Origin of the sequence: Intestinimonas sp. UBA1698 (assembly GCF_002320075.1) — a bacterium.
In the GTDB taxonomy this organism is placed as follows: Bacteria; Bacillota; Clostridia; order Oscillospirales; family Oscillospiraceae; genus Intestinimonas; species Intestinimonas massiliensis.
Genome location: NZ_DCJO01000034.1, coordinates 1 through 93712, shown reverse-complemented (window position 1 = coordinate 93712; position 93712 = coordinate 1). Strand labels below are relative to the sequence as shown.

General features: G+C 64.1%; 90 protein-coding genes. 35 read left to right on the top strand and 55 right to left on the bottom strand.

Annotated elements, in window-relative coordinates; translation table 11 throughout:
* Window positions 1–269 precede the first annotated feature (269 nt).
* Entirely contained in the window at window positions 270–1310 is a 1041-nt protein-coding gene (locus B3H64_RS08435) for a LacI family DNA-binding transcriptional regulator (protein ID WP_050618959.1), read from the top strand.
* Between the two features lie 52 nt (window positions 1311–1362).
* Here the strand turns inward: B3H64_RS08435 and B3H64_RS08430 are convergent, their stop codons facing one another.
* The 3 genes from B3H64_RS08430 to fixA all read right to left on the bottom strand — a co-directional run bounded on the left by B3H64_RS08430 (window position 1363) and on the right by fixA (window position 4784).
* A complete protein-coding gene (locus B3H64_RS08430) occupies window positions 1363–2913 on the bottom strand; it encodes an AMP-binding protein (protein ID WP_286734406.1) in 1551 nt (516 codons plus the stop codon).
* A 163-nt stretch (window positions 2914–3076) separates the two neighbouring features.
* Window positions 3077–4000: an electron transfer flavoprotein subunit alpha/FixB family protein gene (locus B3H64_RS08425; RefSeq protein WP_286734405.1), complete on the bottom strand. Its 924-nt coding sequence runs from the start codon at window positions 3998–4000 to the stop codon at window positions 3077–3079.
* A gap of 22 nt (window positions 4001–4022) precedes the next feature.
* Complete coding sequence (fixA, locus tag B3H64_RS08420) at window positions 4023–4784, bottom strand: putative electron transfer flavoprotein FixA (protein WP_050618962.1); 762 nt, start codon at window positions 4782–4784, stop codon at window positions 4023–4025.
* A gap of 525 nt (window positions 4785–5309) precedes the next feature.
* Here fixA and B3H64_RS08415 point away from each other — a divergent pair.
* From B3H64_RS08415 to B3H64_RS08355, 13 genes are all read left to right on the top strand, one after another.
* Entirely contained in the window at window positions 5310–6500 is a 1191-nt protein-coding gene (locus tag B3H64_RS08415; protein WP_286734403.1) for a CaiB/BaiF CoA transferase family protein, read from the top strand.
* 27 nt (window positions 6501–6527) lie between these two features.
* On the top strand, window positions 6528–7733 hold the full coding sequence (locus tag B3H64_RS08410) for a CaiB/BaiF CoA transferase family protein (protein ID WP_256319013.1): 1206 nt from the start codon (window positions 6528–6530) through the stop codon (window positions 7731–7733).
* Between the two features lie 26 nt (window positions 7734–7759).
* Window positions 7760–8389: an MBL fold metallo-hydrolase gene (locus B3H64_RS08405; protein WP_286734399.1), complete on the top strand. Its 630-nt coding sequence runs from the start codon at window positions 7760–7762 to the stop codon at window positions 8387–8389.
* Window positions 8390–8430: 41 nt separating this feature from the next.
* Entirely contained in the window at window positions 8431–9210 is a 780-nt protein-coding gene (locus tag B3H64_RS08400; protein WP_050618966.1) for an enoyl-CoA hydratase/isomerase family protein, read from the top strand.
* A gap of 76 nt (window positions 9211–9286) precedes the next feature.
* The gene (locus tag B3H64_RS08395) at window positions 9287–10423 is read left to right on the top strand and encodes an acyl-CoA dehydrogenase family protein (protein WP_050618967.1); all 1137 of its coding nucleotides are present in this window, start codon (window positions 9287–9289) and stop codon (window positions 10421–10423) included.
* A gap of 42 nt (window positions 10424–10465) precedes the next feature.
* Window positions 10466–11605, top strand: coding sequence for an acyl-CoA dehydrogenase (locus tag B3H64_RS08390; protein ID WP_050618968.1), 1140 nt, complete (start codon window positions 10466–10468; stop codon window positions 11603–11605).
* 73 nt (window positions 11606–11678) lie between these two features.
* A complete protein-coding gene (locus B3H64_RS08385) occupies window positions 11679–11816 on the top strand; it encodes a hypothetical protein (RefSeq protein ID WP_195892351.1) in 138 nt (45 codons plus the stop codon).
* Window positions 11813–13426, top strand: a complete 1614-nt coding sequence (locus B3H64_RS08380) for a sodium:solute symporter family protein (RefSeq protein WP_286734396.1) — start codon at window positions 11813–11815, stop codon at window positions 13424–13426. Before B3H64_RS08385 ends, B3H64_RS08380 begins: the two co-directional genes overlap by 4 nt.
* 238 nt (window positions 13427–13664) lie before the next feature.
* Entirely contained in the window at window positions 13665–14936 is a 1272-nt protein-coding gene (locus B3H64_RS08375) for an MFS transporter (RefSeq protein ID WP_050618970.1), read from the top strand.
* A 96-nt stretch (window positions 14937–15032) separates the two neighbouring features.
* Entirely contained in the window at window positions 15033–16199 is a 1167-nt protein-coding gene (locus B3H64_RS08370) for a MalY/PatB family protein (protein ID WP_050618971.1), read from the top strand.
* A 132-nt stretch (window positions 16200–16331) separates the two neighbouring features.
* Window positions 16332–17333, top strand: coding sequence for an acetyl esterase (gene aes, locus B3H64_RS08365; RefSeq protein WP_050618972.1), 1002 nt, complete (start codon window positions 16332–16334; stop codon window positions 17331–17333).
* Window positions 17334–17982: 649 nt separating this feature from the next.
* Window positions 17983–18516 carry a chromate transporter gene (locus tag B3H64_RS08360; protein WP_238075073.1) on the top strand — a complete coding sequence of 178 codons (534 nt, stop codon included), beginning with the start codon at window positions 17983–17985 and terminating at the stop codon, window positions 18514–18516.
* A complete protein-coding gene (locus tag B3H64_RS08355) occupies window positions 18513–19067 on the top strand; it encodes a chromate transporter (RefSeq protein WP_286734392.1) in 555 nt (184 codons plus the stop codon). Before B3H64_RS08360 ends, B3H64_RS08355 begins: the two co-directional genes overlap by 4 nt.
* A gap of 40 nt (window positions 19068–19107) precedes the next feature.
* Here the strand turns inward: B3H64_RS08355 and B3H64_RS08350 are convergent, their stop codons facing one another.
* From B3H64_RS08350 to rplM, 3 genes are all read right to left on the bottom strand, one after another.
* Complete coding sequence (locus tag B3H64_RS08350; RefSeq protein WP_286734391.1) at window positions 19108–19359, bottom strand: kinase to dihydroxyacetone kinase; 252 nt, start codon at window positions 19357–19359, stop codon at window positions 19108–19110.
* Window positions 19360–19428: 69 nt separating this feature from the next.
* On the bottom strand, window positions 19429–19833 hold the full coding sequence (rpsI, locus tag B3H64_RS08345) for a 30S ribosomal protein S9 (RefSeq protein ID WP_050619049.1): 405 nt from the start codon (window positions 19831–19833) through the stop codon (window positions 19429–19431).
* A gap of 19 nt (window positions 19834–19852) precedes the next feature.
* A complete protein-coding gene (rplM, locus tag B3H64_RS08340; RefSeq protein WP_050619050.1) occupies window positions 19853–20284 on the bottom strand; it encodes a 50S ribosomal protein L13 in 432 nt (143 codons plus the stop codon).
* A gap of 225 nt (window positions 20285–20509) precedes the next feature.
* Here rplM and B3H64_RS08335 point away from each other — a divergent pair, with 225 nt between their 5' ends.
* Window positions 20510–21268 (top strand): tRNA lysidine(34) synthetase, encoded by a 759-nt coding sequence (locus B3H64_RS08335; protein WP_050619051.1) that lies wholly within the window; start codon window positions 20510–20512, stop codon window positions 21266–21268.
* Window positions 21269–21336: 68 nt separating this feature from the next.
* Here B3H64_RS08335 and B3H64_RS08330 read toward each other — a convergent pair whose 3' ends face one another.
* From B3H64_RS08330 to mltG, 16 genes are all read right to left on the bottom strand, one after another.
* Window positions 21337–21579, bottom strand: coding sequence for a hypothetical protein (locus B3H64_RS08330; RefSeq protein WP_050619052.1), 243 nt, complete (start codon window positions 21577–21579; stop codon window positions 21337–21339).
* A 210-nt stretch (window positions 21580–21789) separates the two neighbouring features.
* Entirely contained in the window at window positions 21790–23706 is a 1917-nt protein-coding gene (gene htpG / locus B3H64_RS08325) for a molecular chaperone HtpG (protein WP_286734385.1), read from the bottom strand.
* 132 nt (window positions 23707–23838) lie between these two features.
* Window positions 23839–25269: a MerR family transcriptional regulator gene (locus B3H64_RS08320; protein WP_286734383.1), complete on the bottom strand. Its 1431-nt coding sequence runs from the start codon at window positions 25267–25269 to the stop codon at window positions 23839–23841.
* A gap of 62 nt (window positions 25270–25331) precedes the next feature.
* On the bottom strand, window positions 25332–25718 hold the full coding sequence (locus B3H64_RS08315) for a C-GCAxxG-C-C family protein (protein ID WP_286734381.1): 387 nt from the start codon (window positions 25716–25718) through the stop codon (window positions 25332–25334).
* Window positions 25711–25914 (bottom strand): DUF4177 domain-containing protein, encoded by a 204-nt coding sequence (locus B3H64_RS08310; RefSeq protein ID WP_238074892.1) that lies wholly within the window; start codon window positions 25912–25914, stop codon window positions 25711–25713. Before B3H64_RS08310 ends, B3H64_RS08315 begins: the two co-directional genes overlap by 8 nt.
* A 13-nt stretch (window positions 25915–25927) precedes the next feature.
* Window positions 25928–28147: an ATP-dependent DNA helicase RecG gene (locus B3H64_RS08305; RefSeq protein WP_286734379.1), complete on the bottom strand. Its 2220-nt coding sequence runs from the start codon at window positions 28145–28147 to the stop codon at window positions 25928–25930.
* On the bottom strand, window positions 28138–28734 hold the full coding sequence (locus B3H64_RS08300) for a toprim domain-containing protein (protein WP_256304349.1): 597 nt from the start codon (window positions 28732–28734) through the stop codon (window positions 28138–28140). The genes B3H64_RS08305 and B3H64_RS08300 overlap by 10 nt, the downstream gene beginning before the upstream one ends.
* Window positions 28735–28747: 13 nt before the next feature.
* Window positions 28748–29809, bottom strand: coding sequence for a DNA polymerase III subunit delta (gene holA / locus B3H64_RS08295; protein WP_286734376.1), 1062 nt, complete (start codon window positions 29807–29809; stop codon window positions 28748–28750).
* A gap of 12 nt (window positions 29810–29821) precedes the next feature.
* A complete protein-coding gene (locus tag B3H64_RS08290) occupies window positions 29822–32071 on the bottom strand; it encodes a DNA internalization-related competence protein ComEC/Rec2 (protein ID WP_286734374.1) in 2250 nt (749 codons plus the stop codon).
* The gene (locus tag B3H64_RS08285) at window positions 32064–32282 is read right to left on the bottom strand and encodes a helix-turn-helix domain-containing protein (RefSeq protein ID WP_286734372.1); all 219 of its coding nucleotides are present in this window, start codon (window positions 32280–32282) and stop codon (window positions 32064–32066) included. The genes B3H64_RS08290 and B3H64_RS08285 overlap by 8 nt, the downstream gene beginning before the upstream one ends.
* A 258-nt stretch (window positions 32283–32540) precedes the next feature.
* Window positions 32541–32879 (bottom strand): histidine triad nucleotide-binding protein, encoded by a 339-nt coding sequence (locus B3H64_RS08280; protein ID WP_286734370.1) that lies wholly within the window; start codon window positions 32877–32879, stop codon window positions 32541–32543.
* A 14-nt stretch (window positions 32880–32893) separates the two neighbouring features.
* A complete protein-coding gene (alaS, locus tag B3H64_RS08275; RefSeq protein ID WP_286734367.1) occupies window positions 32894–35575 on the bottom strand; it encodes an alanine--tRNA ligase in 2682 nt (893 codons plus the stop codon).
* A 259-nt stretch (window positions 35576–35834) separates the two neighbouring features.
* Entirely contained in the window at window positions 35835–36365 is a 531-nt protein-coding gene (locus B3H64_RS08270; RefSeq protein ID WP_286734364.1) for a hypothetical protein, read from the bottom strand.
* A gap of 56 nt (window positions 36366–36421) precedes the next feature.
* Complete coding sequence (locus tag B3H64_RS08265) at window positions 36422–38422, bottom strand: CAP domain-containing protein (RefSeq protein WP_286734362.1); 2001 nt, start codon at window positions 38420–38422, stop codon at window positions 36422–36424.
* 15 nt (window positions 38423–38437) lie between these two features.
* The gene (locus B3H64_RS08260) at window positions 38438–39646 is read right to left on the bottom strand and encodes a peptidase U32 family protein (RefSeq protein ID WP_050619066.1); all 1209 of its coding nucleotides are present in this window, start codon (window positions 39644–39646) and stop codon (window positions 38438–38440) included.
* Between the two features lie 67 nt (window positions 39647–39713).
* Window positions 39714–40853, bottom strand: a complete 1140-nt coding sequence (gene mltG / locus B3H64_RS08255) for an endolytic transglycosylase MltG (RefSeq protein WP_050619067.1) — start codon at window positions 40851–40853, stop codon at window positions 39714–39716.
* Window positions 40854–40957: 104 nt separating this feature from the next.
* Between mltG and B3H64_RS08250 the strand changes: the two genes are divergently transcribed.
* Window positions 40958–41134, top strand: coding sequence for a hypothetical protein (locus tag B3H64_RS08250; RefSeq protein ID WP_238074882.1), 177 nt, complete (start codon window positions 40958–40960; stop codon window positions 41132–41134).
* Between the two features lie 79 nt (window positions 41135–41213).
* On the opposite strand, the gene B3H64_RS08245 is transcribed toward B3H64_RS08250, so the two are convergent.
* Genes B3H64_RS08245 through B3H64_RS08230 form a run of 4 tightly spaced genes read right to left on the bottom strand, consistent with a single transcriptional unit; the run spans window position 41214 to window position 43730 of the window.
* A complete protein-coding gene (locus B3H64_RS08245) occupies window positions 41214–41768 on the bottom strand; it encodes a 5-formyltetrahydrofolate cyclo-ligase (protein ID WP_050619068.1) in 555 nt (184 codons plus the stop codon).
* Window positions 41749–42291: a DJ-1 family glyoxalase III gene (locus tag B3H64_RS08240; protein WP_050619069.1), complete on the bottom strand. Its 543-nt coding sequence runs from the start codon at window positions 42289–42291 to the stop codon at window positions 41749–41751. Before B3H64_RS08240 ends, B3H64_RS08245 begins: the two co-directional genes overlap by 20 nt.
* A gap of 14 nt (window positions 42292–42305) precedes the next feature.
* A complete protein-coding gene (locus tag B3H64_RS08235; RefSeq protein WP_050619070.1) occupies window positions 42306–42995 on the bottom strand; it encodes a dTMP kinase in 690 nt (229 codons plus the stop codon).
* Window positions 42996–43007: 12 nt separating this feature from the next.
* Entirely contained in the window at window positions 43008–43730 is a 723-nt protein-coding gene (locus tag B3H64_RS08230; protein ID WP_050619071.1) for a WecB/TagA/CpsF family glycosyltransferase, read from the bottom strand.
* A gap of 199 nt (window positions 43731–43929) precedes the next feature.
* Between B3H64_RS08230 and B3H64_RS08225 the strand changes: the two genes are divergently transcribed.
* From B3H64_RS08225 to B3H64_RS08215, 3 genes are all read left to right on the top strand, one after another.
* Entirely contained in the window at window positions 43930–44964 is a 1035-nt protein-coding gene (locus tag B3H64_RS08225) for an ABC transporter substrate-binding protein (protein ID WP_050619072.1), read from the top strand.
* Window positions 44965–45072: 108 nt separating this feature from the next.
* Window positions 45073–46023, top strand: coding sequence for an ABC transporter permease (locus tag B3H64_RS08220; RefSeq protein ID WP_050619073.1), 951 nt, complete (start codon window positions 45073–45075; stop codon window positions 46021–46023).
* Complete coding sequence (locus B3H64_RS08215) at window positions 46016–46810, top strand: ABC transporter ATP-binding protein (protein ID WP_050619074.1); 795 nt, start codon at window positions 46016–46018, stop codon at window positions 46808–46810. The genes B3H64_RS08220 and B3H64_RS08215 overlap by 8 nt, the downstream gene beginning before the upstream one ends.
* A 243-nt stretch (window positions 46811–47053) precedes the next feature.
* Here B3H64_RS08215 and B3H64_RS08210 read toward each other — a convergent pair whose 3' ends face one another.
* From B3H64_RS08210 to B3H64_RS08180, 7 genes are all read right to left on the bottom strand, one after another.
* Window positions 47054–47833: a sulfite exporter TauE/SafE family protein gene (locus tag B3H64_RS08210; protein ID WP_050619075.1), complete on the bottom strand. Its 780-nt coding sequence runs from the start codon at window positions 47831–47833 to the stop codon at window positions 47054–47056.
* Window positions 47830–48264 carry a MarR family winged helix-turn-helix transcriptional regulator gene (locus tag B3H64_RS08205; protein WP_050619076.1) on the bottom strand — a complete coding sequence of 145 codons (435 nt, stop codon included), beginning with the start codon at window positions 48262–48264 and terminating at the stop codon, window positions 47830–47832. The genes B3H64_RS08210 and B3H64_RS08205 overlap by 4 nt, the downstream gene beginning before the upstream one ends.
* 122 nt (window positions 48265–48386) lie before the next feature.
* Entirely contained in the window at window positions 48387–49349 is a 963-nt protein-coding gene (locus tag B3H64_RS08200; RefSeq protein WP_050619077.1) for a copper amine oxidase N-terminal domain-containing protein, read from the bottom strand.
* A gap of 23 nt (window positions 49350–49372) precedes the next feature.
* Window positions 49373–51277, bottom strand: coding sequence for a S41 family peptidase (locus B3H64_RS08195; RefSeq protein ID WP_050619078.1), 1905 nt, complete (start codon window positions 51275–51277; stop codon window positions 49373–49375).
* A gap of 42 nt (window positions 51278–51319) precedes the next feature.
* Window positions 51320–51979: an SdpI family protein gene (locus B3H64_RS08190; RefSeq protein WP_278893846.1), complete on the bottom strand. Its 660-nt coding sequence runs from the start codon at window positions 51977–51979 to the stop codon at window positions 51320–51322.
* Window positions 51976–52248 carry an autorepressor SdpR family transcription factor gene (locus B3H64_RS08185; RefSeq protein WP_050619080.1) on the bottom strand — a complete coding sequence of 91 codons (273 nt, stop codon included), beginning with the start codon at window positions 52246–52248 and terminating at the stop codon, window positions 51976–51978. The genes B3H64_RS08190 and B3H64_RS08185 overlap by 4 nt, the downstream gene beginning before the upstream one ends.
* Before the next feature lie 104 nt (window positions 52249–52352).
* Window positions 52353–53822, bottom strand: coding sequence for a phosphate--AMP phosphotransferase (locus tag B3H64_RS08180; protein ID WP_286734352.1), 1470 nt, complete (start codon window positions 53820–53822; stop codon window positions 52353–52355).
* Window positions 53823–54030: 208 nt separating this feature from the next.
* On the opposite strand from B3H64_RS08180, the gene B3H64_RS08175 reads away from it, so the two are divergent.
* Complete coding sequence (locus B3H64_RS08175) at window positions 54031–54669, top strand: YitT family protein (RefSeq protein WP_286734349.1); 639 nt, start codon at window positions 54031–54033, stop codon at window positions 54667–54669.
* A gap of 57 nt (window positions 54670–54726) precedes the next feature.
* Here the strand turns inward: B3H64_RS08175 and B3H64_RS08170 are convergent, their stop codons facing one another.
* The 5 genes from B3H64_RS08170 to B3H64_RS08150 form a co-directional block, all read right to left on the bottom strand.
* The gene (locus B3H64_RS08170) at window positions 54727–56316 is read right to left on the bottom strand and encodes an MBL fold metallo-hydrolase RNA specificity domain-containing protein (protein WP_286734347.1); all 1590 of its coding nucleotides are present in this window, start codon (window positions 56314–56316) and stop codon (window positions 54727–54729) included.
* 122 nt (window positions 56317–56438) lie between these two features.
* Window positions 56439–56585, bottom strand: a complete 147-nt coding sequence (locus tag B3H64_RS08165) for a hypothetical protein (RefSeq protein WP_286734346.1) — start codon at window positions 56583–56585, stop codon at window positions 56439–56441.
* 247 nt (window positions 56586–56832) lie between these two features.
* Window positions 56833–58851, bottom strand: coding sequence for an LTA synthase family protein (locus tag B3H64_RS08160; RefSeq protein ID WP_286734343.1), 2019 nt, complete (start codon window positions 58849–58851; stop codon window positions 56833–56835).
* Window positions 58852–59015: 164 nt separating this feature from the next.
* On the bottom strand, window positions 59016–60443 hold the full coding sequence (gene pyk, locus B3H64_RS08155; protein ID WP_050619084.1) for a pyruvate kinase: 1428 nt from the start codon (window positions 60441–60443) through the stop codon (window positions 59016–59018).
* Between the two features lie 192 nt (window positions 60444–60635).
* Entirely contained in the window at window positions 60636–61589 is a 954-nt protein-coding gene (locus tag B3H64_RS08150) for a hemolysin family protein (protein WP_050619085.1), read from the bottom strand.
* Between the two features lie 219 nt (window positions 61590–61808).
* On the opposite strand from B3H64_RS08150, the gene B3H64_RS08145 reads away from it, so the two are divergent.
* On the top strand, window positions 61809–63083 hold the full coding sequence (locus B3H64_RS08145; protein WP_050619086.1) for a chloride channel protein: 1275 nt from the start codon (window positions 61809–61811) through the stop codon (window positions 63081–63083).
* 4 nt (window positions 63084–63087) lie between these two features.
* Complete coding sequence (locus B3H64_RS08140; protein ID WP_286734337.1) at window positions 63088–64680, top strand: amidohydrolase; 1593 nt, start codon at window positions 63088–63090, stop codon at window positions 64678–64680.
* A 3-nt stretch (window positions 64681–64683) separates the two neighbouring features.
* Here the strand turns inward: B3H64_RS08140 and B3H64_RS08135 are convergent, their stop codons facing one another.
* Window positions 64684–64923 (bottom strand): hypothetical protein, encoded by a 240-nt coding sequence (locus tag B3H64_RS08135; protein ID WP_050619088.1) that lies wholly within the window; start codon window positions 64921–64923, stop codon window positions 64684–64686.
* A 71-nt stretch (window positions 64924–64994) separates the two neighbouring features.
* Between B3H64_RS08135 and B3H64_RS08130 the strand changes: the two genes are divergently transcribed.
* The 9 genes from B3H64_RS08130 to B3H64_RS08090 all read left to right on the top strand — a co-directional run bounded on the left by B3H64_RS08130 (window position 64995) and on the right by B3H64_RS08090 (window position 73695).
* The gene (locus tag B3H64_RS08130) at window positions 64995–65207 is read left to right on the top strand and encodes a helix-turn-helix domain-containing protein (RefSeq protein WP_050619089.1); all 213 of its coding nucleotides are present in this window, start codon (window positions 64995–64997) and stop codon (window positions 65205–65207) included.
* A gap of 379 nt (window positions 65208–65586) precedes the next feature.
* Complete coding sequence (sdaAB, locus tag B3H64_RS08125) at window positions 65587–66255, top strand: L-serine ammonia-lyase, iron-sulfur-dependent subunit beta (RefSeq protein WP_286734333.1); 669 nt, start codon at window positions 65587–65589, stop codon at window positions 66253–66255.
* A gap of 1 nt (window position 66256) precedes the next feature.
* On the top strand, window positions 66257–67114 hold the full coding sequence (sdaAA, locus tag B3H64_RS08120) for an L-serine ammonia-lyase, iron-sulfur-dependent, subunit alpha (RefSeq protein ID WP_286734332.1): 858 nt from the start codon (window positions 66257–66259) through the stop codon (window positions 67112–67114).
* A 20-nt stretch (window positions 67115–67134) separates the two neighbouring features.
* The gene (locus tag B3H64_RS08115) at window positions 67135–67512 is read left to right on the top strand and encodes a VOC family protein (RefSeq protein ID WP_050619092.1); all 378 of its coding nucleotides are present in this window, start codon (window positions 67135–67137) and stop codon (window positions 67510–67512) included.
* A gap of 3 nt (window positions 67513–67515) precedes the next feature.
* The gene (locus B3H64_RS08110) at window positions 67516–68598 is read left to right on the top strand and encodes an acyltransferase (RefSeq protein WP_286734329.1); all 1083 of its coding nucleotides are present in this window, start codon (window positions 67516–67518) and stop codon (window positions 68596–68598) included.
* A gap of 19 nt (window positions 68599–68617) precedes the next feature.
* Entirely contained in the window at window positions 68618–69640 is a 1023-nt protein-coding gene (locus tag B3H64_RS08105; RefSeq protein WP_286734326.1) for an acyltransferase, read from the top strand.
* 21 nt (window positions 69641–69661) lie between these two features.
* Window positions 69662–71092: an MBOAT family O-acyltransferase gene (locus tag B3H64_RS08100; RefSeq protein WP_286734325.1), complete on the top strand. Its 1431-nt coding sequence runs from the start codon at window positions 69662–69664 to the stop codon at window positions 71090–71092.
* Window positions 71093–71104: 12 nt separating this feature from the next.
* Window positions 71105–72484, top strand: a complete 1380-nt coding sequence (locus B3H64_RS08095) for an alginate O-acetyltransferase AlgX-related protein (RefSeq protein WP_050619096.1) — start codon at window positions 71105–71107, stop codon at window positions 72482–72484.
* Window positions 72485–72504: 20 nt separating this feature from the next.
* Window positions 72505–73695 (top strand): MFS transporter, encoded by a 1191-nt coding sequence (locus tag B3H64_RS08090; RefSeq protein WP_286734324.1) that lies wholly within the window; start codon window positions 72505–72507, stop codon window positions 73693–73695.
* Window positions 73696–73729: 34 nt separating this feature from the next.
* On the opposite strand, the gene B3H64_RS08085 is transcribed toward B3H64_RS08090, so the two are convergent.
* Together B3H64_RS08085 and B3H64_RS08080 are read right to left on the bottom strand one after the other, a co-directional pair.
* Entirely contained in the window at window positions 73730–74251 is a 522-nt protein-coding gene (locus B3H64_RS08085) for a spore maturation protein (protein WP_050619097.1), read from the bottom strand.
* Between the two features lies 1 nt (window position 74252).
* Window positions 74253–74831, bottom strand: a complete 579-nt coding sequence (locus B3H64_RS08080) for a nucleoside recognition domain-containing protein (protein ID WP_050619098.1) — start codon at window positions 74829–74831, stop codon at window positions 74253–74255.
* A 200-nt stretch (window positions 74832–75031) separates the two neighbouring features.
* Between B3H64_RS08080 and B3H64_RS08075 the strand changes: the two genes are divergently transcribed.
* Window positions 75032–75274 carry an AbrB/MazE/SpoVT family DNA-binding domain-containing protein gene (locus tag B3H64_RS08075; protein WP_050619099.1) on the top strand — a complete coding sequence of 81 codons (243 nt, stop codon included), beginning with the start codon at window positions 75032–75034 and terminating at the stop codon, window positions 75272–75274.
* Between the two features lie 182 nt (window positions 75275–75456).
* Here the strand turns inward: B3H64_RS08075 and rsmI are convergent, their stop codons facing one another.
* Together rsmI and B3H64_RS08065 are read right to left on the bottom strand one after the other, a co-directional pair.
* On the bottom strand, window positions 75457–76299 hold the full coding sequence (rsmI, locus tag B3H64_RS08070; protein WP_050619100.1) for a 16S rRNA (cytidine(1402)-2'-O)-methyltransferase: 843 nt from the start codon (window positions 76297–76299) through the stop codon (window positions 75457–75459).
* A gap of 22 nt (window positions 76300–76321) precedes the next feature.
* Window positions 76322–77011, bottom strand: coding sequence for a tRNA1(Val) (adenine(37)-N6)-methyltransferase (locus tag B3H64_RS08065; protein WP_050619101.1), 690 nt, complete (start codon window positions 77009–77011; stop codon window positions 76322–76324).
* A gap of 21 nt (window positions 77012–77032) precedes the next feature.
* Between B3H64_RS08065 and B3H64_RS08060 the strand changes: the two genes are divergently transcribed.
* The gene (locus B3H64_RS08060; RefSeq protein ID WP_286734318.1) at window positions 77033–77851 is read left to right on the top strand and encodes a GNAT family N-acetyltransferase; all 819 of its coding nucleotides are present in this window, start codon (window positions 77033–77035) and stop codon (window positions 77849–77851) included.
* Here the strand turns inward: B3H64_RS08060 and B3H64_RS08055 are convergent.
* The 9 genes from B3H64_RS08055 to murI all read right to left on the bottom strand — a co-directional run bounded on the left by B3H64_RS08055 (window position 77784) and on the right by murI (window position 89011).
* The gene (locus tag B3H64_RS08055; RefSeq protein WP_050619103.1) at window positions 77784–78434 is read right to left on the bottom strand and encodes an NUDIX hydrolase; all 651 of its coding nucleotides are present in this window, start codon (window positions 78432–78434) and stop codon (window positions 77784–77786) included. The genes B3H64_RS08060 and B3H64_RS08055 overlap by 68 nt on opposite strands.
* 21 nt (window positions 78435–78455) lie before the next feature.
* Window positions 78456–79013 carry an anaerobic ribonucleoside-triphosphate reductase activating protein gene (nrdG, locus tag B3H64_RS08050; protein ID WP_050619104.1) on the bottom strand — a complete coding sequence of 186 codons (558 nt, stop codon included), beginning with the start codon at window positions 79011–79013 and terminating at the stop codon, window positions 78456–78458.
* 73 nt (window positions 79014–79086) lie between these two features.
* On the bottom strand, window positions 79087–80289 hold the full coding sequence (locus B3H64_RS08045) for a class I SAM-dependent rRNA methyltransferase (RefSeq protein ID WP_050619105.1): 1203 nt from the start codon (window positions 80287–80289) through the stop codon (window positions 79087–79089).
* A 16-nt stretch (window positions 80290–80305) separates the two neighbouring features.
* Window positions 80306–82624: an anaerobic ribonucleoside triphosphate reductase gene (locus B3H64_RS08040; RefSeq protein WP_050619106.1), complete on the bottom strand. Its 2319-nt coding sequence runs from the start codon at window positions 82622–82624 to the stop codon at window positions 80306–80308.
* A 227-nt stretch (window positions 82625–82851) separates the two neighbouring features.
* Window positions 82852–84096, bottom strand: a complete 1245-nt coding sequence (locus B3H64_RS08035; protein ID WP_050619107.1) for a homocysteine S-methyltransferase family protein — start codon at window positions 84094–84096, stop codon at window positions 82852–82854.
* Between the two features lie 114 nt (window positions 84097–84210).
* Complete coding sequence (locus tag B3H64_RS08030; RefSeq protein ID WP_050619636.1) at window positions 84211–85485, bottom strand: glycosyltransferase family 2 protein; 1275 nt, start codon at window positions 85483–85485, stop codon at window positions 84211–84213.
* A 174-nt stretch (window positions 85486–85659) separates the two neighbouring features.
* Window positions 85660–87408, bottom strand: a complete 1749-nt coding sequence (gene argS, locus B3H64_RS08025) for an arginine--tRNA ligase (RefSeq protein WP_050619108.1) — start codon at window positions 87406–87408, stop codon at window positions 85660–85662.
* Between the two features lie 255 nt (window positions 87409–87663).
* The gene (locus B3H64_RS08020; protein WP_050619109.1) at window positions 87664–88107 is read right to left on the bottom strand and encodes a DUF1934 domain-containing protein; all 444 of its coding nucleotides are present in this window, start codon (window positions 88105–88107) and stop codon (window positions 87664–87666) included.
* A gap of 88 nt (window positions 88108–88195) precedes the next feature.
* Window positions 88196–89011 (bottom strand): glutamate racemase, encoded by an 816-nt coding sequence (gene murI / locus B3H64_RS08015; protein ID WP_050619110.1) that lies wholly within the window; start codon window positions 89009–89011, stop codon window positions 88196–88198.
* Window positions 89012–89201: 190 nt separating this feature from the next.
* Here murI and B3H64_RS08010 point away from each other — a divergent pair, with 190 nt between their 5' ends.
* Window positions 89202–89618, top strand: a complete 417-nt coding sequence (locus B3H64_RS08010) for a hypothetical protein (protein WP_278895029.1) — start codon at window positions 89202–89204, stop codon at window positions 89616–89618.
* Window positions 89619–89662: 44 nt separating this feature from the next.
* On the opposite strand, the gene B3H64_RS08005 is transcribed toward B3H64_RS08010, so the two are convergent.
* Window positions 89663–90607 carry a hypothetical protein gene (locus B3H64_RS08005; protein WP_286734311.1) on the bottom strand — a complete coding sequence of 315 codons (945 nt, stop codon included), beginning with the start codon at window positions 90605–90607 and terminating at the stop codon, window positions 89663–89665.
* Window positions 90608–90744: 137 nt separating this feature from the next.
* Here B3H64_RS08005 and B3H64_RS08000 point away from each other — a divergent pair, with 137 nt between their 5' ends.
* Window positions 90745–91350, top strand: a complete 606-nt coding sequence (locus B3H64_RS08000; RefSeq protein WP_050619113.1) for a single-stranded DNA-binding protein — start codon at window positions 90745–90747, stop codon at window positions 91348–91350.
* Window positions 91351–91417: 67 nt separating this feature from the next.
* On the opposite strand, the gene B3H64_RS07995 is transcribed toward B3H64_RS08000, so the two are convergent.
* Both B3H64_RS07995 and B3H64_RS07990 read right to left on the bottom strand, forming a co-directional pair.
* Window positions 91418–92299, bottom strand: coding sequence for a MaoC/PaaZ C-terminal domain-containing protein (locus B3H64_RS07995; protein ID WP_286734307.1), 882 nt, complete (start codon window positions 92297–92299; stop codon window positions 91418–91420).
* Between the two features lie 43 nt (window positions 92300–92342).
* Complete coding sequence (locus tag B3H64_RS07990; protein WP_286734306.1) at window positions 92343–93653, bottom strand: GntP family permease; 1311 nt, start codon at window positions 93651–93653, stop codon at window positions 92343–92345.
* Window positions 93654–93712 lie beyond the last annotated feature (59 nt).

Sequence of the window (93712 nt, the reverse complement as noted above, 5' to 3'; positions counted from 1 at the left end):
GCTTTTCGACAGACTGAGAGCCGGAAAGTGAGCCTTCCCGGCCCAAAAGTGACGGTGGCAGACCGCTTGTCGGACACCATATCCTTTTTCTCCTTCTATAAACACCTCATACCGGCAAATAGCACCGATAGCACCTGTATAACACCAAATATCAGCGTTCTTCCATTGACAGACGAACTTTTTTCTTGTAATATTATAAAAATAGCGTAATGTCCCAGCGCTGTCCGCACACATCCCCTTCAGCAGCTGGTAGAAAGGGGAACCCTTGAGTGAGAGCTAGACCCACCATCAAAGACATTGCCGCGGAAGTCGGCGTTTCCCATACCACCGTGTCCTATATCCTCAGCGGGAACACCACCCAGAAGATATCTCCGGCGACCCGCAAGGCGGTGCTGGACGCAGCCAAGCGGCTGCAATATGTCCCCAACAGCGCCGCCCGCTCCCTGCGCAACAACAGCACCCACTGCGTCAGCGTCGCCATGGAAAAGGCCCTGACCAACACCCGTTTCAGCGGACTGCTCCAAGGCATCCGGGAAAGCCTTCAGGCCGAGGGCTACTGGATCATGCTGTTCGATTTCAGCACCAGCAGCCCTCCGTATCCCGACTTTCTGGAGAGCGTTCTGCAACGGCGCACCGACGGCATCATCTATATCTCCTCCGACGGATACCCTCCGGAAGAGCACTGCCGCCAGATGATCATCGACAACACCCTGCCCTTTGTGGCCTGCGACTGTTGCCCGGAGGAACCGGAGCTGGTCTCTGTGAGCTTTGACTATGAGCGGGGCGCCTTCGAGGTAGCCTGCCGCTTGTTTGGAGAGGGGGCCCGGCGCATTTTGTATTGGAGGCCCGACGTTCAGAGCCTCCAGGAGGGGTACCGGGAGCAGGGTCTGCGCCGTGCGGCGGAGCTCTACCCAGGAGTGGAGTTTTCCGTGTCTCTCCTGCCTTCCAACACCTGCGTGTGCACGAGCGACCGCCACTCCGACCTGAACCGGATATGCAGCCAGCACCTGGCCCAGGAGATCCTGCCGCGCATTGCCGACTTTCAGCCTGGGGATGCCGTAGTTTGTTGCTGGAGCGTCATGGTAAACCACCTAAACGCCGCCTTGAGCGGAAAGGGCAGGGGGCTGAAAATCGCCACCCTGTCCGACGCGGAGCCTCCTGTGGTGACGGACACGCAGATCCTCACCAGCCGCTCCAACTTCGTGCGGGGCGGGAAGGAGTGCACTGCCTTGTTGCTGCGCCAGCTCCGGGGCGAGTCTTGCAGCAGCGTGGTACTTCCCCCGGATATTCCCAGTTACATTAATTCTTGACCGGCCAAAAGACCGCCTGAACATGATGTTCAGGCGGTCTTTTAATGTCATATCAGCGAAGATGACTCTTTTTGATCTTTCCGGTGGCAGTCCTGGGGAAGTCATCCACAAATTCTATGATCGTGGGACGTTTGAATTTGGCCAGCCGCGGCGTGCAGTACTCTGTAATCTCATCTTTGGTCAGTACGCTGCCTGGCCGGAGCTGAACGAAAGCCTTGACCGCCTGATCCCGGATGGGGTCAGGCACTCCGATCACCGCCGCATCAGCAATATCCGAATGGGAGGTGAGCACACACTCCACCTCCAGGCTGCTCACGTTTTCCCCCGACCGTTTGATCATATCGCTGGAACGGCCGATAAAGTAAAGCCAGCCATCTTCGTCCAGATAGCCCCGATCCCCAGAGTGGAGCCAGCCGTCGGGATCAATGAGTCGGGCGGTCGCCTCCTCGTCCTTGTAATATCCCAGCACCAGCGAGCGCCCGGGGACTCCGTGGACGCAAATCTCCCCCACCTGGCCGGGGGCCAGCTCCCGGCCGCACTCGTCTACAATTTTGATGCAGTAGGATGGCGCGGCTCTGCCTACCGATGGCCAGCGCTTCTCCCCTGTCAGCGGCGCGCAGGTCACTCCGGATACCGTCTCGGTCATGCCATAGGAGTTGAGCAGGCTCACCCGAAACCGCTCCTCGAACCGCTCCTTCTCCTCGTCGCTCAGGCCCATGGAAAAATAAATCTGTTTCAGGCTGTGATCTTTCTCCCAAGGCTGAACTGCCTGCATCAGCATGGTGCGGTTCATCACGGACATGGTGTCGGTAAACTGCGCCCGATAACGGCAGACCTGCCCCCAGAAACGGCGGGCGCTATAATGCTCCACCATCAACAGGGTGCTTCCGGTGCAGATGACCGGCATGGCCGCCATCTCCTGGAAATCCATGTGATAGCAGGGCATAGAGCTGAGGAACCGATCTCCGTGTTCCATCCCCATCTGCATCACATGGATCAGCCCGCCGTAGACCACATTGCAATGGGTGTACATGGCCCCCTTGGGGTGACGGGTGGTGCCGCTGGTGAACAGAATCACGGCCAACTCGTCGCCCGTCACCGGCCGAACCTCCCGAAGATACGGCTCCTGGCGGGCCATCCCAGCCTCCAGTGAGATCACCCCCTCCGGCAGCGCCTCTCCGCCCCGGATGGAGATCAATTGCTCCGCCATGGGGCGCGGAGCGGACTCCAGGTACAGCGGCAGAGCACAGGGTTCCGTGATCACCCGCCGGATGCCGCACTTCTCCAGGATGTGGCGAACCTCCGGCTGCTGGTAATGTTCATTCAGCGGCACCGACACCGCCCCGATCTGGGCCAGCGCCAGCCAGCAGGTCAAATATTCCGGCGTGTTGTGCAAGTGCAGGGCCACCAGCTCCTGCCGGGCCACCCCCAGCTCCAGGAAAAAGTTGGCCGCCTGCTTCACCTTGCGATCCATCTCCTCATAGGTCCATACCGTTACCTGGTCGTCCACGGAGATATATTCCAAAAAGGGCGCCCGCCCATAGCAGCGTACAGTCTCATCCCACTGGCTGCGCAGGGTGCGGCTACCCACCATATCCGTCATAGCAAACCCACCTTTTATACCGCTGAGGCCAGAGCCGGTCGTCCTTTCATCGATTCCCCGGAAAATCATCCGGGAGCGGCCACACCATCGCCACCGCTCCCGTCCATGGGCGCATCTGCCAGGCCGCAGTCTTGGGGACTTCTGTATATATCCCGCCGACTCCTCAGGAAAGCTTTTCGATCAATGCAGGAACCACCTTATACAAATCGCCCACTACGCCGAAATCGGCGTTTTTGAAGATCGGCGCGGACTTATCCTTGTTCACTGCCACGATCACCCGGGACTTGTTAATGCCGCCAATGTGCTGAATCTGCCCGGACACGCCCAGAGCCACGATGAGCTCGGGCTTGACCTGGACGCCGGTGATGCCCATATAGTTGGACTTGGGGAGCCATTTGTTGTTCTCCGCCACTGGACGGGAACAGCCAACCTCCGCGCCCAGCGCAGCAGCCAGCTTCCGGCACAGCTCCAGATCCGCCTCCTGCGCCAGGCCCCGGCCCACGTCCACAATGCGCTTGGCCGCCACCAGGTCCACGCCGCCCTCCTTCTTCGGCGTACAGGCGATGCGCTTCAAGCTGCCTTGGGGGAGCCCCTCGAAGGGGGCGACAGCGGCCTGCGCCGGCTCCGCGGCGGCCTCGAATACACCGCCGCCCACCGTGAGCACACCGTAGGGCTTGGTGAATACCTCACTGCGCTGAGCCATACCGCCGTACACCATGCGGCAGCAGACCAGCTCCTCGCCGGATCGCTCCAGGGCGTTGACACTGGTGAGCACCGCGGTGTCCAGCAAGACGCCCAGCTTACCCGCCAGGCAGCGGCCACGGATGGTGTTGTTGACGATGACCAGAGCGGAGGCCTCCTTTTTGACCTCCTGGGCGACAGCGGCGGCATAGTCCTCCGGTACGGCTCCGTCGGAGGGCTGGCAATAGAGTAGGCGATCCGCACCGCACCCGGCGGCACCTGCCGCCTCGGCCTCACTGCCAAACAAAATGGCGGTGACCCGCGCTGCCACAGCCCCCGCGCCGGCACACAGCTCTGACAGGGCGGAAGCCTCATCGCTCATCACGAATATCGTCTGCATCGACATGATTTCCTAACCTCCCTTTCTATCAAAAGCCCTCTTTTTTCAGGAACCGAACCAGGGCATCCACGGCCTCCTCGCCGTCGCCCTCCACCAACTCTTTGCGGCGCTCCTGCTGTTGGGGTGCCAACTGCTGCAAGATGCGCAGGGAGGGCTCGCCGCCTCCTTGGCAGTCCAGCTTGTCCACGGGCTTCTTACCCGCCCGCATGATATCCCGCATGGCGGGTACAGAGGGGGTATTAATCTCGGAGGATACACTGAGCACCGCCGGCAGGGGAACCTCCAGCACCTCCACCTCGTCCTCCAAGGTGCGCTCTACCTCAAGGACGCCCTCTCCGGCGGGCTTGATGCCAGTGATATTGTTCAGGGCAGGCACGCCCAGCAGCTCACCCACCTGCACCCCAACCTCCTGGAAGTACAGGTCGCTGGAACCCATGCCGCACAGCACCAGATCATACTGTCCGATGGTTCCCACCGCCTCCGCGATGGCTTTGGCGGTCTGGAGAGAGTCCTGGAAGGGCTTGCCGTCATCCATGACCAGCTTCAGCTCGTCCGCCCCCCGGGAGAGAATATCCTTCTGGATCTTGCTGGAGCCCAGGGCCGCTTCGCTGCCAATGCTCAGGGCCGTCAGGGAACCGCCGCCTGCCGCCAGTTGCTTGCCGCTCTCCAGCGCGTTCAAATCATACTGGCTGATCTTCCAGGGCGTTCCGGCAAAATTCAGCTCCCGGCTGGACAGCACCTGGATTTCCTCCTCGTTGGGAACGACCTTACAACACACAATGATCTTCATCCTACCAACCTTCCTTCTACGTTTTCCCAGACCCAAACTGCCGTACAGGAGTACTCCAATGGATGAAAAAGCAAACTTCCCGGTCTGGTTTTTCGTTAAAGTAGACGCGCTCGGCTTGTTTTTGCACAATCCGCCTTTATCTTAGGCTAAATCATTTGGGCTGTCAACAGAAAAATAGGAGAACCCCAGCGCCGGATTTAAAAGCAGTTTTTCTACTATTTTTAATAAAATATCAATATTATTGTGTATTAATTAAAAAAACGTAATTTTATATATATTTTCACTTGTTTGCCGCCCCTCCATTTTTGGGGGGTTCTACAATTTTGATGTTAAAAATTTGGCAACATTGATGCTTGCGAATTTACCCTTGATTTGCTATCTTGTAATTGCACGTTAAAGTAGAGCAATTTACAATTTACAAGCGGATATATCCGGTTCGGTTTGTTGTTTTAGCGTGAAAGTTATTGGGGGAAGCCAATGCCGTCACCGGATGGATCGGAACAGAGAAAGGAGCGGCCTAATGCTATGAAACCACTGGCTTCACTGAGGATACTGGACCTGACTGACGGCAACCCCTATCCGGGCAGTCTGTTCGCCGACTACGGGGCCGAGGTGCTGAAAATCGAGCCGCCCGGTCGGGGCGATTCCATCCGCCGCCGGGGCACCACGGGGGCGGACGAGCCCGAGGGGCTTTACCAGAGCTATTATAACCGAAGCAAGAGGAGCGTGGCACTGGATCTCACCCGGAACGCCGGGCAGGAGATCCTGCGGCGGCTTATCCCCACCTGCGACATGCTCGTGGCCAATGTGCCGGAGTCACGGCTGGCAGCGCTGGGACTGGGCTATGAGCGGCTCAGGGAGATAAACCCCAAGCTGATCTACGGCGTGCTCACTCCCTTCGGAGAGGAAGGCCCCTGGAAGGATCTTCCGGACTATGATCTGATCGTCATGGCCCGCACCGGGCTGCTAGAGAAGACCGGCCTGCCGGACAAGCCCACCCGCATCGGCTCTCCGCTCTCTTATTATTACGGGGCCTGGCACCTCACCGCCGGGATGATGGCCGCCTGGCTGGACGCTCAGGACAGCGGGCAGGGCCGGAAGGTGTCTGTGTCCTGCTGGCAGGCCATCTGCTCCATCGACGACACCTATGTTCAGGGCCTCCAGGGGCTGAATGTCCTGCCCAAGCGCATCGGAAACGGCTTCCCCACCACCAACCCCACCGATACCTTTCAGTGCAAAAACGGCTGGTTCGCTCTGAGCATCGGCAGCGACGCTCAGTGGCTGGCCTTTGCCGCCGGAGCCGGGCGGGATGACTGGGGTGAGGGCACTGTCTATGCCCACGATCCGGCCCGATCCATGAAGCACTACTTCGGTGAGCTGGACGAACAGTTGCGGGACTACTTCCGCACCATCACCATTGAGGAGGCGGATCGCATCTGCCGGGAGGCCATGGTGCCCGGAGGGCCTTGCAATACCGTCCGGGAACTGATGGACGACGAGCAGGTGGCCGCCCGGAGCATGATTATTGAGGTAGACGACCCTGTTTGGGGCCGGGTGAAGCAGTTGGGCAAGCCTGCCAAATTTCTCCGGGATGACCAGGATGACGACGCGGCGGCCCCCGCCCCCGCCCTGGGCGCCCATACCGATCCAGTGCTGGCGGAGCTGGGGATGGAGGAACCAGAGATCGCGGATCTGCGCCGGCAGGGTGTGGTCTGAACATCGCTGGGAAAGGAGTGTTGACCTATGAAAAGAAGACTCCCTCTCGAGGGCATGAAAGTACTGGACTTCACCATCGCGCTGGCCGGGCCTTTCACCGCTTGGCAGTTGGCCGATATGGGGGCCGAAGTGTGGAAAATCGAGCGGGCGGGCGGCGGCGATCAGTGCCGGGCATGGGATCCCTTCCTCAACGATTTAGGCACCATGTTTGTATCTTACAATAAGAATAAAAAAAGTGTGGAAATGAACCTTGCCGCCCCGGAGGGCAAGGCTGTGATCTATGAGATGGCCAAGCAGGCCGATGTGGTCATCGAGAATTTTAAAAGCGGCTCCATCGACCGGCTGGGGTTGGGCTATGAAAAGCTAAAGGAACTCAACCCCAGGCTGGTATTCATCTCCCTCAGCGGCTTTGGAGCCTCCGGCCCGCTGAGGAAGCTGCCCTGCTACGATGCCATCGCGGAGGCCCGCAGCGGCTTTGCCGCCTCCAACGGCGATCCGGAGGGCCCCCCCATGAAGGCGGGCAACTGCATCGGCGACACCATCACCGGCCTGTACGGACTCAACGCGGTGCTCATGGCTCTCATCGACGCTCGCCGCACCGGGCAGGGCTGCCGCATCGACATGTCCATGATGGACGTGGGGATGCAGGCCTGTGAGGAGACCATTATGGACTTCAGCCTCCACGGCCAGGCTCAGGCTCGCTTCGGCGACCATGACCGCTTCACCTCCCCCTATGGGATGTTTGAGGCCAGGGACGGCTGGTGTGTCATCATCGCCGACACCGAAGCGCGGTGGCGGGCCCTATGCGGAGCGCTGGATCATCCCGAGTGGATGGACGATCCCCGCTTCAAGGATAACGCCTCCCGGGTGGCCCACAAGGATCATCTGGTAGAGGCCGTCACCTCCGCCACCGTCCTTCTGCGCCGGGCGGAGATCGAAGCCCGGCTGCTGGCCGTGGATGTACCCGCCTCGGCGGTGCTCTCCTTTATCGAGGCGTACACCTCCGACCATGCCAATCAGACGGGGCTCACCCAGTTGGTGGATCAAAAAAAGATCGGCCTGATGCGCTTCTATTCCAACCCCATCCGCTTTGACAACGAGACCATCCCCATCCGCCGGGGCGCTCCCCTGCTGGGGGAGGACACCACCCAGGTCTTGAGGGAGCTGGGCTACTCCCAAGCGGAGATCGACCAACTGTATGCGGATGGCGTGGTCGGCGCCAGCCTAATCTGACCTCTTGGAAAAAGGAGCGATGCCTGATGGAGATACGGCGCGTGGTGGCCGGGGAGTTCTTTACCAACTGCTATGTGGTGTGGGGCGGCAAGCCTGGGATCGCGGTACTTATCGACCCGGCGGACGACGCTCCCGGACTGCTCCGGCTGCTGGATGGCCTGGGGCTCATTCCGGAGGCCGTCCTGCTCACCCACGGGCACTATGACCACATTCTGGCGGTGCCCGGCCTGCAGGCGCGGTGGCCGGAGCTGCCTGTCTGGTGCCACCCCCTGGACGTGCCCCAGGCCCTGACCGAGCGGGACATGGGCCGGGTCTACCCCACTGTAGCGGCCTTCTCCAACCTGCGGCCTTTGGAGGACGGGCAGCGCCTCCACCTGGCAGGACTGTCCATCCAGGCGCTCCACACCCCGGGGCACACACCCGGCTCCGTCACCTTCCTGGTAGGGGACGCACTGTTTACCGGGGACACCCTGTTTCGCGGAGAGATCGGCCGTACCGACTTTGCGGGGGGCGATGACGAGCAGATGGCCTCCTCGCTGGCCCGTCTGGCAGCACTGGAGGGGAATCTCCGGGTGCTGCCGGGCCACGAGGAGGACTCCACTCTGGAGCAGGAGCGGCAAACGAACCCCTGGCTGCGGGTTGCCACGGAGATCTGAGTATCCACTGCACAATGATTTCAAATATGAGGTGAACCACTATGGAGATCAAAAAGAACGTTCTGACTGAACTGCGGGACGGCGTGTTGATCGTCACCCTCAACCGGGAGGAGCGGCGCAACGCCATCGACCCCGACACCGCCAACGAGCTGGAAGCTATCTTCAATCACGCCGAAAAGGATCCCGCCGTGGGCGCCCTCCTCATTACCGGCGCCGGGGAGCGCAGCTTCTGCGCCGGGGAGGATCTGGCCGCACTGGGAGAAAATGGTGAGTGTCTTACCGAGACGGAGCACGGCTTTGCCGGCATCACCGAGCGGCTGTGCCCCAAGCCCATTGTGTGCGCCTGCAATGGTACGGCGGTAGCCGGGGGACTGGAGATTGCCCTGGCCTGCGACGTGATTGTGGCCGCCGACCACGCGCGCTTCGGCCTTACCGAGGTGAAGGTGGGCCTGTTGGCCACCAGCGGCGGCCTGGTTCGCCTTCCCAAGCTCATCCCTGCCAAGATCGCCTCCGAGATGTGCCTCACCGGCAACCTCATCAACGCCCAACGGGCCTATGAGGTGGGGCTGGTCAACCATGTGGTTCCCAAGGAGCAGGTGATGGACAAGGCGATGGAGCTGGCCAAGCGGATGGCTGCCAACGCCCCCATCCCAATGCGGCTGGCCAAGCAGATCCTCCACATGGCCCCCCATACCTCTGTGGAAGACGGGATGCGGGTGTGCCGCTACATGGCCTGGAAGTACGTGGAGGGCACCGAAGACGCCAAGGAGGGCCCCCAGGCTTTTCTGGAGAAGCGCCCGCCCCAGTGGAAGGGACGCTGAATCCTGTTGGGATGGGCTCTCCGCTTTTGAGCGGAACGGGCCGCCAAAATAACTGAATTTATGGAGGAACGCAAGTATGGATTTCAAGCCGACTGAGGAACAGGAGCTGATGGTACAGGCCATCGAAGAGGCAATGACCCGGGAAAACCTGGAGACCTACTTTCAGGACTGCGACCGGGAGCACAAGCACCCCAAGAAGTGGTGGGATCTGCTGGACGAGCTGGGCTTGTTCAGTATGTTCCTGCCCGAGGAAGCGGGCGGCGACGGTGAAGGGGCCATCACCATGTTCCTGGTGATGGAGGCGCTGGGGCGCTGCGGCGGGCCCATCTATCTCTTCTGGGATCACGTGAAGGCCGACGCCCTGCTGGAAAATGGCACCAAGGAGCAGATCGACAAATTCATGCCCATGTTCTTTGAGGGCAAGCCCGCCTTCGCCCAGGGCTTCTCCGAGCCGAATGCGGGTACCGATCTGTCCCCCGCCACCATCTCCACCACCTACACCCGCCGCAACGGCAAGGTGTATATCAACGGTCACAAGCACTTCATCTCCGGCGCCCAGGACAGCGACTACTGTCTCACCCTGGCCAAAAACGCGGAGAACCCCGAGCAGCTCACCCTTTGGTTCGTGCCCACAAACGTACCCAACTGCAAGAAGGAGCCCATGGAAAAGATGGGCATCCACATGGAGAACGTCAACGACATCTGGTTCGATGAGGTGGAAATCGACGAGTCCGACATGTTCTCCTTCGAGGGCAACGGCCTGATGGCCACCAGCAAGGGCTTCGACTATGAGCGGCTGATCGATGCCTTCAACGCTTACGGCCAGGCCCTGTGCGCCTATGAGGACGCCTGCCGCTACGCCAACCAGCGGATCGTCAAGGGCCAGGAGATCGGCCGGCTCCAGCTCATTCAAAACCACATCATGGAGATGACCATGCGCATCGAGGCCATGCGCAATATGCTGCTCCACTACGCCTGGAACAAGGACAATGGGATGCTCACCCGGGCGGAGGCCTCCATCGCCAAGCAGTTCTGCTCCGAGAGCGCCAACATCGTGGTGGATCACGCCCTCCAGATCCTGGGCGGCATCGGCTTCTGCGGCAGCCGGGTCAGCCGCATCTACCGCGACCTGCGCATCACCCGCATCTCCGGCGGCACCGGCGAGATCCAGACCGTCATCGCCACCCGCCAAGTGCTCAAGAAGTACCGCTGAGCCCCAAGCCCCGAAAAGTCATTCGTAAAGGAGAGTTTTTCCGTGGAATTTAAATGGAACGACGAGCAGCAGCTCATGCAGACCATGTTCCGGGAGTTCGTTGACAAGGAGCTGCGTCCCATCGCCGCCGAGCTGGACGAGCAGGAGCGCTTCCCCTTCGAGCTGATCCCCAAGATGGGCGAGATCGGCCTTCTGGGCATTCCTGTCGCCGAGGAGTTCGGCGGTGTGGGTATGGGCACCCTGGAATACGTCATGGCGGTGGAGGAGATCTCCAAGGCCTGCGCCAGCACCGGTGTCACCATTTCCGCCCACACCTCCCTGTGCTGCTGGCCCATTGAGCACTTCGGCACCCAGGAGCAGAAGGAAAAATACCTGCCCGACCTGGCCACCGGCGAAAAGCTGGGCGCCTTCGGCCTCACCGAGCCCAACGCCGGCACCGATGCCGCCATGCAGCGTACTACCGCGGAGGACAAAGGGGATCACTGGCTGCTCAACGGCTCCAAGGTCTTCATCACCAATGGCGAGGTGGCCGACGTATACGTGGTGTTCGCCATGACCGACAAGGCCGCGGGCAACAAGGGCATCTCCGCCTTCCTCCTGGAGAAGGGCATGGAGGGCTTCAGCTTCGGCAGTCACGAGAAGAAAATGGGTATCCGCGCCTCCTCCACCTGCGAGCTGGTGTTCGAGGACGTGAAAGTGCCCAAGGAGAACCTGCTGGGCGAGCTCAACAAGGGCTTCCAGATTGCCATGATGACCCTGGACGGCGGGCGCATCGGCATCGCCGCTCAGGCATTGGGTATCGCCCAGGGCGCCATCGACGAGACGGTGAAGTACGTCAAGGATCGGGTCCAGTTCGGCCGACCCATCTCCAAGTTCCAGAACACTCAGTTTATGTTGGCAGAGATGCAAACCCGGGTGGACGCTGCCCGGATGCTGGTCTACCGGGCGGCCGCCATCAAGGACGCCGGGGAGCCCTATTCCTCCGAGGCGGCCATGGCCAAGCTGTTCGCCTCCGAGACTGCCCGTGAGGTGACCTGGCGGGCGGTACAGCTCTTCGGAGGCTATGGCTATACCCGGGATTACCCCGTAGAGCGCATGATGCGGGATGCCAAGATCACCGAGATCTACGAGGGCACCTCTGAGGTTCAGAAAATGGTCATCTCCTCCCGCATGGGCCTGTAAAAGCCTGTCCAACAATCTGACCCGGAGGGCGCCTTCCACCGGCGCCCTCCCTCACAGAAAGGAGCTCGATCAAGTGGGAGAGATCCTCTACTCCATCCTCATTGGCGGCTTCCTGGTTTTGTCCGGAATTTTCATGAACATCTATCTGCGGTGGGAGGAAAAAAAGTGGACTTCTGAGGACAAAGGGGAGCGGAACGGAGGCGGCGCATGAACGTCTTCTTCCTCGGCGTCATCGTCAGCATCGTAGTCTACCTGGTCGTGGGCCTGTTGGCGGGACGTAAGGTCAAGGATATCGACGACTATTACGTCAGCGGCCGCAACGCCCCGACCATCCTCATCGCCGGAACCCTGTTTGCCTCCATGCTGTCGGTCAATGGCTTTATGGGGGATCAGGGCTTCTGCTACACCGGAAATATCACCACTCTGGTGCTGCTCAACTCCATGTGCGCCTGCGGCTATGTGTTCGGTCCGCTGTTCTTCGGCCGCTACCTCCGCCGGTCTGAGTGCGGCACTATGCCCGAGTACTTCGGTGTCCGCTACAAGGATCCCCGCATCCGCCGTGTCGCGGGCATCATTACCATCATCTCGCTGACCGCTTACCTGCTGGCCTGCATCACCGGCGTGGGTATCCTCATGCAGGAGCTCACCGGGCTGAGTTACGAGCTATGCCTGTTCATCGCGTGGGCCTGTTTTACCGCGTTTACCTTCTATTCCGGCTCCAAGGGCGTTATCATCACCGATACCATGATGTTTATGGTGTTCATCGTGGCCGCCATTATCGCCGGGCCCTACATCTTCAACGCCCAGGGAGGTCTGGGCAGCCTGCTGGAGAACCTGATGAATAACCCCGCCGCCGCTGAAGGCCTGTTGGATTATCATGGCAACATCCCCGGCACCGGAGCGTCCGACGTGTTCGGCGCGGTGATGTATGCCGTCACCATGGGCATCATCTGGTTCATCACTGTAGGCGTCTCTCCCTGGCAGGCGGGACGCAACCTGATGGCCAAAAACGAGCACGTCATCTTCCGCGCCGGTGCGGTGGCCGCCGTGTGCACCACCGTGTTTCTGCTGTACGTAAACCTCATGTCCATCTCAGTCATCAATCTGGCTCCCAATCTGGAAGATCCCCAGCGGGTGCTTATCTGGGCGGCGTTCAACGTTATGCCCAAGCTGGTGGGTACCCTGCTGCTGGCCGGCATCATGGCCGCGGGGCTCTCCTCCGCCTCCACCTTCCTGTCGGTGGTGGGCTTCTCGGTGACCTCGGACATTTTCCCCGTAGCGTTCAAGGACGAGAAACATCAGCTGCACACCAGCCGTGTCATTATGCTGGCGGTAGGCATTGTCTCCCTCATCCTGGCCTATCTGGGCCTGGGCGGCGTGCGAGTGATCTCCTGGTTTGCCTCCACCATTATTGCCGCCTCCTGGCTGGTGCCCGGCGTGGGCAGTATTCTGTCTGGCAAGCTGTCCGCCACCGGAGCCCGGTGGTCCATGACGGCGGGCTTCTTGGGCTTCATCCTCTCGAAGTGTCTGGTGGGCTTCGGGGCAGGCCCCTTCCACAGCATCTTGATCAACTTTCTGGACCCCTTCTTCATCGGGCTGTATCTCAGCCTGGCCTTCGCGGTCATTGGCTCCAAGCTCCGCCCGGTGACGCCGGAGGAGTCCGCCTACCGGGGCAAGCTGCTTGTGCTGCCCCAGGGGGAGCGGGCGGCCCGTGAGTACCAGATCGACCGGCGTTACGGCTGGCTCCTCATCGTCATGGGGGTCCTTACAACCCTGTTTTTGCTGCTGACCTGGGCTCTGCCCTACAACGGCCTGATCTGACCGGCTCACATCTGCGTCGCGAAGAGGAATATCCCCCTTTTGCCGGCTGCCCCGCTGAGGAAGGCCCTTGGATGGGCGGTGGCCCGCCTGCCCGGCATGTGCGCCGAGGCGGAGCCCAACATGCTCATATTGGCCATTTACTCGGTATTGCCTTTCAGAGGGGGTAAGAGAGCAGAAGCGAGAGCCCGCGGCAATTCGGCCCAATCAAACAAAATAAAAAATTTTGGAGGAGTCTGTCATGAAGAAAAACAAAACCGCCAAGTTTTTGACCTTCATCCTGCTGGTTCTGGCCATGAACACCATCTACGTGCTGCCCTACCTCATGTACACCTATTATACCCCCCTCCAGGAGGCGATGGGCCTGGTGGGCCGGGACGCGGATTACGGCAAACTGCTCAATGTTTACGGTATCGCCAACGTGATTCTGTATCTGCCCGGCGGCTGGATCGCCGACAAATTTAACCCCAAGAAGCTGCTGGTCTTCTCCATGATCAGCACTGGCATCCTGGGCCTGTGGGAAGCCACCTGGCCCAGCTACTCCATGCTTATGCTCATCCACGTGCTGTGGGCGGTCACCACCGTGCTCACCTTCTGGTCCTCCTCCGTCAAGTGTGTCAACCTGCTGGCCGACGCCGATGAGCAGGGCAGCATGTTCGGCAGCCTGGAGGCCATGCGCGGCGTGGTGGGCCTCATTGTCACCACCATCTGCGTGGGTCTGTTCAACCTGTTCCGCTCCGATAGTTCCAAAGCCATGGGCTCCATCGTGGCCGTGGTATCCGTCATCATGATCGCCGTGGGCATCGCCCTGGCTCTGCTCATGCCCAAGTTCAACAACCTGCATGCCACCAACGACTCCCTGCTCGACAGCATCAAGGCCATGGGCGTGGCCTTCAAGCTCCCCATCACCTATGTGCTGGCCGGCCTCATCTTCTGCGGCTCCATGACGTACGCATCCTCCAGCTACTACGCCCCCTACCTCCAGAAATTCTGCGGCATGCCCACCGAGATCGCCGTCACCTTCACCAACTACCGGGCCATTATTTGTCAATTGATTGCCGCCTCCCTCGCCGCCGTGCTGGCCGCCAAGCTGAAGAATTCCAGCCTGCCCATGATCGGGGCCGGCATCGTGGGCATCGTGTGCTTCGTGGGCATGACCCTCGTTCCCGCCTCCGCTGCCGTACTGTGGCCCGTGATGATCCTCACCATCGTCGCCTCCATGGCCGTGTATTTCTTCCGCGCCCTGTACTACGCCACCGTGGACGAGAGCGGCACCCCCAAGAACGTCGTGGGCAGCGTCATCGGCATCGCCTCTCTAATCGGCTTCCTGCCCGACACCTTCTACACCTCTCTGTGCGGTAAGTGGCTGGAGGCTGACCCCACCGGCACAAGCGGCTACCAAAAAATATTTATTGCCGCTTGCTGCGCCATGGTGCTGGGCTTGGTGTGCTCTTTCTTGGCTGAGCGCCTCATCAAGAAATACCGCAGCTCCGCTTCCGCCTCTGCGAAGTAATCCCCGTCCCCTAACGCGGAGCTGCCCCCATGCGGCTGCTCCGCGTTTCCCCACTTGCTTGCCAAGCAAAAGATCCGAGAAAGGAACGATTCAGCAATGAAATTTGAGTTCGACACCGCCCACTCCCGTGTGGGCATGGAGTCCGCCAAGTGGGATGCCATCGGCCCCAACCCCGCCCAGGGTGTGGTGCCCCTGTCCGTGGCCGATATGGAACTGCTCTCCCCGCCTGAGATCATCGAGGAGCTGAAGAGCACCGCCGAGTTTGGCATGTGGGGCTACACCTGGTGGGGCCAGCGGTACGCCGACGCCGTCAAGCACTGGCTGTCCACCCGCCACGGCTGGGACATCCAGAAGGACTGGATCATCCAGACCAACGGTGTGGTCCAGACGCTGTACGCCTCCGTCCGAGCCTTCACCCAGCCCGGGGACAATGTGCTGCTCCTGACCCCTGTTTACTACCCCTTCTACCGGGCGGTGAACCTGAACGGCCGCAAAGTGGTGGAGAGCCCCATCCGTCTGGTGGAAGGCCGTTATGAGGTGGACTTTGACGACTTTGAGGAAAAAGCCAAGCAGTGCAAGATGTTCCTGCTGTGCTCCCCCCATAACCCGATGGGCCGGGTGTGGAGCGAAGAGGAGCTGTGCCGTATGGGCGATATCTGCCTGAAGCACAACGTGCTGGTGGTCAGCGACGAGATTCACTTCGATATCATCATGCCCGGTCACAAGCACGTCAGCTACCCCACGCTGGGAGAGAAGTACGCCAACAACTGCGTCATGTGCTGTGCCGCCAGCAAGACCTTCTCTCTGGCGGGCCTTTGCGTGGCCAACGCCATCATCCCCAACCCCGAGCTGCGCGATAAGCTGAACAACGAGGTAAACATCTCCGGCTGCTATACCTACAGCATCTTCGGCCTCCGGGCTCTGGAGGCCGGTTATATGAAGTGCGCCGAGTGGGTGGATCAGCTCAATGAGCACATCTGGGGCAACTACCTCTATTTTAAGGAGTTCATGGCGAAGCATTTCCCTGAGGTGTGGGTAGCCGATCTGGAGGGCACCTATTTGTGCTGGTTCGACTGCCGCTGCTTTGGCATGGACGGCGAGACCCTGGCCAAGTTTCTTCAGGAGAAGGCCCAACTGTTCCTGGACGATGGCTACATCTTCGGCACAGCTGGGGACGGCTTTGAGCGGATCAATCTGGCCTGCACCCGGAAAGTGCTGGAGGAGGCCCTGCTCCGCTTCAAGGCCGCTATGGATCAGCGGTAAGCGCCGTATGCATCGTCAAAACGGAGTGCCTGGCGCTGCGCGGGCAGATCGCTACCACCTGGCAAGTACACCGCCGGAGCGCTAAAGCGGCTCCCAAAATAGCTGCTGTAAAAGAATAAGGAGGTATTCATCATGGAATTCTTCATGCCTGACCGCAAGCCCGACTATGAGCGCAACAAGCCCGATCCCTATCCCCTGCTCAGCGAGAGTATGCGGAAGGTGGTCGATTATCAGGCCGCACACGCTGCCGATGCGTTCGACACCAACTGTTCCTGGGATGAGCTTCGGGTGAAGTATGTGCAGGAGCGCCGCTTCTGGAACGAAGGCGGCCCCGAGGCGTTCAAGACCGTGGAGGTCATGGTGCCCGGCCCCATAGGGGATGTGCCCGCCAGGATCTACTATCCCGACGACAAGCCAGAGCACTATGCGGTGGTGTTTATCCACGGTGGCGGCTACACCGTGGGAAGCAACGACACCCATGACCGTATGATGCGCTCTGTCATGGCTTCCAGCGGCTGCTGTGTCATCGGTGTGGACTACCACCTGGCCCCTGAGGCCAAATTCCCCATCCCTCTGTACGAGGCCGCCGCGGTGGTGCGCTACTTCCAGGAGCGCGGTGCCGAGTACGGCATCCTCCCGGACAAGATGGCCTTGGGCGGCGACTCCGGCGGAGCTAATCTGGCTCTGGGGCTGAACCTCTACCTTCGAGACACCCCCGGCGGCAATGCTTTTGTCAAGGCCCTGCTGCTGTACTATGGGGCGTTCGGTATGATGGACTCCTGTTCCTTCCGGCTCTACGGCACTCTGCTGGACGGGATGCGCCGCTCCGACCTGGCCGCCTACATCAACTATTATGCCACCCCCGAAGACCAGGAGAACCCCTATTACGCCGCCTTCCTCAACGACCTGTCCTTCGGAATGCCCCCTGTCTATATGTGCTGCGGTGACCTGGACCCCCTGCTGGACAATACCAAGACCCTGGAGGCGTTTATGAAGCTCTACAATGTGCCCACTCAGGTGGATATCGTTCCCGGCGTCCTCCACGCCTTTATGCACTACGGTCGCATGATGCCTGAGGCGGTGGAGTGCCTGGAGCGCAGCGGCGCCTTCTTCAAGGCCCATCTGGACCAGTAAGCACGGTAAGGCGGAACGGAACCGGCCTCACATCCCGCAAGGAAAGAAAAACACGAAACAGAGAGAACAGGCCCTACCCGGTCAAACCCGGGCTGGGCCTGTTCTTGTTTGTGCTTTCGCAAGAGGAGGGACGAATACAAAGCTGTTTTCCCTTCAAACCCGCAGGCTGTGTGGGTACGCTTTTGCAGCGATGCGGGGGGAGCTTTTGTGCTTGACGTCAGTCAGACCTTGAAGTGTGGCATAAATCTTTCTGAGGAAAGCAATCCTTCCCAACGGTAATGCTGGCCCCACGCGCAGGATTCCGAAGCTGTCCCAGTCCCGCAGGTCCTTCTCCATCTCGTCGAAGGGGGGGGGCAACGTGGGAGTCGTAGGAGCGGAAGCGCTCTCCCGCCGCCGTCAGGTGGAGCCGCCGGGACAGCCGCTCAAAGGTTTGACCCTCCCCCGGAATACCCATCCAGCTCGGCCACCGCCTGGCTCACGGTGGGCTGGGCTTCCGAGGCCCGGGTCGCGTTGTTCCCTCCATCGTAATTTCCTTATGTTTTCTATCATATAATAGTATTTCCATAATTGTTTGACAAGTGGTATACTGAGATCAGCCAAAGGAGGGATACCCTTGCAGCGGGCGAATTTTTCTTTCTGGAGATTGTTTTTGTCCACCTTTCAGCTCAGCGCCTTCACCTTCGGGGGCGGCTACGTCATCGTCCCCCTGATGAAGGAGCGGTTTGTCCGCCGTCTGGGCTGGATCGACGAGGAGGAGATGCTGGACCTGGTGTCCATCGCCCAGTCCTCGCCGGGGGCTATGGCGGTCAATACCTCTATTCTGGTGGGCTATCGGATGGCCGGCGTACCTGGGGCCCTGGTCTCGGTGTGCGGCACCGCCCTGCCCCCCCTAATCATTTTGTCGGTCATCTCCCTGTTTTACGTGGCTTTCCGGGACAACCGCGTCGTCAGTCTGGTCCTGCGGGGCATGAACGCGGGGGTGGCTGCCGTCATCTGCGATGTGGTCCTCACCATGGGAAGGGGCGTCCTGCGGCAAAAGCGCGCGCTCTACACCGCGGTCCTGGCAGCGGCGTTCTGCGCGGCCTGGTTCGCCGAGGTCAGCGTGGTCCTTATTATCCTCTGCTGCGGCCTGATCGGGGCGGCCGACACCCTGTGGAGCCGCAGAAAGGGGGCGGTGTCGTGACTCTGCTCCGCCTGTTCTGGAGCTTTTTCCAGATCGGTCTGTTCAGCTTCGGCGGCGGCTATGCCGCCCTACCCCTCATCCAGCACCAGGTGGTGGATCAAAACGGCTGGCTCACCATTTCCCAGTTCACCGACATCATCACCATCTCCCAAATGACTCCCGGCCCCATCGCCCTGAACTCGGCCACCTTTGTGGGCATTCAGATCGCTGGGCTCCCCGGCGCCCTGATCGCCACTCTGGGCTGTATCCTACCCTCCTGTATCGTGGCCCTGACCCTGGCCTGGTTCTACTACAAATACCGCAATCTGAGTCTGGTCAAGGGGGTGCTCCAGGGCCTACGGCCTGCCGTGGTGGCCCTCATTGCCTCCTCCGGCCTGTCCATTCTGCTCCGGGCCCTGCTGGCGGGGAACCGTCTGCTCTCCGGTGTGGACTTTGTGGCGGTCGCCCTCTTTGCCGCCGCCCTGTTCGTCCTGCGCCGGTGGAAGCCCAACCCCATCTGGGTCATGGCGGGTTGCGGCGCGGCGGGGCTTGTACTCTATTCCCTGGTATAAGTAAAATACATCGGAGGAGCGCCGCTCCTCCGATGTATCTTCAGCCCTGCAGTCCGTTCTCCTGGCGCTCCATATTCTCTACCACGATATCAAAGAGATCCCCCAGTGAAGCGGCGTACTCCAGCACCTCCCAGGGCTCGTTGGTGTGAAAGTGGAGCTTGATCAGGTCCTCGTCCCCCACCGCCAGCAGGCAGTCGCCGGGGATGTTCTGCGTGATATAGTCGTGAATGCCATCCTCCGAGAGGTTTTCCCCCTCGATGAGCAGTTGAGTGTCAAAACGGTATTCCAGCATCCCGTGTTCTCCTCTCTGATCAAGGAAAGCCGCCACGTCTGTGGCGGCTTTCCGAATGCGACAGACAAATCAGCGCTTGCTGAACTGGGGAGCGCGACGGGCGGCTTTCAGGCCGTACTTCTTACGCTCCTTCATACGCGGATCGCGGGTGAGGAAGCCGGCGCTCTTGAGCGCAGGGCGGAATTCCTCGTTCATCTGGAGCAGAGCGCGGGCTACGCCGTGCCGGATGGCGCCGGCCTGGCCGCTGACGCCGCCGCCCACAACAGTGGCCACGATGTCCACCTTGCCGTTGGTATCGGTGGTATTCAGAGGCTGACGGACCACCATCTTCAGGGTGTCAAGGCCGAAATACTCGTCGATATCGCGGCCGTTGATGGTAATGGAGCCGGTCCCGTTGGGGAACAGGTGGACGCGGGCCACGGAGGACTTCCGACGGCCAGTGCCGTAATGATAGGGCTTCTTGCTCTTATACATGTTCGAAATTCCTCCTTAATTAACCCTGAGTCCAGGCTTCGGGCTTCTGGGCGGCGTGATTGTGCTCGGCGCCGCGGTAGATCTTCAGGCGGGTGAGGGAGTCCTTGGTGATGATGTTGCGGGGCATCATGCCACGGACGGCCAGCTTCATGGCCAACTCAGGCTTGTCCTGCATCAGCAGGCGATACTTAGTCTCTTTCAGGCCGCCCACCCAGCCGGAGTGGGTGCGGTAATACTTCTGCTCCAGCTTCTTGCCGGTGAGCACGGCCTTCTCGGCGTTGACAATGATGACAAAGTCGCCGCAGTCGGCGTGCGGCGTATACTCGGGCTTGTGCTTGCCGCGGAGCAGGACGGCGGCGGTAGCGGCGGTCTTGCCCAGGGGCTTGCCAGCGGCGTCCAGAATGTACCACTTGCGCACGATGTTGCCCTTGTTGGCCATAAATGTGGACATGGTGTAACCTCCAATTTGTTTGATCTTCTATGTTATTTTGCTCTAAACATGATTGACGCTCCACTCTTTACGGGTGGAGCGTTTTGTATTATAATACCCAAGTTACAAGGTGTCAACCGCTTTTTTAAACTTTTTTTATTTAGAAAACGCAATCTCGTTTTTTCTCCTGTTATCTCGCGATATCTTTGATTTCCTAAATATCATTTTTCTTTTTTGAGGTGCTCCATGAACAAGGTTTTGAGCCACGTCCGCCGCTGTGTGGAGGATTACGACATGATTCAGTCCGGGGACCGGGTGGCCGTTGGCGTCTCCGGGGGAAAGGATTCCCTGACGCTGCTGGCGGCCCTGGCCAAGCTGCGGGAGTTCTATCCCAAGCCCTTCACGGTGGAGGCCATTACTTTGGACATGGGCCACGCCGACGGCCGGGAGAGCGCCGACTTCTCCCGGGTGGCGGACCTGTGCGCCCGGCTGAATGTGCCCTACACCCTGCTGCACACCGAAATCCACCACATCATCTTCGACCTGCGCCAGGAGAGCAACCCCTGCTCCCTGTGCGCCAAAATGCGGCGTGGCGCCCTCCACAACGCGCTCCAGGAGCGGGGCATCACCAAGATCGCCCTGGGCCATCATTACGACGACGCCGTGGAGACCTTTTTTCTCTCTCTGTTCTATGAGGGCCGCATCTCCTGCTTTCAGCCGGTAACCTACCTGGACCGGACGGGCATCACCCAGATTCGGCCTCTGCTCTACTGCGGGGAGGCCATGGTCCGCGGCGCGGCGGCCAGGGCCGGCCTGCCGGTGGTCTATAACCCCTGCCCCGCCAACGGCTGCACCAAGCGGCAGGAGATCAAGGAGCTGGTCCGGGACCTGGACCGGCAGTACCCCGGTCTGAAGAGCCGGGTGTTCGGGGCCATGCAGCGCCTGCCTCTGCCCGCATGGGGGCCGGTGGAGCACCGCCGCCTGCCCCTGCCCGACGGAGAATGACCAAACGGGCGCCCCCTTCTGGGAGGCGCCCGTTTTCATCTCCAGCAAAATCAGAAAGGCGCCGGCCCTCAGGCCAGCGCCCGTTCCTGCTTGCGCTTGAGTATCTCCAGCTTGCGGATCACATAGGGGGACTCGGTGACCACCTTTACCGGCTGGGTAAAGTCCAGCGTGAACAGTCCGATAAAAGACTTGGCATCTACACGGATGCGGTCGTCCATGGAGTGCAGGAAGACCTCTTCCTTGACGTCGCAGGCGATCTCCTGCAGGCGCTGGAGCTCGGCGACGGAATGAAACTTCATTTCGATCAACATAATTGGCATTACCTCCTTATCTGCTCCGAGTATAACACGCCGGGGCGGTCCGCGCAATTGTCACCTTATCCAAACTTCGAAGTGTCATATTCTTTCGTTTGAAGCTATTTTTTGTTTTGTTTATAGGACCCAGGCCCCATCTTCCCCAAATAGTCCCCCTCATTTGTCGAAAACAGGAGCGCCGCCCTCGGGCGGCGCTCCTGTTTTTGTTCACTTCATCAAACTGCACACCAGCTCGGTGTAGCGGGAGGGGTCCTCCAGAGGGAAGCCGGCAATGAGCAGCGCCTGGTCGTACAGGATCTCGGCATATGTGCCCGCCAGCTCCTTATCGCTGTCCAGGGCGGCCCGGAGCGCGGCAAAGGCGCCGGAATCCGGATTGAGCTCCAGCACCCGCTGGGCCTTCATAAATTTGGCCTGCTCGGGGTCCACCCGCTGGAAATACTTCTCCATCTCCAGGGTGACCGGGCCGTCGGAGGTCATGCACACCGGGGCGGATTTCAGGATCTTGGACACCCGGGCCTCCTTGATCCGGTCGCCCAGGGCCTCTTTGACGAAGTCCAGCACATCCTTATTCTCCTCGGCCTTCTTCTCGCTGGCCGCCTTCTCCTCGTCGCTCTCGGGCAGGGCGTCGTTGTCATTGACGTTCTTGAAGGCCTTGCCGTCCAGCTCGGCCAGAGTATTCATGATGAACTCATCCACCTCGTCCGTGAGGTAGAGGATCTCATAGCCCTGATCCAGAATGCGCTCAGCCTGGGGCAGCTTGGCCGCCTTCTCCACGCTCTCGGCGCAGAGGTAGTAGACGTAGGGCTGGTCCTCGGCCATGCGCGCCTTGTATTCGGCCAGGGTGGTGTTCTTCTCCTCCCTGGAGGACCAGAACAGCAGCAGGTCCCTCAGCAGGTCCTTTTTGGCTCCGTACTCCCCCACCACGCCGTACTTGATCTGGCGGCCGAAGGCGGACCAGAACTTCTCATACTTCTCCCGGTCGTCCTTTTGGAGCTTCAGCAGTTCGGCCTTGATCTTCTTCTCCAGGTTGGCGGCGATGACCTTGAGCTGCCGGGTGTGCTGGAGCATTTCCCGGGAGATATTCAGGGAGAAGTCGGGGGAGTCCACCACGCCCCGGACGAAGGAGAAGCAGTCGGGCACCAGGTCGGCGCACTTGTCCATGATGAGCACGCCGGAGGAGTAAAGCTGCAGGCCTTTCTGATACTCCCGGGTGTAAAAGTCAAAGGGGGCCCGGGCGGGAAGATAGAGCAGAGCCTTATACTCCACCATGCCCTCGGCGGAGGTGTGGATCACCGCCAGGGGGTCCTCCCAATCTCCGAACTTCTCCTTGTAGAACTGGTTGTAGTCCTCGTCCTTCAGCTCGCCCTTGGGCCGCTGCCACAGGGGCACCATGGAGTTGAGGGTCTCCCACTCCTTCACAGTCTCATACTCGGGCCGGTAGTCCTCCGGCGCGTCCTCCGGCTTGGGCTTCTGATGGCAGTGCTCCATCTCCATGACGATGGGATAGTGGATATAGTCGGAGTATTTCTTCACCAGCTCATCCAGCCGGTAGGTCTCCAGATAGGGGTCGTAGTCGTCGTCCTCGGTGTTGTCCTTGATGTGCAGGGTGATGTCGGTGCCCACGGCCTCTTTTTCACAGGCGGTGAGGGTGTAGCCGTCCGCCCCGGCGGACTCCCACTTCCACGCCTCGTCCGAGCCGTAGGCCCTGGAGACCACCGTCACCCGGTCGGCCACCATGAAGGCGGAATAGAAGCCCACGCCGAACTGGCCGATGATGTCGGTCTTGTCCCCCTCGTCCTTCTGGGCCAGCTCCTGCTTGAACTGGAGAGAGCCGCTGCGGGCGATGGTGCCCAGGTTGTCCTCCAACTCCTCCTTGGTCATGCCGATGCCATTGTCGGAGATGGTGAGGGTACGCTGCTCCTTGTCAGGGACCAGCGTAATTTTGAAGTCTCCCCGGTCCAGACCCACCTGATCGTCGGTGAGGGCCTTGTAGGCCAGCTTGTCCACCGCGTCGCTGGCGTTGGAGATGAGCTCCCGGAGGAAAATCTCCTTGTGGGTGTAGATGGAGTTGATCATCAGGTCCAGCAGCCGCTTTGATTCCGCCTTGAATTGTTTTTTTGCCATGGTGCACGCCTCCGTATATATGAATCTCCTTATAAACATAGCGTTAGCACTCATTATTCAAGAGTGCTAACGCTATCATAATACTTAGGATACGATTTTTCAAGAGGGTTCAAAAAATATTTACAATTTGACCTACTCCGCCAGGGTGACGGAAAAGGTCTGCCGGAATGTCTGCGTCTCCCCCTCCACAGGCCACAGGTAGTCTCCCACCGTCTCGTAGCCCGTATAGTCCGCCTGATTGGTCACCGTCAGACCATAGCAGGTAAAGCTGTAGTCCTCATGGGCCGGCCCCATCTGCTCCAGCGCCTCCATGGCCGCCCGACGCCAGTTGAACAGCCCCACCTCCGACCGGGCGCACAGCAGCGCGAGCACCGTGGCAGCCGGCCGGCTGCCGGAGCCGAACGGCAGCTCCGGCGCACGCTCCTGAAAGGAAACGGCGGTCAGCACGCCGTCGGACAGGGTGTAGTCAAACGCAGGGGGCGACCCGCCTCCGGTCCAATCCAAAACGATCGCGTTTTCAGCCCCATTCTCCTGCCAGGTCCCGGATACGTCCAGTTGGTAGCTCGCCTCTCCAAAATACCGCCCATACACATCGTTGTAGTTGCGGGCAAATCCCGCCACCGTCAGGGGGCCCCGCACCGGCGGTACCAACAGATACAGACCGACCAGCACACCCAAACCCATCACGGCCCCGTAAGCCGCCGCAAGGCCCAGGCAGCGCAGCGCCCGCAGGTCCCGGATGGTGTAGGCCTGCTCTTCCTCCCAGGGCAGAGGCTCCCCGGCGTCGCAGGCCCTGTAGCACTTGTAATTGCGATAGAGATTGTAGAGGGGGATGCCATAGCCCTCACCGCGGCAAAACACCCCGGCCAGCCGGGCGGCAGCCTGCGAGAAGCGCAGCTTGCCGCCTTCGGCGTTTCGGACCGTCAGACCGAGGACCCACTTGCCCGGCGTATAGCCCCAGGTGCTCAGCAGCAGGGGCTCCAGCACGAACTGCACCGCCCAGGTCAGATAGCTCATCAGCAGCGTCCACAACAGTCCGTCTCCCGCCTGGAAGCGAAACCCCAGAGCCAGGACGGCGTTCAGCAGCAGGCGGCACAGTCCGAAGTCCAGGCTACGGGCAAAAAACCGCCGCCAGGGATGGCTGACCGTGGGCAGGGCATCGGCCTCCACGCTCTGGAACCGGGCGCCGCCCCGCTCCAACCGCTCCATCTCCTCCAGATACCGGACCGCGTCCAGATCCCGGTAACTCACCTGGTCCGCCTCCATCCGGCGGCACAGCGTCCGGGCGGCCTCCAGATCCGACGCCCGCCGCCGGAGGTCCTCCTCCTGGGCCGCCAAAAGAGCGGTCAGTTCCTTTCCGCCCTGCTGGAGCGCCCGGATGTCCTCCACCGGGACCTGGAGCTGCCGCAGCAGTTTGATCTTCCGCAGGGTCTCCAGGTCGTCCGGGGTGTAGTCCCGGTAACCATTCTCCAGCCGGAGCGGAGAAAGCAGCCCCTCCTTTTCGTAAAACCGGATGTTGGCCCGGCTCATGCCCAGAGCCTGTTCCAATTCCTTGACCGTCATGGAATCCCTCCTTTTGAGGGCATTATAAAGGATAAAGCAACTTTACAGTCAAGCCCTTTCCCTCAATTTTTCAGCATTTCCTCCACCAGCTCCACCGCCAGAAACACCATCCGGTCGCAGTGCTCCTTTTTCTCCTCCCCGCGCTCTTTGGCGCATTTGAGCAGTTCGGCGCAGTCCAGATACTGGGACCCCTCCCGAAAGGCCCGCTGGAAGGCCTGCGCGTCCTGACTGCCGCTCTTTCCCATGAGGCCCAGGGCCATCAGCCCCCCGGTCACCGCCCCGCACACCGAGCCACGCCGCATCCCGGAGCCAAAATGCTCGGCCAGCTTCAAAACGGCCTCCTCGTCCAGCCCCAGCTCCTCGGCGAAGGGCAGCACCACCGACTGGCAGCAGTTGTAGTGCCGGGTGGTGTCGGCCCGAAGCTCCCGGGCCCGTTCCAATTTAGTCATGACAGAATTCCTCCTTTTCCCGTTCAAAAATCAGATCCAGATTGCACAGCACCCCGCTGCCGCTGATGTGGGTGGGGATACAGCCGGCGTACCGCCAGCCCTGGGTGGCGTGCTGGTCGATGATCGCCCGGTGCTCCTGGAACTTGGCGGCGGCCACGCCGTCGGACAGCAGGTTTACGTATTTGTACTCGTACATATCCGGTCTCCTCTCAATTGAACATATCGGGATTTTCCTCGAACAGCCGCCGCACCTTCTCCTGTAAAGGCCGGTGCTCCGGACGGGACAGATCCGGGTCGGCGGAGAGCAGCGCCACCGCGGCGTCCCGGGCCTCCTTGAGTACCCGGGTGTCGGTGTTCAGGTCGGCCATGCGCAGCGCGGGCAGGCCGTGCTGTCGGCGGCCGAAAAAGTCGCCGGGCCCGCGGAGCTTCAGGTCCTCCTCGGCGATCCGGAAGCCGTCGGCGGTGTCCACCAGCACCTTGAGCCGGGCCCGGGTCTCCGGGCTGCGGTTGTCGCTGACCAGCACGCACCAGGACTGGTGCTCCCCCCGGCCCACCCGGCCCCGGAGCTGGTGGAGCTGGCTCAGGCCGTAACGGTCGGCGTTTTCCACGATCATCAGCGTGGCGTTGGCCACGTCCACCCCCACCTCGACCACGGTGGTGGACACCAGGATATGGGTCTCCCCCCGGGCGAAGGCGGCCATGGCCGCCTCCTTGTCCTTCGCTTTCATCCTGCCGTGGACCAGCCCCACCCGCAGGTCAGGGAACACCTGCTTTTGCAGCCCTTCTGCGTACTCCACCACCCGCTTCAGATCGGCGGCGGCGCTCTCCGGGTCGGTCTCGATGGCAGGGCAGACGATGTAGGCCTGCCGCCCCTGGCGGATCTGCTCGCGGACAAAGCCGTACATCCGCTGCCGTTTGGATTCCCCCACCAGCACTGTTTTCACCGGAAGGCGGCCCGGCGGAAGCTGGTCGATGACCGACACGTCCAGGTCCCCGTAGATGATAAGGGCCAGGGTGCGGGGGATGGGGGTGGCCGACATGACCAGCACATGGGGGCGAATCTTTTTCTCGCCCTTGGCGGCCAAGGCCGCCCGCTGCTCCACTTCCCCACAGCGGCATGCCGCTGTAGGGACCCCATCCATTCCATTTGCGGCCGGGGAAACTGAATTCCCCCGGCCTTCGCCGCACAGGCGGCGGCCCGCCTCGGGCGGGCAATCCGGCGTGTTCGCCTTGGCGGCCAGGGCCGCCCGCTGCTCCACGCCGAAACGGTGCTGCTCGTCGGCCACCACCAGGCCCAGCCGCCGGAAGGCCACCGGTCCGGACAGCAAAGCGTGGGTCCCCACCACGAAGTCGATCTCCCCCGCCTCCAGGGCGGCATAGACCCTCTTTTTTTCTCCGGCCCGCATACTGCCGGTGAGCAGTCCCACCCGCATCCCAGCGGGGGCGAGCAGCGCCGACAGGGAGCGGCAGTGCTGCTCGGCCAGGATCTCAGTGGGGGCCATCATGGCCGCCTGCCAGCCGCTGCGGAAGGCCATCCAGGCACAGGCCGCGGCCACCGCCGTCTTGCCCGAGCCCACGTCCCCCTGGACCAGCCGGTTCATGGGCCGTCCCGAGGTCAGATCGGCGGCGCACTCGGAGATGGTCCGCCGCTGGGCCTCCGTGGGCGCAAAGGGCAGCAGAGCATAAAAGTCCGCCGGGTCGCAGGCCGGAAAGGCTGGCCCCTCCCCCCCGCTGCGGCGCTGGCGCAACAGGGCCAGGCCGGCGGACAGGGTGAAGAGCTCCTCAAACACCAGCCGCCGTTTGGCCCGGGCCAGGGCGTCAAAGTCCTGGGGAAAGTGGATACTGCGGCAGGAGAACTCCGCCGGGGCCAGGTCATGGGCCTCCAGTAGATCCGCGGGCAGGGTCTCGGCCACCTGGCAGGCGCACTCCTCCACCGCCCGCTGGGCCAGGCCGGCCAGCAGGTTGTTGGACACCCCCGCCGTCAGGGGATAGACCGGCAGGATGCGCCCGGTAAACCGGGCCCGGTCCTCCCGCTCGAACACCGGGTTGGTCATCTGGCGGCCCCCCCGGTCCCCCTCCACCCGGCCGTAGAAAATGTACTCCTGCCCGGGGACCAGGGCATCTCTGACGTAGCTCTGATTGAAGAAGGTAAGGGTCATGGCGGCGGAGCCGTCCACCACCTTTACCCGGGTCAGCTCCAGTCCCTTTCGGATGCGGGAGAGCCGCGGCGTCTCGGCCACCATGGCGGAAACGCACACCGGCGTATCCGCCGGGGCCTGGGCGATGGCGTACCGCTTGGTCCGGTCCTCATAGTCCCGGGGATAGTAGCACAGCAGATCCCCCACCGTTCTCAAGCCCAGCTTTTCCAGACTCCTGGCCCGGGCGGGGCCCACTCCGGGCAGGGCCGTCAGGGGGGTATTCAGCTCCATTCCTCTACCTCTTGTAGAAACGCATCTCTTGTATACAGTGCGTTGAGGACCGGCAGCAGGGCATTGGGGGACAGATGCTCCGGCAGGTCCAGTTTTTTCAGCAGCATCCCCCGCCGCTCCGCCGCCCCCGGCCCGCCGGAGAGCCCCAGCGCGAACAGATCGGCCTTGGTGATGGGCGGGGAGGTCTGGGCGGCGGCGTCCGGCTCGTCCAGAAAGGTGGCCCCCGCCCGGCGGAGCACAGCCTCCAGCACCGCCGGGGACATGCCCTCCACCCCCAGCTTGCCCTCCTTGCCGGGGGCGCGCTTGCGGCGCTCCTTGCCGGGCACGTCGGGAATATAGGCGTGCTTCACCCCCTGGGCGGGCAGGGCGCTTTTCAGGTGGCCGCGGATGAGAAAGCCCGCCCCATCGGAGTCGGTGAGGACGATCAGACCCCGGGTCCGGGCCAGACGGCGCAGCAGGGCCACCAGCTCGGCGTTCTGGAACACACCGAAGCCGGAGGTCTCCAGTATGACCGTGTCCACCAGCTGAGACAGGGTGTTTTTATCATAGCGGCCCTCCACCACGATGGCCTCTTGGATGCGGAACACGGGTCCACCTCCCTCACGCGATGCCGGTTTTCGGCTTTGTGTTGGCCAGCTTCAAAAGCAGCTCGATCAGCAGCTCTTCCCCGTCGGCCCCCGAAACCGATTTCATGGCCAGGTCGGCTTTGGCCGCCTCGGTCACCGCCATGCGGCACCAGTTCCGGTCGAACCGCCGGGCGGCGTCGGTGAGCTTCTGGGCCGGGTAGGCCGAGCGCATGGCCCAGAGCTGGGCCACATACCCGCTGCCCTTCCGGCTCTCCAAGGCCAGCCGGGCGGAGTAGAGCTGCCGAAGCTGCCGGCCCAGCACACTCAGGAGCTTGATGGGAGGCTCCCCCATGTGGAGCAGGTCCCCCAGCACCGAGGCGGCTTTGTCAAAGTTCCCGGCGGCGATGGCGTCGGTCATCTGGAACACCACCGCGTCCAGTTGCGGGGTGGCCACGGCGTCGATGTCGGCGCGGGTGACGACCCTGTGGCTGGCGTAGGAGCCGATTTTGCCAATCTCCGAGATGAGCCCGTTCATCAGGTCCCCGCACAGGAAGATGAGATACCGGGCCAGCTCGGAGTCAATGTCGTGGTCCAGGGCCCGGAAGCGGCGGCGGACCCAGTCCACCAGGTCCCCCTGCTCCTGCCGGGTAAACTTCACGGCGGCGCCCTGCTGCTTGAGGGCGGCGGCCAGCTTGGTCCGGGCGTCGGGCTTATACTCGATGAGATCGTAGATGAACACCAGGCATACATAGTCCGGCAGGTCGGCGAACAGGGCCGTCAGGGCCTCCTTGTCCCCCGCCGGGGCCTTGAACAGGTCATAATCGTACACCAGCACCATGGTCCTTGGGCTCATCATGGGCAGGGCGTCGATCTCCTGGGCCAGCCGTTTGGGGTCGCAGTCCCTGCCCTGCACCGTGTGGAGGTTGAACTCCTCCAGCCCGGCGGGCACCAATTTGGTCTTCATCTGGCCCAGATAATAGTCCCGGAGGTAGGCCTCCTCCCCGTGGAACACATACAGCCGGCCGATGGTCCCGGCGGCGATATCCTGCTTGAGCTGTTTGTAGGCGGCGCTGTCCCCGCTCTGTTTTGGCGGCATATCCTCTCTCCTTTAGCCCACCGTAACGGTGATGGTCCCCTGCAGGTCGGTGCGGTAGATCACGCAGTCCGCTCCGTCCAGCCGGAGCAGGGTCTCCGGCGACGGGTGTCCGTAAGTATTATACCCCACCGAGACCAGAGCGGTCTCCGGTGAGACGGTATCCAGCAAAAGCTGGGATGCGGCGTTCTTTGAGCCATGGTGCCCCACAGCCAGCACATCCACCTGGGGCAGGTCCCCGTACTTCACCAGCCGGGCCTCGATGTCGGCCCCCATATCCCCGGTGAACAGGGCGGTGAAGTCCCCTGCCCGGCACAGCAGGGACAAGCCCTCCTCGTTGGCCTCCCCCGCCCCCAGCGGGGCGTAGAGGGTCAGCTCGGCGGAGCCGAAGGCCAGCCGGGCGTCCTCCCGCACCAGCCAGACCTGGGTTCCCTTTTCCTCCGCCAGGGCCAGCAGCTCCCGCCGCAGAGGGTCGTCCGGCTCCACGTCCGGGACGGCCAGCACGTCCACCCGCACCCGCTCCAGCAGCTCGGCCACTCCGTTGGCGTGGTCGGCGTGGAAGTGGGTCAGCACCAGCAGGTCCAGAGAGTCCCGCCCCCGGTCCCGCAGGTAGTCCGCCGCCCGGTCCCCGGCATTGCCCTCGCTGCCGCCGCAGTCCACCAGGGCGGTCCGCGCCCCGCAGCGCAGCAGAGTGCTCTGCCCCTGGCCCACGTCCAGCGCCACCAGGGTGAGCCGGGGCGCGGTGTCGGCCAGCCGGGTCAGCACCAGGCAGACGCACAGGGTGCAGACGCAGGCGCAGACGGGCAGCACATACCGCCGCTGCCGCCGCCAGACGCAGCACAGCAAGAAAACGCCGTAGACAAAGGCCAGCCAGGCCGTCAGATAGGGGCTGGTGAGAGACAGGGAGGCGAAGGGCAGGTCCGCCAAGTGCCGGGCCATCCACAGCAGCCAGCGGGCAAAAGGCGTGACCAGCGCGGCCAGCGCTCCGCCCATGGCGGGAACGGCCATGCCCAGAGCCGCCGCCGTCAGGCCCAGGGTGAACACCAACTCCACACACCACAGGCACAGCAGGTTGGACAGTGGGGCGATCAGAGAGGCCGAGCCGAACTGCCAGGCCGCCAGGGGTGTGGAGAAGGCCAGGGCCCCGCAGGTGCCGGAAAAGGTGGTCACCAGCAGGCGGACGGCCTTGTTGCGCCAGCGCTTCCAGCCCTTCCGGGCCGGTTTCAGGTCCAGCTTGTCCCACAGAAAGCCCTCCAGCCGCCCGGAAAAGGCCAAGAGCCCCACCACGGCGGCGAAGGAGAGCTGGAGGCTGACGCTGTGGGCGGCGTAGGGGTTCTGGACCAGCAGCAGGAGCAGGGCGAAGGCCAGACTGGTGGGCGGATCGGTCTCCCGGCCCAGCAGCGGGGCCAGGAGCAGCAGCCCCTGCATCACCACTGCCCGGACCACCGAGGGGGAGCCCCCCACCGCCAGGGCGTAGAAGGCCAGCAGCGGCAGGGCCAGGAGGGCAGTGCGGCGGCGGTTCCGCCCCAGGAGCTGGACGGCCACCCACACCAGAAAGGAGATGTGCAGGCCGGAGACCGCCACGGTATGGGCCAGCCCGGCGCGCTGGAGGGCCCCGTAGTCCGCGTCGGACAGCCTGGCCTTGTCGCCGGTGAGGAGGGCCCGGATCAGGGGCGACACCTCCGACGGGAAGAGGGACTCCACAGTCCGCCGCAGGCCCCCGGCCCACTGGGCGGGCCAGTATCGAAGGGGCACCCGGTCCGGGCGCTCCACCGTCAGCGCCTCCCCATTGGCGTAGGCCCGCAGGAAGACGCCCCGGGCGGGGCAGGTCTCGTCGGCCGCGCCCCGGACCCGATCCGCCGGGCGGAACCGGGCGGTGAAGGTCAGTCCGTCGCCGGGGGAGAGCCAGGCATAGTTCTCGTCCGCGTAGATGAGGGCCTTCGCGTCAGGACCCGACGGAGTGTGGACCCGGACGGTGACCGAAACGCCGTGGGAGGTCTCCCGGGGCCAGTCCTCCACCGTGGCGGAGACCTCCGCCCAGGTGTTCTCCAGGGCCCGGGCGGGGGCGCGTACAAGGGCGTCGTAGCCCCGGCACCACAAAAGGCCCGCAATCAGGCCCAGGCAGACCAGCCCGGCCCGCAGCGCCCGGTCTTCTCTCCGCCACAGGGCAGCGGGGAGGGCCAGCAGGACCAGCGGGGCCGCGCCGTAGCGCAGGGCAAAGACCGCCGCGGCGAAGGCGGCCGAGAAGCAGAAGAGCTTACGCACGGGGCGGCGCCGGGTCGTCCGTCCGGCCCAGGAGATAGTCGGTGCTCGTCCGGAAATACTCCGCCAGCTTTATGACGGCCCAGACCGGGATCTCACGTTTTCCCTTCTCATAGCGGCCATACACATCCGGATGCAGGCCTAAATAGGCCGCAACCTCTTTTTGCTTCAAATCCCGATCATTTCGCATGTCGGCCAGACGTCGAAAATACATGCAATCACCTATTTCACACTACCATTTGGTAGGTTTTGATGGATAAAAGCCGACTATACAGTCTGATATTACCACATATTTGATTTTAAGTCCAGTCGAGACAGGGCCACCGGCGGGACCTCCCTTCTGGAAAAGAGGCAAAAAAACGCCAGGGAAGGGGGCTCTCTTTCCCCCCTTCCCTGGGCTTAGGTTCTTGCAGTCCCCCATTGGGGAGGGCTTGCGCTTCCCCCCCGGAGGGGCGCGGAACACGCCGGCACCTCAGCCCGGCGGCCAGGTCATATCCCGTCCCGCCAGCACATGGAAGTGCAGATGGTGGACGGACTGACCCGCCTGCTCGCCGCAGTTGGACACCACCCGGAAGCTCTCCATGCCCAGCTCCCCGGCCAGCCTGGAGATGACCTGGAAGATATGGCCCACCACGGCGGCATTCTCCGGCCCGATCTCCCCGCAGGAGCCGATGTGCTCCTTGGGGATCACCAGGAAATGGGTGGGGGCCTGCGGGTCGATGTCGTAGAAGGCGTAGCACAGCTCGTCCTCATAGACCCCGGAAGAGGGAATCTCCCCCGCGATGATCTTGCAAAACAGGCAGTCACTCATGGAAAAACCTCCTTTTACAGCCCCAGCTTGGCGTGGACAAAGTCGTCCACAGAGGCCAGCGCGTCGTCCAGCTTGAGCACGTCGGTGCCCCCGCCCATGGCGGAGTCGGGCCTGCCGCCGCCCTTGCCGCCGCAGACGGCCGTGACGGACCGGATGATATCGCCGGCCTTGATTCCCTTGGCCACTGCCTCCTTGCCGCAGACGGCCAGGAAGGTGATTTTCTCCTCCCGCACGGCGGAGAGCACGGCCACCACGGTCTGGTCCTTGTCCCGCAGGAAATCGCCCATCTTGCGCAGGCGGTCGGCGTCGGCGTCATCCAGCGTGGCGGTGACGACCTTCAGGCCACCCACACTCTTGGCCCCCATGAGGAAGCGGCCCGCCTCGCCCACGGCCTCGCGGGCCTTGAAGGCCTCCACCGCATGGCGCAGCGCCCGGATCTCCTGGATCTCCTGCGCGGCCTTGGAAACAAGGTCCGCCGGCTTGGCCTTCAGCGTCTCCGCCATAGCGTTGATCGTACAGCAGTGGCTGTGCATACACTCCAATGTGGCACGGCCAGTGGTGGCCTCAATCCGGCGCACGCCGCTGGCCACGGAAAACTCGCTTTCAATGTGGAACGGCCCGGCCTTTGCGGTATTGTCCAGGTGGGTGCCGCCGCAGAACTCCACGGAATAGCCGCCGCCCATGTCCACCACCCGGACGGTGTCGCCGTACTTCTCGCCGAACAGGGCAATGGCACCCCTCTTTTTGGCCTCCTCGATGGGCAGCACGTCGGTGCGGATGGGATAGCCCTCCAGGATTGCGTCGTTCACCATGACCTCCACCTGCTGAAGCTCTTCGACCGTCATGGCGGAGAAGTGGGTGAAGTCGAAGCGCAGCCGGTCGGGCTCCACCAGGGAGCCGGCCTGCTGAACGTGGTCGCCCAGCACGGTGCGCAGGGCCTTATCCAGCAGATGGGTGGCCGAGTGGGCGCGCATGACGGCCTTGCGGCGCTGGCCGTCGATCTGGGCGCAGACGGCGTCGCCTACCTTCAAAACGCCCTCCAACAGCTTGCCGTAGTGCATATACTTGCCGCCCTTGTTCTTCTGCACGTCGGTCACTTCAAAGCAGACGCCCCGGTCGCCGGCAATGACGATCTCCCCGTGGTCGGCCACCTGGCCGCCCATCTCGGCGTAGAAGGGGGTCTTGTCCAGCACCACGATGCCCTCCACGCCGGGCATCAGCTCCTCAGCCGGCTCGTTTTCCACCACCAGGGCCACCACCTTGGCCCCAGGGAAGGTGGTGTGCTCATAGCCCACAAATTCAGTCTCGGGCACGTCCTTGCCGAACTCCACACCGGCCCAGCCCAGGTCGCCCAGGGCCTCCCGGGCCTTCCGGGCCCGCTCCTTCTGCTCCTGCATCAGCTTCTGGAAGCCCGCTTGGTCCACGCTCATGCCCTGTTCTTCCACCATCTCGATGGTCAGGTCGATGGGGAAGCCGTAGGTGTCATACAGCCTGAAGGCGTCGGCCCCGGAGAACACCGTCTCCCCCTTGGCCTTGTGTCCGGCCAGCAGGTCGCTGAAAATCCTCATGCCGCCGTCGATGGTGCGGGCGAAGTTCTCCTCCTCCGTCCGGATGACCTTGGTGATATACTCCTGCCGCTCCCGCAGCTCGGGATAGTGGCCCTCGTTTTCATGGATGACGGTATCGCACACCTCGTACAGGAAGGGCTCGTTGACGCCCAGCAGCTTGCCATGGCGGGCCGCCCGGCGCAGCAGGCGGCGCAGAACGTAGCCCCGGCCCTCGTTGGAGGGGAGCACGCCGTCGCAGATCATAAAGGTGGCCGAGCGGATGTGGTCGGTGATGACCCGCAGGGAGACGTCCTTCTCCCTGGTCTGCCCGTAGTGGGCCCCGGTGATCTCCGACACCTTGTTGGTAATGTTCATGACGGTGTCCACATCGAAGAGGGAATCCACGTCCTGGCACACCACCGCCAGGCGCTCCAGACCCATGCCGGTGTCGATGTTCTTCTGCTTGAGCTCGGTGTAGTGGCCCTCGCCGTCGTTGTCAAACTGGGAGAATACCACGTTCCAGACCTCGATATATCGGTCGCACTCGCAGCCCACCGTACAGCCCGGCTGGCCGCAGCCGTACTTCTCCCCCCGGTCGTAATAGATTTCAGAACAGGGGCCGCAGGGGCCGGAGCCGTGCTCCCAGAAGTTGTCCTCCTTGCCGAACTTGAAGATGCGCCCGGCGGGGATACCGATCTCCTCGTTCCAGATCCGGAAGGCCTCATCGTCGGCGGGGGTGGTCTCGTTGCCGGCGAAAACGGAGGGGTACAGCCGGTCCGGGTCCAGCCCCACCCACTCGGGGGAGGTCAGGAACTCCCAGGCCCAGTGGATGGCGTCCTTTTTGAAGTAGTCGCCAAAGGAGAAGTTGCCCAGCATCTCGAAATAGGTGCCGTGGCGGGCGGTATGGCCGATGTTGTCGATGTCGCCGGTGCGGATGCACTTCTGGCAGGTGGTCACCCGATGGCGGGGCGGCTCCTGCTCGCCGGTGAACCAGGGCTTCATGGGGGCCATGCCGGAGTTGATGAGCAGCAGGGACGGGTCGTTCTGGGGAATCAGGGAAAAGCTGGGCAGGCGCAGATGGCCTTTGGTCTCAAAAAAGCTGAGGAACATCTCGCGCAGCTCGTTGAGGCCGTACTTCCTGGTGGGCATGGGAATTACCTCCGATACAAAAAAATAAAGCCCCGCCCCGGTTAGGGGCGGAGCAAGTCTACTCCACGGTACCACCCTAATCAATGCCCCGCGCCGGACGCCGGGCATATCTCAGTCATCCGGTAACGGGGATGGGGCGTCCCGCTCGTCGCGGGCGGCTCGGAAGTGGCGCGGACACCCGTGTCGCAGAGGGCTCGCACCGTCCCCTCTCGCTCTGTGCGGCGTGGTATCCTTGGCTCCGTCATTGCCGTTAGCTTCATTAGTTTATCACATTTTCCGCCGTTGTCAACCGTCTTTTCGGCAGGATGGACCCCAAAACGAACAGCAGCGGCGGCAGCAGCCCGGCCAGGCCCATGGCAAGATACCACACCGGCTGCCACAGCGGCTCGGTCGCCAGATGGAGCAGGGTCAGCAGCATGAGAAAAAAGGACGGGGTGGCAAACAGGCCGGTGGACAGCAGCATCCACATCCCAACCTCGCTCTGGGGCGTCAGGGTCACCAGTCCCCAGCCGGTCAGGGCCCAGGCCCAGGCCGTCAGAGCGGGCAGCAGCACCGCCCGCACCCCTTCCCCAGGCGTGGGGCGGGACCAGCCCTGCCACCGGGCCGTGATCCAGCCCGCCGGGACGTAGAGGGCAAGCATGACCCCCAGCAGCACCCACGCCGGCCGGTCCTCCACGTTCACGTCCAGGGCGCCCAGAGCCAGCAGCAGCAGGAAACTGGCCGCCGTCACCACCATGTGCCCCGCGAAAAACCAGCGGGCCCGGCCTCTGGCCGTGACACGTCCTTCCATGCGATCACCTTCCTGGACTCAGGATAGCACAGTCGCATGCGAATTTCAATATATTTTTATTGAAATTCAATAAAATCACTTTCCTCTTGCAAGACGCCCCGCGCCTGCAGGTGCTGCCGCAGCGTGCCCGAGCCGTCCGCCATGGGGCAGTCCAGGGCCGCCCGGCACAGCAGCACCATCCCGCCCCGGTCGGCGGTCTTCCCGGCCTCCGCGCCATACCGGCCCAGGGTCAGGCCGATCCGGTCCGACAGCGTCCAGGGGCTGTCCCAGGCGAAGTCGGCCCCACTCTCGTAGCCCAGGGCCCGCAGCACGAAGGTGACGCACTGGGCCGGAGTGGCGGCGTCTCCGCCGCGGAAGGCGGTCGGACCGGCGCCCTGTGCGATGCCGTTTTGGTAGGCGTAGCCCACATAGGCGGAGGCCCAGGCGTCCACATCGGCAAAGGGGTGTGCGGAGGCGTCCGCCGGGCGCACCGCGCCCGCCTCACCCAGCAGCCGCAGCAGCAGCACCAGGGCCTCCTGCCGGGTGCAGGGGTCGGCCAGGGCGAAGTCGGGCAGGCCGTTGGCCAGGGTCCCCTTGCCCTGGAGCAGCCCCAGGCCGCAGAGCTCCTCCGCCGCCGCCCAGGCGGTGTAGGGATCGCACGCCGGGGCCTGGTCCAGCGGCGCGAAGGTCAGCCGGTCGGCGTCCAGGCCGGAATACTGCTCCTCCAGGTCCCCGCCGGGGACGCCGTATAGGGTCAGGCCGCAGTTGGCGAAGGTGTAGCCCATGGCCCGGGTCTCGGCGTTGGGCACGATGAGGGCCGTCAGGCCACAGTTGGCAAAGCTGGTGCAGCCGAGCAGCGTCACGCGCTCGGGGACCGTATAGACCTGGCCGCTCATACCCTGGGGGTAGAGGATCAGGGTGGTCATGTCGGCGCTGAAGAGCACGCCGCCCACCGAGCGGTAGGCACGGTTGCCCTCCTCCACACACATCGCGGGCAACCCGGACACATAGCTGAAGGCGTAGGCGCCGATCTCCTCCACACCGGCGGGGATGACCACCGGCTGGACGATCCGGGCGCAGTAAAAGGCGGAATCCCCAATGGTCCGGAGGCCGGCCGGGAAGGTGACCGAATCCAGTGTGGCGGCGCAGAAGGCCCGGGAGGCGATGGCGGTCACCGGCAGGCCGTCGATGGCCGCGGGGATCACCAGATCCCCGCCGGAGGTCCCGCTCCGGCGGTAGGCGGTCCCGCTGCCGGTGTCCTCCCACTCCCCGGCCCCCGGCCCGGTATAGCCGGTGATCGTGATGCCGGAGGGCGTCTTTTCATAGGTCAGGTCTCCCCAGGTCCCCGTCCCCGCGGCGGTCTCTCCCGTCAGGGTGACGGTCATCTCCACCGACCGGCCGCCGTAGGAGACCGTGACGGTCTGGGTCCCGGCGGCCTCGGGGTCATAGCCCTGACACATCCCGGCGGTCACCGGCAGGCAGCTCGCGCCGTGGGAACATCTGAGCACCAGCACCGCCCCCATCTCGTCCAGGGGGGTGCCCACGGGGAAGCGCTCCCCGGCCGGCCCGGCCAGCACCTTCTCCGGCCGGGGGGAACAGGCCCCCAGAAAGAGCTGTTCCCAGCTATAGAGGCCGTCATAGCCCGCCCCCATATGGGTGAACTCACCCTCCAGAATGTTGGCCCGGTGGCCGGGGCTGTTCATCCAGGCCGTCACCACCTCGGCGGAGTTGCGCTGGCCCTGGGCGATGTTCTCCCCCACCACGCTCCAGTCGGTGAGGGCCACGTCGTCTAGGACGGTAAAGCAGTTGGAGCCGTCAGGCCGGGTGTGATCGGAGCGGTAGTCGGCGGCCAGCTCTCTGGCCCGGGTACGGGACGCCTGGTGGAGGCGGTCAAACATGGACAGGGGCGTCAGGCCCCGGGCCAGTCGCGCGGCGTTGGTCAGCCGCAGCACCTCCCACTCCGCCTCATAGACCGGGAGCGTGAAGCGTTCGCCTACCGCGTCTCCCACCTGCACGGCGGCGGCGGACAGGCTCAGGGCCAGGGTCAGGGCCGCGACGAGGCCGAAAAAGCGTTTCATACAATCCCTCCGCGTTCAGGAATGTTCCCGGCAGGCCCGCAGGATGGACAGGGCCGGGGCGGGACGGGGCAGGCGCATGGAAAAGCGCATCTGGGGCGTGCGGGGCTCCCGGAGGGGCGCCCCCTCCAGGTCCGTCATCCGCGGGACCCGGAAGGCCAGGGGGTCCAGGCCGGGGCCGATGAGCTCCAGCTCGTCCCCGGCGGCAAACTTGTTGCGCAGGGACAGCACGGCGTTTCCCTCCCCGTCGCAGGACTCTACCACCGCCACCACCTGCCACCGGCGGATGTACCGCGCGTCGCCGGTGTACTGGCCCGGCGGCCCGAACCAGAAGCCGGTGGAGTAGGGCCGGTGGCTCACCTTGTCCACCTCGGCCCGCCACACCGGGTCCAGAGGCTCCCCGGCCAGAGCGGCGTCCACCGCGTGGCGGTAGGCGTTGGTGACGGCGGCGGCATAATAGGCCGACTTGGCCCGGCCCTCGATCTTCAGGGCGTCCACCCCTGCCTCCAGGAGCTCCGGAACGTGGTCGATCATGCACATGTCCCGGCTGTTCATGATATAGGTTTCCCCGTTTTCCTCAAAAACCGGAAAATATTCTCCGGGCCGCTTCTCCTCCATCAGAGCGTACTGGTAGCGGCAGGGCTGGGCGCAGGCCCCCCGCTGGGCGTCCCGGCCGGTCATGTAGTTGGACAGCAGGCACCGGCCGGAGTAGCTCACGCACATGGCCCCGTGGACAAAGGCCTCCACCTCCAGCTCCCGGGGCGTCCGCGCCCGCAGCTCCCGGACCTCCTCCAGCGAGAGCTCCCGGGCCAGAATGACCCGGTCCGCCCCCAGCTCGTGCCAGGCCCGGGCCACCTGGTAGTTGGTCACCCCCGCCTGGGTGGAGACGTGGCGCCGGACATGGGGGGCGTACTTCTGGGCCAGCCGGAACACCCCCAGGTCGGCCAGGATCACGGCGTCCACGCCCAGCTCCTCCAGGTATTCCAGCCAGCCGGGCAGCCGGTCCATCTCGTCGTTGCGGGGCATGGTGTTGCAGGTGACATGCACAGCCGCGCCCCGGCCGCGGCACAGCGCCACCGCCTGCCGCAGACCCTCCCGGTCAAAATTCCCGGCAAAGGCTCGCATGCCGAAGTCACTGCCCGCCAGATAGACGGCGTCGGCCCCGTAGGCCAACGCCATCTCCAGCCGTTCCCGGTCCCCGGCGGGGGCCAGCAGTTCAAGGGACATTCCATCACATCCTTATCCGAAGGGGGGCCGGCGGGGATTTCCCCGCCGGCCCCCTCTGTCTCTTTGGTTATCCGTTCTGATAGAGCGCCTGGCTCTGGATGAAACGCTGCTGCGCGTCGTAGGTCTGGAAGAAGTGATGGACCCCGTCGTCGCCCAGGGCGTAGTAGTAATCGCTGGTGTTCTGCGGATTCAGCGCGGAGCGGAGGGAGGCGATGCCCGGGTTGGAGATGGGGCCCGCCGGCAGGCCGGCGTATTGATAGGTGTTGTAGGGGTCGTCAATGGCCTGGTCCTCCGCCGTCAGCTTCTCCTTCCGCTCAGGCAGGATATACTGGATGGTGGCGTCGATCTGGAGGTAGCCGTTGGTGGCCGTGCCTTTGAGCCGGTTGTAGATGACCGAAGCGATGTGGGTCTGGTCGCTGCCGTCGGTCTCCTTTTCGATCATGGAGGCGATGTTGACGATGTCATGGACGCTGTAGCCCATGTCGGCCGCCTGCTGGCGCATGTCGTCGGTAAACTTCCGGTCAAAGTTGGCGATCATCTTGTTCAGCACCGTCTTGGGGTCCTCTCCCATATAGAAGCGGTAGGTGTCCGGGAAGAGATAGCCCTCCAGCCGCCGATAGTCCCCCAGGGGGATCTCCTGGAGGAAGGAGAACTTATAGTTGTAGCTGGCCGCCTGCTCGGTGAGCTTGTCCACCGTGGAGACCCCCTTCTCCTCCAGGAGCTTGAAGATCTGCATGACGGTGTAGCCCTCGGGAATCGTCACCGAGATTTCCACCCGGCTCACCGATTTGGAGCCCAGGTTGGCGATGATGGCCCGATAGTCCATCTCGGTGTTGAGCTCGTACATGCCGGGGACCAGCTTCTCCTTCCCCTTGGTGACGGTAGCGAAGAGATTGAACAGCCATTTGTACTCAATGATGCCGTTTTCATGGAGCTCATTCGTCACCTCATGGAAGGTCTCCCCCTCGCTGACGGTGATGACGGCGGTGTGCTCGTCTTTGTTGAGGGCCAGGACGTCCCCAGCCCACATCCAGCCCAGGGAGGCCAGCAGGGCGGAAATGCCGATGACGAAGACCACGTACAGAAGGGCCCACGCGGCGCCGCTGCGCCTGTGGCGCCGCTTTTTCCGCGGAGCCGCGGAGCGGCCGTCGGCACGGGGCTGCCGGGGCGCCTGCCTGCGGCCCTGCTCTCTTCTTCTTGCATCCATAGTGTCAAATCTCCTCGCTGAAATATTTTCTCCTCGCCGCGGAACCCGCCCCTGTCCGGCCACATAGAATGGCGCAGACAAGAACAAGTGAGGTGAAAAACAATATGTGCTGTGGTAACAATGGCTGGGGTGGCGGCGGCGGCTGCTGCTGGATCATCCTGATCATCATCATCATTTGCTGCTGCTGCGGCGGCTGGGGCGGTTCCGGCTGCGGGTGCGGCAACAACTGCGGCTGCGGATGCGGCTGCAACAATAACTGCGGCTGCGATCCCTGCTGCTGAGGTCCGATCCTTACTTAGCGTTCTGTATCCTCCGGCGTGGGGCGGGACATCATGTCCCGCCCCACGCGCCTGTTCTGCTTCAGTCGGTAAGCACCAGGCGTACAGGCACGTCCCGTTCGTCCCGGGGCACCCGGTCCAAGAGCAGGAAGCGGGGGCAAAAGGCCACCGTAAAGCCCCGGTAGCCCGCCAAATAGCGGTCGTAGTACCCTCCGCCGTGGCCCAGCCGGTAGCCTTCCCGGTCGCAGCACAGGTTGGGCACCAGGATCACGTCGATCTCGTCCCGCGCCGCCACAGGGCAGTCCTCTCCCGGCTCCGGAATGCGGAAGACGCCGGGGACAAGCCCCTCCCGGCCCCGTATGAGCCGGGCCTCCATGCCCCGGTGGGGCAGGCACCGCGGCAGGGCCACCCGCTTGCCCTGGGCCAGCAGCTCGTCGATGAGGGGGAGGGTATCCGGCTCAGTGCCCACCCCCCAAAAGAGCAGCAGCGTCCGGGCCAGGCGCACCTGAGGCAGCGCCAGGAACCTGGCGTGCAGCGCCGCATCGCTCACCCGCCGGGCGGCGGGGGAGCGGAAGGCGGATTCCACCTGTATCCACGCCCGGAGCTCCGCCTTTTCCTCAGCGATAGTGGACGGCATGGCGCACCTTCTCCGCCTCCGCCGCGCCCAGCAGGGCCTCCACCAGCTTCAGCCCGAAGTCAAAAGAGGACCCGGGGCCCTCCCCCGTGACGATCCGGCCATCGGTCACCACCCGCTGTCCCGGCTGGACCACCGCGGAGCCCATCTGCTCCTCCATCCCGGGGTAGCACACCGCCTTCCGGCGGTCCAGCAGTCCCGCATGGGCCAGGATGGTGGGAGCGGCGCAGATGGCCGCCAACCAGCAGCCCTTGTCCCACGCCTTTTGGATCAGGCCCTGGGCAAAGTGGTTTTTCTGGATGGCCTCCACGCCCCCCAGTCCTCCGGGAAGCACCAGCATCTCCATGGCCTCGGCGTCCACCTGCTCCAGCGCCATGTCGGCGCGGAGCGTAATGCCGTGGCCGCCGGTGACCTGCAGCCCGCCCAGACCCACCAGGGCCACCTGGACTCCCGCCCGCCGCAGCAGGTCGGCGGGCACCACGGCCTCGGCCTCTTCAAATCCCTCACCCAACAAAATATAGACCATACCCTTCGGCCTCCTCAAGCATTTTTTGCATTGGAATCCAGCAGCGGGGCGACGGCGCCCCAGATCTCGCGGTGAATCTCCTCCTGAGCGCGGACCCGGCCGCTGCCGTCCACACAGGAGATCCGCTTCCAGCCGCCCAGCCGGGCGGCGGTGGCCGCCACGCTCCGGCACCGGGCCAGATAGGCCGTGTCCACCTCGTGGATGTCCCCCTTGGTGTGGGTCTCCCCCTCCCGGCGGCGAAGCATCTCCACCGCCCGCTCGGTGGGCATATCCAGCCAGAGCACCAGATCGGGCTCCGGCAGGCCCAGCCTGCCGTACTCAAAGGTAAAAAGCCAGCGGAGAAACTCCTCCCACTCCCCCTCGGGGAGCTTTCCGGTCTGGTGGACGGCGTTGGAGGTGGTATAGCGGTCGGAGAGGATCAGCTCCCCCGCCCGGTACGCCGTGCCCCACACCTTTTGATACGAGGCGTAGCGGTCCACGGCATAGAAGGTCGAAGCGGCGTAGGGGTTCACGTCGGAGGGGTGGGGTCCGAATTCTCCGTTCAGGTACATCTTGACCAGGGCCGACGAGGGCTCCTGATACTGGGGGAAAATCAGCTTGCGGAAGGGTCTGCCCTCCCGGTCCATATGCCCGCACAGGAGGGAGAACTGGGTGGATTTCCCCGACCCGTCGGTGCCCTCCAGGACGATGAGCCTGCCTGCCATGACTCTGCCTCCTTACTTGCTCTTTCCCCGGGCTGCCAGGGCGGAGACCAGGAACAAGGGCAGCTTGGCCATGCGGCCGATGCGCCTGGGCTCCCTGGTCAGCCGGTAGAGCCACTCCAGGCCCAGCTTCTGCCAGGCCTCCGGAGCCCGCTCCGTAACGCCGGCAAACACGTCCAGGGACCCGCCCAGCCCGGCCAGCAGCTTGGCCCCGGTAGCCGGGCCGTTCTTTACCATCCAGAACTCCTGCTTGGGCGCACCCAGGCAGACAAACACCGCGTCAGCCGCGGCGGAACGGATGTCCTCCACCACCGGACCGTCGTCCTGGAAGTAGCCGTCGTGGACGCCGCAGATGTTCAGGCCGGGGTATTTGGCCTCCAGATTGCGGGCGGCGGCCTGCGCCACCCCGGGCTTGGCCCCCAGCAGGTACAGTCGCCTGCCCTCCCGGGCCATCTCCGCCATGAGGCCGGCGGCAAAGTCGATGCCGGGGCAGCGCCCCTTTAAGGGTCTGCCCAAAATTTTGGCGGCGTATACCACGCCGATGCCGTCGGGGAGCACCAGGTCGGCCCCGTTGAGGGCCTCCCGGAACGCCGGGTCGGCCCGGGCGGTGTTCACCAGCTCGGGATTGGGGGTCACCACATAGTGGCACCCCTGCCCATCCAGCAGGGCGCGGCCCGCGGCCACCGCCTCCGCCAGGGTCAGATCGTCAAAGCCTACGCCGAGGATTTCCGTTCGCAAGGCACATGCCTCCAATATTAAAGTCGGATTGATTGTACCATAGAGGGCCGCAAAAGTCCATTGTAACCTGTCTCGGGCTAAAAACTTCACAAAAAATTTAGGGTTGACATTTCCCCGCAAAGTGCTTATAATGCAGATAATACTTTAACACCTAAAAGCGCTAAAGTAATCAACCTGCACAACGGGAAGGATGAATGAAATGAAGAAACTGTCGAAAATTGCCGCTCTTGCTCTGGCGGCGGCCCTGTCAGTCTCTCTGGCCGCCTGCGGCAGCGGCTCCGCCAGCCCCTCTCCCAGCGCCAGCGCGCCCGCTCCCTCCGCCTCCCAGCCCGCCGAAAGCGCCCCCGCCGCCGGTGAGCAGTATGTGGTGGGCATCTGCCAGCTCGCCCCCCACGTGGCGCTGGACGCCGCCACCCAGGGCTTTAAGGACGCCATCGAGGAGGCCCTGCCCGGCCAGGTGGAGTTTAAGGACGGCAATGCCGCTGGCGACAGCCCCACCTGCGCCACCATCGTCAACGGCTTCGTCTCGGACGGTGTGGACCTGATCATGGCCAACGCCACCCCCGCCCTCCAGGCCGCGGCCTCCGCCACCGGCGACATCCCCGTACTGGGCACCTCCGTTACGGAATACGGCGTGGCCCTGGGCATCGACGGCTTTACCGGCACCGTGGGCACCAATGTGTCCGGCACCTCCGACCTGGCCCCCCTGGACCAGCAGGCTGCCATGATCAAGGAGTGGTTCCCCGACGCCAAGACCGTCGGCCTGCTCTACTGCTCTGCCGAGCCCAACAGCCAGTACCAGGTGGATGTGGTCCAGGCCGAGCTGGAAAAGCTGGGCTACACCTGCACCCAGTATCCCTTCTCCGACACCAACGACATGGCCTCCGTCACCCAGAACGCCGCGGACAACAACGAGCTTCTTTATGTCCCCACGGATAACACCGCGGCCAACAACGCCGGCATTGTAGACAATATCTGCCACGGCAAGATCCCCGTCTTTACCGGGGAAGAGGGCATCTGCGCCGGCTGCGGCGTGGCCACCCTGTCCATCAGCTACTACGACCTGGGCGTGGCCACCGGCAAAATGGCCGTGAAGATTCTCACCGGCGAGTCCAACGTCTCCGAAATGCCCATCGAATATGCCCCCCAGTTCACCAAAAAGTTTAACGAGGCCATCTGCGCCGACCTGGGGCTGACCCCCCCCGACGGCTACGAGGTCATCTCGGCCGGGTAACTTTCACTCTTTCCCAAAACAGCGGAAACGGGCTCTTCCCTTTTCCGCTGTTTTTTGCTATACTGTTGACGTGTATTGCTTTCATTTTGATAGGGGGAACATCCAACTATGCTCGGATTCATCAGCGCGCTGCCAGGAGCCGTGTCTCAGGGCCTGATCTGGGGCATCATGGCAATCGGCGTCTTTATCACCTACAAGATCCTGGACATCGCAGATTTGACCGTCGATGGCTCCTTCTGCACCGGCGGCGCCGTCTTCGTCATGCTCTTCACCACTGGCGCCAACATCTGGCTGGCGCTGCTGGCGGCCGTAGCCGTGGGGATGCTGGCCGGTCTGGTCACAGGCCTGCTCCACACCCTATGCGGTATTCCCGCCATCCTGGCCGGCATCCTCACCCAACTGGGCCTGTGGTCGGTGAACATGGCCATCATGGGCATGAAGGCCAGCGTGGCCGTCAACGTGACCAACCCCGACACGCTGAACAGCCTGCTGGTCTCCCTGCGCTTCGTGCAGGACGTGGCCAAGGGCACCCGCCCCTTCTACCGCCACCCCATCTTCGTGGTGGGCCTGTTCACCGCCGCCGTCATCGCCATCCTCTACTGGTTCTTCGGCACGGAGCTGGGCTGTTCTCTCCGGGCCACCGGCTCCAACGCCAACATGGCACGGGCCCAGGGCATCAATACCGACTTTACCAAGGTGCTGGGCCTGGTGATCTCCAACGGCCTGGTGGCTCTGTCCGGCGCCCTGCTGGTCCAGTATAACAGCGCCTGCGAGATCAACATGGGCCGCGGCGCCATCGTCATCGGTCTGGCCGCCGTCATCATCGGCGAGGTCATCTTCAGCAAGGTATTCCACAACTTCGCCCTGCTGCTGCTGGCCGTGTCCATCGGCGCTATTCTCTATTACATCGTTCTCCAGGTGGTGCTCTCCATGGGTATGAACCCCAACTACCTCAAGCTGCTCTCCGCCGCCGTGGTGGCCGTGTTCCTGTCCGTCCCCTACTGGAAGGGGAAATACTTCTCCAAACCCGTCAAGAAGGGGGGCGCCGACCGTGCTTGAGATTCGGAATATCCACAAGACCTTTAACGCCGGCACCGTCAACGAAAAACAGGCCCTCCGGGGCGTCAGTCTCACCTTGGCCGACGGCGACTTCGTCACCGTCATCGGCGGTAACGGCGCCGGCAAGTCCACCCTGCTCAACGCCGTGGCCGGCGTGTGGCCGGTGGACGAGGGAAGCATCGTCGTTGGCGGCGCAGACGTGACCCATCTGCCGGAATTTAAGCGGGCGCAGTACATCGGTCGGGTCTTTCAGGACCCCATGATGGGCACCGCCGCCACCATGCAGATCGAGGAGAATCTGGCGCTGGCCATGCGTCGCGGTAAAAGCCGCTCCCTCCGCGTCGGCATCACCAAGCAGGAGCGGGAGGAGTACAAAGAGCTGCTCAAGATCCTGGATCTGGGTCTGGAGGACCGGCTCACCTCCAAGGTGGGGCTGCTCTCCGGCGGCCAGCGGCAGGCCCTGACCCTGCTGATGGCCACCCTCCAGAAGCCCAAGCTGCTGCTTCTGGACGAGCATACCGCTGCCCTGGACCCCAAGACCGCCGCCAAGGTGCTGGACGCCACCGAGAAGATCGTCCAGCGGGACCGGCTGACCACCCTGATGATCACCCACAACATGCGCGATGCCATTGCCCACGGAAACCGGCTCATCATGATGTACGAGGGCCGCATTGCCGTGGACGTATCCGGCGAGGAGAAGAAAAAGCTGACGGTAGAGGCCCTGCTGGAGCTGTTCAGCAAGGCCAGCGGCAGCGACGAGGCCGACGACAAGCTGCTGCTGTCGTAGCCGCCGGCCGGGGCCCCGCAAGGCGGGGCGGCGCGATAAGCGCCGGACAAGCGTTTGACCGGAACGGTCAAACCTTGGCGCAGGGGCGATTGATTCGCCCCGAGCAGGTATGATCTTAATGGCCCCCGCGGGACCCGTCCCGCGGGGATCAGCGGCAGCGACGAGGCCGACGACAAGCTGCTACTGTCCTAACTCAATGCAACAGCGGCCCGGACCACCTGGTCCGGGCCGCTGTTTGCCCTCTCAGGAGAACCGTCTGACCGCGATCATGGCCAGCCCCAGCACCGCCAGCACGATGCCGGTGATGCGGTTGAGCGCGGCGGGCTCAGCCCGGTTGGCAAACACCGCCGATACCCTGGCTCCGACAAAGGTAGCAACGACGCACAGGATCAGCGCGAACGGGTCGGGCAGGCCGCCGATGACGAAGTGGGACACCGCCCCGGTAAAGGCCGTGAACGACATGATAAAGACGCTGGTACCCACAGCGGTCTTGAGTTCGTAGCCCAGCACGCTGGTGAGGATGAGCAGCAGCATCATGCCGCCCCCCGCCCCGATAAAGCCACAGATGAAGCCGATCACTGTGCCGCAGACCATGGACTGCACCGCCTTGGTGCGGTGGTCCTTCTCCGCCTGCACCTCCTTGGTGGTCATGACAGGTCGGACGATGAACTTGACGCCCAGCAGGAAGGTCATGAATACGGAGAAGTTCCCCATGGCCGTGTTGGGCACCAGCGAGGCCACCCAACTGCCGATCAGGGTGAAGATCAGCACGGTGCACAGCATGATGAGGCCGTTTTTGATGTCCAGGTTCTTGTTCTTCCCGTAGGTATAGGCCGACACCGCCGAGGCCAGCACGTCGGAGGCCAGGGCGATCCCCACGGCCTGATAGGCCGGGAAGCCCAGGAAGGTGATGAGCATGGGGGAAATGACGGCGGCGGCGGACAGCCCGGCCAGGCCGGTGCCGATACCCGCTCCCAGGCCGGCGACGATGCAGACGAGGATACTGGTCACACAGATGGTCATTGCTGGGCCTCCTTGAGATTGGAAAGCATTTTTTCCTGGACCCGCTCCAGGGTCTCCCGCTCCTCCTGGGACACGCCCCGGTAGAGCCGGACAAAGAAATCCCGCTGGACCGCCTGGGCAGCCGCCACGGCGGTCTGGGCGGCAGGGAGCAGACTCAGATGGACCCTGCGCCGGTCCTGCCCGTCCTGGACGCCGGACAGCCAGCCCCGGCGGGTCAGCCCGTCCACCGACTGGCAGACATGGGACTTGGTCAATCCCCGCAGCTCCACGATGTCCCGGGCCGTATCGTACCCCGGGTTGTTGGCCAAAAACAGCAGTACGTCCACCTCATTCCTGGTCAGGCCATGGGCCTCCGCCACAGGCTTCAGCGCCGCGTCATAGGCCCGTTTGAGGGTGCGGACACCTTGGATCGCCATATCCCGTTCTCTCATATTGTGCCTCCATTTGTTCTATTTTTAACGGTTTTATTTTATACTATTTTTATTTTTTGCGCAAACGCAAAAAAGCACAAGGCTGCTTGCAGCCTTGTGCTTTTTCTGGTGAAAAAGGGCAATCAGGGCCAGGGGGTCTCCACCTTCAGGGCATGGAGCCAGGCCAGGGCCTCCAGCGGCATAAACGTGACGCCGTTCTCCGCAAAGGTCGCCACCACCGTCTCACCGCCATCCCGCTCCACGGTTCCGCTCCCGATCACAAAGCGGTAGAGGACTTCCTCCCCCCGGACCACGGATACGGCGTTGGTATCGGCCTGCCAGGTCACAGTGCAGTCCAGGGCCTCGGCCAACGCCCGGACGGGAACCATCGTCTGTCCCTCCGCCGTGCGGGCTTCGCCCACCGGCTCGCCGTCCAGGCTCACAGTCCCCTCCGATACGGTGACGTAGCCCTCGTACCCATAGGGAAACACCAGGACCTTGGCGGGGGTGGCCTGGGCGGGCAGTGAGAGGGTCACGATATCGTACCAGGACAGGAGCCGGACGCCCGGCCGGATGTCGTCCAGCCCCACGATGTTTTTGGTGCGATAGGCCGTCAGCTCCGTATCGGCGCTCAGGTGGAGAATCACGTCGCCGGTGACATAGGCGTCCACGCCGCCGTCCCCCCGGCCGCGCACCGCCTGCACCTCAGCATAAGTGGGCGCCCCGAAGTCGGCGGGGATGCCGCACAGCACCACCTGGGCGCTGGCTACGGGCGGCAGGCTCATGGTCATAGCCGGCCCTACATAGGCGTACAGGGTCTCGTTTTCCTGCAGGTCCGCAAAAATCCTGGGCGCGCCGGTGACGGCGTCCAGGATGGCGGTCTCCGGCCCAACGACGAGGACGATCTCGCGGTAGGGGTCCTGGTCATTGCTGTTTTCCAACCGGATTCGGCCCTCCCCGATTTCCTGCACCGTACCCCACACCAGGACAGGCCCCTCGGCCTGGGTCCCGGCGGTGAGCTCCACGCTGCCCTCCGCTGCGCAGACTCCGGTGACCAGCAGCGCGGCGGACAGGGCGGCGGACAGGATGCGTCTGAAGTATCTCATTCTTCTTCTCCTCTCTTCGGTGCTCAGGCCGCGGCCTCCGCCGCTTCCCCGGTCTCCACAGAAGTAAGGATGCCGGAGTAGGCCATAAAGTTGTACATCAGTGCGGCGGCCTCGGCGCGAGTGGTGGCGGCGGTGGGGTCCATATCCGTCAGGGGCTCCAGCAGGATATCCAGTTCGTCCAACGCCAGCACGGCGTCCTGCGCCCAGGCGCCGAAGGCAGCGGCGGCGCTGTGGTCCAGCTCGGCGGCGTCGGTGACGGCCTGACGGACCGTCATATCCGCCTGGGACCCCACCCGGGCCAGGATAGTCAGGAACTGCTGGTGGTCGATGAGGGCATCGGGGTTGAAGTTGCCCTTCTCATCCCCCTGGAGCAGGCCCAAATGATACAGGATGTCCACGGCGTTGGCGTACCAGGCGTCCTCAGGCACGTCGGCAAAGGGCGCCCGGCCCTGGCTCTGCCAGCACCAGTAGCCCATGGCCTGGACCACCAGGGCGCACAGCTCGGCCCGGGTCAGCTCTCCATCGGGATCAAAGGCGCCGTTCTCATCGCCGTTGAGCACCCCCAAAACGGCCAGGGCGTTGCTCTCATCGGCGTAGTCCGTGCCGTCCACGTCGCTGAACCAGCGGGAGTCATAGTCCACGCCCCAGGCGGCGGAGACCTGGGCCGGGGTGACCTCCTTGCCGTTCAGGGTCATGGGCGTATGGGGGGCCAGTGCGGCCAGGAGCTGGGCAAAAGCGGGGCGGTAGTCGCTGCTGACGGCCTCGTCCTTATGGACGTACCACTGCCGGTCCACCAGCTCGATGACCAGCACGTCGGAGCCGGCCTTCTCCACCGGCTTGCCGGAGAGCAGCCGGGCCACCCCGTCGGCCAGGTCGGGGTCCACCACCAGGTTGGGCAGCACGCCGGAGCGGTCCGGGGTGACCCAGTAGGGGGAGTAGTAGCGGTCGGTGGTGATCTTAAAGGCCGAGCCGTCCTCCAGCTCAAAGACGTTCTGGGCGATGCCCTTGCCGTAGGTGCGCGCGCCGATGACGAGGGCGGCCCGGTAATCCCGGACGGCCCCGGCAAAGAGCTCGGAGGCGCTGGCGGAGGCCCCGTCCACCAGCACGATCATCGGCTCGTCGGTGAGAGGCGGTATCTCCACAGGGAAGGGGTTGGGCCGCCAGGCCGCGGGCCGCAGGTCCCGGCCCATCAGGTAGGCCACGTTCTGGTTGCCCAGGAAATAGCCCAGGGCCTGGATGACGGCGCTGCCGTAGCCGCCGGGGTTGCCCCGCAGGTCCACCACCCAGCGGTCGGCCTGCTCGTTCTCTTCCAGAATGTACTGCTCAAAATAGTCGCCGGTGTTCTCGCCGAAGCTGGACACCTCCAGCCAGCCGATATGTCCGTCCACCACCTGGCCGGTGGCGGTGGGAAAGACCACCTCCGCCCGGGTCATGGTAGCGGTGAAGGTCTGGCCGTCCCGCAGGACGGTCACCTGCACGTCGGTGCCGCGCTCGCCGGGGACGAGCAGGGCCAGGGCCTCGCTGCTCCCGGCCTCCTCCAGGGTGGTGCCGTCTACCGCCACGATGGCGTCCCCCACCCGAAGGCCGGCCTGGGCCGCCGGAGAGTCGGGCGCCACGCCGGAGATCACCAGGCCCTCCTTGCTGTAGCCCGCCATGACGCCGATGCCCACCACGGCGGTATCGCTGAGGGAATCCTGAAACCGCTGATATTCCTCCGCCGTCATGTAGTAGGTGTAGGGATCGCCCAGGGCGTCGGTGATCTCCTGGATGGTAGGCAGGGCCAGAATCTCCTCGTCGATGGGATCGACGTAGCTCTCGCGCAGGAGGTCCCGGGCCTCCTCCACGGTGATGGCCCCCGCCGCCGGCGGCAGGACCGTAACAAGCGCCAGCAGCAGGGCCGCCGCGCGCTGGAACACGCTTTTTTTCATGGGGCAGTTCTCCTTTACTTTTCCAAAGCTGCCTTCATTCTATCATCGCCGTCCGTCCTTGTCCACCTTTTGACGATACCAAATATAAGACAGGACCACCGGTGTCAGGGAGGCGGCGAGGACTCCCGCCAGCAGCACGCCGAAGGCCGCCTGTTCCGGCAGGAAGAGACCGCAGGGCACCAGCGCCGCCCCCAAGGCGAAAAACAGGATGCCCCCCGCCCGGTGGGTGCGGTTCCACACGTCGGGGTCGGAGAGGGTCCAGGGAGTCCTGAAGCCCAGGAAGAAATTGCTCTTCACCTTGGGCAGCCGGTTGCCCAAAAAGGCCAGTAACACCCCCAGCGCCAGGGTCACCACCCGGCCCACCGACAGCGTGCCGGGCCGGAGGGCCTCCACCAGGGTCACCGCCGTCAGGGTCAGCAGGAACAGCAGCAGGGCCGCGCAGAAGCCATCGTAGCAGCGCTGGAAGCGGGCGTAATTTCCCCTTCGGGGGTCCAGCCTGGGAAGCAGGCGCAGCAGCGCCGTCAGGGCCGGGGAGAGCAGGGCGAACAGCCACAGCAGGGCTTTCGGGCCGTAGGTCACCGTCCCGTCCAGACCCCAGTGCGTGGGCACCCGGTCGGGCAGAGCGCCGTAGCAGGCGGCCACCAGCGCCACAGGCGCCAGAGCCAACAGACACAGCACGATCCATGTGCTTTTTTTCGTCATGTGGCGTCCCCTCCCTGCAGCCCGGCAATCCAGCCGGTGATCTCGTCCAGCACCGTCATGTTGAGCTCGTAGTAGATGAATTTCCCCCGCTTGTCCTGGTCGATGAGCCCCGCCTGACGGAGCACCGCCAGGTGATGGGACACCGTGGCCCCCGTCATGGCGAACTGGGCGGCGATGTCTCCCGCCGTCCTGGCCCCATCCTTCAAAAGAGCCAGGATCTCCCGCCGGGTCGGGTCGGAGAGGGCCTTGAAGGTCTCCTGAAAGCCCATAAAACCGTCCCCCGTTCATTTTGATTTCTATCTAAATAAAATATAGCAGTCCGGCGCCAGAAAAGCAAGCGCGTTTTGATGGAAATCAAAACGCGCTTGCTCTTTCAGTCCTCCAGACGCCGCTCCAGGGCCTTGCGCACGGTCTTGAGCACCTTGAGCCGGGCATATTTTTTGTCGTTGCTCTCCACGATCACCCAGGGAGCGTACTCCGTGGAGGTCTTTTGCAGCATCTCGTCCACCGCCGCCTCGTACCGGTCCCACTTCTCCCGGTTGCGCCAGTCCTCGTCGGTGATCTTGTACTGCTTCTCCGGGGTCTCCTGCCGGGCGGTAAACCGGCGGAGCTGTTCGTCCGGGTCGATCTGGAGCCAGAACTTCAGGACCACCGCCCCCCAGTCGCTCAGCTCCTTCTCAAAGGCGTTGATCTCATCGTAGGCCTGCCTCCAGCGCACCTCGGAGGCCAGGCCCTCAATGCGCTCCACCATCACCCGGCCATACCAGGTGCGGTCGAAGAGCACCACATGGCCGTCCTTGGGCAGCTCCCTCCAGAACCGCCACAGGTAGTGGCGGGCCAGAGCGTCGGGCGTGGGCGCGGCGATGGACACCACGTCGAACCCACGGGGGTCCAGGGCCCAGGACAGCCGCCGGATGGCGCCCCCCTTCCCGGCGGCGTCCCAGCCCTCAAAGCCGATGACCACCGGTACCTTTTCCCGGTAGAGGGCGCTGTGGAGCCTCTGGAGCTTTTTCTTTTCCTTCTTCAGTTCCCGGCGGTAGTCCTCGTCGGACACCTTGGGGCTCAGGTCCACGGCGGAGAGCGGAGGGACCTCCCGCAGGGGGAAGCGCCGGACGGCGGCAGGAACCGGCCGCGGGGCCCCCTCCCGGACGGCGGCGGCCAGGGCGTCCCGGATGATGGTCAGCACCTCCAGAGTCCCCGCCCCCTTCTCCTCGTTCCAGATGACATGCCAGGGGGCGTGGGGCGTGTCGGTGGCCTCCAGCAGCAGGTCGGCGGCCTCCAGATGCCGCCGGTAGTCCCGGTTGCGCCGCCAGTCCCGGTCGGTGACCCGCCAGGCGGTGGCCGGGTCGCCGGACAGCTTCTCCAGCCGTTTTTTCTGCTCCCCCTGGCTGATGTGCAGGAAGAACTTCAGGATCAGATAGCCGTCGTCTCCCAACTGCCGCTCGAAGATGTTCACCGACTCCAACAGCGCCCCGGCCCGGCCGTGCTCCGCCTCCATCTGCTCCAGCACCCGGCCATACCAGCTTCGATCCAGCACGGCCGCCTCCCCCCTGGGGGGCAGATCCCTCCAGAAGGGCCACAGCAGAGGCCGCCGCGCCTCCTCGTCGGTGGGCTCCGCCGCCGAATAGACCTGATAGCCCCGGGGGTCCATCTCGGAGATGACCTTGGCGATCATGCTCCCCTTGCCCGCGGCGCTCCAGCCCTCAAAGACCAGGAGCACCGGCACCCCCGCCGCCCGCAGGGGCTGCTGCAGGGCGGCCAGCTCCTTCTGCAGGGCCTTGATCGCCTTTTTTTCCGCTTCCCTGGGCAGCGCCGCCGCCCGTTCCTGTTTCTGTTCCAGCATGGTACGTTCCTTCTTTTCCGAGATTTTGTCCCACCACCGGCCCCAGCAGAAATCCGAGGAGATGGGCGGAGATGGGAGGAGGCCGGAGGACCGGGGCCGCCGTTGGGCCCTATCCCGCTCTATTCCGGTCTATCCTCTTCCTTCCGCTTTGCGCGGGGCCGGGTTTTCTGCTATACTGTAAACAGCAAAATGTGTGAGGAGTTTCATTATGTTTACCCGCAAGAGCCTGGAAAAACCGGTGTTTTTGTACCTTATCATCGTTTTGGGCGCCTGCATTCTCTCCTTCGGGCTTTACAACATCCATGAGCGCACCGGCATCACCGAAGGAGGCGTGCTGGGCATGACTCTGCTGCTCCAGCACTGGTTCGGTCTTTCCCCCGCCATCACCAGCCCCGTTATGGACATCGCCTGCTATCTGCTGGCCTGGCATTTTCTGGGCAACGCCTTTGCCAAGTACGCCGTGGCGGCCAGTCTGGCCTTCGCCGCCTCCCACGCCCTGTGGGAGCAGTTCCCGCCCCTGCTGCCCGACCTGTCCGCTTTTCCCATGGCCGCCGCCATTCTGGGCGCGCTCTTTGTGGGGCTGGGGGTGGGGCTGGTGGTGCGCATCGGCGGCGCCTGCGGCGGGGACGACGCTCTGGCCCTCACCATCGCCCATGTGAGCCGCTGGCCCATCTCCCGGTGCTACCTGTTCACCGATCTGGCGGTACTGCTGCTCTCCCTGACCTATATCCCCTTTGCCCGCATCGTCTATTCCCTGGTCACCGTCACCATCTCCTCGGTGGTCATCGGCCGGGTACAGCGTCTGGGCGTCCGGGCGCCCGAGGCGGAAACCGCCGTGGACGCCTGATTCCGTCCGGAAGCGGCGCGGCCCGAAGCAGAGTGCTTCGGGCCGCTTTTTTGCTGCTTATCGGTCCCACTTTTGGATGAGGGCCATGAGCTCCTTCTCGAACTGAGCCAGGTCCTTGTTGGTGCCGCCCTTGTTGTGGCGGATGGTCTCCAGCAGGTTCTGTCCGGCACTCTCCAGCTTCCGGTAGGCGGGAGAGCCGCTGACCGCGGACACCGCCTTGGGCGGCAGAGGCACTCCGGCCGCCAGCATCCGGTCCGCCGCCAGGTCGTAGACCTCCTCGTACTCGGCGGCGTGGGCGGAGATGCCCGCGTCCCGCAGGTGCTGGGCGAAGATCTCGGTCACCGGGGCGTCCCCGTGGACCACGAACACATGGCTGGGATGGGGGGCAAAGTGCCCGACCCAGGCCAGCAGGTGATCCCGGTCTGCGTGGGAGGACATACCCTTGAAGTTGACGATGCGGGCCCGGACGGCGATTTCCTCGCCGAACAGGCGTACGGAGGAGGCCCCCTCCAGCAGGGCCCGGCCCAGGGAGCCCTCGGCCTGGTAGCCCACGAAGACGATGGTGGACTCCGGCCGCCACAGGTTGTGCTTCAAATGGTGCCGGATGCGCCCGGCGTCGCACATACCGGAGGCCGAGATGATGACCTTGGAGGCTTTGTCCAGATTCAGGGCCTTGGACTCCTCGCTGGACTCGGTGAGGGTCAGGCCCGGGAACTGGAACAGCGCCCCGCCCTTCAGGGCCTCAATGGCGGCCTCGTCCAGATAGCCATGCAGGTCGCCGGAGAAGATCCGGGTGGCCTCGTTGGCCAGGGGGGAGTCCACGCAGACGGGGAAGTCCGGGTGGGTCCTCACCAGGCCCCGCTCCTTCATCTCACGGATGAAGTACAAAAGCTCCTGGGTACGGCCCACGGCGAAGGAGGGGATGATGACGTTGCCCCCCCGGGCAAAGGTCTCGTCGATGATGGCGGCCAGAGCCTCGGTATAGCTCTCCGGCACCTCGTGGAGCCGGTCGCCGTAGGTGCTCTCCATGACCACGTAGTCGGCCTCGTCGATGTACTGAGGGTCCCGGATGATGGGCTGGTCCCGGTTGCCCAGGTCGCCGGAAAAGACAATCTTTTTGGTGACCCCGTCCTCCGTGAGCCACAGCTCCACACAGGCGGAGCCCAGCAGATGGCCCGCGTCCACGAAGCGCAGGCGGACTCCCTCGCACAGATCTACCAGCTCGCCGTACTCACAGGTGGTCACCAGCTCCAAGGCCGCCTCGGCGTCTGCGATGGTGTAGAGGGGCTCCACCGGCGCCCGGCCCGCCCGCTTGCCCTTCTGGTTCTGCCACTGGGCGTCGGACTCCTGGATGTGAGCGGAGTCCCGCAGCATGATGGACATGAGCTGCCCCGTCAGGCGGGTGGCAACGATCTTGCCGTGGAAGCCCTGCTTGACCAGCAGGGGAATGCGGCCGGAGTGGTCGATGTGGGCATGGGTGACGATGACATAATCGATATATCCGGGGGCGAAGTCCAGCACCCGGTTGTCCCGCTCGTCTCTGCCCTGCTGGAGGCCGCAGTCGATGAGGATCTTCTTGCCGCCCACCTCCAGGCAGTGGCAGCTTCCGGTGACCGCCTTGGCCGCGCCGAAAAAGGTTAACTTCATGGGGCACCTCCCTGTTTTTCTATGCTACTATTCTAAGCGTTTCCGCGCCGGGTGTAAAGGCCTTTGGTTATGTTAACGAAAAGTTAAAAACTGCGGGCCCCGGAGGGGCCCCCAGTTTTTCTTCACAGATCCGCCGCCAGATCTCCTACCCGGTACCAGCGGGCGCAGCCGTCGGCCTGAATGGTGGTGTAAGCTCCGGGGCCGCCCCACAGAGCCGGCGCGGAGGAGGCCTCCATACACCGATAGCTCTCCGTATCCAGGTACTCCACTCCGTTCTTTTCATAGGTCCGGAGATCGGACCCGTTCCGGGCCCAGAGCCGGGCAGGGAGAGGTATTGCTCCGCCAGGCCCGCATCCACTTTTGATCGAGATAGATGCGGCCATTGGCTTGTGGCTCCGCCGTACTGGGCGGCAGCCTTGATGGCGGCCGGAGCCGCCTCCTGCCGGCCAGCGTTCGGAGTCTCCGCCGCAGCCCCAACGGCAAGTGAAGCTTCTTTTCAAACGGAAAGGAGGCCGGTCAACCGGCCTCCTCCCGGGTGGGCAGCGTGAAAAAGTCCGCTGTCGCGTCAGTCTTATCAAAAATCACATTGTACTGGAGCATCTCGTACTCCTTCAGGGCGGCCTGGGCCCCCGCGGAGAGTTGGCTGCGCCGGCGCACCCAGGTGCCGTCGGTGTCCCGGAAGCCAACGGCATTGACCACCGGCACCGTCTGGCGCAGCTCATTCAGAAATTGCTGGTAGCCGGTCTGGGGCAGGTTGGCGGTCTCGGCCAACAGAGCGGACAGGTAGTTGAGGGACAGCTCCACCCCCTGGGCCTCCGGGATGTCGTAGTTGGCCCAGATGACGAAGGGCACCGCCTGGCGCTTCTGGGCGGTGGCGGCGTCCCAGGTGTCCTCGCTGCCGCCCAGCATCTTGGTATAGAAGCTGGTGGCCACCTGGGGCTGGTGGTCCCCAAACAGGAGGATCATGGTGGGCTCCTCCACCTGGGAGAAATAGTTGATCAGGTACCGAAAGGCGTTGTCGCTCTGCTTGATGAGGGACAGGTACTGGTCCACGGTGGGGAACCGCCCGGCCAGCACCCCGGTGAGCTCCGCCGTCCGCTCCAGACCGTCCCAGGGCTTGTCATAGCCGCTGTGATTCTGCATGGTGACGTTAAAGAGGAAGAGCGGCTGTCCCTCTTCCTTCTCCTCGTACAGACGGATCAGGCTCTCATAGTCGGACTGGTCGCTGATGTACTCCCGGATAAGGCTGGTGTCGGTGAGGTCGTCCTGAAACAGCACCGTGTCGAAGCCGAAGTCGGCGTATACCGCCCGCCGGTTCCAGCCGGAGGCCAGATAGGGGTGTAGGAACACGGTGTCGTAGCCCAGGTCCTTCATCTGAGCGCCCAGGTTGGGGGTCCCGTCGGCAACGTAGAGGTGGAAGGGCACCGTGCCCTCCGGGAGAAAGGCGGTGGTGTTGCCGGTGAGGAACTCGTACTCCGAGTTGGCGGTGGTGCCGCCGAACACTGAGGCGTAGGCCGTTCCCCTGACGGTGTTCTCGCTCAGGGAACGGAAAAAGGGGAGAAAATCCTCGCTGACGGGCACTTCGCCCAGCACGCTCAAGTCGGAGAAGGACTCGTTCATGATGACGATGAGATTCTCCGGCCGGGTGCCCTGCGCCGCGGCGCCGGCGGCATAGCCCTCTGTCAGGCCGTCAAGGGCCTCCTGGGAGTAGCCCTCCGGCTCCGACACCCTGGAGTAGCGCAGACAGACCGAGAAATTGAGCAGGAAGCCGTTGCCCCGGGTGGTCCACATGGAGGGCTCGATCTCCAGTGCGGAGAGGAAGCCGGTGCCGAAAAAGACCGCCAGGTAGGCCGCCGCCACACCCACCGCGGGGAGGGTGATCCAAAGCCGCGGCAGGCTGCGGCCCTGCTGCCGGGGGAGCTTCCACAGCACCAGCAGGCACAGGGCCAGCACCAGCAGACACTGGAGCTGGGTGGCGTCCAGCCGGTAATCGTAGTTGCCGGCCACGTTGGCGGCAGTGCGCAGGGTCAGCAGATCGCCGGGGAAGATGGTGCGGCCCCGAAACCGGATGACGTAGCGGTTGGCCATGCCGATGGCGAAGCACAGGGTCAGGGCCGTCCCGGCGGACAGGTTCCGCCGCCCCAGCAGCAGATAGAGCCCGCAGGCGATCAGGTAATACCAGGCCAGGTTCAGGGCCACCTGGAGCTTGGAGAAGCTGGACCAGGGCTGGTTCCAGTTCATCTGCTCCACCATACTGTAGGAGACCAGAGGCCCCAGGGCAAAGCACAGCCGGGAGAGCAGCAGGCCCAGGCTGCGGCCCATGTCCACCCGCAGGGCGGTGAGGGTGCCGAAGGTCAGCGCCCAGAGTCCGGCGGGGATGGGGTCCATGCCGAACCAGAGCAGCCCGGCCAGCACGGCGGCAAACAGGGCCAGTCCGGCCCAGACCCCGCCCCGCCAGACCGCGACGGACAGGTGAAACCGGGACAGGGCATGCTCCGGCGTGGTATGGAATTTTGTGGGGTTGAGTACGCTCATGACGGTATCCTTTTCCTTTGAATCTGCAAAATTGAGTTACATTTTATACTTGCGCAGGGTAAAAATCAAGTAAGAGAGCCTTACGTTTTCTTTACGATTCATCCTATGGAAATAAGACGAGCCCCCGCCGGAAAAGTTCCGGCGGGGGCTTCTTTTCTGTTTTGTCACAGCGTTTCCTGGACGATCTGGGCTTTGATGAGGTTGGTGGAGCCGCTCTTGCCGATGGGCACGCCGGCGGTGATGACCACGGTGTCGCCGGGCTTCACCATGCCCTCCTTGCGGGCGCACTCCACGCACAGGGAGAACAGCCGGTCAGTGGAATCCACCGTGCCGGACAGGCAGGGCTTCACCCCCCAGGAGATGGCCAGTTGCCGCCGGACCTTCTCGGTCTGGCACATGGCCACGATGGGGCAGGGGGGGCGATAGCGGGAGATCATCCGGGCGGTGTGGCCGGAATTGGTGGCGGTGAGGATGGCGTTGGCTTCCAGGTCCATGGCGGTCAGGCAGCAGGTATGGGTGATGGCGTCGTTGATGGTGCTCTCGGGCACGGTCTTGCGCTCCCGGAAGCGGCCCCAGTAGTCGATGGCCCCCTCGGCGGCGGTCACGGTGTCCACCATGGTCTGCAAGGCCTCCACCGGGTACTTGCCGGAGGCGGTCTCGCCGGAGAGCATGACGCAGGAGGTGCCATCGAACACGGCGTTGGCCACGTCGGAGACCTCCGCCCGGGTGGGACGGGGGTTGCGGATCATGGAATCCAGCATCTGGGTGGCGGTGATGACCGGCTTGCCCTCCCGGATGGTGGCCTTGATCATCTTCTTCTGGAGGATGGGCACCTCATGGGCGGGGATCTCCACCCCCAGATCGCCCCGGGCCACCATCACGCCGTCGGCCACCTCGATGATATCCAGCAGGTTGTCCACGCCCTCCCGGTTCTCGATCTTGGCGATGATGCGGATGTCATCCCCGCCGTACTGGTGCAGGCACTCCCGGATGTCCCGGATGTCGCTGGCCTTGCGGACGAAGGAGGCGGCCACGAAGTCAAAGTCGTTCTCCGCGCCGAACTTCAGGTCCTCCCGGTCCTTCTCGGTCAGGGAGGGCAGCAGGATGTGCACGTCGGGGATGTTGATGGACTTGTTGCTGGACAGGGGGCCGCCGTTGTCCACCGAGCACAGGATGTCGTGGCCCCGGATCTCCCGGACGCTCAGCTCGATGAGGCCGTCGTCCACCAGCACCCGGTGGCCCGGCTTGAGCTCCTCGTGGAGGTTCTGGTAGGTGACGGACACCCGCCGCCCGTCACCGGGCACGTCGTCGGTGGTCAGGGTAAAGTCCTGCCCTCTCTCCAGGGTAATGGGGCCCTTTTCAAAGGTCTTGATGCGAATCTCCGGCCCCTTGGTGTCCAGAATGGTGGCCACCGGGACCCCCATCTCGTCTCGGACTCGCTTGAGCTTGGTCAGTTGAGCCAGATGGCTCTCGTGGGTGCCGTGGGAAAAATTAAAGCGGGCGGCGTTCATGCCCGAACAAATCAACTGGCGGATGATCTCCTCGCTGTCCGCCGCGGGCCCGAGGGTACAGACGACCTTGGTCTTTCTCATAAAATGCGAACCTCCCATGTTCCTTTGTATGGCGGTCAATTCTTTCAATCGAAACCTCGCTTGCTATCATACTACAGGCGGCGCTATTTTTCAAAACAAATTTTTGTGAATTTTATAGCTTTTCGTATTTCCCGGAAAAAGTCCGAAGGACGGCCCGGCGCGCCGCGCCGGAACCGCCCTGTGCCCCACATGTTATTTCTCCGCATCCGGGTCCGGCTGCGGTTCCCGCCTGGACACCAGGGCCCAGTCCACCCGGCGGTCGCTGAAGTCCTCCACATGGATGTGCAAGCCGCAGGCGTCCACATCGAACTGGGCGCCATCCTCGGGGATCACCGAGAGCTGGTCGAACACCAGCCCGCCCAACGTGTCGCACTCCTCGTCCTCGGGAAACTCCAGGCCCAGGGCCTCGCCCACGTCCTCCAGGTCGGCGGAGCCTGCAATCCGCCACAGGTTGTCCTCCAACTGGACGATCTCCTGGTCCTCCTGCGGGTCAAACTCGTCGTAGATGTTGCCCACGATCTCCTCCAACAGGTCCTCCATGGTCACCAGGCCGGAGGTACCGCCGTACTCGTCCACCACGATGGCCATATGTACCTTTTTGCTCTGCATGTCCCGGAAGAGGACGTCCGCCCGGACCGACTCGGGCACGAAATAGGCGCTGCGCAGCAGCTCCTTCACGGGCTTGGGCGCATCCAGCCGGGCGTTGAGCAGATAGTCCCGGGTGCTGAGGATGCCGATGATGTCGTCGGCATCCTCCTCATAGACCGGAAACCGGGACAGCCCGGAGGACCGGATGGTCTCCATGATCTCCTCGTCGGTGTCGCCGGTCCAGACCATCACCATATCGGTGCGGTGGACCATCACATCCTCGGCCACAGTGTCGTTGAAGTCAAAGACGTTTTCGATCATCTCTTTTTCGTCGGCCTCCATGGCGCCTTTTTCCTCGCTGATGTCCATAAGCGCGCGGAGCTGCTCCTCGGACACCGATTCCCGGCCCGCGTCGGGCCGGATGCGGGTGATGCGGAGGAAGGCGTTACAGGCGGCCTCCAGCCCCCGCCGAAAGGGCTTGACGGCGGCGGCGAGCAGGGCGCCCGCCAAAAACAGGGCCGCGCCGCAGAGTATGAACGGCCATACCGGGTCCGGCATGGAGGATTCCCCCTTAAAACAGTCATTTCAGCCGGAATTTCTTCGCAAAAGGCTCCAGCATATTCATGATACAATACTATGGCCTGAAATGCAAATTTTTTCACGGAAAAGTTCAAAAGCGCCCTCCGTTATGATATAATAGCCGCTGCATGGCCGCGCTATGCGCTTTTGGGCGCCGCCGCTGCCCTTCTTTCAACTTTTTGCGGAGATGATGTTTCCATGAAGCTGTCTGCGGACATGCTGCGCGCCCACGGGCTGGATCTTTTGGATTTTCTGCGCCGGGGTGTTTTCGCCGTTCTGATCGGCCTGCTGGTCGGAGCGGTGGGCGTGGCCTTCCACTTTGGTATCGACCTGGTCACCCAGCTCCGCCAGGCCCACAACTGGTTCATTCTGCTGCTGCCCGTCGGCGGTCTGGCCATCATTCTGCTCTACCGGGCCTGCGGCATGGAACAGGATCGGGGCACCAACCTGGTGCTGGTGGCCGTCCGGGAGCACGAGCCCATGCACCTGCGCACCGCCCCCCTCATCTTCCTGTCCACCTGTATCACCCATCTGGTGGGCGGCTCTGCGGGCCGGGAGGGGGCCGCCCTCCAGTTGGGGGCCTCCATCTCCAACAAGATCGCCCACGCCATGGGCGTGGAGCCGGAGGAGGGCCGGATGCTCACCGTCTGCGGCATGGCCGCCGCCTTCTCCGCCCTCTTCGGCACCCCCCTCACCGCCGCCCTCTTTGCGCTGGAGGTGGTCCACGTGGGGGTCATCCAGTACGCCGCCCTGGTCCCCGCCTTTCTCTCCTCCCTGGTGGGCTATCTGCTGGCGGGCTGGATGGGGGTGGCCCCTACCGCCTACGCCGTCTCCGGCCTGCCCGGCCTGGCTGCCGGACCTCTGGTCCAGGTCATCGTCCTGGGCGGTCTGTGCGCCCTGCTGTCCATCCTGTTCTGCAAGACCATGCACACCGTGGGCCGCCTCTACGCCCAGTTTTTGCCCGATCCTCGGCTCCGGGCAGTCGTGGGCGGCTGCATCATGGTGGCCCTGTCTCTGCTGGACGGCGGGCTGGCCGACCAGGTATACAACGGCGCGGGCGGCAATCTCATCGAGGCCGCCGTCAACGGGAACGGCGCAGGGGTGGCCCCCTGGGCCTTCCTGGTCAAGATCCTCTTTACCACCCTCACCCTGGGGGCGGGCTTCCGTGGGGGCGAGATTGTCCCGACCTTCGCCTGCGGGGCCACCTTCGGCTGCACCGTGGCCCCTCTGCTGGGACTGTCCCCCTCCTTCGGCGGAGCGGTGGGCGTGGTGGCTGCCTTCTGTGGCGTCACCAACTGCCCCCTGTCCTCCATCCTTCTGGCCTATGAGCTTTTCGGCGGCCGGGGCCTGCCCCTGTTCGCCCTGGCTATCGCCGTGTCCTACCGTCTGTCCGGCTATACCGGGCTGTATAGCGAGCAGCAAATCGTGTATTCTAAAATCATCCCCAGACAAATCAACAAGAAGGCGGAGTGACGCAATGCGCAGCACCCTTTATACCAATGGCAGTATTTTGACCATGGAGCCCGGTCCCCGGCCGGAAGCCCTGCTGGTCACGGACGGGCGGATCGCCGCGCTGGGCGGGGCGGCTACCCTGTCCGCCCTGGCTCCGGATGCGGAGCGGCGGGATCTGGCGGGCGGAGCCCTGCTCCCCGCCTTTCTCGACGCCCACTCCCACATCACCGCCCTGGCCGCCACCATGGGTCTGTGCGACCTGTCCCCAAGCACCAGTCTGCACCATATGGCGGATATCCTGTGGACTTTTGAGGAGGATACGGACCCGCCCGCCGACGGCTGGATTCTGGGCTTCGGCTACGACCACACCGCCCTGGCCGAGCGGGCCCACCCCACCCGACAGTTCTTGGACGCCGCCCTACCCGGGCGGAAGGTCCTGCTCACCCACGCCTCGGGCCATATGGGGGTCGCCAGCACCGCCGCCCTGCGCGCCATGGGCATCACGGCGGACACCCCCGACCCGGAGGGAGGAAGGATCGGCCGGGAGGCCGACGGCAGAACCCCCTCCGGCTACCTGGAGGAAACTGCCTTCCGCCTGGCTGCGGCCCGGGTCCCGGCGGCTCCCCAGGCCGACCCGCTGGCCGGGCTGCGGCTGGCCCAGCAGATCTATCTGTCCCAGGGCATCACGCTGGTGCAGGACGGGCTGACCGGCGCGGGTGAGTTTCAGCTTCTCCACGCCGCCGCCCGCACCGGCACCCTGGCGGTGAACGTGGTGGGCTATGCCGACCTGAAAAAAGCCCCAGAGCTCTCTCGCCAGTCGGAGTTCTGGCAGCGGACCAGCCGTCGGCTGCGGCTGGGCGGCTACAAGATCCTTCTGGACGGCTCTCCCCAGGGCCGCACGGCCTGGATGCTGGAGCCCTACGCCGGCGGCGCGCCCGATGACCGGGGCTACCCCGCATACACCGACGAGGAGGTCACCGGCTTCGTCCGTACTGCCCTGTCAGAAGGGGTGCAGCTTCTGGCCCACTGTAACGGGGACGCGGCCTGCGCCCAGTTCATCCGCTGCTGCCGGGCTGCCCAGGCGGCGGAGGACCGCCCTGTCCGGGACATCCGTCCGGTGATGATCCACGCCCAGTTGGTCACCCCCGGCCAGTTGGCCGAGCTGAAGGAGCTGGGCATTCTCCCCTCCTTTTTCGCCGCCCACCTCTGGTACTGGGGGGATGTGCACCGGGAGAACCTCGGTCCCCGCCGGGCCGCCTCCATCAGTCCGCTGGCTGCCGCCGTCCGGCTGGGCCTGCCCTTTACCCTGCATCAGGACACCCCCGTCATCGCCCCCAATATGCTGGAGAGCATCTGGTGCGCCGTCAACCGAATTACCCGGAATGGCGGGGTGCTGGGGCCGGAGTACCGCATCTCCGCCTATGAGGCGTTGAAAGCAGTCACCGTCCACGCCGCCTGGCAGTATGCTCTGGAGGGGGAGCGGGGCTCCCTGGCCCCGGGCAAGACGGCGGACCTGGTGCTCCTGGACCGGGACCCCACGGCCGTGGAGCCCATGGCCATTCGGGACATCCGGGTGCTGGAGACCATCCGGGAGGGAGAGACCCTGTACCGAGCCTGAGCTTCAGGCCCGCAGGCTCCCCAGCGCCAGCCCCAGGGCCAGCGTCCGGAGAAAGAGGCTCTTCCGGCTCTCCTGATCCAGCTCGTTGTCGGCCCGGCAGTAGGCCCGAAAGGCAGAGGCGCACGCCGAGGTCAGCAGCTCCTCTTCCAGGGCTTCCCGGCGGAGGCTGGCCTCCCGGTGACCGGGGATATAGGGGAGGTTTTGCTCGGTGAGCTCGAAGAGCTCCTGCAATAAGTCGGACATATGCATACCTCCTGATCAATCGTTCACCTCATTATAGCATGAATGTTTGTTCATGTCAAGGAGTGATAACCATGGATATCTTTGCACAACGACTGCGAATTTTGCGGCAGAATCTGGGCGTGACACAAGAGACTGTCGCAGATGCCATTGGCGTCACCAGCCGGACCTATATCCGTTATGAGAAAGGCGAACGGGAACCTGTGATTTCCTTGTTAACCGTAATTGCCGATTACTTTGATGTTTCCGCCGACTATTTGCTGGGCCGTTCAGACCAGCGGAAGTAGAAGGCCCCCTGCCTCCGGCGGCGCCCCTTTTCTGGAAAAGGGGCGGGAAAAGCAGTCAGGGCGGGGGATTCCGATTTCCCCCGCCCCGACACCCCACCCCTTGAAACGGCCAATCAGGGGGGACCGCGGTCCCCCCTATTGGATGTACCCCCCTGGGGGGCGCGCCCGGGGGAATGAATCCAAACAAGGGGGCCGCAGCCCCCTTGGCTGGTCGTTTTAAGGGGAGATTCCAAAGAGGGGGAAATCGAAATCCCCCTCTTTGGCCCTTCTTTCCGTCCCCTTTCTTCGGGAAGAAAGGGGACCCCTGCGCGGGAGCGCCGCTCCCATGCGGGGGGCCATTCCGGAGTGCCCCCCATTTCTTTCCCCAAAGGAGATCGTCATGAACATCTTCGACATCATGGGTCCCATCATGGTGGGCCCTTCGTCCTCCCACACCGCCGGGGCGGCCCGCATCGGGCTCATCACCCGGCGGCTGCTGGGCGAACAGCCCGTGGCCGCCGCCCTCATCCTCCACGGCTCCTTCGCCGCCACCGGCCGGGGCCACGGCACCGACCGGGCGCTGGTGGCCGGCCTGCTGGGCCTGCCCCCGGACGACCCACGCCTGCCCCAGTCCTTCGTCCTGGCCCGGGAGGCGGGCATGGACCTCAGTGTCTCCGCCGCCGTCATCCGGGGCACCCACCCCAACACCGCCATCCTCCGGGTGGAGAACCGGGAGGGCCGGGTGCTGGAGGTCAACGCCTCCTCCCTGGGGGGCGGCCGGGTCCGGGTCAACGCCATCGACGGCATGGAGGCCACCTTCACCGGCGACTACCCCACCCTCATCATCCGCAACGAGGACAAGCCCGGCCAGGTGGCCGAGGTGGCCGGGCTGCTGTCCGAGCACGGGGTGAACATCGCCGCCATGCAGCTCTACCGGGACCGCCGGGGCGGCCTGGCCGTCATGGTCATCGAGAGCGACCAGCCCATCCCCGAGGGGATGGCCGACTACCTGCGCACCCTGCCCGGCATCGTCCGGTGCACGTATCTGAACATGGGGGAGGCGGACTGATATGGCGTTTCATTCTGTGGAGCACCTGCTCCGGGCCGCACTGGACCGCCCGCTGTGGGAGGCTGTGCTGCTGGACGACCTGCGGGACCGGGGTGTGGAGCGGGAGGCCTCTTGGACCCGGATGGCCGGGTTGTGGGAGGCCATGCGGGCCTCGGTGGCGGGCTACGACCCGGACAAGCGCTCGGCCTGCGGGCTCACCGGCGGAGCCGCCGCCAAGGTGGAGGCCGCCGGGGTGGAGCTCTCCGGGGCCTTCGTCACCCAGGTCATGGCCACCGCCCTCAAGGTGGCCGAGTGCAATTCCTGCATGGGCCGCATCGTGGCCGCCCCTACCGCGGGGGCCAGCGGCGTGCTCCCGGCGGTGCTGCTGCCGGTGCAGGCGAAATACGCCCTCTCCGACGAGGAGATTCTCCGGGCACTCTACGTCTCCGCCGGCTTCGGGCAGGTCATCGCCACCCGGGCCTCCATCGCCGGGGCGGAGGGGGGCTGTCAGGCCGAGGTGGGCTCCGCCTCAGCCATGGCCGCCGCCGCCCTGGTCCACCTGCTGGGCGGCAGCCCGGAGCAGATGGCCGCCGCCTGCGCCACGGCCCTGCAAAACCTGATGGGTCTGGTGTGCGACCCGGTGGCCGGGCTGGTGGAGCTGCCCTGCGTAGGCCGCAACGTCATCGGGGCCATGAATGCCCTGTCTGCCGCCGAACTGGCTTTGGCCGGGGCGGCCAGCCCCATCCCCTGCGACGAGGTCATTGACGCCATGCGGGCGGTGGGGGACCAGATGCCCACCGCTCTGAAGGAGACCGGAGGCGGCGGCATCGCCGCCACGCCCACGGGCCGCCGCATCGCCGAGCAGATGCGCGGTCCCTGATTTGGAAAGGAGAAAGAGACATGATTCGTTTTGCCCATGAAAATTTCAACGTACTGGACCTGGACCGCAGCCTGAACTTCTACCGGGACGCCCTGGGCCTGGCCCCCACCCGAGAGATCAACGCCAAGGACGGCTCCTTCCGGCTGGTCTATCTGGGGGACGGGGTCACCGGCTTTGAGCTGGAGCTGACCTGGCTGAAGGACCGCACGGAGGCCTATGATCTGGGTGAGGGGGAGTTTCACCTGGCCTTCGTCACCGACGAATTCGACGTCTGGCACACCAAGCACCGGGAGATGGGCTGCATCTGCTTTGAAAACCCGGCTATGGGCATCTATTTCATCGAGGACCCCGACGGCTACTGGATCGAGATCATCCCCGACCGGAAGCCCAAACCGTAACCCATGGCAAGAAGCGACCAGGGCCGGCTGGCCTATGCCGATCTGCTGCGGGTGTTCGCCTGTCTGGCCGTCATCGTGGTCCACGTCTCCGGCGGCTGGCTGGAGTCCCTCCCCGCCGGGACCGCGGACTGGAACCTCCTCAACGCCTGGGACTGCCTGGCCCACTGGTGCGTCCCGGTATTTGTCATGTGCTCGGGCATGTTCCTGTTGGACCCCAAAAAGTCCCTCGCCTGGCCCCACCTGCTGTTCCGCTATCTGCTGCGGGTGGTCGTGGCCCTGGTGTTCTGGGGCGTGGTCTATGCCCTGATGAACACCGCCCTCTTCCGCGGCCTCACCCTGCGGGGGGTGCTGGACGCCCTGTACGCCGTGGTGCTGGGCAGCGTGCCCACCCATCTGTGGTTTTTGTATATGGTAGCGGGGCTCTATCTGCTCACCCCCCTGCTCCGCGCCTTCGTCCGGGGCGCCAGGCGCAGCGATTTCCACTGGTTCTTTCTGGTGGTTTTTCTCTTCGTCTATGTGCTGCCCCTGTTCCTGCGGCTCCGGGGCAGCCAGACGGTGGAGCTCTACGCCAACAAGCTCTACCTCAACTTCACCCTGGCCTACCCGCCCCTGGCCTACGTGGGGTACTTCGTGGCGGGGTACTATTTGAAGGAGTACACCCTGGGCCGGGTGGCAGAGGGCCTGATCTACGTGCTGGGCGTCGCCGGGGCGGCCGCCACGGTATGGGGCTCCGCCGCCCTCAACGCGGGCAACGGCCCGGGAGAGTTCAACGGCCTGATGATGAGCTACCTCACCCCCAACGTGTGCGCCATGTCGGTGGCCGTGTTTGTCCTGTTCCGGTATGTGCTGGGCCTCAGCGACGAGCGCTCCCGCCGGGCCCGGGTCAGCCATGCCGCCGACTACACCTTCGGCGTCTATCTGGTCCACGTGGTCTTCCTCACCCTGCTGCGTTACTTCGGCCTGTCCAATCCGCCCATCACTCCGGCGCTGGCGGTGCCTCTGCTGACTCTGGCCATCGCGGTGCCCAGCTTCGCCGTATCCTGGCTCCTCCACAAGATCCCGGTGGTGGGCCGCTACATCACCTGACCCAAAGGAGGTCCTCCCCATGGATACCCTGCTGGAGCGCCCCACGGACGGGCGGACGGGACGTCTGGCCTGGGCCGACCTGCTGCGGGTCCTGACCACCTTTGCCGTGGTCCTGCTCCACACCTCCACCACCTGGCTGGCCCTGGCGGAGGAGGGCTCGGCGGAGTGGACGGCGCTGATGGCCTGGGACGGGCTGACCCGCTGGTGCGTGCCGGTCTTCGTCCTGCTGTCGGGCGCTTTCCTGCTGGACCCGAATAAGCCGCTGACCGTTCGCTTCCTGCTCCGGGGCCGTCTGCCCCGCATCCTCGCCGCCCTGCTGGCCTGGGGTTTTTTCTACAATCTCATTTACTTTCGCAACGCCGGGGCGGCGGGCGTGCGGAACGCCCTGCTGCTCACTCTGCGGGGGCAGACGGAGTATCACCTGTGGTATCTCTACATGCTGCTGGGTCTGTACCTGCTCACCCCCGTCCTCCGGGGATTGGTCCGGGGCTGCTCCCGACGGGAGCTGGAGTGGCTGCTGGCCCTCTGGTTCCTGGCGGGGCTGCTGCTCCCCACCGTTTTGAGCTACTTTCCCAGCGTCGGAGCGCAAAGCTGGCTCAAGCAGCTTGACCTTCCCCTCATCGGGGGCTATCCGGGCTATTACGTGGCGGGGTACTACCTGCGGACCTATGACCTGAGGCCCCATGTCCGGTACGCCGTCTACACCCTGGGTCTGTCCGGTCTGGCCGCCACCCTGGCGCTGGGGGGCGACGTATACGGCTACCTCACCCCCAACGTGGCCTGCACCGCCTGCGCCCTGTTTTTGCTGTGCAGGCAATGCCGCCTCCGCCCCAGCCGGGTGGCAGGCCTGTCCGACTGCTCCTTCGGCGTCTATCTGAGCCACGTCTTTTTTCTCATGCTCCTCAACCATTTCGGCCTGACTACCCTCCGCTTCACCCCCTGGCTGTCGGCGCCGCTGCTGTCCCTGGCGGTCTTCTTCTGCGCCGCCGGCACCGCACGGGCGCTGCGGAAGCTCCCGGTGGTGGGAGCCTACATTACGTAACCCATAAGGAGTCTGCCACCCATGCTCTTCTCCAGTTCGGTCTTTCTCTTCGCCTACCTGCCCATTGTCCTGGTGGTCTATTACATCCCCCTCCGGGGCCTGCGTCGGGCGCAGAATCTCTTCCTGCTGGCGGCCTCCCTGCTTTTTTACGCCTGGGGGGAGCCCTGGTTTGTGCTGGTCATGGCGGCCTCCATCGCGGCCAACTACGGCTTCGGCCTCTGGGTTCACGCCCGGCTGTGCCGCTGCCGGAGCGTCCGGCTGCCGGTGGCGGCGGCGGCAGTCTGCAACCTGGGGCTGCTCTTTGTCTTCAAGTACCTCACCTTCACCCTGACCAACCTGGGCCGGCTGGGTCTTTCGGTCCCCGTTCCGGTCATTGGCCTGCCCATCGGCATCTCCTTTTTTACCTTCCAGGCCATGAGCTACGTCTTTGACGTGGCCCGGGGCGAGACCCGGGTCCAGCGCAGCCTTGCGGACCTGGGGCTGTATATCTCCTTCTTTCCCCAGCTCATCGCCGGGCCCATCGTCAAATACTCCACCATCGCGGAAGAGATCCTCCACCGCCGGGAGAACTGGGCGGATTTCTCCGCCGGGTGCTGCCGGTTCGTGGTGGGGCTGGGGAAGAAGGTATTGCTGGCCAACCAGTTGGCCAGCATTGCCGACGCCGCCTGGGGGACGGTCGGCGTCGGCCTGTCCATGCCCTTCGCCTGGCTGGGCTCGCTGTGCTATACCCTTCAGATCTACTTTGACTTTTCCGGCTACTCCGACATGGCCATCGGCCTGGGCCGGATGTTTGGCTTTCATTTTTTGGAAAACTTTAACTACCCCTATCTCTCCACCTCCATCACCGAGTTCTGGCGGCGTTGGCACATCTCCCTGTCCTCCTGGTTCCGGGACTACGTCTACATCCCTTTGGGCGGCTCCCGGGTGGACCAAAGCTGGAAGCTGCTGCGGAATCTGTTCGTAGTCTGGCTGCTTACCGGCGTGTGGCACGGGGCCAACTGGACCTTCGTGTGCTGGGGGCTGTACTATTTCGTCCTGCTGTGCCTGGAAAAATTCTGGCATGCTGGCGAGTGGCTGCCCCGGCCCCTGAAAGGAGTGTTCACCTTCCTGCTGGTCAACTTCGGCTGGGTCCTCTTCCGGGCCGACGACCTGAGCGCTGCCGGGCGGTTTTGGGCGGCCATGTTCCATTTTGGCGCCCAGCCCGACCCGCTGGACCGGGCGGGCTACTACCTGCGGCAGTACGCTGTAGTGCTGCTCTTCGCCGCGCTGTTCGCTTTTCCCGTGGCCCGGTGGCTGTCCGTGCGGGTGGGCGGCTATCTGCGCCGCTACGCCGCCCACGTCCTGCCCATGTGGGGGGCGGTCTACTCCCTGACCCTGCTCACCGTCCTGCTGGCGGCGGCGGCCTATCTGGTGAAGGGCACCTATAACCCCTTCATCTACTTCAATTTCTAGAGGAGGTCCACCATGGCAAACCGCGAATCCTGGGGGGCCGTTCTCTTTCTGGCCGCCCTGCTGGCCGGGGCGGTCTTTCTTTTCTCCGGTCTCTACGCCCCCGGTCCGGAGCGGGCGGGCGTACTCCTGCCCCAGCGGAGCGCCGCTTACGTCACCCGCCTGTCCCGGGACCTGGGCCGCTCTGCGCCGGGCATTTCCGGACAGGCTGAGGCGGTGAAGCCCACTCCCCTGCTGGACGCCGTTCAGGAAAAAATCGCCGCCGCCGAACCCGCCGCCAACTCCCTGCTGGACCGCAATCACCTGTTCATCCAGCTCTACGGCGCCGCCCAGCGCCTGACCCAGCGGCAGGTGGTGGACGACGCCGACCCCCGCTATTCGGTGGTCCGGCTCACCGACGGCACCCTCACCTTCGTCAACGCCGAGGAGGCGGACACCGCCTCCCACGGTAAGGCCCTGGCCCGGCTGCGGGACCAGCTTGGCAAGCGGGACATCCCCCTGCTCTACCTCCAGGCCCCCGGCAAGGTGGCGCCGGAGGACGACCGCCTGCCCGCGGGGGTGACAGATCACAGCAACGACTACGCCGACGCCCTGCTGGCCGAGCTGGAGGTCCATGGTGTGGACTATGTGGACTTCCGGGACCTGTTCGCCGCCATGGAGGACCGGGACTGGAGCTCCTGGTTCTTCGCCACCGACCACCACTGGACCCCCGAGGCGGCCTTCACCGCCTGCGGCGCGCTGTTCGAGCTTCTGGCGTCCGACTACGGCTATTCCACCCCGGCCGAGTACAGCGACCCTTCCCAGTTCACCGTGGAGGCCTGGGAGGACTGGTTCCTGGGCAGCCTGGGCAAGCGGGTGGGCACCCTCTACGGCGGGGTGGACGGCATCGAGCTGTGGAAGCCCGTCTTTGAGACTGATTTCACCTACTCGGTGCCCATCTACGAGATTGAGCGCACCGGCCCCTTCGAGGAGTCCCTCCTCTTCCCCGAACGCCTGGAGGAGAAGGACTACTTTGGCGGCAACCCCTACACACTCTACGCTGGGGGCGACTACCCCCTGGCCCGCATCTACAACCACACAGACGAGGACGGGCCCCGCATCCTGCTGCTGCGGGACTCCTACGCCTGTGCCATGACCCCCTTCCTGGCCCTGGGCTGCTCTGAGCTCATCACCGTGGACCTGCGCTACTTTCACGAAAATCTGCTGACCTACGTGGACTGGCTCAAGCCCGATCTGGTGCTGGTGCTGTACACCACCGGCAGCGTAGCGCAGGACGCCCTGTTCGAGTTTCTCCCCACTCCGGAGGCCGACCCCGCCGAAAGCGGTCCGCCCGCCGTACAGCGCCCCCTGCCCGCCGGCGCCGGCGCGGCCGCCGAACATCAAAAATCCGATTGAATCGTAAAGTAGGTGTCTGTTTGAAGGCTCTCCCCTCCGCCCGTCGCCTGGATTACCACTACATCGCCATGCAGGCCGGTTTCTGGGCCATGTTTGCCGCCATCTGCGCCTACCAGGCCGCGCTGCTCCAAGGCCGCGGCTTCTCCAACGGCCAGGTGGGCCTCATCATCGCCGTGCGCTGCCTGGCAGGCATCGTCTGCCAGCCCGCGCTGGGCGGCTTTGCCGACCGCCACCCCCACATTCCCCTCAAGTACATCGTCTCTGCCTCCCTGGGCCTCAGCTTCGTCGCCGGAGTGATCTTCACCCTCCTCCCCATGGGCATGGCCGGAACTTTGGCGGTATTCGTCGTCATCGGCGGACTGGAGCTGTCCGCCTATCCTCTGATGGACGCCATGGCCATCCAATTCATCAACGCCGGGGCGCCCATTCGGTACAGCCTGGGCCGGGGCATCGGCTCCTTCGCCTATGCCGTGTGTTGTGTGGTCCTGGGGCTCCAGGTGGGCCGCTGGGGGGTGGAGTCGGTGCTGATCACCCATACCGCCCTGGTCATTCTGGAGATCCTCCTGGTGGGCACCTATCCCCCCTTCCGGGCCGAGGCCCCCGCCCCAGGGGCGGAGGCCTCCGGGCCCCACTCCGCCCTCTATCTGCTGCGGCACAATCCCCGGTTCACCCTCATGCTGCTGGGGGTCCTGTGCGGCCTTACCGGCATCCTGCCCATGTCCAACTTTCTGGTCAACGTGGTGCTGGACCGGGGCGGGACACAGCCCGACCTGGGCGCCGCCCTGTTCGTCATGGCGGCCTGCGAGCTGCCCACCGCCTTCCTCTTTCAGCGCCTGCTGCGGCGCTGGGGCAGCGCCCGTCTGCTGATGGTCAGCCTGGCCTGCGGCGGGCTGAAGGCCGTGGGGCTGCTGCTGGCCCCCAGCTACCTCTGGGTCTGTCTGGTGCAGTCCTTCCAGATGCTGGGTTATGGCCTGTTCACCCCTTCCTCGGTATACTACGTAAACGAGTCGGTCCCCGCCGGGGACCGGGTCCGGGGCCAGACCATCATGATGGTCGCCTCCAACGGTCTGGGCGGCGTGCTGGGCAGCCTGCTGGCCGGGCAGGTACTGGACCGCTGGGGCGTAGATCGGATGCTGCTCTTCTGCGCCGCCCTGTGCGCCGCCGGGGCTCTGCTGGCCGGACTGTCTCTGCGCCGGCCCAAGGCCGCGTAAAAGGGCCCCGGCGGCCGCCGGAGCCCTTTTGTTTTCACTCAAACAGCACCCGCACCGCCCAGGCGGCCGCCATAAACCCCGCCAGGTCGGCGCAGAGGGCGGCCGGGACTGCGTAGCGGGTCTTGACAATGCCCGCTGCCCCGAAATAGACGGCTATGGTGTAAAAGGTGGTCTCGGTGGAACCCAGCATCACCGCCGCCGTCCGGCCGATGAGGGAGTCCGGCCCATAGGTCTGGATGAGCTCGGCCCCCACCCCCAGGGCAGCGCTGCCGCTGACCGGCCGGACCAGCAGCAGGGCGATGGTCTCCACGGGGATGCCCAGCCGGGCCAGCACCGGAGAGAGTGCCTCCCCCGCCAGCTCCAGGGCGCCGGAAGCTCGGAGCATATACACCGCCGTCAGCAGGCCGATGAGGGGCGGTACGATGCGGATCAGGACCCCAAGGCCGTCTCCCGCCCCCTGGACCAGGGCGTCGTATACGTCCACCCGCCGCAGCATGCCGTACAGGGCCACCACGGCGATGATAAGGGGCACCAGCATGGTGAAGATGAGATCCATATCATGTCCTCCAGATCTTTGCGAAGAGCTTGGCCGCCAGGATACCTACGCTCACCGAGATGGCCGAGGCCAGCCAGGTGGCGGGCAGGATATCGAAGGGTGCGGCGCACCCGGCTCCGGCCCGTACCGCCGCCACGGTGGTGGGGATAAGCTGGATGGAGGCGGTGTTGCACACCACCAGCATGCAAAGCGCGTCGTTGGCCACACCCGGGGTCCTGCGGCTCATCTTCCGGGCGGCCTCCAGACCCAGGGGCGTGGCAGCGTTGCCCAGCCCCAGCAAATTAGCCGACACATTGGCCGCAATGGTGTCCATCACCTCCCTGTCCCGGGCGAAGGCGGGGTAGAGCCGCCGGAGCACCGGCATCAGCAGCCGGGACAGCTTCTGGGACAGGCCGGAGCGCCGCATGATCTCCATGACCCCCATCCACAGGCACAGCACACCCGCCAGGGAGAGGCACAGCTCCACCGCCGCCGCCGCCCCGTCCAGGGCGGCCGTGGCCACCGCCGGTCCGCGGCCCGTCGCCAGTCCGCACAGGATGGATACCAGGACCATCCCGGTCCAAATGATCGACATCGCCATGTCCCACACTCCCCTCAGCCTTCATCATACGTGGCGAAACGTAGAAACATGCCTTCCGGTTTTAGGATAAATTTGGCAAGATTTCTCACAAATATTTTCCATTTACCAATTGACATTTCTATACTCCATGTTATAATACTGTCAGATATTGGTCTATTTGTGGGAAAATTGTTGCCTTTATCTGGAAAGGGGTTTCTGCCATGAAGTCAACCGGAATTGTACGTAAAGTAGATGAGCTTGGGCGCATCGTGCTGCCGATCGAGCTGCGGCGCACTCTCGATATCGCCGAAAAAGACTCGCTGGAGATCTATGTGGATGGTGCATCCATCGTCCTCAAAAAGTATCAGCCGGCCTGCATCTTCTGCGATGATGCCAAGGATGTAATTAATTTTAAGGGGAAAAACGTTTGCCCCAACTGCATCCGTGAGCTGATGAGCAAGTAAAGTTTTTGCAAAGAAAAAGTCACCGGAAATCCAGGTGGTGCGGATTTCCAGTGACTTTTTCTTTTGTCTGATCCGCTCCGGGCCCCGCAGGTCCTGCTATAATCAGAGGTTATATTGCAAAATATATATACTGATTGTATAATTATGCTTTCCATTTTATTACATAATAGGGATGTCGCCGCTCATTCGTCCTTCTTCGACGACACCGCCCGGTCATAAAGGGCCTTGCGCGGAAGTCCCAGCTCCGCCGCCGCCTGCCGGGCGGCGTCCTTCAGGGAGCAGCCCTGGCCTTGCAGAGCAAGCAGCCGTGCCAGCCCGTCCTCCAGGGTGGCACTGTCCTCTGCGGGCGGGCAGCCCCCCTCCACCACCAGGACGAACTCCCCCTTGGGCGGGTTTTCCTCATACCACGCGGCCGCCTCGCCCAGGGTGGTGCGGCGGACCTCCTCGTGGAGCTTGGTGAGCTCCCGGCACAGAGAGATACGCCGCTCGGGGCCAAAGGTATCCCGCAGATCCCGCAGGGTGGCCGTCAGCTTGTGGGGCGCCTCGTAGAACAGCATGGTCCGCTGCTCACCCCGGAGCTGCTCCAGGTGGGCCCGGCGATTTTTCTTGTTCATAGCCAAAAATCCCTCAAAGGTAAACCGGCCGGTGGGCAGGCCCGAGGCCGCCAGCGCGGTGACCAGGGCGCAAGGTCCCGGGATGGAAACCACGCTCACACCGGCGGCGGCGCACTGGGCCACCAACTCCTCGCCGGGGTCGCTGACCGCAGGGGTGCCCGCGTCAGTGACCAGAGCGCAGTCTTCGCCCGCCAGAAGGCGGCTGAGGACCGCCGCCCCGCTGGCGCCGGTGTTGTGCCGGTAATAGCTCAGCATCGGCTTTTTCAGCCCCAGATGATTGAGTAGCTTCACGGTGACACGGGTGTCCTCAGCGGCGATGAAGTCCACCGCCGCCAGGGTATCGGCCATCCGCCGGGAGATATCTCCCAGGTTGCCGATGGGGGTGGGGACCAGGTACAAGGTTCCGGGCATATTGTCTCCTCCTCGGTCAATTTCATGGGGTGCGCAGCAGGGCGGGCAGAATCTCCAGCCCCGGCCTGCCCTGACGGACAGCCTCGGCCAGCACCGCCGAGGGCGGGGCATCCGCCCGGTGTTGGACCAGCCGCAGCCGCTTGGGCTCCAGCCCATGGGACCGCAAGGCCTCCAGCAGGTCGGCCAGCCGCTCCGGCCGGTGGACCAGGGCAAAGCGCCCGCCGTTTCGCACCAGCCGCCCGGCGGCAGCGCACAGCTCGTCCAGGGTACAGGCGTGCTCCATCCGGGCGGACCCGCCGGACGCCCCGCCGCCCTCCCGGAACCAGGGCGGGTTGGACACCGCTAGGTCAAAACTGCCGGCGGGCAGCAGTTCCGGGTCCCGCAGATCCCCGGCGCAGACGCGCCCTTCCACGCCGTTTTCCCGAAAGTTCCGGTCCGCCACCGCAGCGGCGGCCGGGTTCCGTTCCACACCGGTGAGGGCCAGGCTGGGCTCCCGCTCCAGCAGAAGCAGCCCCAGCGCCCCGGAGCCGCAGCCCAGATCACACACCCGCCAGCCCCGCCGCAGGGTGGCAAAGTCCCCCAGGGCCAGGGTGTCGCCCCCCAGGGGGAAGCAGTCCGCCGTCTGTACCAGGGTATAGCGCCCCAGCCGCTCTGTCCGCTCTATGGTAATCCGTCCCCCTTGCGTGGTATACTGGTTTTTGCATCCATCCATCGTGAAAGTGAGATGACCCTCATGGAAATCCGCGCCATCACTGCACGGACGGCTCCAGACGGCTTCGACCGGCTGGAAAATCCGGACCATTCCTTTCATGTCTGCCCCGAGATGCCCAGCTACTTCCAGGCTCTGGACCGGGGCCGGCCGGTGGGTTCGCTGTCCGTCTTCCTGCCAACCGCCGACACCGCGGAGATCAGCGCCTGCGTCCGTCCGTCCTGCCGCCGGCAGGGGATCTTCCGCGCTCTGCTTCAGGAGGCGGTCGCCGTCCTGCGGCCCGCCGGCTGCCGGCGGCTGCTGTTCCCCTGCCAGGGGGACAGCAGCGACGGCCGTGCCGTGGCCTCCCACTGGGGCCTAGCCCTGGACCACTCCGAATATCTGATGTACTACGGCGGCGCCCATGCCGCGCCCCGCGTCTCGGTCTCCCTTCGCCCGGCACAGGAGACCGACCGTTCCGCCCTGGAAGTCCTCTATTCCGCCGCCTTCCCCGGCAATGGCGGAATGGCCGCCGGCTGTCTGCAGGAGGGCATCCTCTGCCGGGTGCTGGAGCGGCAAGGCCGCCTGGCGGGCGCCGCCTGTGTCAACCTCCGGGGAGAGGCCCTGTCTATCTTCGGCGTGGCGGTAGACCCCGCGCTCCAAGGGCAGGGCCTGGGCGGCGGGCTTATGGCCGCCCTGCTGGACGGGCTGGCCCCTCTGCGTGGCAAACGGCACGTGCTGCTGGAGGTGGACGGCGGCAATGAGCGGGCCCGCCGCCTGTATGCCTCCAGCGGTTTTACGGTGCGGCGACTGGTGGAGTATTACTCTCTTCCCCTTCTGCAAGCTGCTCCATCAGGTGCTTGATGATGCGGGCGGTAAGGCCCCAGACGGCGTGGCCCCGATAGCTCCAGATGGGCACCTCCATCCCCCCCGCCCGCCAGCGGTAGCCCCGGTCGAAGCCGATGAGGTGGTAGGGGAAGTCCTCCCCCACCTCGGCCCGCAGGGGGTAGTGGTACACCTGAGGCGGATTCTCCCGAAAAAAGCGCACCGGCGCCAGAAAGGTCTCCTTCACCTCGGCGTGGCTGGCCGACATGTGGACCACCGCCCCGGCGTCCACCTGGGCCAGCACCGGGTGGAGCAGGGTGCCGTCCCGGTGGTGGAGCTCGTCCAGCCGGGCGATGGGCCGGATGGCCGAGGCGGGGATGCCCAGCTCCTCCCGGGTCTCCCGGAAGGCGCACTGGGTGGGCCCCTCACCGGGCTCCATCCGGCCGCCGGGGAAGCAGACCTCCCCCGGCTGGCGGTTCAGCGTCTCCGAGCGGACCTCCAGGAGCAGATAGGGCTCCCCCTGCCACTCCACCAGGGGCACCAGCACGGCGTAGTGGGCCCGCACGTCCATCAGGACGGGGGTGTGGTCCATGAACCTCCGCTCAAAATCACCGATGGTCATCGGCTGCTCGCTCCTCTCTGTTCAGGATTCCGGCACCGTAAAGTGAGCCAGCGGGTCGGGCCGGGTCCACAGGACCACCCGGCCCTCCCGTTCGGTTTTTCTTAGGTCGATGAGCCGCTGGTTGTCCGAGCCCCGGAACAGGGCGGCATAGGACTTCCGGGCCGCTACAAAGGGGCCGTCCACCAGCACATCGGTGGCGTCCAGCAGGGCCAGCCGGTCCGGGTCGCCCTCCGTCAAAAGCTGCTCATAGGTCCAGCCGGTGTAGGTCCACACGTCCAGACCCCGGTCCCGGGCCGCCCGGGCCAGAGCGGCGCACTCCGCCGCCTGGAGGAAGGGGTCGCCGCCGGACAGGGTCAGCCCCTGGAGCAGCGGGTTGGTGTCCAACAGGGCGATGAGCTCCGCCAACTCCGCCTCCCGTCCCCCCGCCGGGTCGTGGGTCTCCGGGTTGTGGCAGTCGGGGCAGCGGTGGGGGCAGCCCTGGGCGAAGACCGTCAGCCGCAGACCGGGGCCGTCCACGATGGAGTCGGAGATGGTATTGGCGATGCGCACGGCGCGTCCCTCCTTTTGCGATTCTTTCATTATACCCTTCTTTTTTCCCGGGCACAAGCGTCCGGGACTGGAAGACGCCCCCGGCGGCCGCCGGGGGCGTTTTTTATCGGTCATCGCAGACCTGGAAGATATAAAACTTCAGGTAATAGGACTCATCCGCCCCCCAGAGGATAGGGTGATCGGGGGACTGGGTGCGGTACTCCACCTGCCGCAGCCGTCGGCGGGCGTCCCGGGCAGCCTCTCCCACGGTCTGGGCGAAGAGCTCCGGCGTCATGAAGTGGGAGCAGGAGCAGGTGGCCAGATAGCCTCCATCCCGCACCAGGGCGATCCCCCGGCGGTTGATCTCCCGGTAACCCCGGACCGCCTTTTTGACCGAGGCCCGGGACTTGGTGAAGGCGGGCGGGTCCAGAATCACCAGGTCGAACCGCTCGTCCCGCCGCTCCAGCTCAGGCAGCAGGTCAAACACGTCGCGGCACGTGAAGCCCACCTGTCCGTCCATGCCGTTGAGGGCAGCGTTCTCCCGGGCCTGCAGCACCCCGGTCTCCGAGGCGTCCACCCCCAGCACCTCTGCCGCGCCGCCCTTGGCGGCGTTGAGGGCGAAGGCTCCGGTATGGGTAAAGCAGTCCAGGGCCCGACCGCCCCGGGCCAGGGGCTGGATGGCCAACCGGTTGTACTTCTGGTCCAGGAAGAAGCCGGTTTTCTGTCCCTCGGCCACGTCCACAACGTACTGCAAGCCGTTCTCCACGATCTCCACCTTGGGGTCGAACGGCTCGGACAGGAAGCCCTTCACCCGCTCCATGCCTTCTTTGAGCCGCACCTTGGCGTCGCTGCGCTCATAGACGCCCCGGATGTGAATGCCGTCCTCGGCCAGGGCCCGCGTCAGCAGGCGGAGGATGGTCCCCTTCAGCCGGTCGATGCCCAGGGCCAGGGACTCCACCACCAGCACGTCGGAGAACTTGTCCACCACCAGGCCGGGCAAAAAGTCGGCCTCCCCGAAAATGAGGCGGCAGCAGGCGGTGTCCACGGTGTCCTTCCGGTACTGCCAGGCCGCCCGGACCCGCCGGTCCAGGAAGGCCTCGTCGATGACGGCGTCGGCCCGGCGGGAAAGGGCCCGCACGGTGATGGCAGAGTTTGTGTTGACGAAGCCGTGGCCCAGCACATAGCCGTTGTAGTCCTCGATGCGCACCAGCCCGCCGTTTTCCCAGGGGCCGGTGAGAAGGTCGATCTCGTTGTCGTAAATCCAGGGGCCGCCGGCCTTAAAGGACCGGCCCTCCCCTTTTTTGAGGCGGACCGCCGCCTGTTCCATGTCCGTTCTTCCTTTCTCAGACCGAGTGCTTCACCCGGTCGCGCTCCTCGGCCCGCTTGGCGTTGTTAAAGCGGTCCAGGGTACCAACCAGATAGCCGGTGATGCGGCGGATGCGCTCGAAGGGCACGCCGTCGGCCTCGGTCCGGCCGCAGCCGGGGCACTGATCCCCGATGATGCCGGAAAAGCCGCACACCGGGTCCCGGTCCACCGGGTGATTCACACTGCCGTAGCCGATGCCGTGCTCTTTCATATCCCGGATGACCCGTTCGAAGGCCTCCAGATTGTCGCAGGGGTCGCCGTCCATCTCGATGTAGGTGATATGCCCGGCGTTGGTCAGGGCGTGGTAGGGGGCCTCGATGGCGATCTTCTCATGGGCGGAGATGGGGAAATACACCGGCACGTGGAAGGAGTTGGTGTAGTAGTCCCGGTCAGTGACGCCGGGGATGGTACCGTACTTTTCCTTGTCGATGCGGACGAACCGGCCGGAGAGCCCCTCGGCGGGGGTGGCCAACAGAGAGAAGTTCAGGCCACGCCCGGCGCTCTCGGCGTCCATCCGGGCGCGCATGTGGGCGACGATCTCCCGGCCCAGCACCCGGGCCTTCTCACTCTCGCCGTGGTGGACGCCCACCAGGGCCTTGAGGCACTCGGCCAGGCCGATGAAGCCCACCGACAGGGTGCCGTGCTTGAGCACCTCCCGCACCTCGTCGTTCCAGTCCAGCTTGTCCGAATCCAGCCACACCCCCTGCCCCATGAGGAAGGGGTAGTTATACACATGCTTACGGCACTGGATCTCGAACCGCTCCAGAAGCTGCTCCACGCACAGGTCCAGCATCCGGTCCAGCCCTTCGAAGAAGACGTTCACGTCGCCCTTGGCCTTGATGGCCAGCCGGGGCAGATTGATGGTGGTGAAGCTCAGATTGCCCCGGCCGTTGCAGATCTCCCGTTCCGGGTCGTGGACGTTGCCGATGACCCGGGTGCGGCAGCCCATATAGGCGATCTCGGTCTCGGGGTGGCCGGGCTTGTAGTACTGGAGATTGAAGGGAGCGTCGATAAAGGAGAAGTTGGGAAACAGCCGCTTGGCCGAGCAGCGGATGGCGAGCTGGAACAGGTCGTAGTTGGGGTCCCCCGGCTCATAGTTGACCCCGGACTTCACCCGGAAGATCTGGATGGGGAAGATGGGGGTCTCGCCGCCGCCCAGCCCGGCCTCGGTGGCCAGCAGGATGTTCTTCATGACCATGCGGCCCTCGGGGGAGGTGTCGGTGCCGTAGTTGATGGAGGAGAAGGGGGTCTGAGCCCCGGCCCGGGAGTGCATGGTGTTCAGGTTGTGGATGAGGGCCTCCATGGCCTGATAGGCAGCCCGGTCGGTCTCCTTGACGGCCCGGGCGTGGGCGAACCGCTGTGCTTTTTTCAGCTCGCCCTCCTCCCCGAAGGGGGCCAGCCGGGGCAGCTCGGCGGCAAAGTAGTCCTCGCAGTCGGCCAGGGTGGGCGCAAGGCCGGTCTCCTCCTGGATCTCGCCCTGGAGCATCTTCAGTCTGGCCTCCGGGTCCTCGTCCCCGCACAGGAGCATCAGGGCGCGGGCCAGATTCTGCCGGTACATGCGCACAAAGGTCTTGCGCACGCCGTCGGCCATGCCGTAGTCGAAGTTGACCACCGACTGGCCGCCGTGCTGGTCGTTCTGGTTGGACTGGATGGCGATGCAGCACAGTGCGGCGTAGGAGGAGATGTCGTTGGGCTCCCGCAGGGTGCCGTGGCCGGTGGAGAACCCCCCGGCGAAGAGCTTCTGGATGTCGATCTGGCAGCAGGTGGTGGTGAGGGTGAGGAAATCCAGGTCGTGGATGTGGATGTCCCCCTCCCGGTGAGCCCGGGCGTGCTCTGGATCGAGGACGAACATATCGTAAAACTGCTTGGCGCCCTCGGAGCCGAACTTGAGCATGGCGCCCATGGCGGTGTCGCCGTCGATGTTGGCGTTTTCCCGCTTGATGTCGGAGTCCTTGGCGGCGGTGTAGGTGATGTCTCCGTAGATCTTCATCAGCCGGGTGTTCATCTCCCGGCTGCGGCTGCGCTGGTCGCGGTAGAGGATGTAGGCCTTGGCCGTCTGGATGTACCCGTTGTCCATGAGCACCTGCTCCACCAGATCCTGGATGTGCTCCACCTCCGGGCAGGCGCCCCCCTCCTCGGCCAGCAGGGCCAGGACCTGATCCGCCAGGCGCTGGGCCGCCTCCTCCTGGCCGGGCTTGTACGTGGCGTTAAAGGCCTTGGTAATGGCGGCGGCGATCTTGGACTGGTCGAAGGGCACCAGGCGGCCGTCTCTTTTCTTGATCTTGGTCACGGTCATTTTTTGTCTCTCCTCCCCATAAGCATCAAAAAACGCCCCTGCACGGGGCGAAACATCCTGTCACCACAGCACACTATATGTTGTGGTTCAAATTTCAACGTGCACCAATATGATACCCTATCGTGGGCAGGCCGTCAAGAGGCACGGAGCAAGAAGCCTCAAAAACACCCGCCAAAGATGGCGGGTGTTTTTTAGGGATTTCTACCAGTTGACAGCCCCATCCCGCCTCAGAGCAGGATCAGTCCGTATTTCTCCGACATGCGCGCCAGAAACTCCGGCTCCAGCTCAGCGGTGCCGTCGTAGAAGGCTCGTCCCTGATAGGCCCGCAGGGCCCCCTCCAGCAGCTCCGGCACGTCGGACCACAGGCACAGGGCGTCCCGGACGGCGTACTGCTCCCGGGCGAAAATCTCCAGGTCGTCGGTGTCCAGCACCTCGATCTTCAGCGCCCCCACCGGGCGCTCCTCCTCGGCCTCCAGAATGTCCTCCATCAGGTGATCGGTACACTGGATGGTCTCCCCCACGTCCACGTCCGGGGTGATGAACCGGGCCTCCTTCTCGCTGGCGCAGGGAATGACGTCGGGGTCCTTCTCCACGGGCGGGAAAGCGGAAAAGTCAACGGTGGCCATGGCCCGTCCCAGGGCGGCAATGTGAGCCGGGGCGGTGCCGCAGCACCCGCCGAAGATGCGCACCCCCGCCGCCGCCCACTGGGGGGTCCGCCGGGCAAACGCGTCGGCATTGTCCGGGTAGTCGGGCTTTCCCGACGTCAGGTCGGGCAGCCCGGCGCTGGGCTCGGCGATGAGGGGCAGGTCGGTGTATAGATGCAGACGGGCAAGCTGCTCCTCCGCCACCGCCGGGTCCACGCAGTTGAGGCCGAAGGCGGTCACCCCCATGCCCTGCATGACGATGGCGCAGGCCAGCACGTCGGTGCCGCTGGGGGTACGGCCCTCCTCGTCGCAGTAGCAGGTCACCAGGATGGGCCTGCGGCTGCCCGACTCCCGGATGCCCAGCACGGCCGCCCGGGCCTCGGCCATGGCCATGACGCTCTCCACCAGGAACAGGTCCACCCCCGCCCGCTCCAGGGCGGCGGCCTGCTCGGCATAGAAGCCCACCAGCACCTCGAAGGGGGTCTCTCCATAGGGCGGGATGGCATGGAGCGTGGGGCCCAGATCCCCGGCCACCAGAGCGCGGCCTGCCGCCGCCTGCCGGGTCAGGCCGGTCAGGCGGGCATTGTACTCCTCCACCCGGTCGGCCAGTCCGAATTTCTCCAGGGCGCCCCGATTGGCCCCCAGGGTAGGAGTCACCAGCACCTGGGCGCCCGCCTCCACATAGGCGCGCTGGAGCTCCAGCAGGGCCTCCGGGTGCTCCAGGGCCCACTGCTCGGTACAGGCGCCCAGGGGCATGCCGCGTTTTTGCAGCTCGGTACCGGTGGCGCCGTCCATCAAAAACGGCAGGGATAAGGGAATGGGGTCCATAATATGGAATTCCTCCTCAATGTCTGTGCAGGTTTCATTCGGTAGATAAGTATATCACATCCTGCGGGGAAAAAGCAAGAAAAGGGGCGGCAGAGCCGCCCCCTTCTGGCTGTTTCATTCACCGGCCAACTGCTGCTTGCCGTGGTAGATGGGCTTCCACTCCACCTTGCGGACCAGTGCCGCCAGGGAAATGGGGATGTACGTAAACATAAACAGAGGAAAGGTGAACACATAGGCCAGCTTCTTCCAGCCGGGCTCCCGGATCTGCTTCCACTCACAGCACACCGTCAGCAGGCCGTAGAAAAACAGTCCCGCGTAGAAGCTCACCACCGTAGAGGCCAAAAAGCCCTTGGTCAGGCGCATCACCCGCCAGGCCACATAGGCGGGCTGGGTCACGCAGGCCCCCCATACGATGAGATTAAAGGCCACCACCAGCAGGGTCAGCAGCATGCCCGGCGCCACGGTCATCAGCATGTCATAGCAGGACCAGCCCTTCCGGCCGGGCCGGAGGCAGCCCTTCAGCAGGGACAGGCCGTACTTGACGTCCACCTGGTAAAAGCCCTTGGACCACCGCAGCCGCTGGTCCCAGGACTGCTGGAAGGTGGTGGGCTGCTCGTCGTAGACCATCGCCCCGTCGCAGTAGCCGATGCGCACCCCTTTCAGGGCGCAGCTCACGGAGAATTCAATATCCTCGGTAAGCAGGTGATAGGGCCAGCCGCCATTCTGGCGGATCACATCGGCGGAGACCAGAAAGCCGGTGCCCGACACGTGGCAGTTGGAGCCCAGCAGCATCCGGGGAAAATTGAGGAACCGGGCCTCCCGCAGGAACCAGATGGAGTAGCCCGCCGAAATCCAGTTGCTTCCAAAATTCTTGGAGTTGCGGTAGCAGGTGATGGCACCGTATTTGCCGGTGTCAAAGACCCGGTTCATCTCGGCGGTGAACGCCGGGTCCACCAGATTGTCGGCGTCAAAGACGAAGTACCCCTCGTAATCCTCCCGGCCCTCCTCGGCCAGCCGGTGGAACAGGTAGTCCAGGGCATAGCCCTTCCCCTTCCGGGTCTGGTCGTGCCGCTCGTAGACGGCCGCACCCGCCTGGCGGGCCACCCGGGCCGTGTCGTCGGTGCAGTTGTCCGCCACGACGTAGATGTCCAGCAGCTCCTCCGGGTAGTGCTGCGCCCGTAGGCTCTGGATCAGCTCTCCGATGACCCCCGCCTCATTGCGCGCCGCCACGATGGCGGCGAAGCGGTGCTGACGGGCGGGGGGCCTGCGGTCCTTCCGCTTCCTGCGGACGAACCCCACCGCCAGATAGAAGAGCTGGTAAAAATAGACGGTAAAGAAAAAAACCGCGATGAACAGGTTGAAAAGCTCAACCCACTGTAGCATTCTCATGATATTCACCCAATGTTGTCCCTTGGCCCCAGGCGGGCCGCTCCTTCGTGAGGGATATCATAGCACGGTTTTGAAATGTTACAAGGGCTTTTCTTGTACTTTAATGAAAATTTAAGTATTTGTTTCCAGTTTGTTAAAGAGGGCGCCCCAGCGGGACGCCCTCTTTCGTCACATTCACATCTTTTCCGGGGCGGTCACACCCAGCAGGTCCAGACCGTTGGCGATGACGGAGCGCACGGTATCGGCCAGCTTGAGCCGGGCGGAGAGCAGCGCAGGCTCCTCGCCCTTGATGCGGCAGGCGTTGTAAAAGCGGTGGAAGTCCCCGGCCAGGCCCACCAGATAGCGGTTGATGCGGGAGGGATCGTAGTCCCGGGCCGCCAGGCGGATCTCCTCGGGGAGCTGGGACAGGGTCTTGAGCAGCGCTTTCTCCTCGGCGGTGGCCAGTAGGGCGGCGTCGGCCTGGGCCGCGGCAGGCACCTGGTCCCCCTCCTCGGCAAGCCGGGCGACCAGGGAGCAGATGCGGGCGTGGGCGTACTGGACGTAATACACCGGGTTGTCGGAGTCCTGCCGCACCGCCAGGTCCAGGTCGAAGTCCACAGGACTGGTGGCGGAGCGGGAGTTGAAGAAGTACCGGGCGGCGTCCACGGGGACCTCGTCTAAGAGGTCGTGGAGGGCGATGGCCTTACCGGAGCGCTTGGACATGCGCACCGGCTTGCCGTCCTGAAGCAGGTTGACCAGTTGCATGAGCACGATGATCAGCCGGTGGGAGCCGTCCAGGCCCAGGCCGTCCAGGGCGGCCTGGAGACGGGCCACATGGCCGTGGTGGTCTGCCCCCCAGATGTTGATCGCCTTGTCAAAGCCCCGCTTTTCCAGCTTGTTGCGGTGGTAGGCGATGTCGGCGGCGAAGTAGGTGTAGAAGCCGTTGGCCCGGCACAGCACGTCGTCCTTCAGGTCCAGCTTGTCGGCCTGCTCCCGGGTCTTGCCCTCAGCCATATACTTCTGTTTGAGCAGCTCGGTGGTCTTGAGCCAAAGGGCTCCGTCCTTTTCATAGGTCCAGCCCCGTTCAGTGAGCATCCCCACCGTCTCGGCAATATAGCCGGACTGGTGGAGCTCGGACTCGAAGAACCACTGGTCGTACTCGATCTTATAGCGGCGCAGGTCCTCCTTCATCTTGGGGACGTTGGTCTCCAGGCCGAAGCGGGACATATCCTCCAGCCAGACCGCCTCCGGCTCGTCCCGGTAGCGGTCGCCGTGGAGCTCGTAAAAGGCCTGGGCCAGCTCCTTGATGTCATCGCCGTGGTAGGCATTTTCCGGCAGGGGGAAGTTCTCCTCTCCCACCAGGAGCTGCATATAGCGGGCGTGGATGGACTCGGCAAACTTGTGGATCTGGTTGCCCGCGTCGTTGACGTAGAACTCCTTCCAGGTGTGGCAGCCTGCCCGGCGGAGCACGTTGGCCAGGGTGTCGCCCAGCACGCCGCCCCGGGCGTTGCCCATGTGCATGGGGCCGGTGGGGTTGGCGGAGACGAACTCCACCATGACCTTCTCCCCGTGCCCCTCGTCGCACTGGCCGTAAGCCGCGCCCTCCCGCTCGATGTCGGAGAGCACCTCGCCGTACCAGCGGGAGCCCAGGTAGAAATTCAGAAAGCCGGGGCCGGCAATCTCGGCCCGCTGGAAGTAGGAGCCCTTCAGGTCCAGATGGTCCAGGATAGCCTGGGCGATGGCCCGGGGCGCCATGTGCAGGGTCTTGGCCCCGGCCATGGCAAAGGAGGATGCGTAGTCGCCGTGGCTGACCTCCTTGGGGATATCCACATTGCCCCGCACCACCGCCCCGGCGGGGAGAGCCCCGGCCGCGGCGGCCTTCTCATAGGCGTTCTGCGTGAGCTCGGCCACCTGGTCCCGGGCCGCCTGGATGAGGTTCGACATAGTCTTGATCACCTTTTCTTCTGTAATTAAGAGCGCCAGAGCGCCCGGCGGCACCCCGGCCGCTACTGCCGCAGCAGCGGCCCTTTTTCCCGCACGTTGATGCGGAACAGGTTCTCCCCCGCCACCGCATGGTCGATTCCCCCACGCCGCAGGCGCCGCGGGGCCCCCGCCCCATTTTATCTGCGCGGGCGAAGTGAATTCGCCCGGCATCAAGGTTTTGCTTCGCAAAACGCTTGGGTCCGAAATCGACCCCGCCTACTGCCGCAGCAGCGGCCCTTTTTCCCGCACGTTGATGCGGAACAGGTTCTCCCCCGCCACCGCGTGGTCGATTTCGATGGCGTAATCAATCTCGATCTCGCCACCGTCCTCGTTCAGGTTGGACCGCATCTTGCGGGTATTGATGCCAATGGACAGCGCCCCATAGGGGGTGTCGTACATGGAGAAATGCCGCTTGCCCAGTTGGAACACCATCTGAGAATTGACCATGCCCATGCGCATGAGCGTGATGCGGTCGGGCTCGACCTGGAAGGTGGTCAGGGTCCCCTCCAGTCCGGTGAGCTCGCTCTCCTGATAACTGAACGTATAGCCCTCGTCGCCGCAGTCCATAAGCCGCCCCTCGGTGACCAACTCAATGGTCTCAGGCTCGGCGTCCTCGTAGGTCTGGGTGCCCTTGATGGAGATGATGACGCTTTTATCCATAAACGATTTACCTCGATACGCTTTCAGAATGCATTGCGCGGGCTATTATATACTACTTAAATCCGATTGTAAAGTCCGAAAGGGACCGTCAATAGTTCCAAATGTCCACCTTTTCCACATCCTCCGTCACATCCCTCTGGAGGAAAATGGACGCCAGGCCGGAAAAGCCCTCCACGCTGTCGCTGACAAAGAACCGGCAGCGACCGGTCCGACCCGGTCCCGTCAGGCTCCCCCGCTCCCGGAGCGTGCCGGCCACCCGCCGGGCGCACTGCTCGCCCACATCCACCAGCGTCACGTCCGGCCCCATCACGCCGCCGATCACGCGCTTGAGCAGCGGGTAATGGGTGCAGCCCAGCATCAGCGTGTCAATGCCGTCCGCCTTCAGCGGCTGGAGGTACTCCGCCGCCACGGTCTCCGCCACCAGGTCTCCGGGCCGGAAGCGCCCGTTTTCCACCAGAGGCACGAACAGCGGGCAGGCGGCGGCGAACACCTGGGCGTCGGGCCGCAGGGAGGCGATGCGCCGCTCATAGGCGCCGCTTCGGATCGAGGCCTGGGTGCCGATGAGGCCGATCTTCCCGTTGCGCGTGGCCTGGACAGCGGCATCCGACGCCGGCTCCACCACGCCCCAGATGGGGATGTCATTCTCCGCCGTCAGCACGTCCAGCGCCGTGGTCGACACAGTACCGCAGGCCACCACGATGCCCTTCAGGTCGAAGGTGCGCAGAAAGGCAACATCCTGCCGGGCGTAGCGGATGAGCGTCTCCCGGGAGCGGCCGCCGTAGGGCACCCGGCCGGTGTCTCCAAAATAGATGATATCCTCCGCCGGGAGCAAGCGGGACAGCTCCCGCAGAGCCGTCAGGCCGCCCAGACCGGAGTCAAAAACGCCAATGGGTCTTGTATCCAACGTGCAAACCCCCAAAATTCGCCGCTGGGGCGAGTTGTTCTTACCTATGATATGCGAAAATTCCCGCAAACACAAGCACAAATTTCCCTGCCGGTTGCGTTTGACAACGGGGGAAAATATAATATAATAAGAGTGTGCTACCAGCACGTCAGACCTTTTGGCAGTTCGCCCCGCAAAGGAGGGTTATCCCATGAAACTGGAGCTGACCAAGAAGCAATACCGCCGTCTGCTGGACCTGGCGTATATCGGCAACTGGATTCTCAATTCCACCCGCGGCGAGGACCGCATCCGGGACTACGACGAGGTGGAGAGCCTGCTCTTCAGCAAGGCCGCCGACGAGGGCATGGGCGTGGTTGCCGAGGTATACAACGGAGAGGTCATCCCCTCCCGGGCCTTTGCGGAGGGCGGCATCCACGAAGCCATCATGGACTACGAGGACAACGTGTTCTTCGAGATTCTGGCCGAAGACCTGGCCCGCAGGGATATGGACGACGTGCCCATCGACGAGAGCAATTACGAAGAGCTGGCCTCCCGGATCGACGCCTATATCAGCGAATTTGAGGAGCACGGCACCGATAACATCCTGGTGGACAGCGACATCATGTAGCGCGGCAAAACCGGCGGGGGACGCGAAACGCGTCCCCCGCTCTTTTATGCCTCCTCGGTCAGGCGGCGCAGCTCGGCCTCCAGCGCGGCCGCCTCCTGCTCCGTCCGGACCCGCAGGTCCTCCAGCTTGCCCAGCGCCGCCTCCACCCGGCTGCGGGTCTCGTTCACGCTGTCCTGCGAGTCCCGAATCTTGCTCTGCACCATCCAGTCGAAGAGAAATCCGTCGAAGAAATAGTCCCCGAAGGTCTCGAAGGCCCCCACCTCTAGGCCCAGGTCGGCCTGTACCTTCACGTCGGCCAGCTCTGACCGGAACCGGCTCAGGGCGCACTGGGCCTGGTACATCAGATCCCTGGCCTCGTCCATCCGGGAGTGCTTGATGGCCGTGGCCAGCATCCCGCCCCCCAGCATGTCGTACACGCCCCAGCTCCCTGCGCTCTCCAGCTTGCCGCCGGCGCTGTCCAGGTCAAAGGCGGCCTGCCGGCCCGCCCGGACGGCCTCTTCCATCTCCCGGCACATACTGCGGCAGGCGGCCAGCTTCTCCTCCAGCTCTCGGATGCGCCCGCCCAGGGCCGGGTCGCTTTGGGCCATGCGGCGGCGCTTCTCCTCCAGCAGCGCCCGGCAGCGGTCCTCCAGGCCGTCCAGCGCCCGCAGGCGCTCCCGAGTCTGCCGCCAGCGACCCTCCACATCCTCCAGGGCCCGCACGGCGGACTGGTAGTCGGCCCGGGCGGCGGCCGCCTCCCGGTGCTCCCGGTCCAGCGCCTCCTCCCGGCGGCCCAGTACGGTCTGCCAGATGGCGGCCAGACTCATTCCCTCCAGCGCGTCCACGTCGGCCTGCTCCTTGTCCAGTTCCGCCCGCAGCGCCCGCTTCCGCTCCCACAGGGCCTGCTGCTCCCCGTCCAGCTCCGCCAGCATGGCCTCCAGCCGGCCCCGCCCGGCCAGCTTCTCCCGAATCTCCGCCAGCTCCCGGTCCAGCGCCTCCCCGTTCTCCATTTCATCCGCCTCCATTCGTTTTAATGGAATTGTACCAGTCTTTTTCTTTCCTGTCCATATTGCGTCATAGCCGGGGACAAACCCGCATATACATGTCCCTGTCCAAGCAAAATGACAGATGCGGGAGTGTGGCTGGTATGCAGACAGGCTGGAATGAAAATCGGGCGCTGCTCCGGGGGACGGCGGCGGGGTCCCCCGTCTTTTCCCACGAGAACCACGGCGTGGCCTACGACCTCTTTCCCCTGTCGGTGCAGCGGCTCTCCGGCGCCGCAGACCGGCTCAACGTGGTGCTGCCCCGCTCCCTGCTGACGGCCTGCCCCGTGTACGAGGGCCTGCCGCTGGAGGTGCAGGGGGAGGTCCGTTCCTTTAATAACCGCAGCGGCAGCGGCAGCCGTCTGGTCATTACCGTGCTGGCCCGGGAGCTGGCCCCCACGGCAGAAAAGCCCGCCAACCATCTGGCGCTGGCAGGCGCTCTGTGTAAGCCCCCCATCCTCCGGCGGACGCCTCTGGGCCGTGAGATCTGCGATCTGATGCTGGCGGTGAACCGGAGGTACGGCCGAGCGGACTACCTGCCCTGCATCGCCTGGGGAGCCCTGGCTCAGAGCTGCGGCCAGTTGTCCGTGGGAGATCCGCTCCGGCTGGAGGGCCGCCTTCAGAGCCGCACCTATCAAAAGCTGGTGGACGGCGTCCCCCAGGACCGCACCGCCTTTGAGGTCTCCATCATGCAGTTGGCGGAGTTTTGAGACCATTGCCCTCAAAAAATGCACCGGCTTTTGAAAAGCCGGTGCATTTTTGCTGCATGGGACACAATTATTTCCACTCAAACACGCCGCGGTTGAGGACGGCCTTGCCGGTATTCTGGTCCACGAAGCGGAAGTAGGCCTTGCCCTCCTCCATCTTCCAGATCTGGGTCTGCACCGGAGTGCCGGGCAGCAGGGGGCTGCTCATCTGCGCGGCCATCCGGGCCGCCCGCTCGGGTTCGCCGGGAATCAGCGCACCGATCATCATGCGGCAGGCAAAGCCGAAGGAGCAAAGGCCCTGCACGATGGGCTGGTCAAACTTCATGTTCTTGGCGTACTCCGGGTCCACATGGATCAGATTGGTGTCGCCGGTCAGCCGGTAGAGCAGGTTCTGCACCTCGCTGACATAGTCGTCCACCACAAAGTCCGGCTCCCGGTCGGGGATGACCACATCGCTCTTGGGCATGGGCTTGCCGCCGAAGCCGCCCGCCTCGTGGAAGAAGGTGGTGGAGTAGTTGGTGCACACCAGATTCCCGGCCTCATCCCGCACGTCGATCTTGGTCTTGACCACGGCGCCCTTGCCCTCGCCCCGGTCGTATACATCCACGATCTGGTCCTGCCACTGAAAGGTGCCCTTGATGGGGTCGATGGGCCGGTGCCAGATGATCTCGTGGTCCATGTTCAGGAAGGCGATGGTGGGCTTGATGATCGCATCGGCCAGCATGGAGGCGGGCAGAGGCATCCACTGGTATGGGCGCACGTTGACCGTGGCCCAATAGGGCACCGCGCCGAAGGTGGGAATGGCCTTCAGATATTTTTCATAGTAGTAGGACAGGTCCTCCTTGTGGGCGCCCACGGCCAGGGCGTACAGAGCCACGTCCCGCCAGTTGTACTCCACATAGCGGGGCTCCATCTTACAGCCGATCAGTTGGTTCAGATCATACTTTTCCATACATACGCACCCTTTCTGATTTTATATACCTTAACATTATACGTCACAGCCCCATGGCGCACAAGGGGATGGTAACCGCAAATACCGTGATAAGGGGGATAATGAGCTGAGTCACGCAGATGTCCAGATAGGCAGTCTTGTGGTTCATATGGGTGATGGCCAGGATGGTGATCTGGCCGCCCTGGTGAGGCAGGGTATCCAGCGTGCCGGCGGCGATGACACCGATACGGTGGACGTACTCCAGATTGACGCCCAGGGAGACAAAGGTGTCCTTGAGGGCGTTGAAGGCCACGCCCATACCGCCGGAGGCGGAGCCGCACATGCCGGCGCAGACCGCCACGGCCACTGCCACGAAAATAAGGGGCGAGATATTCATGTGGAGCACGGCGTCCACAATGATCCGGAAGCCCTCGGTATTCTGGGCCACACCGCCGAAGCCCACCACGATAGCGGTGTTCAGCAGGGCTCCCCCGGCGTTGACGCCGCCCCGGTTGAGCAGCTCCACGTAGGTTTCAAACCGCTTCAGGTAGGGGAAGAAGAGAATGCAGGCGGCCACGATACCCCAGAATACGGCGCCCTCCACAGCCATTTTGAAGCCGTTGAAGAGGATCAGGATGACGGCGATGGGGATAAACGCCACGATCCAGTGGGGCATCCGCTCGTTGGGGTCGTCGGCAAAGTTCTTCTCCTCCTCAGGCAGGGGAGGCAGGGTTGGGTCGTCAAAGCGGCGGCCCCTTTTCTCCAGAGCCTTTGTGCGGTATTCAAACCAGATGATGATGAGAATCAGCTCGGCAATGACACTGATCACGCCGGGGACAAAGGCAGCCGTGGCGGCGGTGCCCAGGCTCTTCATGCCGATGACGTTCTGGATAGAGGGGGAACCGGGGGCAATCATGGAGATGGTCCAGCAGCCCGCGGTGATGGAGGCCGGGATCAGGATGCGGGACATGTCGTTCTTCTGGAAGAGCTGCAGGGTGATGGGATACATAACGAAGTACACCACGAAGCCGCTGATTCCGCCGAAGGTGAGGATGGAGGTGATGATGAACACCAGCACCGCCACATGCTTGCCTCCGGTGAGGCGGCTGAGGAAGCGGGCAATGGATTTGGCCGCGCCGGAGCCCTCATAAAAGGCGGAGAACACCGCGCCCAGGAAGAAGATGAAGAAATAGTTCTTCACATAGTTGGCCGCCGACTCCATAAAAGGCCCCAGCATGGTATCCAGCACGGGCATCTGAGCCAGGATACAGGTGATGAGGGCCACGATGCCCGCCATCGGCAGAGCGCCCACCCGCTTGAACGCCAGCACCGTGAACAGGACGATGGCGAAGAGCAGGATCAATACGTCAAACATACGCGTTCTTTCCTCCCTTTCAAAATAGACAGTGGTTACTTCATGACCTCGCGTGCGAT

Coding starts and splice junctions, on each gene's coding strand:
- B3H64_RS08430 (WP_286734406.1), bottom strand. CDS start 2,913: ATGACGGATATGGTGGGTAGCCGCACCCTGCGCAGCCAGTGGGATGAG.
- B3H64_RS08425 (WP_286734405.1), bottom strand. CDS start 4,000: ATGTCGATGCAGACGATATTCGTGATGAGCGATGAGGCTTCCGCCCTG.
- fixA (WP_050618962.1), bottom strand. CDS start 4,784: ATGAAGATCATTGTGTGTTGTAAGGTCGTTCCCAACGAGGAGGAAATC.
- B3H64_RS08415 (WP_286734403.1), top strand. CDS start 5,310: ATGAAACCACTGGCTTCACTGAGGATACTGGACCTGACTGACGGCAAC.
- B3H64_RS08410 (WP_256319013.1), top strand. CDS start 6,528: ATGAAAAGAAGACTCCCTCTCGAGGGCATGAAAGTACTGGACTTCACC.
- B3H64_RS08405 (WP_286734399.1), top strand. CDS start 7,760: ATGGAGATACGGCGCGTGGTGGCCGGGGAGTTCTTTACCAACTGCTAT.
- B3H64_RS08400 (WP_050618966.1), top strand. CDS start 8,431: ATGGAGATCAAAAAGAACGTTCTGACTGAACTGCGGGACGGCGTGTTG.
- B3H64_RS08395 (WP_050618967.1), top strand. CDS start 9,287: ATGGATTTCAAGCCGACTGAGGAACAGGAGCTGATGGTACAGGCCATC.
- B3H64_RS08380 (WP_286734396.1), top strand. CDS start 11,813: ATGAACGTCTTCTTCCTCGGCGTCATCGTCAGCATCGTAGTCTACCTG.
- B3H64_RS08375 (WP_050618970.1), top strand. CDS start 13,665: ATGAAGAAAAACAAAACCGCCAAGTTTTTGACCTTCATCCTGCTGGTT.
- B3H64_RS08370 (WP_050618971.1), top strand. CDS start 15,033: ATGAAATTTGAGTTCGACACCGCCCACTCCCGTGTGGGCATGGAGTCC.
- aes (WP_050618972.1), top strand. CDS start 16,332: ATGGAATTCTTCATGCCTGACCGCAAGCCCGACTATGAGCGCAACAAG.
- B3H64_RS08350 (WP_286734391.1), bottom strand. CDS start 19,359: ATGCTGGAATACCGTTTTGACACTCAACTGCTCATCGAGGGGGAAAAC.
- rpsI (WP_050619049.1), bottom strand. CDS start 19,833: ATGTATAAGAGCAAGAAGCCCTATCATTACGGCACTGGCCGTCGGAAG.
- rplM (WP_050619050.1), bottom strand. CDS start 20,284: ATGTCCACATTTATGGCCAACAAGGGCAACATCGTGCGCAAGTGGTAC.
- B3H64_RS08335 (WP_050619051.1), top strand. CDS start 20,510: ATGAACAAGGTTTTGAGCCACGTCCGCCGCTGTGTGGAGGATTACGAC.
- B3H64_RS08330 (WP_050619052.1), bottom strand. CDS start 21,579: ATGTTGATCGAAATGAAGTTTCATTCCGTCGCCGAGCTCCAGCGCCTG.
- htpG (WP_286734385.1), bottom strand. CDS start 23,706: ATGGCAAAAAAACAATTCAAGGCGGAATCAAAGCGGCTGCTGGACCTG.
- B3H64_RS08320 (WP_286734383.1), bottom strand. CDS start 25,269: ATGACGGTCAAGGAATTGGAACAGGCTCTGGGCATGAGCCGGGCCAAC.
- B3H64_RS08315 (WP_286734381.1), bottom strand. CDS start 25,718: ATGACTAAATTGGAACGGGCCCGGGAGCTTCGGGCCGACACCACCCGG.
- B3H64_RS08310 (WP_238074892.1), bottom strand. CDS start 25,914: ATGTACGAGTACAAATACGTAAACCTGCTGTCCGACGGCGTGGCCGCC.
- B3H64_RS08305 (WP_286734379.1), bottom strand. CDS start 28,147: ATGGAGCTGAATACCCCCCTGACGGCCCTGCCCGGAGTGGGCCCCGCC.
- holA (WP_286734376.1), bottom strand. CDS start 29,809: ATGCCGCCAAAACAGAGCGGGGACAGCGCCGCCTACAAACAGCTCAAG.
- B3H64_RS08285 (WP_286734372.1), bottom strand. CDS start 32,282: ATGTATTTTCGACGTCTGGCCGACATGCGAAATGATCGGGATTTGAAG.
- B3H64_RS08280 (WP_286734370.1), bottom strand. CDS start 32,879: ATGAGTGACTGCCTGTTTTGCAAGATCATCGCGGGGGAGATTCCCTCT.
- alaS (WP_286734367.1), bottom strand. CDS start 35,575: ATGCCCACCAGGAAGTACGGCCTCAACGAGCTGCGCGAGATGTTCCTC.
- B3H64_RS08270 (WP_286734364.1), bottom strand. CDS start 36,365: ATGGAAGGACGTGTCACGGCCAGAGGCCGGGCCCGCTGGTTTTTCGCG.
- B3H64_RS08265 (WP_286734362.1), bottom strand. CDS start 38,422: ATGAAACGCTTTTTCGGCCTCGTCGCGGCCCTGACCCTGGCCCTGAGC.
- B3H64_RS08260 (WP_050619066.1), bottom strand. CDS start 39,646: ATGTCCCTTGAACTGCTGGCCCCCGCCGGGGACCGGGAACGGCTGGAG.
- mltG (WP_050619067.1), bottom strand. CDS start 40,853: ATGGATGCAAGAAGAAGAGAGCAGGGCCGCAGGCAGGCGCCCCGGCAG.
- B3H64_RS08250 (WP_238074882.1), top strand. CDS start 40,958: ATGTGCTGTGGTAACAATGGCTGGGGTGGCGGCGGCGGCTGCTGCTGG.
- B3H64_RS08245 (WP_050619068.1), bottom strand. CDS start 41,768: ATGCCGTCCACTATCGCTGAGGAAAAGGCGGAGCTCCGGGCGTGGATA.
- B3H64_RS08240 (WP_050619069.1), bottom strand. CDS start 42,291: ATGGTCTATATTTTGTTGGGTGAGGGATTTGAAGAGGCCGAGGCCGTG.
- B3H64_RS08235 (WP_050619070.1), bottom strand. CDS start 42,995: ATGGCAGGCAGGCTCATCGTCCTGGAGGGCACCGACGGGTCGGGGAAA.
- B3H64_RS08225 (WP_050619072.1), top strand. CDS start 43,930: ATGAAGAAACTGTCGAAAATTGCCGCTCTTGCTCTGGCGGCGGCCCTG.
- B3H64_RS08220 (WP_050619073.1), top strand. CDS start 45,073: ATGCTCGGATTCATCAGCGCGCTGCCAGGAGCCGTGTCTCAGGGCCTG.
- B3H64_RS08210 (WP_050619075.1), bottom strand. CDS start 47,833: ATGACCATCTGTGTGACCAGTATCCTCGTCTGCATCGTCGCCGGCCTG.
- B3H64_RS08205 (WP_050619076.1), bottom strand. CDS start 48,264: ATGAGAGAACGGGATATGGCGATCCAAGGTGTCCGCACCCTCAAACGG.
- B3H64_RS08200 (WP_050619077.1), bottom strand. CDS start 49,349: ATGAGATACTTCAGACGCATCCTGTCCGCCGCCCTGTCCGCCGCGCTG.
- B3H64_RS08195 (WP_050619078.1), bottom strand. CDS start 51,277: ATGAAAAAAAGCGTGTTCCAGCGCGCGGCGGCCCTGCTGCTGGCGCTT.
- B3H64_RS08190 (WP_278893846.1), bottom strand. CDS start 51,979: ATGACGAAAAAAAGCACATGGATCGTGCTGTGTCTGTTGGCTCTGGCG.
- B3H64_RS08185 (WP_050619080.1), bottom strand. CDS start 52,248: ATGGGCTTTCAGGAGACCTTCAAGGCCCTCTCCGACCCGACCCGGCGG.
- B3H64_RS08180 (WP_286734352.1), bottom strand. CDS start 53,822: ATGCTGGAACAGAAACAGGAACGGGCGGCGGCGCTGCCCAGGGAAGCG.
- B3H64_RS08175 (WP_286734349.1), top strand. CDS start 54,031: ATGTTTACCCGCAAGAGCCTGGAAAAACCGGTGTTTTTGTACCTTATC.
- B3H64_RS08170 (WP_286734347.1), bottom strand. CDS start 56,316: ATGAAGTTAACCTTTTTCGGCGCGGCCAAGGCGGTCACCGGAAGCTGC.
- B3H64_RS08160 (WP_286734343.1), bottom strand. CDS start 58,851: ATGAGCGTACTCAACCCCACAAAATTCCATACCACGCCGGAGCATGCC.
- pyk (WP_050619084.1), bottom strand. CDS start 60,443: ATGAGAAAGACCAAGGTCGTCTGTACCCTCGGGCCCGCGGCGGACAGC.
- B3H64_RS08150 (WP_050619085.1), bottom strand. CDS start 61,589: ATGCCGGACCCGGTATGGCCGTTCATACTCTGCGGCGCGGCCCTGTTT.
- B3H64_RS08145 (WP_050619086.1), top strand. CDS start 61,809: ATGAAGCTGTCTGCGGACATGCTGCGCGCCCACGGGCTGGATCTTTTG.
- B3H64_RS08140 (WP_286734337.1), top strand. CDS start 63,088: ATGCGCAGCACCCTTTATACCAATGGCAGTATTTTGACCATGGAGCCC.
- B3H64_RS08135 (WP_050619088.1), bottom strand. CDS start 64,923: ATGTCCGACTTATTGCAGGAGCTCTTCGAGCTCACCGAGCAAAACCTC.
- B3H64_RS08130 (WP_050619089.1), top strand. CDS start 64,995: ATGGATATCTTTGCACAACGACTGCGAATTTTGCGGCAGAATCTGGGC.
- sdaAB (WP_286734333.1), top strand. CDS start 65,587: ATGAACATCTTCGACATCATGGGTCCCATCATGGTGGGCCCTTCGTCC.
- sdaAA (WP_286734332.1), top strand. CDS start 66,257: ATGGCGTTTCATTCTGTGGAGCACCTGCTCCGGGCCGCACTGGACCGC.
- B3H64_RS08115 (WP_050619092.1), top strand. CDS start 67,135: ATGATTCGTTTTGCCCATGAAAATTTCAACGTACTGGACCTGGACCGC.
- B3H64_RS08110 (WP_286734329.1), top strand. CDS start 67,516: ATGGCAAGAAGCGACCAGGGCCGGCTGGCCTATGCCGATCTGCTGCGG.
- B3H64_RS08105 (WP_286734326.1), top strand. CDS start 68,618: ATGGATACCCTGCTGGAGCGCCCCACGGACGGGCGGACGGGACGTCTG.
- B3H64_RS08100 (WP_286734325.1), top strand. CDS start 69,662: ATGCTCTTCTCCAGTTCGGTCTTTCTCTTCGCCTACCTGCCCATTGTC.
- B3H64_RS08095 (WP_050619096.1), top strand. CDS start 71,105: ATGGCAAACCGCGAATCCTGGGGGGCCGTTCTCTTTCTGGCCGCCCTG.
- B3H64_RS08085 (WP_050619097.1), bottom strand. CDS start 74,251: ATGGATCTCATCTTCACCATGCTGGTGCCCCTTATCATCGCCGTGGTG.
- B3H64_RS08080 (WP_050619098.1), bottom strand. CDS start 74,831: ATGGCGATGTCGATCATTTGGACCGGGATGGTCCTGGTATCCATCCTG.
- B3H64_RS08075 (WP_050619099.1), top strand. CDS start 75,032: ATGAAGTCAACCGGAATTGTACGTAAAGTAGATGAGCTTGGGCGCATC.
- rsmI (WP_050619100.1), bottom strand. CDS start 76,299: ATGCCCGGAACCTTGTACCTGGTCCCCACCCCCATCGGCAACCTGGGA.
- B3H64_RS08065 (WP_050619101.1), bottom strand. CDS start 77,011: ATGGATGGATGCAAAAACCAGTATACCACGCAAGGGGGACGGATTACC.
- B3H64_RS08060 (WP_286734318.1), top strand. CDS start 77,033: ATGGAAATCCGCGCCATCACTGCACGGACGGCTCCAGACGGCTTCGAC.
- B3H64_RS08055 (WP_050619103.1), bottom strand. CDS start 78,434: ATGACCATCGGTGATTTTGAGCGGAGGTTCATGGACCACACCCCCGTC.
- nrdG (WP_050619104.1), bottom strand. CDS start 79,013: ATGAAAGAATCGCAAAAGGAGGGACGCGCCGTGCGCATCGCCAATACC.
- B3H64_RS08045 (WP_050619105.1), bottom strand. CDS start 80,289: ATGGAACAGGCGGCGGTCCGCCTCAAAAAAGGGGAGGGCCGGTCCTTT.
- B3H64_RS08040 (WP_050619106.1), bottom strand. CDS start 82,624: ATGACCGTGACCAAGATCAAGAAAAGAGACGGCCGCCTGGTGCCCTTC.
- B3H64_RS08035 (WP_050619107.1), bottom strand. CDS start 84,096: ATGGACCCCATTCCCTTATCCCTGCCGTTTTTGATGGACGGCGCCACC.
- B3H64_RS08030 (WP_050619636.1), bottom strand. CDS start 85,485: ATGAGAATGCTACAGTGGGTTGAGCTTTTCAACCTGTTCATCGCGGTT.
- argS (WP_050619108.1), bottom strand. CDS start 87,408: ATGTCGAACCTCATCCAGGCGGCCCGGGACCAGGTGGCCGAGCTCACG.
- B3H64_RS08020 (WP_050619109.1), bottom strand. CDS start 88,107: ATGGATAAAAGCGTCATCATCTCCATCAAGGGCACCCAGACCTACGAG.
- B3H64_RS08010 (WP_278895029.1), top strand. CDS start 89,202: ATGAAACTGGAGCTGACCAAGAAGCAATACCGCCGTCTGCTGGACCTG.
- B3H64_RS08005 (WP_286734311.1), bottom strand. CDS start 90,607: ATGGAGAACGGGGAGGCGCTGGACCGGGAGCTGGCGGAGATTCGGGAG.
- B3H64_RS08000 (WP_050619113.1), top strand. CDS start 90,745: ATGCAGACAGGCTGGAATGAAAATCGGGCGCTGCTCCGGGGGACGGCG.
- B3H64_RS07995 (WP_286734307.1), bottom strand. CDS start 92,299: ATGGAAAAGTATGATCTGAACCAACTGATCGGCTGTAAGATGGAGCCC.
- B3H64_RS07990 (WP_286734306.1), bottom strand. CDS start 93,653: ATGTTTGACGTATTGATCCTGCTCTTCGCCATCGTCCTGTTCACGGTG.